The 113413-nt window shown below is 68.2% G+C and carries 113 protein-coding genes, 1 tRNA gene and 1 riboswitch (1 of these 115 cut by a window edge); of the genes, 41 read left to right on the forward strand and 73 right to left on the reverse strand.

All coding sequences use genetic code 11. The features are described 5' to 3' along the window. Positions 1-433: 433 nt before the first annotated feature. Genes IEX71_RS14460 through IEX71_RS14470 form a run of 3 tightly spaced genes read right to left on the reverse strand, consistent with a single transcriptional unit; the run spans position 434 to position 3909 of the window. Positions 434-1192: an alpha/beta fold hydrolase gene (locus IEX71_RS14460; protein WP_188837733.1), complete on the reverse strand. Its 759-nt coding sequence runs from the start codon at positions 1190-1192 to the stop codon at positions 434-436. Between the two features lies 1 nt (position 1193). Then, the gene (locus IEX71_RS14465; protein WP_188837734.1) at positions 1194-2522 is read right to left on the reverse strand and encodes a C1 family peptidase; all 1329 of its coding nucleotides are present in this window, start codon (positions 2520-2522) and stop codon (positions 1194-1196) included. Between the two features lie 40 nt (positions 2523-2562). Next, positions 2563-3909 carry an MFS transporter gene (locus tag IEX71_RS14470; RefSeq protein WP_373284633.1) on the reverse strand — a complete coding sequence of 449 codons (1347 nt, stop codon included), beginning with the start codon at positions 3907-3909 and terminating at the stop codon, positions 2563-2565. 170 nt (positions 3910-4079) lie between these two features. Here IEX71_RS14470 and IEX71_RS14475 point away from each other — a divergent pair, with 170 nt between their 5' ends. Next, the gene (locus IEX71_RS14475; RefSeq protein ID WP_229749739.1) at positions 4080-5456 is read left to right on the forward strand and encodes an esterase-like activity of phytase family protein; all 1377 of its coding nucleotides are present in this window, start codon (positions 4080-4082) and stop codon (positions 5454-5456) included. Positions 5457-5617: 161 nt separating this feature from the next. Here the strand turns inward: IEX71_RS14475 and IEX71_RS14480 are convergent, their stop codons facing one another. The 7 genes from IEX71_RS14480 to IEX71_RS14510 all read right to left on the reverse strand — a co-directional run bounded on the left by IEX71_RS14480 (position 5618) and on the right by IEX71_RS14510 (position 10799). Further along, entirely contained in the window at positions 5618-6016 is a 399-nt protein-coding gene (locus tag IEX71_RS14480; RefSeq protein WP_188837736.1) for an HNH endonuclease signature motif containing protein, read from the reverse strand. 20 nt (positions 6017-6036) lie between these two features. Next, positions 6037-6942, reverse strand: coding sequence for a hypothetical protein (locus IEX71_RS14485; protein WP_188837737.1), 906 nt, complete (start codon positions 6940-6942; stop codon positions 6037-6039). A gap of 318 nt (positions 6943-7260) precedes the next feature. Beyond that, positions 7261-8238 (reverse strand): quinone oxidoreductase family protein, encoded by a 978-nt coding sequence (locus tag IEX71_RS14490; RefSeq protein WP_188837738.1) that lies wholly within the window; start codon positions 8236-8238, stop codon positions 7261-7263. A gap of 10 nt (positions 8239-8248) precedes the next feature. Beyond that, positions 8249-9118, reverse strand: a complete 870-nt coding sequence (locus tag IEX71_RS14495; RefSeq protein ID WP_188837739.1) for a DUF3626 domain-containing protein — start codon at positions 9116-9118, stop codon at positions 8249-8251. Between the two features lie 42 nt (positions 9119-9160). Continuing rightward, positions 9161-9784 (reverse strand): L-threonylcarbamoyladenylate synthase, encoded by a 624-nt coding sequence (locus tag IEX71_RS14500; RefSeq protein ID WP_188837740.1) that lies wholly within the window; start codon positions 9782-9784, stop codon positions 9161-9163. 38 nt (positions 9785-9822) lie between these two features. Beyond that, positions 9823-10362, reverse strand: coding sequence for a DUF1697 domain-containing protein (locus tag IEX71_RS14505; protein WP_188837741.1), 540 nt, complete (start codon positions 10360-10362; stop codon positions 9823-9825). Between the two features lie 2 nt (positions 10363-10364). Beyond that, a complete protein-coding gene (locus tag IEX71_RS14510; RefSeq protein WP_188837742.1) occupies positions 10365-10799 on the reverse strand; it encodes an OsmC family protein in 435 nt (144 codons plus the stop codon). Between the two features lie 157 nt (positions 10800-10956). Here IEX71_RS14510 and IEX71_RS14515 point away from each other — a divergent pair, with 157 nt between their 5' ends. Next, a complete protein-coding gene (locus IEX71_RS14515; protein WP_229749740.1) occupies positions 10957-11571 on the forward strand; it encodes a histidine phosphatase family protein in 615 nt (204 codons plus the stop codon). 3 nt (positions 11572-11574) lie between these two features. On the opposite strand, the gene IEX71_RS14520 is transcribed toward IEX71_RS14515, so the two are convergent. Further along, positions 11575-13059, reverse strand: a complete 1485-nt coding sequence (locus tag IEX71_RS14520; RefSeq protein WP_188837744.1) for a glutamate-cysteine ligase family protein — start codon at positions 13057-13059, stop codon at positions 11575-11577. A 245-nt stretch (positions 13060-13304) separates the two neighbouring features. Here IEX71_RS14520 and IEX71_RS14525 point away from each other — a divergent pair, with 245 nt between their 5' ends. The 5 genes from IEX71_RS14525 (at position 13305) to IEX71_RS14545 (ending at position 20243) form a co-directional block, all read left to right on the forward strand. After that, positions 13305-14474, forward strand: coding sequence for an exonuclease SbcCD subunit D (locus IEX71_RS14525; protein WP_188837745.1), 1170 nt, complete (start codon positions 13305-13307; stop codon positions 14472-14474). After that, the gene (locus IEX71_RS14530; RefSeq protein ID WP_188837746.1) at positions 14471-17788 is read left to right on the forward strand and encodes an AAA family ATPase; all 3318 of its coding nucleotides are present in this window, start codon (positions 14471-14473) and stop codon (positions 17786-17788) included. The genes IEX71_RS14525 and IEX71_RS14530 overlap by 4 nt, the downstream gene beginning before the upstream one ends. A 110-nt stretch (positions 17789-17898) precedes the next feature. Continuing rightward, positions 17899-18309, forward strand: a complete 411-nt coding sequence (locus tag IEX71_RS14535) for a glyoxalase superfamily protein (RefSeq protein ID WP_188837747.1) — start codon at positions 17899-17901, stop codon at positions 18307-18309. An 81-nt stretch (positions 18310-18390) separates the two neighbouring features. Then, entirely contained in the window at positions 18391-19641 is a 1251-nt protein-coding gene (locus tag IEX71_RS14540) for a pyridoxal phosphate-dependent aminotransferase (RefSeq protein ID WP_188837748.1), read from the forward strand. Between the two features lie 2 nt (positions 19642-19643). Then, on the forward strand, positions 19644-20243 hold the full coding sequence (locus IEX71_RS14545; RefSeq protein WP_188837749.1) for a histidine phosphatase family protein: 600 nt from the start codon (positions 19644-19646) through the stop codon (positions 20241-20243). An 11-nt stretch (positions 20244-20254) separates the two neighbouring features. Here the strand turns inward: IEX71_RS14545 and IEX71_RS14550 are convergent, their stop codons facing one another. Beyond that, a complete protein-coding gene (locus tag IEX71_RS14550) occupies positions 20255-20851 on the reverse strand; it encodes a SagB/ThcOx family dehydrogenase (protein WP_188837750.1) in 597 nt (198 codons plus the stop codon). Between the two features lie 160 nt (positions 20852-21011). On the opposite strand from IEX71_RS14550, the gene IEX71_RS14555 reads away from it, so the two are divergent. Further along, positions 21012-21560 carry a hypothetical protein gene (locus IEX71_RS14555; RefSeq protein ID WP_188837751.1) on the forward strand — a complete coding sequence of 183 codons (549 nt, stop codon included), beginning with the start codon at positions 21012-21014 and terminating at the stop codon, positions 21558-21560. Between the two features lie 33 nt (positions 21561-21593). Here the strand turns inward: IEX71_RS14555 and IEX71_RS14560 are convergent, their stop codons facing one another. From IEX71_RS14560 to IEX71_RS14625, 14 genes are all read right to left on the reverse strand, one after another. Continuing rightward, the gene (locus IEX71_RS14560) at positions 21594-22280 is read right to left on the reverse strand and encodes a response regulator transcription factor (protein ID WP_229749741.1); all 687 of its coding nucleotides are present in this window, start codon (positions 22278-22280) and stop codon (positions 21594-21596) included. After that, complete coding sequence (locus IEX71_RS14565; RefSeq protein WP_188837753.1) at positions 22264-23454, reverse strand: sensor histidine kinase; 1191 nt, start codon at positions 23452-23454, stop codon at positions 22264-22266. Before IEX71_RS14565 ends, IEX71_RS14560 begins: the two co-directional genes overlap by 17 nt. 95 nt (positions 23455-23549) lie before the next feature. Beyond that, a complete protein-coding gene (gene gcvP, locus IEX71_RS14570) occupies positions 23550-26417 on the reverse strand; it encodes an aminomethyl-transferring glycine dehydrogenase (RefSeq protein WP_188837754.1) in 2868 nt (955 codons plus the stop codon). A gap of 83 nt (positions 26418-26500) precedes the next feature. Further along, positions 26501-26594, reverse strand: a riboswitch (glycine riboswitch). A gap of 73 nt (positions 26595-26667) precedes the next feature. Continuing rightward, entirely contained in the window at positions 26668-27207 is a 540-nt protein-coding gene (locus IEX71_RS14575) for a MerR family transcriptional regulator (RefSeq protein WP_188837918.1), read from the reverse strand. A 254-nt stretch (positions 27208-27461) separates the two neighbouring features. Further along, positions 27462-27950: a bifunctional nuclease family protein gene (locus IEX71_RS14580; protein ID WP_188837755.1), complete on the reverse strand. Its 489-nt coding sequence runs from the start codon at positions 27948-27950 to the stop codon at positions 27462-27464. Positions 27951-27960: 10 nt separating this feature from the next. Further along, a complete protein-coding gene (gene ftsR / locus IEX71_RS14585; protein WP_229749742.1) occupies positions 27961-28644 on the reverse strand; it encodes a transcriptional regulator FtsR in 684 nt (227 codons plus the stop codon). Then, positions 28641-29141, reverse strand: a complete 501-nt coding sequence (locus IEX71_RS22735) for an FHA domain-containing protein (RefSeq protein ID WP_188837756.1) — start codon at positions 29139-29141, stop codon at positions 28641-28643. The genes ftsR and IEX71_RS22735 overlap by 4 nt, the downstream gene beginning before the upstream one ends. A gap of 53 nt (positions 29142-29194) precedes the next feature. Beyond that, the gene (gcvH, locus tag IEX71_RS14595) at positions 29195-29584 is read right to left on the reverse strand and encodes a glycine cleavage system protein GcvH (RefSeq protein ID WP_188837757.1); all 390 of its coding nucleotides are present in this window, start codon (positions 29582-29584) and stop codon (positions 29195-29197) included. Positions 29585-29640: 56 nt separating this feature from the next. Next, positions 29641-30498, reverse strand: coding sequence for a DUF881 domain-containing protein (locus tag IEX71_RS14600; RefSeq protein ID WP_188837758.1), 858 nt, complete (start codon positions 30496-30498; stop codon positions 29641-29643). A 9-nt stretch (positions 30499-30507) separates the two neighbouring features. After that, positions 30508-30840, reverse strand: a complete 333-nt coding sequence (locus tag IEX71_RS14605) for a small basic family protein (RefSeq protein WP_171157714.1) — start codon at positions 30838-30840, stop codon at positions 30508-30510. Further along, on the reverse strand, positions 30837-31751 hold the full coding sequence (locus IEX71_RS14610) for a DUF881 domain-containing protein (RefSeq protein WP_188837759.1): 915 nt from the start codon (positions 31749-31751) through the stop codon (positions 30837-30839). The genes IEX71_RS14605 and IEX71_RS14610 overlap by 4 nt, the downstream gene beginning before the upstream one ends. Continuing rightward, positions 31748-32338 carry a cardiolipin synthase ClsA gene (clsA, locus tag IEX71_RS14615; RefSeq protein ID WP_188837760.1) on the reverse strand — a complete coding sequence of 197 codons (591 nt, stop codon included), beginning with the start codon at positions 32336-32338 and terminating at the stop codon, positions 31748-31750. Before clsA ends, IEX71_RS14610 begins: the two co-directional genes overlap by 4 nt. Positions 32339-32411: 73 nt before the next feature. After that, positions 32412-33227, reverse strand: coding sequence for a formate dehydrogenase accessory sulfurtransferase FdhD (fdhD, locus tag IEX71_RS14620; RefSeq protein ID WP_188837761.1), 816 nt, complete (start codon positions 33225-33227; stop codon positions 32412-32414). 13 nt (positions 33228-33240) lie between these two features. Continuing rightward, the gene (locus IEX71_RS14625) at positions 33241-34242 is read right to left on the reverse strand and encodes a class II glutamine amidotransferase (protein ID WP_308420983.1); all 1002 of its coding nucleotides are present in this window, start codon (positions 34240-34242) and stop codon (positions 33241-33243) included. 26 nt (positions 34243-34268) lie between these two features. Between IEX71_RS14625 and IEX71_RS14630 the strand changes: the two genes are divergently transcribed. Beyond that, positions 34269-34772 (forward strand): HNH endonuclease, encoded by a 504-nt coding sequence (locus tag IEX71_RS14630; protein WP_229749743.1) that lies wholly within the window; start codon positions 34269-34271, stop codon positions 34770-34772. Positions 34773-34911: 139 nt separating this feature from the next. Then, positions 34912-35682 (forward strand): aquaporin Z, encoded by a 771-nt coding sequence (aqpZ, locus tag IEX71_RS14635; RefSeq protein WP_188837763.1) that lies wholly within the window; start codon positions 34912-34914, stop codon positions 35680-35682. Between the two features lie 18 nt (positions 35683-35700). Here the strand turns inward: aqpZ and IEX71_RS14640 are convergent, their stop codons facing one another. After that, positions 35701-36303, reverse strand: a complete 603-nt coding sequence (locus IEX71_RS14640) for a dihydrofolate reductase family protein (RefSeq protein ID WP_188837764.1) — start codon at positions 36301-36303, stop codon at positions 35701-35703. A 17-nt stretch (positions 36304-36320) separates the two neighbouring features. Then, positions 36321-36875 (reverse strand): dihydrofolate reductase family protein, encoded by a 555-nt coding sequence (locus IEX71_RS14645; RefSeq protein ID WP_188837765.1) that lies wholly within the window; start codon positions 36873-36875, stop codon positions 36321-36323. 248 nt (positions 36876-37123) lie between these two features. On the opposite strand from IEX71_RS14645, the gene IEX71_RS14650 reads away from it, so the two are divergent. Then, positions 37124-37723, forward strand: a complete 600-nt coding sequence (locus tag IEX71_RS14650; protein WP_188837766.1) for a DUF2231 domain-containing protein — start codon at positions 37124-37126, stop codon at positions 37721-37723. 106 nt (positions 37724-37829) lie between these two features. Here IEX71_RS14650 and IEX71_RS14655 read toward each other — a convergent pair. The 10 genes from IEX71_RS14655 to xerD all read right to left on the reverse strand — a co-directional run bounded on the left by IEX71_RS14655 (position 37830) and on the right by xerD (position 46539). Then, positions 37830-37903, reverse strand: a tRNA-Pro gene (locus IEX71_RS14655). Positions 37904-37970: 67 nt separating this feature from the next. Next, positions 37971-39443 carry a ribosome biogenesis GTPase Der gene (der, locus tag IEX71_RS14660; protein ID WP_188837767.1) on the reverse strand — a complete coding sequence of 491 codons (1473 nt, stop codon included), beginning with the start codon at positions 39441-39443 and terminating at the stop codon, positions 37971-37973. Positions 39444-39476: 33 nt separating this feature from the next. Further along, positions 39477-40145 carry a lysophospholipid acyltransferase family protein gene (locus tag IEX71_RS14665; RefSeq protein ID WP_188837768.1) on the reverse strand — a complete coding sequence of 223 codons (669 nt, stop codon included), beginning with the start codon at positions 40143-40145 and terminating at the stop codon, positions 39477-39479. Further along, on the reverse strand, positions 40111-40812 hold the full coding sequence (cmk, locus tag IEX71_RS14670; protein ID WP_188837769.1) for a (d)CMP kinase: 702 nt from the start codon (positions 40810-40812) through the stop codon (positions 40111-40113). Before cmk ends, IEX71_RS14665 begins: the two co-directional genes overlap by 35 nt. A 62-nt stretch (positions 40813-40874) precedes the next feature. Next, complete coding sequence (locus tag IEX71_RS14675) at positions 40875-41960, reverse strand: prephenate dehydrogenase (protein ID WP_188837770.1); 1086 nt, start codon at positions 41958-41960, stop codon at positions 40875-40877. Then, positions 41957-42883, reverse strand: coding sequence for a pseudouridine synthase (locus IEX71_RS14680; protein ID WP_188837771.1), 927 nt, complete (start codon positions 42881-42883; stop codon positions 41957-41959). Before IEX71_RS14680 ends, IEX71_RS14675 begins: the two co-directional genes overlap by 4 nt. Further along, the gene (scpB, locus tag IEX71_RS14685; RefSeq protein WP_229749744.1) at positions 42880-43638 is read right to left on the reverse strand and encodes an SMC-Scp complex subunit ScpB; all 759 of its coding nucleotides are present in this window, start codon (positions 43636-43638) and stop codon (positions 42880-42882) included. Before scpB ends, IEX71_RS14680 begins: the two co-directional genes overlap by 4 nt. Continuing rightward, entirely contained in the window at positions 43631-44524 is an 894-nt protein-coding gene (locus IEX71_RS14690) for a segregation and condensation protein A (RefSeq protein ID WP_373284634.1), read from the reverse strand. The genes scpB and IEX71_RS14690 overlap by 8 nt, the downstream gene beginning before the upstream one ends. Before the next feature lie 155 nt (positions 44525-44679). Then, the gene (locus tag IEX71_RS14695) at positions 44680-45531 is read right to left on the reverse strand and encodes a ParA family protein (RefSeq protein WP_229749746.1); all 852 of its coding nucleotides are present in this window, start codon (positions 45529-45531) and stop codon (positions 44680-44682) included. 84 nt (positions 45532-45615) lie between these two features. Continuing rightward, on the reverse strand, positions 45616-46539 hold the full coding sequence (xerD, locus tag IEX71_RS14700; RefSeq protein ID WP_229749747.1) for a site-specific tyrosine recombinase XerD: 924 nt from the start codon (positions 46537-46539) through the stop codon (positions 45616-45618). Positions 46540-46611: 72 nt separating this feature from the next. Here xerD and IEX71_RS14705 point away from each other — a divergent pair, with 72 nt between their 5' ends. From IEX71_RS14705 to IEX71_RS14715, 3 genes are all read left to right on the forward strand, one after another. Then, on the forward strand, positions 46612-47265 hold the full coding sequence (locus tag IEX71_RS14705; RefSeq protein ID WP_188837773.1) for a hypothetical protein: 654 nt from the start codon (positions 46612-46614) through the stop codon (positions 47263-47265). 183 nt (positions 47266-47448) lie between these two features. Beyond that, positions 47449-51300 (forward strand): Pls/PosA family non-ribosomal peptide synthetase, encoded by a 3852-nt coding sequence (locus IEX71_RS14710; protein ID WP_188837774.1) that lies wholly within the window; start codon positions 47449-47451, stop codon positions 51298-51300. 118 nt (positions 51301-51418) lie between these two features. Further along, positions 51419-52726, forward strand: coding sequence for a M1 family metallopeptidase (locus IEX71_RS14715; protein WP_188837775.1), 1308 nt, complete (start codon positions 51419-51421; stop codon positions 52724-52726). Between the two features lie 29 nt (positions 52727-52755). Here the strand turns inward: IEX71_RS14715 and hisS are convergent, their stop codons facing one another. Together hisS and IEX71_RS14725 are read right to left on the reverse strand one after the other, a co-directional pair. Next, complete coding sequence (gene hisS / locus IEX71_RS14720) at positions 52756-54102, reverse strand: histidine--tRNA ligase (RefSeq protein WP_188837776.1); 1347 nt, start codon at positions 54100-54102, stop codon at positions 52756-52758. A gap of 14 nt (positions 54103-54116) precedes the next feature. Beyond that, positions 54117-54821: an MBL fold metallo-hydrolase gene (locus IEX71_RS14725; protein ID WP_188837777.1), complete on the reverse strand. Its 705-nt coding sequence runs from the start codon at positions 54819-54821 to the stop codon at positions 54117-54119. Between the two features lie 138 nt (positions 54822-54959). On the opposite strand from IEX71_RS14725, the gene IEX71_RS14730 reads away from it, so the two are divergent. Genes IEX71_RS14730 through IEX71_RS14745 form a run of 4 tightly spaced genes read left to right on the forward strand, consistent with a single transcriptional unit; the run spans position 54960 to position 59184 of the window. Continuing rightward, positions 54960-55724, forward strand: a complete 765-nt coding sequence (locus tag IEX71_RS14730; protein WP_229749748.1) for a peptidylprolyl isomerase — start codon at positions 54960-54962, stop codon at positions 55722-55724. After that, on the forward strand, positions 55721-57301 hold the full coding sequence (locus IEX71_RS14735; protein WP_268235956.1) for a DUF349 domain-containing protein: 1581 nt from the start codon (positions 55721-55723) through the stop codon (positions 57299-57301). Before IEX71_RS14730 ends, IEX71_RS14735 begins: the two co-directional genes overlap by 4 nt. Further along, a complete protein-coding gene (locus IEX71_RS14740; RefSeq protein WP_308420984.1) occupies positions 57298-58596 on the forward strand; it encodes a M18 family aminopeptidase in 1299 nt (432 codons plus the stop codon). Before IEX71_RS14735 ends, IEX71_RS14740 begins: the two co-directional genes overlap by 4 nt. A gap of 3 nt (positions 58597-58599) precedes the next feature. Further along, positions 58600-59184, forward strand: a complete 585-nt coding sequence (locus IEX71_RS14745) for a DUF4232 domain-containing protein (protein WP_188837778.1) — start codon at positions 58600-58602, stop codon at positions 59182-59184. Here IEX71_RS14745 and IEX71_RS14750 read toward each other — a convergent pair. The 4 genes from IEX71_RS14750 to IEX71_RS14765 are packed head-to-tail and all read right to left on the reverse strand — an operon-like array spanning position 59142 to position 64287. Beyond that, on the reverse strand, positions 59142-61694 hold the full coding sequence (locus IEX71_RS14750; RefSeq protein ID WP_188837779.1) for a CHAT domain-containing protein: 2553 nt from the start codon (positions 61692-61694) through the stop codon (positions 59142-59144). The two genes, IEX71_RS14745 and IEX71_RS14750, sit on opposite strands and share 43 nt — an antisense overlap. 3 nt (positions 61695-61697) lie before the next feature. After that, the gene (locus tag IEX71_RS14755; protein ID WP_188837780.1) at positions 61698-62180 is read right to left on the reverse strand and encodes a carboxypeptidase regulatory-like domain-containing protein; all 483 of its coding nucleotides are present in this window, start codon (positions 62178-62180) and stop codon (positions 61698-61700) included. Beyond that, complete coding sequence (locus tag IEX71_RS14760) at positions 62177-62779, reverse strand: RNA polymerase sigma factor (protein WP_188837781.1); 603 nt, start codon at positions 62777-62779, stop codon at positions 62177-62179. The genes IEX71_RS14755 and IEX71_RS14760 overlap by 4 nt, the downstream gene beginning before the upstream one ends. Continuing rightward, positions 62776-64287, reverse strand: a complete 1512-nt coding sequence (locus IEX71_RS14765) for a S8/S53 family peptidase (protein WP_188837782.1) — start codon at positions 64285-64287, stop codon at positions 62776-62778. The genes IEX71_RS14760 and IEX71_RS14765 overlap by 4 nt, the downstream gene beginning before the upstream one ends. Positions 64288-64545: 258 nt before the next feature. Between IEX71_RS14765 and IEX71_RS14770 the strand changes: the two genes are divergently transcribed. From IEX71_RS14770 to IEX71_RS14790, 5 genes are all read left to right on the forward strand, one after another. Then, complete coding sequence (locus tag IEX71_RS14770; RefSeq protein ID WP_188837783.1) at positions 64546-65934, forward strand: chymotrypsin family serine protease; 1389 nt, start codon at positions 64546-64548, stop codon at positions 65932-65934. Positions 65935-65937: 3 nt separating this feature from the next. Then, complete coding sequence (locus tag IEX71_RS14775) at positions 65938-66867, forward strand: aminoglycoside phosphotransferase family protein (protein ID WP_188837784.1); 930 nt, start codon at positions 65938-65940, stop codon at positions 66865-66867. Next, positions 66864-67757 carry a T3SS effector HopA1 family protein gene (locus tag IEX71_RS14780; RefSeq protein ID WP_188837785.1) on the forward strand — a complete coding sequence of 298 codons (894 nt, stop codon included), beginning with the start codon at positions 66864-66866 and terminating at the stop codon, positions 67755-67757. Before IEX71_RS14775 ends, IEX71_RS14780 begins: the two co-directional genes overlap by 4 nt. Before the next feature lie 253 nt (positions 67758-68010). Next, a complete protein-coding gene (locus IEX71_RS14785) occupies positions 68011-69279 on the forward strand; it encodes a lanthionine synthetase LanC family protein (protein WP_188837786.1) in 1269 nt (422 codons plus the stop codon). Further along, positions 69280-70431: a M48 family metallopeptidase gene (locus IEX71_RS14790; protein WP_229749749.1), complete on the forward strand. Its 1152-nt coding sequence runs from the start codon at positions 69280-69282 to the stop codon at positions 70429-70431. It abuts the gene before it with no gap. A 9-nt stretch (positions 70432-70440) separates the two neighbouring features. On the opposite strand, the gene IEX71_RS14795 is transcribed toward IEX71_RS14790, so the two are convergent. The 11 genes from IEX71_RS14795 to pdxT form a co-directional block, all read right to left on the reverse strand. Next, complete coding sequence (locus tag IEX71_RS14795; RefSeq protein WP_188837787.1) at positions 70441-70857, reverse strand: hypothetical protein; 417 nt, start codon at positions 70855-70857, stop codon at positions 70441-70443. A 123-nt stretch (positions 70858-70980) separates the two neighbouring features. Further along, entirely contained in the window at positions 70981-73287 is a 2307-nt protein-coding gene (locus IEX71_RS14800) for a RelA/SpoT family protein (protein ID WP_188837788.1), read from the reverse strand. 69 nt (positions 73288-73356) lie between these two features. Continuing rightward, complete coding sequence (locus IEX71_RS14805; RefSeq protein WP_188837789.1) at positions 73357-73884, reverse strand: adenine phosphoribosyltransferase; 528 nt, start codon at positions 73882-73884, stop codon at positions 73357-73359. Continuing rightward, positions 73877-75034, reverse strand: a complete 1158-nt coding sequence (gene secF / locus IEX71_RS14810; RefSeq protein ID WP_188837790.1) for a protein translocase subunit SecF — start codon at positions 75032-75034, stop codon at positions 73877-73879. Before secF ends, IEX71_RS14805 begins: the two co-directional genes overlap by 8 nt. After that, positions 75034-77040, reverse strand: a complete 2007-nt coding sequence (secD, locus tag IEX71_RS14815) for a protein translocase subunit SecD (protein ID WP_188837791.1) — start codon at positions 77038-77040, stop codon at positions 75034-75036. Before secD ends, secF begins: the two co-directional genes overlap by 1 nt. Then, the gene (gene yajC / locus IEX71_RS14820; RefSeq protein ID WP_188837792.1) at positions 77041-77403 is read right to left on the reverse strand and encodes a preprotein translocase subunit YajC; all 363 of its coding nucleotides are present in this window, start codon (positions 77401-77403) and stop codon (positions 77041-77043) included. Positions 77404-77565: 162 nt separating this feature from the next. Further along, complete coding sequence (ruvB, locus tag IEX71_RS14825; protein WP_188837793.1) at positions 77566-78675, reverse strand: Holliday junction branch migration DNA helicase RuvB; 1110 nt, start codon at positions 78673-78675, stop codon at positions 77566-77568. Beyond that, entirely contained in the window at positions 78672-79268 is a 597-nt protein-coding gene (gene ruvA / locus IEX71_RS14830; RefSeq protein WP_188837794.1) for a Holliday junction branch migration protein RuvA, read from the reverse strand. Before ruvA ends, ruvB begins: the two co-directional genes overlap by 4 nt. Next, positions 79265-79798, reverse strand: a complete 534-nt coding sequence (gene ruvC, locus IEX71_RS14835; RefSeq protein WP_188837795.1) for a crossover junction endodeoxyribonuclease RuvC — start codon at positions 79796-79798, stop codon at positions 79265-79267. The genes ruvA and ruvC overlap by 4 nt, the downstream gene beginning before the upstream one ends. 465 nt (positions 79799-80263) lie before the next feature. Next, positions 80264-81037 carry a YebC/PmpR family DNA-binding transcriptional regulator gene (locus tag IEX71_RS14840; RefSeq protein ID WP_188837796.1) on the reverse strand — a complete coding sequence of 258 codons (774 nt, stop codon included), beginning with the start codon at positions 81035-81037 and terminating at the stop codon, positions 80264-80266. Between the two features lie 55 nt (positions 81038-81092). After that, complete coding sequence (gene pdxT / locus IEX71_RS14845) at positions 81093-81698, reverse strand: pyridoxal 5'-phosphate synthase glutaminase subunit PdxT (RefSeq protein ID WP_229749750.1); 606 nt, start codon at positions 81696-81698, stop codon at positions 81093-81095. A 195-nt stretch (positions 81699-81893) separates the two neighbouring features. Between pdxT and IEX71_RS14850 the strand changes: the two genes are divergently transcribed. The 3 genes from IEX71_RS14850 to IEX71_RS14855 all read left to right on the forward strand — a co-directional run bounded on the left by IEX71_RS14850 (position 81894) and on the right by IEX71_RS14855 (position 84793). Further along, positions 81894-84011, forward strand: a complete 2118-nt coding sequence (locus IEX71_RS14850; protein ID WP_188837798.1) for an MMPL family transporter — start codon at positions 81894-81896, stop codon at positions 84009-84011. Positions 84012-84292: 281 nt separating this feature from the next. After that, a complete protein-coding gene (locus IEX71_RS22690) occupies positions 84293-84427 on the forward strand; it encodes a hypothetical protein (RefSeq protein ID WP_268235957.1) in 135 nt (44 codons plus the stop codon). A 48-nt stretch (positions 84428-84475) separates the two neighbouring features. After that, a complete protein-coding gene (locus tag IEX71_RS14855) occupies positions 84476-84793 on the forward strand; it encodes a hypothetical protein (protein WP_188837799.1) in 318 nt (105 codons plus the stop codon). A gap of 8 nt (positions 84794-84801) precedes the next feature. Here the strand turns inward: IEX71_RS14855 and IEX71_RS22695 are convergent, their stop codons facing one another. After that, positions 84802-84933 (reverse strand): hypothetical protein, encoded by a 132-nt coding sequence (locus tag IEX71_RS22695; protein ID WP_268235958.1) that lies wholly within the window; start codon positions 84931-84933, stop codon positions 84802-84804. A 131-nt stretch (positions 84934-85064) separates the two neighbouring features. On the opposite strand from IEX71_RS22695, the gene IEX71_RS14860 reads away from it, so the two are divergent. Both IEX71_RS14860 and IEX71_RS14865 read left to right on the forward strand, forming a co-directional pair. After that, positions 85065-85568, forward strand: coding sequence for a nucleoside deaminase (locus IEX71_RS14860; RefSeq protein WP_188837800.1), 504 nt, complete (start codon positions 85065-85067; stop codon positions 85566-85568). 39 nt (positions 85569-85607) lie between these two features. Then, a complete protein-coding gene (locus tag IEX71_RS14865; protein WP_188837801.1) occupies positions 85608-85898 on the forward strand; it encodes a hypothetical protein in 291 nt (96 codons plus the stop codon). A 9-nt stretch (positions 85899-85907) separates the two neighbouring features. Here IEX71_RS14865 and IEX71_RS14870 read toward each other — a convergent pair whose 3' ends face one another. The 6 genes from IEX71_RS14870 to IEX71_RS14895 are packed head-to-tail and all read right to left on the reverse strand — an operon-like array spanning position 85908 to position 92481. Then, positions 85908-87917: a vWA domain-containing protein gene (locus IEX71_RS14870; RefSeq protein ID WP_188837802.1), complete on the reverse strand. Its 2010-nt coding sequence runs from the start codon at positions 87915-87917 to the stop codon at positions 85908-85910. Positions 87918-87939: 22 nt separating this feature from the next. Then, on the reverse strand, positions 87940-89070 hold the full coding sequence (locus IEX71_RS14875; protein ID WP_188837803.1) for a WD40/YVTN/BNR-like repeat-containing protein: 1131 nt from the start codon (positions 89068-89070) through the stop codon (positions 87940-87942). Positions 89071-89121: 51 nt separating this feature from the next. Next, positions 89122-90546: a magnesium chelatase ATPase subunit I gene (locus IEX71_RS14880; protein ID WP_188837804.1), complete on the reverse strand. Its 1425-nt coding sequence runs from the start codon at positions 90544-90546 to the stop codon at positions 89122-89124. Positions 90547-90604: 58 nt separating this feature from the next. Beyond that, positions 90605-91087, reverse strand: coding sequence for a hypothetical protein (locus IEX71_RS14885; RefSeq protein ID WP_188837805.1), 483 nt, complete (start codon positions 91085-91087; stop codon positions 90605-90607). Then, a complete protein-coding gene (locus tag IEX71_RS14890) occupies positions 91084-91608 on the reverse strand; it encodes an RNA polymerase sigma factor (RefSeq protein WP_188837806.1) in 525 nt (174 codons plus the stop codon). Before IEX71_RS14890 ends, IEX71_RS14885 begins: the two co-directional genes overlap by 4 nt. Before the next feature lie 9 nt (positions 91609-91617). Beyond that, complete coding sequence (locus IEX71_RS14895) at positions 91618-92481, reverse strand: alpha/beta fold hydrolase (RefSeq protein WP_188837807.1); 864 nt, start codon at positions 92479-92481, stop codon at positions 91618-91620. Positions 92482-92579: 98 nt separating this feature from the next. Here IEX71_RS14895 and IEX71_RS14900 point away from each other — a divergent pair, with 98 nt between their 5' ends. After that, the gene (locus IEX71_RS14900) at positions 92580-93374 is read left to right on the forward strand and encodes a deoxyribonuclease IV (RefSeq protein WP_188837808.1); all 795 of its coding nucleotides are present in this window, start codon (positions 92580-92582) and stop codon (positions 93372-93374) included. Between the two features lie 192 nt (positions 93375-93566). On the opposite strand, the gene IEX71_RS22545 is transcribed toward IEX71_RS14900, so the two are convergent. The 3 genes from IEX71_RS22545 to IEX71_RS14920 are packed head-to-tail and all read right to left on the reverse strand — an operon-like array spanning position 93567 to position 95481. Next, positions 93567-94322, reverse strand: coding sequence for a VOC family protein (locus tag IEX71_RS22545; protein ID WP_229749751.1), 756 nt, complete (start codon positions 94320-94322; stop codon positions 93567-93569). Then, entirely contained in the window at positions 94319-94792 is a 474-nt protein-coding gene (locus tag IEX71_RS14915) for a globin domain-containing protein (RefSeq protein ID WP_188837809.1), read from the reverse strand. The genes IEX71_RS22545 and IEX71_RS14915 overlap by 4 nt, the downstream gene beginning before the upstream one ends. Before the next feature lie 35 nt (positions 94793-94827). Continuing rightward, positions 94828-95481, reverse strand: a complete 654-nt coding sequence (locus tag IEX71_RS14920) for a TetR/AcrR family transcriptional regulator (RefSeq protein ID WP_188837810.1) — start codon at positions 95479-95481, stop codon at positions 94828-94830. An 82-nt stretch (positions 95482-95563) separates the two neighbouring features. Between IEX71_RS14920 and IEX71_RS14925 the strand changes: the two genes are divergently transcribed. Then, positions 95564-96514, forward strand: coding sequence for an alpha/beta fold hydrolase (locus tag IEX71_RS14925; protein ID WP_188837811.1), 951 nt, complete (start codon positions 95564-95566; stop codon positions 96512-96514). A 41-nt stretch (positions 96515-96555) separates the two neighbouring features. Further along, positions 96556-97068, forward strand: coding sequence for a GNAT family N-acetyltransferase (locus IEX71_RS14930; RefSeq protein ID WP_188837812.1), 513 nt, complete (start codon positions 96556-96558; stop codon positions 97066-97068). A 3-nt stretch (positions 97069-97071) separates the two neighbouring features. Here the strand turns inward: IEX71_RS14930 and pdxS are convergent, their stop codons facing one another. The 6 genes from pdxS to IEX71_RS14960 form a co-directional block, all read right to left on the reverse strand. Further along, the gene (pdxS, locus tag IEX71_RS14935; RefSeq protein WP_188837929.1) at positions 97072-97968 is read right to left on the reverse strand and encodes a pyridoxal 5'-phosphate synthase lyase subunit PdxS; all 897 of its coding nucleotides are present in this window, start codon (positions 97966-97968) and stop codon (positions 97072-97074) included. Between the two features lie 134 nt (positions 97969-98102). Next, complete coding sequence (locus IEX71_RS14940; RefSeq protein ID WP_188837813.1) at positions 98103-98678, reverse strand: hypothetical protein; 576 nt, start codon at positions 98676-98678, stop codon at positions 98103-98105. Positions 98679-98688: 10 nt separating this feature from the next. After that, on the reverse strand, positions 98689-99864 hold the full coding sequence (locus IEX71_RS14945; RefSeq protein ID WP_188837814.1) for a glycosyltransferase family 4 protein: 1176 nt from the start codon (positions 99862-99864) through the stop codon (positions 98689-98691). A 120-nt stretch (positions 99865-99984) separates the two neighbouring features. Further along, on the reverse strand, positions 99985-100890 hold the full coding sequence (locus IEX71_RS14950; RefSeq protein WP_188837815.1) for a phosphatidylinositol mannoside acyltransferase: 906 nt from the start codon (positions 100888-100890) through the stop codon (positions 99985-99987). After that, the gene (gene pgsA / locus IEX71_RS14955; protein WP_188837816.1) at positions 100887-101522 is read right to left on the reverse strand and encodes a phosphatidylinositol phosphate synthase; all 636 of its coding nucleotides are present in this window, start codon (positions 101520-101522) and stop codon (positions 100887-100889) included. The genes IEX71_RS14950 and pgsA overlap by 4 nt, the downstream gene beginning before the upstream one ends. A 24-nt stretch (positions 101523-101546) precedes the next feature. Further along, positions 101547-102098, reverse strand: coding sequence for an HIT family protein (locus tag IEX71_RS14960; protein ID WP_188837817.1), 552 nt, complete (start codon positions 102096-102098; stop codon positions 101547-101549). A gap of 92 nt (positions 102099-102190) precedes the next feature. On the opposite strand from IEX71_RS14960, the gene IEX71_RS14965 reads away from it, so the two are divergent. Beyond that, a complete protein-coding gene (locus IEX71_RS14965) occupies positions 102191-102628 on the forward strand; it encodes a nitroreductase family deazaflavin-dependent oxidoreductase (protein WP_188837818.1) in 438 nt (145 codons plus the stop codon). Between the two features lie 16 nt (positions 102629-102644). Here IEX71_RS14965 and IEX71_RS14970 read toward each other — a convergent pair whose 3' ends face one another. Then, positions 102645-103133: a GNAT family N-acetyltransferase gene (locus tag IEX71_RS14970; protein ID WP_188837819.1), complete on the reverse strand. Its 489-nt coding sequence runs from the start codon at positions 103131-103133 to the stop codon at positions 102645-102647. Positions 103134-103434: 301 nt separating this feature from the next. Here IEX71_RS14970 and IEX71_RS14975 point away from each other — a divergent pair, with 301 nt between their 5' ends. The 9 genes from IEX71_RS14975 (at position 103435) to IEX71_RS15015 (ending at position 112825) form a co-directional block, all read left to right on the forward strand. Next, complete coding sequence (locus IEX71_RS14975; protein ID WP_188837820.1) at positions 103435-103830, forward strand: EVE domain-containing protein; 396 nt, start codon at positions 103435-103437, stop codon at positions 103828-103830. A gap of 89 nt (positions 103831-103919) precedes the next feature. Beyond that, entirely contained in the window at positions 103920-104345 is a 426-nt protein-coding gene (locus IEX71_RS14980; RefSeq protein WP_229749752.1) for a VOC family protein, read from the forward strand. Between the two features lie 91 nt (positions 104346-104436). Beyond that, positions 104437-105225, forward strand: a complete 789-nt coding sequence (locus IEX71_RS14985) for a crotonase/enoyl-CoA hydratase family protein (protein WP_188837821.1) — start codon at positions 104437-104439, stop codon at positions 105223-105225. Next, on the forward strand, positions 105222-107216 hold the full coding sequence (locus IEX71_RS14990; RefSeq protein WP_188837822.1) for an acetoacetate--CoA ligase: 1995 nt from the start codon (positions 105222-105224) through the stop codon (positions 107214-107216). The genes IEX71_RS14985 and IEX71_RS14990 overlap by 4 nt, the downstream gene beginning before the upstream one ends. Further along, complete coding sequence (locus IEX71_RS14995) at positions 107213-108157, forward strand: 3-hydroxyacyl-CoA dehydrogenase NAD-binding domain-containing protein (protein WP_188837823.1); 945 nt, start codon at positions 107213-107215, stop codon at positions 108155-108157. The genes IEX71_RS14990 and IEX71_RS14995 overlap by 4 nt, the downstream gene beginning before the upstream one ends. Further along, positions 108154-109656 (forward strand): acyl-CoA synthetase, encoded by a 1503-nt coding sequence (locus IEX71_RS15000; RefSeq protein WP_188837824.1) that lies wholly within the window; start codon positions 108154-108156, stop codon positions 109654-109656. Before IEX71_RS14995 ends, IEX71_RS15000 begins: the two co-directional genes overlap by 4 nt. Before the next feature lie 17 nt (positions 109657-109673). After that, a complete protein-coding gene (locus IEX71_RS15005; RefSeq protein ID WP_188837931.1) occupies positions 109674-110540 on the forward strand; it encodes an amidohydrolase family protein in 867 nt (288 codons plus the stop codon). A 13-nt stretch (positions 110541-110553) separates the two neighbouring features. Continuing rightward, positions 110554-111009 (forward strand): MarR family winged helix-turn-helix transcriptional regulator, encoded by a 456-nt coding sequence (locus IEX71_RS15010; protein WP_188837825.1) that lies wholly within the window; start codon positions 110554-110556, stop codon positions 111007-111009. 124 nt (positions 111010-111133) lie between these two features. Next, positions 111134-112825, forward strand: coding sequence for an MFS transporter (locus IEX71_RS15015; protein ID WP_188837826.1), 1692 nt, complete (start codon positions 111134-111136; stop codon positions 112823-112825). Between the two features lie 23 nt (positions 112826-112848). On the opposite strand, the gene IEX71_RS15020 is transcribed toward IEX71_RS15015, so the two are convergent. Beyond that, positions 112849-113413, reverse strand: the 3' portion of a protein-coding gene (locus IEX71_RS15020; protein WP_188837827.1) for an alpha/beta fold hydrolase. It continues 269 nt past the right edge of the window; only the last 565 of its 834 coding nucleotides appear in the window; its start codon lies off the right edge, out of view — the gene reads right to left on this strand; its stop codon occupies positions 112849-112851.

Below are 113413 nucleotides of genomic sequence, written 5' to 3' on the forward strand. Positions count from 1 at the left end.
GTGAGGCGCGCCGGGCCGTCGTCGAACTGGCCCCGCAATAGGGCAGGGCGAACGGGATCTGGTGCTGCCACCACGAGCCCGCGGTCACCGACCGAGCCAACGTCCGGACACTTCCGCGCACCCCGATGGCTTCGCTCCTCTCGGCGTTCGATGCCGCGACCCGCGGCTATCAACTGCTCGGAATCCACACGGTGCCAGGACGTCGCACGACTCGCAGCCACCGGCGCCGGCAAGAGTGTGATCGCTGCGGCCCGGACCGAGGAAAGACGAGCCCGACAGCTGACCGATCAGGGGGATGAAGAAGCACGACGACGCCACCGCTGGTAGCGGTGGCTGTCAGCGCCAGCAGACGGTGACGCAGGTCGCAGCCGGTTATGCCCGGTCCAGGGATCCGACGTTTGACGGCTCGGTAGCTGCGTCAATCACGCGGAGCTCACGAGGCCAGCCAGTCGGCGATCGTGCGGCCGAGTGCGGGGTCCGCCACCGCACTCATGTGATTGCCCGGGATTTCGACGAACGTGCCGTGTTGCACCGCGGCTGCCAGCGCCTCCGCGCCTTGCCGATGATCGGTGTCCTGTGCACCGCTCACGGCCAGCAATGGCTGCGAGATCCCAGCGAGCTCAGTGGGGTCGGTGCGCACGCTCGAGCGCCATACGCCGCGCAACGCCACCGGGTCCGATCCCGTCTGCCGCATGAAGATCCGCGCCTTGCCGGCCGCCGACCGCTTGTCGACCTCCTGGTCGAGGTCGAAAGCCGTTTCGTAGACCTCGTCACGCGTCTTGAGGTTCTCGATGCCGTCCAGCCCCATGCCGGCGGTGACCAGACGGGACGGTCGTGCACCGCGCAGCACCATCCGCACACAAGTGTGTGCGCCGAGCGAGTAGCCGCCCAGGTCGTAATCGGTCAGCCCCAGGTGCTCGACGAGCGCCGCACCGTCCATCGCGAGCACGTCCGGCGGGTATGCCGCGGCGTCGTGCGGCTGTCCGCTGTCGCCGTGGCCCCGCAGGTCGGGCATGATCACCCGGAATCCTTTGTCCGCAACGACTTTCGCGTGGCCGTAGCGGATCCAGTTGGTCACGGCGTTGGACACGAAACCGTGGATCAACACGACGGGCCGACCGTCGCCGAGCTCACGCCATACGAGCTGGGTGCCGTCGAAGGAGGCGAACTGGTGCTTGGTGGGTTCGTCCATCTCAGGCGAGTGAACCCATGGGGTCCCAGGCGGGCAGCACGATCGGGTCGGCGTCGAGCGCCGCCTGCAACTCGGCGGGCAGGCTGTCGCGCCGAGCGGCGATCTCGAAGACGTATTCGCCGAACCACGAGTCGTTCATCGTGTAGAAGCCCTTGTCGGCCTTCTCGTCACCCCAGGAGTTCTCGACACGCCACTTGCGCGGAGTATCGCCGTCCAGGTCGACGCCGGTGAGCAGCATCGCGTGCGTCATCAGCGTCTCGTGGAACTCCAACCGCGCTGCCTTGTCCAGCTCGAAGCGCGCGTCGTAGATGCCCTCGAAGTCGTAGAGTTCGGCGTCCCAGACTCCGGTCTCGCGTTCCATCATCTGGCCGACGTCACAGCCGAACCACACCGGCTCACCGGACTTGATGGCCTGTGCGGCAAGGGTTTTCAGCGTGCTGGAGGGGACGTTGAGGTAGCGCACCGGCGCTCCCCCGACGATGCTGCCCAGGTGGTCCACGGTGAAGGTGCGACCGCGCGGGCTGGTCGCGCGCGGGTCGTCGACGAGACAGACGTAGTCGTTGACGTCGATGGTCAGGTAACGGTCGCGGAACTCCGCAGGGGTCAGCGTGCCATCGCGGTGGAACTCGCCCTCGTCGTCGGTCCACTGCCACTCGAACTCCGTGGGCGGAGTGCCGAGATGTATGGCGAGCATGCGGTAGGCGGACGACATGACCTGCGAACGGATCTCTTCGACCGCGCTTTCGCCGTCGGCCGCGCGGATGTCGCGAGCGGCCTGGCGCAGCAGGCTGCGCAGGTTCTTGTTCATCGCAGCCGTGTTGGACGACGACTCGGTCTCCGGCATCACCGACTTCGGGACGACACCGTGCTTGGTGACCAGCGCGGCGAACATGTTCCACTGGCCGCCGTCGCCCATGACGTCCTCGAGGACGAACGACAGCGTCCGGTCGTCCGCGGGACGGTCGGACAACTCGACGATCGACTGCAGGAAGTAGTTGCAGCGCTCCAGCTTGTCCCAGAAGAGCGGGTAGTTCTGGGACAGCTCGAAGTCCTTGACCCCCAGCTTGTCCATCACGCCGGCCCGCAGCAGGTTGAGGCCGGCGAACATCCAGCAGCGGCCACTCTTCTGCTGGTTGGTGACCGGCCACTTGTCGAGCCGGTGGGACATCGATCGGTCGATGCCGGTCATCACCGAGCGGTCCAACGCGACCTCGGTGATCGAGTTGCCGGTCACGGCGTTCTGGAACAAGCGATTGACCGAGCGGGCATCGAACTCCTTGCGGAGGAGTTCGATGTCCTGCTCGGTCAACGGGGTGGGAGTTTGGCTCATGACTTCAGCTTCTCACGAGGCCGACGTCGATTGACAAGCATTACCGTACGGGGTTCGTCTTGAGCTCCTCTTCGCGCTCGTAATCGTCCAAAGCGCCTGCAGCACCGCCGAATTCGTCGCCGACCTCGCCTGCGATCCTGTCGGGCTCATCGGCACCCTCCACGTGATGCCCCTCCTCGTCCATGCCCTTGTCCGCGGCCACCAGGGTCTTGTGGGCCGTGCTGAGCAGGACTGCCGCCAGCACCGCGGTGCCGGCCGCGATGGCGAAGGGGACGTGCAGGTTGTAGTGCTCCACCAGCTTGCCCGCGGCGTATGGCGCCAGACCGCCGCCGATGAAGCGCACGAAGCCGTATGCCGCGGACGCGACGGGCCGCTCCACCGGCGAGATCACCATGACGGCCTGGGTGGTGAGAGTGTTGTTGATACCGATGAAGATGCCGGCGGCGATGACCGCGCAGATCAGCACCGTGCGATCGGTCGGCCAGATGGCGATGATCGCCAGGTCGATCGCGAAGAGCGTCAGGGCGACATACAGCGTCTGGGCGGTGCCGAAGCGACGCTGCAACCACGGCGCGCCGAAGACGGCGAAGATCGCGACCAGGATGCCCCAGCCGAAGAAGACGAAGCCGAGCTGGATCGCGGACAGCTTCATCGGGAACGGTGCATACCCGAGCATCGTGAAGAACGCCCAGTTGTAGAACAACGCCGCGACACCCATCGTCAGCAGTCCGCGGTGGGTGAGCGCCTTCAGCGGCGCGAGAACGGACGTGTGAACCGTCGGCTTCGGGGTGTCCGGCAGGAAGAAGACGGTCGCGATCAGAGCGATGAGCATCAGCACGGAGACGCCGTAGAACGGACCGCGCCAGGACATCTCACCGAGCAGGCCGCCGAGGAGCGGCCCGCACGCGATGCCGATGCCGAGGGCGGTCTCGTAGAGGATGATCGCGCCCGCGAAACCGCCGGTCGCCGACGACACGATGACGGCCAGCGAGGTCGCGATGAACAGCGCGTTGCCCAGGCCCCAACCGGCGCGGAAGCCGACGATGCCGTCGATCGAACCAGCCGATCCGGCCAGTGCGGCGAACACGACGATGAGCGCGAGTCCCGCGATCAGTGTCTTCTTCGCGCCGATACGGCTCGAGACGGCGTTGGTCACGAGCATGGCGACGGCAGTGACGACCAGGTAGCTGGTGAACAACAGCGTCACCTGGCTGGGCGTCGCGTCCAGTTGCTCGGAGATCGCCGGCAGGATCGGGTCGACGAGGCCGATGCCCATGAACGAGACGACACACGCGAAAGCGACGGCGTAGACCGCCTTGGGCTGGTTGAACATGGAGGGCCGTTTCTCCCCGGCCACCGGGTGACTCACGCTGCACTCCTTCGACATCGATGACTCCGAACCTGCAAAACTATATACACCAGCTATATATAGACCAAATCCAGTGCGCCAAAGTTCACCGGAACGTCGGCACGCGCACACCCGCTGGACATGGCCGACCGGTTGGCTTCCGACGGCCGCCGCACCCGTCGGCCGGCATCGAAGATCCAGGAGCACCCGTGGCCCGTCATCGCACTCTCATCGCAACAGCGATCGTCGCCGCGCTGGCGTGCTCGGTCGCATCCCCGGCGTTCGCGCACGGCGAGCATGGTCGTCACGACTCCGATCCGGCGTCGGCCGTGCAGCTCTACACCGAATCCATCGACCCACTCGGTATGGCGGGAGGCGTCTCCATCGACGGTGCGGCATACGGGTCGTCGTTCACCGCCAAGCCAGGCTCGCGTACCGCCTTCTACGGCGTCACCGACCGTGGTCCCAACGTCGACGGTCCCGACGACGTCAAGGTCGAGCCGCTTCCGGGTTTCACACCGGCCATCGGCGAGTTCCGCTTGCAACACGGTCGCGCGAAGCTGGTGAAGCGGATCCCATTGCGGGCCGCCGATGGCACGCCATACAACGGGCAGACGAGCCTGGCCGGCAGCACCGGCGAGACGATCGTCGACCTCAACGGCACGAAGCTGTCGCCCAGTCCGTCCGGCTATGACCCGGAGGGTCTGGTGGCGATGCGGGACGGGACGTTCTGGGTCTCGGACGAGTACGGCCCGTTCATCACCCACTTCTCCCGCGACGGCCGTCAGCTCGAGCGGCTCTCCCCCTTCGACGGTTCGCTGCCGGTGGAGTTGTCCGAGCGACAGCCGAACAAGGGCATGGAGGGCCTGACCGTCACGCCCGACGGCCGCACCCTCGTTGGTGTCATGCAGGCCGCGCTGAACGCGCCGGACGGCCCGAAGTCCAAGAACGTCAACGCCGTTCGCATCGTCACGATCGATCTGCGCACTCGCCGGACCGCCGAATACATCTACCTGCTGCACAGCGATGGCGAGCCGTCCACTGCGGTCAGCGAGATCTCGGCGTTGAACAACCATGAGTTCCTCATCGACGAGCGGGACGGCGACCCCGAGCCCGGTGCCAACAAGAAGCTCTTCAAGATCGACGTGCGCGGCGCGACCGACGTCGGCAAGTTCTCGACACTCGAGGGCGCGACGTACGACGACGCCAAGGGCGGGCTTCTCGTGGGCGGCAAGACGATCGAAGCCACCGTCGGCAAACATGGCACCGGCGCAGCAACGAATGACCTTGCCGCCGTGGGCATCCGGACGGTCAAGAGCTCACTCTTCCTCGACCTCGGAGGCCTGGTCACCGCCATCGACCCGAAGGGTGGCTTCTACGGGCACGACAAGGTCGAGGGAGTCGCCGTCGTCGACGGAGGCAAGCGCCTGGTCATCTCCAACGACAGCGACTTCGGCATCGACGCACTCGCGAACGACGCCGCGCCATACCGACTGCACGTGAAGACGCAGCCGAACGGCGAGCAGGACACCGGCGAGCTGCTTGCCGTCGAGATGTCGAAGGTGCCCGCCGAGTTCAAGGGTTGAGAAGTCGGCCGCCAAGTAAGCGAGCTCGTGTCATACCTATGGTCGAGCGTCGCGCTGAGAAGTCAGTGAGGAACGACCCGGGTGTCTCGAAGGGTGGGGCGAGCCGTTAGGCGAGCCCGTATCCACACCCCGCACCGGCTGAATTGTGTTGGGGGCTGGTGTTATTCGCCGGGTGTGGTGGTGTAGTCGCGGCCGGTGGGGCTGGTCCAGGTGCATGCACCGTCGGGGGTCATGGTGACGGTCCAGCCGTGGGCTTGTTTGGTGCGGTGGTGGTGGCGGCACAGGCATTGCAGGTTGGTTGCGGCGGTCGGGCCGTGCGGCCAGGGGGTGACGTGGTCCAGGTCGCAGCGGTGGGCGGGGGTGGTGCAGCCGGGGAACCGGCAGTGCCGGTCGCGGGTTTGGACGTAGTGCTGTAGGCGGGTGCTGGGCCGGTAGCGGGTTTCGCAGGTTTCCAGGGTGACGCCGGTGTCGGCGTCGATCAGGGCACGGGTGATGGTCATCCCGAACGAGCGGGTCATGGTTTCGATGACGTCGGCGGGGATGGTGCCGATGCCGGGCACGGTGGCATCACCCAACCGGGCTACAGGGGCGCGGGGTTCTGATGGTGGTGGTGCGCCACGGGTGGTCGTCGCGGATGGTGGCGCTCCTCGCAGTTGGTGGGCGTGCAGGTCGGCGTGCAGGTCGAGGTCGGTGGGTGCGTATTCGTCGTCGAGTTCCCAGTCGGCGAAATCCGCGTCACATGGTGGGTATTGGTGTTTGAGGAGTTCGTTGAACTCCCGGTCGATCTCGTCCTGACTGCGCACTCTGACACCGCACGGTCGCCCTGTTGCCGGTGTGGGTGTGGTGGGGCGGCCGTGGGGGAAGACGGTGGTCCCGGTGACGGGGTGCGCGAACGCGTCGGGCCAAAGGCATGGTCGGGGTCACCCAGCAACGCGGTTTCGACCTGCCGGGCCAGGTCCAGGGTTGCGGGGGTGCCGTCCTGGGTGGTCTCGCGGGCGACCCGGCCGAGTGCGCGGTGAATGCTGGTGAGTTTGGCCGGCTCCAACTCCCCGGTGCCGACATGGCCGAACAGGCGTGGGGTGCGGATGATCGCATCAGTGGCCTCGCTCACGCGGGACTCGGCCTGCCCGGTGGTCCACCCGAGCCGGGGTCCGAGCTCGGAGCCGATGAACGGGGCACGGAACGCCCCGACGGGGTGCCGGACCTGCGGGTCCCGGAATCCTCGCGGGTCCCGAGAGTCGGGGGTGAAAGTGTCTTCGATCGCGCCGGCTTGGGCCAGTCGGGCGGACTGCAACGCCCACACCGTGTTCAGCACCTGTTGGGTGGCCACCACCTGATCCAGCAGGTCGTCCTTCGACAAGGCCGCGGCGTCGACCCGAGAGTCCTGGAACGCTGCGACCAGCAGGTCGAACGCGGCGGTGATCTTGCCCGCAGCACCGCCGGTCGCACCCTGTCCGGGTGTGGGTGCGACCGGCGGTTGTTCCATGTCACCATGATACGCGTGTTCGAATACTGGTTCAAGCGTTTGAACCACGAATTCCTAGTGGCAACAGCAGTACTCGTTCAATCGACTGTGGGGCGGTGTGCCATCCATCCAGACCTCGCGGACAGTACGTCCGAGGTCTCGATACACCTCCCCCGCTGCGCTCCTCCGACACTCGACCCGCCAAGGCATAATCGATTCCGGCAGCGTCGGCGGTCTCGATACGGGCTCCGCCGGCGCTCCGACCTACTCAACGCACCAGAGGCCCGACCTGCCAGAAGGCACGACCCACCGTCGCGCCGCGCCCCTCTCGCGGGCGACTTATGGGATGAGCAGCAGCTTCCCGGTCGTCTGACGACCCTCGAGCGCTTCGTACGCCGCCGCGGCCTCGTCCAGCGAGTAGCGCGCGCCGACCTGCAGTCTCAAGCGCCCGGCGGCGAGTTGGCCGAGGATGTCTTCCGAGCGCCAGAGCAACTCCTCCCGGTCCAGCAGGTAGGACGCGAGGGTCGGCCGGGTCACGAAGAGCGAGCCGAGCTTGTTGAGGACCTGCAGGTCCAGCGGGTCGACTTGTCCGCTCGCGCCACCGAAGAGCACACCGAGGCCTCTCGGCCGCAACGACTTCAGGGAGGCGTCGAAGGTGGCCCTGCCGACTCCGTCATAGGCGACGTCGACGCCTCGACCGGCAACGCGCCGCACCTCCTCTGCCAGCGCATCGCCGGAGAGCTCCCGATAGTTGATCGTGTGTTGTGCGCCGAGATCCCTTGCGATCTGGAGCTTCTCGTCACTGCCGGCGGTTGCGACGACGGTCGCGCCCGTACCGGTGATCAGCTGCACGAGGAGCTGCCCCACTCCCCCGGCCGCAGCATGCACCAGCGCGATCTGACCGCTCTCGATCCGCCAGGTCGAGTTGACGAGGTAGTGCGCCGTCATACCCTGCAGCATCGCGGCGGCAGCCACGTCGAGCGCAAGACCGTCGGGCACCGGCACGGCCTGTGCGGCAGGCACGTTGGCCAGCTCGGCCGCGCTGCTCGGAGGTCCGGCCCACGACACGGAGTCACCGACGGAAAAGTCATCGACGTCGGGCCCGACGGCTTCGATCACACCGGCGCCCTCTTCGCCGGCAACGAACGGCGTCGGCAGCGGGTAGACGCCCTGCCGTTTGTAGACGTCGATGAAGTTGACGCCGACCGCGGCGACGCGGACCTGCACCTCGCCCGACCCCGGCGGCTGCACCTCGACGTCCTGCACCTCGAGGACGGATCGGTCACCGGGCTTCGTCACCACCAGAGCACGTGTCATACGAACAACTCTAGTCAGCCGGCCGGTTCGCACGGCCTTCCGCGGTGCCGAATCGAGCGACGTAGTGCCAGACCTGTTTGATGGCCTGCGGGTGGTGCCGGTCGGTGCGAGCGGCATCGCCCACCAGCCTCGGCGTCAGCCGTCCGTCCACCGCCAATTCACCTGCCAGCGAGACGATTTCAGCTCCCCGGAACCCGGGGTGAGCACGGATGTCGTCGATCGAGGCTACGAAACCCCCGTGCCACTCGACCGGACAGGCGAGACCACGGGCTGCCTCTTCGACCACAGTCCCCCGATAGCTCGGATCGAGGACCAGAGCCTCCACGTCCGTGGCCAGGTCGAGGTGTCCGTGCACGTGCGCCTCCACGTAGTCGTCCATCAGGTCACGACTGTCCGCATCGGCGAGACCGGTCAACGAACACGCTGCAGCGACACCGAAGTCGGTCGGGTCGGCGAAACTGTCGGGGTAGCAGAACGTGGTGCGTTCCAGCGTGTGCGCCGCGAGCCGAATGTATGACGAGCCGAACCTCGGCGATGCGCCTGTGCCACGCAACCGGTGATCGAGCGCGCCGTACTTCGGGCGCAGATCCGGGTCGGCGGCGTCATACGCACCATCGAAAAGTGAGCTCTCCCAACGGAACCGGTCACCGCCGAGGTATGCCGTCAGGCCGCCGTTGCTGGTGCCTGTGACGAACTGCGAGGCGTAGACCCCTTCCCGAACCAGGCGCTCGATCACCAACTCACCGCTGTCCGGCGACGCCCACCGGTCCGGGTGGAAACTGCACGTGACCCGCAATCGCGGATCCAGCGGAGCGCCCATCGCACGTCCGGCCACGGCCGCGACCGCCGCGGTCACTGGATCCTGCTGTGACTCAGGCATGCTGACGGCCCGGACAGACCCGTTCGAACGGGTGGGTCCTGGTCACGCCTCGAACGGCGTTGGGTCACCGGCTCCGATGCGAGTCACCTCGGCGTACCCGTCCGAGATGTCGACGACGGTCGTCGGCTCGATGCCGCACTCGCCGGAGTCGATCACCGCGTCGACCTGGTGGTTGAGCGCTTCCTTGACCTGCCAACCGTCGGTGAGCGGCTCCTCCTCGTCCGGCAGGAGCAGCGTGCTGGTCATGATCGGCTCACCGAGCTCGGCAACCAGCGCACGAGCGACGGGATGATCACTGATGCGGACGCCGACGGTCTTCTTTTTAGGTTGCTGCAAGCGGTGCGGCACGTCGGAAGTGGCCGGAAGGATGAAGGTGTAGGGACCCGGAGTGGCCGACTTGATCGCGCGGAAGACGCGGTTGTCGATGTGCACGAGTTGCCCGAGTTGGGCGAAGTCACGGCACATCAGGGTGAAGTTGTGCTTGTCGTTCAGTTGCCGGATGCGGACGATCCGATCGCGGCCCTCGCGGTTGCCCAGCGTGCAGCCGAGCGCGAAGCAAGAGTCGGTCGGATAGGCGATCAGCCCACCGTCGCGCAGGATCTGCACGGCCTGCGCGATGCTGCGCGGCTGGGGGTCCTCAGGATGCACGTCGAAGTAGCGAGCCATGCGCCCACCGTACGACGTGTCCCACGGGCCATGCAGTCCTATGCGCCCCACTTGTCGGCGAGCGCCCGAACGACCTTCAGGTCACGGCTCGTCGCCACCGCGCCGCCGCGCTCCAGCACGGCGTTCGAGACCTTGGCCTCGTGCGTGGGTTTGCCGAGCCACCAATGGATTTCGCTGCCAGCCGGGTGCAGGCGTTCGCCAGGCACATCCCACCCGGCAAGCACGGCCGCCCGATCCTCCGGCAGCGGCTCCCGGAAGAACGTGACGTAGCGCCGCAGCGTGGCGCCGCGGAGCGGATCCGGGAGGCCCGCGGCATACGCGGCGACCTGCCGTAGCTGGGCGGGGCTGCGCACCACACACGGTATGGCGAAGCCGAACTCGGCTTCCAGCAACGCTTCCAGGGCCGTGCCGACCTTGGACGCACTGCGCATCGAACTGCCGACGAGCACGTTGCCGCTCTGGATATGCGTCTGCACATCCGCGAAACCAGCAACCGTCAGCACCTCCCGCAGGCGCTGCATCTTGACCCACCTACCGCCGACATTGACCGCGCGCAGCAGGACGACATGCCGTGGCATCGTCAGTCGGCTTCGTGCGAAGTGACCTCGGTCGGCAGCATCACCGTGCGGCTGACCGTGCACAGGCGTTCGTGGGACTTGCGGATCGCCTCGGGAAGCACCTTGCGCGCCGCGTCACCCTCCTCGCCCTCCGGGAAGGTCACCCGGAAGGTCACGTCGATCGGGCCCATGTGGTTGCCCTGCTCGTCACGCAACTTGTCACCCTCCGCGGTGACCTCGAACCCCGTGGGCTCGCTGCGACGGGTCGTGAAGATGTCCACGTCGATCCCGGTGCAACCGGCGATTGCGGTGAGCATCAACTCGACAGGCGTGAACTGATCGTCGCCGCCGCTGCCGAAGTCCATGGTCCCGCCACGCGCGTTGGTGGCGCGGAACTTGCCGGGGGCGGTCCGGGAGATCGTGATCGAGCGATGGGCGTCCGAAGGCTGAGTCGTCATGCTCCAATCCTGCCAGTACGGTGTGATCCGTGAGCGAGCGAAGCGAGCGTTCCAACAGACTCCGGGCGAAACGCGCAACCCTCCGGGGTCCCCGCGAAGAATCGGAGCGACGAAGGGGCGGAGAACTTCGTGGGGTGGGGCGAAGGAGGGGTGCGAGTTGAGCGCGCACTCCGAGCACAGCATCGTCCTGATCCGCCACGGCGCCACCGAGTGGTCGCGCAGCGGACGCCATACGGGCACCACCGACCTGCCACTCCTGCCCGAGGGAGAGGCCGACGCGCGCAAGCTGCGCGACCAGGTCAGCGAGCTGGACGTCGTGGCGACGTTCTGTAGCCCGATGCAACGGGCACGCCGTACCGCCGAGCTCGCCGGACTGACCGACCTGCGGATCGACGACGACCTGCGCGAGTGGGATTACGGCGCGTACGAGGGACTTTCGACACCGCAGATCCGCGAGAAGCTGGGCGACCCGTCCTGGGAGATCTTCGCCGATGGAGTGGAGTCAGGCGCCACACCGGGCGAGACCGTCGAGGATGTCGCAGCACGAGTCAGCCACGTCGTTCGTCATGTGGTGCCGCTGCTCGAGGTCGGCAATGTCGCGCTGGTCGCGCATGGCCACTCGTTGCGAATCTTCGCGGCCATCTTTCTCCGCCAGGAGGTGCGCATGGGTGCCCAGCTGATCCTCAACGCCGGCTCGTTGTCGACGCTCGGTTTCTACCACGGGACACCGTGCATCCAGGTCTGGAACACCGGCGGCGACGTCGCAGGGTGACGGTCAGCGCGGTAGCTCCCAGGTGTGCACGGGCTCACCGATGTGCATGTTTTCCAGGTAGATCCGCAGCATCTCGACCAGGGCGCTCGCGCGGTCCTTACCCTTCGCCTCCAGCGCGTTGACGCAGTCGATCTGCCACGACGCGCCATTCTGGCCGGTACGACACCGCGCCTCGATCACCCCGAGATAGCGATCGCGCACCTCGGTCGCGACGCCCCACGACCTCAGCCCCTCGTCTGCCATGGGCAGCAGGTGCCGCAGCGTGAGCTCGTCGGCCTGCACCTCGCCGGATCCGGGCCAGTAGACCTTCGCGTCGATGCCGCGCCGCGCGCAGCTGTAGAAGTTCTCCTCGGCGGCCGCGAAGCTCATCCGCGTCCACACCGGACGGTCGGAGTCGGCGAGGGTCCGCACGACGCCGTAGTAGAACGCGCTGTTCGCCATACCGTCGATGATGGTGGGACCCGCTGGCAACACACGGTTTTCGACCCGCAGGTGCGGCTTGCCCTCGACGATGTCGTAGATCGGGCGGTTCCAGCGGTAGACGGTGCCGTTGTGCAGACGCAGCTCGGCCAACTGCGGCGCCTCACCCGCCTCGAACACCGCCACCGGGTCCTCATCGGTCGACTCCGGCAGCAGCGACGGGAAGTAGCGGACGTTCTCCTCGAAGAGGTCGAAGATCGAGGTGATCCAGCGTTCGCCGAACCAGACTCGCGGGCGCACCCCCTGGTTCTTCAGCTCGACGGCGCGAGTGTCGGTCGCCTGCTCGAAGAGCGGCACTCGACTCTCGTGCCACAGCTCCTTGCCGAAGAAGTATGGCGAGTTGGCGCCGATCGCGAGCTGCACCGCCGACAGCGCCTGTGCGGCGTTCCAGTGATCGGCGAACCGGTGCGGCTGCACCTGCAGGTGCAGCTGGACCGAGGTGCACGCGGACTCCGGCGCGATCGAGTCGGCGAACATCGCCAGGCGATCGCCACCGCCGCCCTCGATGTCGATGAAGATGTCCTCACCACGGGCGGAGAAGATCGCCTCGTTGAGAGCGGCATACCGGGCGTTCGCGCTCATCCACTCGGTGGTGAAGTGCTCCGGCATGAGGGTCGGCAGGATGCCGATCATCGCGATCTGCGCGCCGGCGGAGTTCGCCTGCTTCTCGGCCCTGTTCAGGCTCTCGCGGAGGTCCTTCTCCAACTGCAGCGCCGAGTCGCCGGGCAACGGGCGGGGGCTGACGTTGAGCTCGATGTTGTACTGCCCGAGCTCGGTCTGGTAGTCCTCATCGGCGATGCTGGCCAGCACGCTCGCGTTGCTCATCGTCGGGTGGAGGTCCTCCCCCACCAGATTCAACTCGATCTCCATGCCGGTCAGTTGGCGCTCGAAATCGAAGCTGTGCGTGTGCAGCATCCGCTCGAAGACGTCCAGGTCCTGACGCACCTTCTCGCGATAACGCTGCCGTTGCTCGCGCGTGTATGACGTCGCAGCGACATCTTTACCCATGAGGCTCAACCTTCCTCTGCTGTCCTGGACGAACTTCCATGAGGATCTCCTTGGGCCGGCGTAGGACCGGCGTGACGACACGCTCGCACATTCTTCGGCCGACCGGCGGTTAAACGCCGGCACCGGTTGCGGCGGCGTCATCATGCGGACAACGAACCGGATCCCTGGGTCCATCCCGAGCAGCGATACGCCACACGCCGGGCGTGCTGCGCGGCAGTGTCGGCGGTGGCTCATACCCTGCAGACATGCGCCTGATCCACACCTCCGACTGGCACCTGGGACGCAGTTTCCACGGCGCTTCGCTGGTGGACGCCCAGGCGGCATACCTCGATCACCTGGTGGAGGTCGTCCGCTCCGAGCGTGTCGACGCGGTGCTGGTCTCCGGTGACGTCTACGACCGCGCGCTACCCGGCCCGACCAGCGTCGCACTGCTCGACGAGACACTGGTCCGGTTGCGCGACGCCGGGGCCCAGGTCGTCCTCTCCGCCGGCAATCACGACTCCGCGGTGCGGCTCGGTTTCGGCTCCCGTGTGCTGGAGCACGGTGGGGTGCACATCCGCGCCGCCGTCGAGTCGATCGGCACGCCCGTGCTGCTGGACGGTGTCGCCGTTTATCCGCTGCCCTACCTGGAGCCGGCGTTGGCGGCTCCACTGCTGGACGCTTCCGAGGCGACCCACGCCGGCGTGCTGCGCGCGGCGATGCGCAGGGTGCATGCCGACCTGGCGACCCGCGGCACACCCGGTGTCGTCATGGCACACGCGTTCGTCGTGGGCTCGGCGACGTCGGACTCCGAACGAGACATCTCCGTCGGCGGGGCGAGCGCGGTGCCCGCATCGACGTTCCGTGGTCTCTCGTATGCCGCCCTCGGTCACCTGCACGGCGCCCAGCGCGTCGGCGACCTCGGACGCTACAGCGGATCGCCGGTCGCGATGTCCTTCTCCGAGGCCGATCACCGCAAGAGCTCGGTGCTGATCGAGGTGGACGGCGACGCCGTCTCCACGACGCTGGTCGACGCACCCGTGGCACGCCCACTGGCCAGACTGCGCGGCACGCTCGACGACCTGCTCGCCGACCCCGAGTTGGGACACGCCGAGCAGTCCTGGTGTCAGGTCACGTTGACCGACACCGCCCGGCCGCTGGGTGCGATGGACCGGCTGCGCCGACGCTTCCCGCACACGGTGCAACTCCTCTTCGACCAACCCGTGACGCAGTTGCGCGTCGACGGCTACACCAGCAAGATCGCCGGCAAGGACACCCTCGACCTGTGCTGCGACTTCCTCCAACACACCCGTGGTGGCTCCGGTGCCACCGACGCAGAGCGGACGTTGCTGCGACAGGCTGTCGAGCAGGTCCGACTCGGTCGTGATGCCGCCGACGGACCGGACCGCGTGCACACCGTCGACGGAGTGGCATGAGGCTGCATCGCCTGCGCCTGCAGGCATTCGGACCCTTCGCCGGCTCCGAGGAGGTCGACTTCGACGGGCTCGCCACCGGCGGGCTGCACCTGATCCACGGACCCACCGGAGCCGGCAAGACCAGTGTTCTCGACGCCATCTGTTTCGCGCTCTTCGCCGGCGTTCCCGGCGGTCGGATGCAGGGTCGCGAAACGCTGCGCAGCGATCACGCCGAGCCGTCGGTGCGGCCGGAGGTGGAGCTCGAGTTCGGCGTCGGCGGTCGTCGTCTGCGGGTCCGCCGCTCCCCCGAGCACGAGGTCGCCAAGAAGCGCGGCATCGGCACCCGCCTCCAGCGCGGGAGCGTGACGCTGGAGGAAAGGCACGCAGGCGGTTGGGAGACGGTCAGCACCCGCAAGGACGAGGTGGCGCAGACGATCGGCGACCTCCTCGGCATGGGGCTGCCCCAGTTCGCGCAGGTGATGTTGCTCCCCCAGGGCGAGTTCACCGCCTTCCTGCACGCCAAGCCGGACGACCGCGGGCGACTGCTCGAGCGACTCTTCGACATCAGTGACTTCGCGGCGCTCGAGCAGTGGCTGGCCGGCCATCGCAGGTCCCTGGAAACACAAAGGGCGCAGGCCGATGCCCAGCGAGCGACGCTGATCGCGCGGGCTCGGGACGTGCTCAGCGGGGTCGTTCAGGAGACCGATGGCGCCATCCCCGCGGACATTTCCGCAGCCCACGGCGAGGTCGCTGTCCGGGAAGAGGTCGCGGACGATGCCACGGACGCGCTCGGCCGGCTCGAGGACGGAGCGGACGGCGCGCTGCTCGCCCATCTGGTCGAGGCGTTGTCCGACCGCCTGACCGCAGCACTCGCCACGGCCGACACCGCAGCCGGTCAGGTCGAGCGACTACGCGGTCGGCTTGCAGCGGAACAATCGCTGGCTGCGCTGCAGCGCCAGGCGCAGGCAGCGCGGCGAACGCTCGACGAGGTCGCCGATCAGGCTCCGCGCCTCATCGACGCGGAGACCCGGCTCGAAGCATCCGCCCGTGCCGAGCGCTGCCGCCCCGCGATCGCTGCAGCAGCCCGGCGCGACCAGGCCCATGCCCAGGCACGCCGCGCCGCCGCCTCCTGTCGGACCGATCTCGCACGACGCAGTGCCTGGCCGGTGCCCGAGCCGCACCATGACGACGGACTGACCGAGACCGCACTCGACTCCCTCGTCGAGCGGGCCGCGGCGGGCACCGCGGCACTCGCCGGACGCCAGGAGGTGTTCCGGCAGTTGCGGACACTGGTGGGAGCGGTTCGTGGCGCGACCGACGAGTTGCGGACGGCGCAACGGGAATCCGAGCATCGCCAGCGCGCGATCGACGCCGCAGCGACGCAGCTGTCGCAGCTCCACGCGCGCCACGCCGAAGTGCTGCCGGACGCACTCGCACATCCCGGCTGGCAGCAGCTGCTCGACGAAGTCGATGAGGCCACAGACTCACTGGCCGGTGCCGTCCACGACGTCGACGCGCTGATCGCGGCCGAGCAGGAGCACCGGCGCACCCAACGCGTCTGGACCGCCGCCGAGCAGGAAGTGCTCCGGCTCCGCCACGCGCGATTGTCCGGCATCGCCGCGGAGCTGGCCGACGACCTAGTCACTGGCGAGCCGTGCCCGGTGTGCGGTTCGGCCGACCACCCGAAGGCAGCACGACCGGCACCGGATCGGGTCGACGCCGACCAGGTCGCGGCCGCCGAGGAGGTTGCCGCCGGCGCGTCCGATCGGGCCGCCGCAGCGGCCGCCCGGTGGTCCGCGCTGATGGGTCGAGCACAGGCGACCTGTCGGACTGCGCTCGATGCGCTGACGACTGCGACCACAGCACCTGTTCGGGACGCACCCGACTCGGCCTCCGAGGACGACACCACTTCCGTCGACGGCGCACTGACCACGCGGCGAGCGCTCGCCGCAACGGTCGACATGCATCAGCTACGAGCCACCGAGCTGACCGCAGCGCTCGACGCCGGTTCCCCCTCGGTCGACCCAAAGCTCGCCACCGTGCTCCGTTCGCTCGCGCAGCTCGTGACCGACGCCCGCGATCGTGTGACGGCGGAGGTCGATCGCTCGGGCTCTGCGGCGGACCAGCTCGCCATACTGGACGAGCAGGTGCGCAGCTTCGAGGCAGAGCGCTCCGGGGCACACGAAGCGCTGGCTGCACGGCTCGGGGCTGTCCGCCTGGCGCAGTCGCGATTGGAGTCGCTGCGCACGCAGGTCAAGTCCGGCACCTCCCGGCTGACGGAGATGACGCAGGCGCACGATGCCGCGTGCGGCTGCACCGCGGACTCAGATCCTGCTGCCGAGCACGCAGCGTGCGTCGCAGACCTCGACCGACTCCGTGTCGCCGCGGCGCAGCAGCGGACGACCGGGTCGGAGGCCGGCACGGCACACGCCGAGTTGGACGCGATGCTCCAGGAAGCCGGCTTCCCCGATGCCCGATCGGCCTCGCAAGCAAGCCTTTCCGACGAAGATTGCGAAGGTCTGCGCTCGCTGGTCGACACTGCACGCACCGCAGCGGCGAAGGCGACCGGAGTCCTTGAGCAGCCGGACGTCGCACAGGCCGCGCAGGCACCGGCTGCGGTGGTCGACGAGATCGCCGCAGATCTGACGTCCGCGGAGCACGAGGCTCGACATACCCGCGACGCCGTCAGCGAGGTCCGCCGCGCCCACGGGAAGCTTCAGCAGATCACCGCAGAGTTGGCCGACCACGACGAGCAGGTCGGTCCGCTGCGCGACGAGCTGGCCGTCGCCACATCTCTTGCCTCGGCGGTCGCCGGCGCGGGCGACAACACCATGCGGATGCGATTGACGGCATACGTCCTCGCGGCGCGGCTCGAGTCCGTCACGGCACTCGCCAACGAACGCCTGCAGCTGATGACCGACGGCCGCTACCAGCTCGAGCACACCGATCAACGCGCTGCGCGGGGCAGCAAGAGCGGGCTCGGCCTGCGCGTTCGGGACGCGTGGACCGGCACCACACGCGACACGGCGACCTTGTCCGGTGGCGAGTCGTTCATCGCCTCACTCGCCCTCGCGCTCGGTCTCGGTGATGCAGTGCTGGAGTCCGCCGGCGGACGACGGCTCGAGACACTCCTGGTGGACGAAGGCTTCGGCTCTCTCGACGAGGACAGCCTCGAGCAGGTGCTCGACGTGTTGGACAGCCTGCGCGCCGGCGGGCGCAGTGTCGGCATCGTCAGCCACGTCGCCGAGCTGCGCACCCGCATCCCGGCACAGATCCGCGTGCACAAGACCGCGCACGGCTCGACCTTGCAGGTCGTGACCGACTCGGTCGCATGAGCCCCGGTGAGGCATGCGACAGCAACCTCAGCGGACAGATCCTGTCCGCTGAGGTTCCTAATGTGTGAAGTGCTTCGAACCGAGCGATCACCGAACTGTGAGGACCAGCCATGGATTTCAAGCTCGAAATTGTGCCGATGCCCGTCGCCGACGTGGACCGCGCGAAGGCCTTCTACACCGACCAACTCGGGTTCCACGCCGACTTCGACCAGCGACCCACGCCGGAGATCCGATTCGTGCAGCTGACTCCTCCGGGATCGGCCTGCTCGATCGTCATGGGTGAGGGTGTGGTGCACATGCAGCCCGGCTCTCAGCAAGGCGTGATGTTCGTGATCGAGGACGCCGACGCCGCCCACGACGAACTTTCCGCCAAGGGCGTCGAGCTCGGCCCGGTCGACGAGCAGCCGTGGGGACGGTTCGTCTACGTGACCGATCCCGACGGCAACCAGCTGGTGCTGCAGCAGCTCCCGGCATACGCCTTCGACAGCGACGGCAACCGGAAGGCGCCCGGCGCGCATTGACAGGCGCCGGCCACCGGAGATGAGCGGGCCACGCCGCGGACACTCAGGCGGCGGGCCGGCTACCCGTGGGAAACTTGACGGGTGCGGCCCATCAAACAGTCCAAGAAGCTCCAGGACGTCCGGTATGACGTGCGTGGTCCGATCCTCGTGGAAGCCGAGAAGCTCGAGGCCCAGGGCCATCGCATCCTGAAGCTCAACATCGGCAACACCGCGCCGTTCGGCTTCGAGGCCCCGGATGCAGTGTTGCGCGACATGATCCACAACCTGCCGCAGTCGCAGGGATACAGCGACAGCCGCGGCATCTACTCCGCACGCACCGCGGTCGCCCACTACTACCAGTCGCACGGCTTGACCGACACCACCGTCGAGGACGTCTTCATCGGCAACGGCGTCTCCGAGCTGATCAGCATGGTGCTGCAGGCGTTCGTCGACGACGGCAACGAGATCCTCATCCCGGCGCCGGACTACCCGCTGTGGACGGGTGCTGTCTCCCTGGCCGGCGGCACACCGGTGCACTACCGGTGCGACGAGGCCAACGACTGGAATCCTGACCTCGCGGACATCGAGGCCAAGATCACCGACAACACACACGCGCTCGTCGTGATCAACCCGAACAACCCGACTGGTGCGGTCTACTCCGAGGAGACCGTGCGCGGCCTGGTCGACATCGCCCGCCGCCGCGACCTCGTGCTGATGGTCGACGAGATCTACGAGAAGATCCTCTTCGAGGACGCGGTGCACCACCACGCGGCCACGTTCGCCGGCGACGACGTGCTGTGCCTGACCTTCAGCGGCTTGTCGAAGGCCTACCGGTCCTGCGGTTACCGTGCCGGGTGGCTGATGATCTCCGGACCGAAGCATCTGGCTGCCGACTTCCTCGAGGGCCTGACGCTGCTGGCCAACATGCGCATGTGTGCCAACGTGCCCGGACAGCACGCGATCCAAACCGCGCTCGGCGGCTATCAGTCGATCAACGAGCTGATCGGCCCGGGCGGTCGCTTCTACGAGCAGTCGATGACCGCGTGGCGACTGCTCAACGAGATCCCGGGCGTCAGCTGCGTCAAGCCGCGCGGTGCGCTCTATTGCTTCCCGCGTCTCGACCCCGACGTCTACCCGATCGAGGACGACCAGGAGTTCGTCATCGAGCTGCTGCGTGCCGAGAAGATCCTGGTCACCCACGGCACCGGCTTCAACTGGTTCGAACCCGATCACTTCCGCCTCGTGACGCTGCCGGACGTCGATGTGCTCACCGAGGCCATCGGCCGGATCGCCAATTACCTCAACGCCGTTCGCGCGGGAGCTCTCGTCACCACGACGCAGGACCACCGCTAGCGATGTCGATGCTGCACTGCCCCGCGACGGTGTTGCTGGCCAGGCACGGTCAGGCGGCATACGAGGCGACGACCTGGTCCGACGAAGGCGGCTCACTGACGCGCGAAGGGCGAGCCCAGGCACGTTCGCTGGCCGACCGGCTGCACGGGCGCCGCGTCGCGCAGATCTACGCAAGCACCATGGCACGTGCAGTCCAGACCGCCGAGATAGCGGCCGCGAGGCTCGGCGTCGACGTGACGACGCGCGTCGGTCTGCAGGAGTTCGCTGTCGGCGACCACTACGCCGTCGAACGCGACACCGACCCTTTCGCCGAGACGTTCGCGCGCTGGCTGGACGACGACCTCTCGTTGCGCGTACCCGGCGGCGAGACGGCTGACGAAGTCATCGCCCGCGCGAACTCCGTGCTCCAGGACATCGCAGACGCGCATCCAGGAGAGACGGTGCTCGTCGTGGCGCACGGCGGCATCCTCACGATCGCCATACGCAATCTGATGACCTTCGAACCCGGTGTCAGGCCAAAGCAATTCGCCAATTGTGCGTTCGCCGAGACCGAGCTGCGCGGCGACGGCTGGCGACTCACCGGCTGGTCGGACCCCGACTGACGAACCCTGGATCAGTCCTCGGCCCGAGAACCCAGCGGCAGGATCGCCAGGAGGTCGTGGCCGGCCGGGATCAACCCGCTCGTGACCTGCTCCGCCCGCACCTCGTCCAACCCGGCGATCAGCACGGTCCCCAGCCCTTGGTCGGCTGCCCAGAGGTAGGCGTTCTGCGCCATACATCCGGCCTCGAGCCATACGAACCGCTCACCGTGCTCGGGCGGCTGATCAGTGAAACGCGTTCTGGCAGCACGCAAATCGGCTGACAAGAGCAGCAACGCCGGGCACTTCGTGACCCAACCCGCATCCAGGGTCGCGGACGCCAACTTCGCGCGTAGGTCGCCGGACGTCACCGGCTCCAGGGCGTGTGAACCGCTGTCGTAGCGGTAGCCACCCGCCTCGACGCCGTCCACCCGAGCTGCGACCACTGTCACCGCAATCGGGTACGACTCCCGAGCCGAAGGTGCCGTCCGATGCCCGTTCGCTGTCGTGCCCGCCACGCTCCCCAGTGCTGACATCAGGGTCTCCCCAGTCAGCCCGCGCTCCACGTAGGACTTCACGGACAACCGTCCCGCGAGCAGATCCTGCAGGCCGTGCCCTGTCGTGGAAGCCATTCGAGCAGGCTACGACGCCGCCATACCGGTGCACGTCGAGGGTGGAGATCGTCTCCACCCGATCTCCACCCGGTCTCCGTCCACGGGCAGATCCGCACGGCGCCGCGAAACCGGATGCTGGAGTCAACAAGCCGAACACCGCATCCAGAAGGGCAACATCATGTCGGACTTCCAGCAGGCACTCCTCATCAGCGGCGGCATCGCCACAATGGTCCTCGCCACCGGTTACGGCCGGCGAGCGTTCACCCTGCACTCGCTGATCCGGCCGCTCGCCGCGATCGTGGGTGTCGGCTTCTTCTACCTGCGTGGTATGCCGACCGACCGCTCCGAACTGTGGCTGTATGCCGCGGGACTCGGCATCGGTGTCGTGTGCGGCGTCGTCGCCACGGTCTTCACCGGCATCGAGCGGGACGTGCGCACCGGCAGGGTGATGACCGTGTGTGGTGTCGGCTTCGCCGCCACCTGGCTCGCGGTCGTCGCGGCCCGGCTGGCGTTCGTGTGGGAGGCCGAGCACGACCTGGGCTTCCGGGAGCACCTGGGCACGTTCATGATGAACCACCAGCTGCACGAGAGCTCGATCGCACCGTTCTTCGTGATCTGGGCGCTGGCCATGGTGGTCGTCCGGATCGCCGCCAACGCGGTGCGCGCCGGTCAGCTGCCGCAAGCCGGGTCGACCGTGGCGGAGGCCAAGCAGTCGGTCGCGGTCTGACTACTCCCCACCGGATCGAGGATGCACTCCCTCTCAGGCGGCGTCGGTCGGGCCGAGCCCGTGCTGGAACGCGAAGGTCACCGCGGCCGCCCGATCCCGAACGCCGGCCTTCGCGAAGAGATTGTTGATGTGCGTCTTGACGGTGCCTTCGCTCACGAAGAGGTGGCCGGCGATGTCCCGGTTGCTCATGCCAGACGCGATCAGGGTCAGCACTTCCTGCTCACGCGGTGTGAGACCCGCCGGTGGTGCCGCCTGCGCGCCGGCCGGCAGCTCGGCCCGCTGCATCGCGGCGCGGACCAGCTGCTGCTGCACCTTCTGATCGAGCACCGCCTGTCCACCGGCCACCGTCCGGATGGCGGCCGCGATGTCCGCACGCCCGGCGTCCTTGGTCAGGTAACCGCGAGCACCGGCGTCGAGTGCGCGCATGATCGACTCGTCGTCGCCATACGTCGTCAGGATCAGCACGTTCACGTCCGGTGCGCGCCGGCTCAGCCGGCTGGTCGCCTCGGCCCCGTCGACACCGGGCATGTTCAGGTCCATCAGCACCACCAGGGCACGCTCCGCGATCGCGGTGGCCACCGCTTGGTCCCCGTCGGCGGCGGTCCCCACGACCGAGATGTCGTCGTAGAGGTCCAGCATCGCGGCCACCGACTCCCGAACAACCGTCTGGTCATCAGCGACGACCACTCGAATCTGCTTGTCCTCAGCGGACACTCGCACCCCTGTCATTGTTGTTCTGCATCGGCAACCGCACCGCAACCTGCCAGCCGCCGGCATACGATCCCTCACCGACCGGTCCGATCGAGCAGCTTCCGCCGAGCAGGTCGACCCGCTCCCGTATGCCGACGAGGCCCAACCCGCTGCCGGCACCGGCTGCGATCTCCTCACCACGGCCGTTGACCACCTCGGCGGTCAACTCGTCGCCGACACGCCCGACCGTCACCCGCACCTTCGCCCCGTGCGCGTGGCGGCGGGCGTTCGTCAGTGCCTCCTGAACGATCCGCACCATCTCCTGCCCGATCCTGGAATCGACATCACCGACCGCGTCCGAGAAGTCGAACTCCTCCCCCGGTTGCACCATGCGGTCCAGCGTCGACCGCAGATCAATGGTGCCCTCCCGCAGTGCGCGGACCGCACGACGGGCCTCGTCCAGTCCGTCCACCACCAGGCCGCGAGCGGTCTGCACCGTCGCGCGACCGTCGTCCGCACAGCCTGCTTCGAGCTGCGCATCCGCGAGATCCAGCTGCAGGCTGACCCCCGACAGAGAGTGCGCCAGCACGTCGTGGATGTCGCGGGCGATCCGGGTGCGTTCCGCCAAGGCACTCGCCCGGGCGTCGGACTCCGCCGTCAGCATCGTCTGCTCGACCAAGCGGGCGCTCAGCCGCAGGGTGCGCTTCCGGCTCTGCGACGCCAGGCCGGGCAGGACCGTCAGGCCGACGAGCATGACGACGTACCACTCCCACGCGTCGGATCCGGCAGCCGGGTTGCAGATCATCGCGGTCACCACGGTCATCACGGTGAGGCAGACCGCGACCCGGGTAGGCCAGCGCGCACCGAAATGACTGCACGCCACGAAGGCGAGCGACACGCACCACCCGGATGCTCCGAACGCCATACCCGCAGTGACACCGAAGGCGACACTGACCGCGAACCTCGGCCACAGACTCAGCAATCGGTCCGGCAGCAACCGCACGAAGGCAAGTGCTCCGCACAGGGCGACCAGCGCGTAGGTCAGCACTGTATGCCCGCCGATGGGCCGCAGGGTCAGGAAGCTGAGCGTGACGAACAGTGCGGCGAGCAGTGGCTGTACGCGTTCGTCGAAGAGGTCGATCCAGCTGCCCGACAGCACGTCGTCATCGGACGATTCGAGCTCTCGTCGCAACCGCTTCAGCACTCGACGATTCTGGCACCCCGGTCCCTGACACGCGTCCCGACGTGCCAGGGCCCGCCGGAAGGTCAACTCCCGGCGGGCCCCGCACGATGTCGGCCTCAGTCCTCGAACGCCTCCGGCGCCGGGCAGGAGCAGATCAGGTTGCGGTCGCCGTAGGCGCCGTCGATGCGTCGGACCGGTGCCCAGTACTTCCGCATCGGGTCGACCCCGGCCGGGTAGACGGCGTCGCGTCGGGAGTAGGGGTGATCCCAGTCGTCCACGGTCAGCGACTCAGCGGTGTGCGGTGCGTGCCGCAGTGCCGACTCCTCGGCGCTCACGTTGCCGTCCATCACATCCTGGATCTCCGCACGGATGGCGATCATCGCATCGCAGAAGCGGTCCAGCTCCTCCAGCGACTCGCTCTCGGTCGGCTCGACCATCAGCGTGCCGGCCACCGGGAAGGACATCGTCGGCGCGTGGAAGCCGTAGTCGATCAGTCGCTTGGCGACGTCGTCGACGGTGACGCCCGACTCCTTGGTCAGGCCACGCAGATCCAGGATGCACTCGTGTGCGACCAGGTCACCCTCACCGGCATACAGCACCGGGAAGTGCGAACCGAGCCGCTTGGCAACGTAATTGGCGGACAGGATCGCCGCCTCCGTCGCCTTCGCGAGACCCGCGCCACCCATCAGGCGCACGTAGGCCCACGAGATCGGCAGGATCGAGGCCGAGCCGTATGGCGCTGCCGACACCGGACCGGTCTCCCCCGTCAGCTCCGGGGCGTTCGGGTGCGATGGCAGGTATGGCGCGAGGTGCTCGCGCACGCCGATCGGGCCGACACCGGGGCCGCCGCCGCCGTGCGGGATGCAGAACGTCTTGTGCAAGTTGAGGTGCGACACGTCGCCACCGAACTTGCCCGGACGGGCGAGGCCGATCAGCGCATTGAGGTTGGCGCCGTCGACATAGACCTGACCGCCGGCCTCGTGCACCAGCGAGCAGAGCTCGGAGATGGTGTCCTCGAAGACGCCGTGCGTCGACGGGTAGGTGACCATGATCGCGGCCAGATCCTCACCGTGCTCCTTGAGCTTGCCCTTGAGATCCTCCATGTCGATCTCGCCGGTCGGTGCGGTCTTGACTACGACGACCTTCATGCCGGCCATGACCGCCGACGCCGCGTTGGTGCCGTGCGCCGACGCGGGGATCAGGCAGACGTTGCGGGCTGACTCACCACGTGCCTGGTGGTAGCCGCGGATAGCGAGCAGACCGGCGAGCTCGCCCTGCGAGCCGGCGTTGGGCTGCAGCGACACCGAGTCGTAGCCGGTGATCTCGCACAGCCACTCCTCCAGGTCGGTGATCAACTCACGGATGCCGACGGTCTGCTCGGACGGCGCGAACGGGTGCAGGTTGGCGAACTCCGGCCAGGTGATCGACTCCATCTCGGTGGTCGCGTTGAGCTTCATCGTGCAGGAGCCCAGCGGGATCATGCCGCGGTCGAGCGCGTAGTCGCGGTCGGCGAGCGTGCGCAGGTAACGCAGCATCGCCGTCTCGCTGTGGTGCGCGCTGAAGACCGGGTGGGTCAGGATCTCGTCGGTCCGGACCAGGCTCGCGTCCCAGCTGAGACCGCCGTCGGAGGGCACCGGCGCGTTGACACCGAACGCAGCGGCCACGCCGGCGAGCTGTTCGTCGGTCGTCGTCTCGTCGACGCTGACCGAGACGTGGTCGCTGTCGACGCGCCATACATTGATGCCTCGCTCCAGCGCGGCCTCGACGACCGCGTCCGCACGTCCGGGCAGGACAGCGGTCACCGTGTCGAAGTAGCTGTCGCTGACGAGCTCCACGCCGCCACCGGTCAGCGCCTCGGCCAGACCGACGGCCTTGCCGTGCACCTCGCCGGCGATACGGCGCAGGCCGTCCGGGCCGTGCCAGACGGCGTACATCGATGCCATCACGGCCAGCAGCACCTGGGCGGTGCAGATGTTGGACGTGGCCTTCTCGCGGCGGATGTGCTGCTCACGGGTCTGCAGCGCCAAGCGGTATGCCGGAGCACCGTCCGCGTCGACGCTGACCCCGACGAGCCGGCCGGGCATGGTGCGCTCGAGGCCCGTGCGGACGCTCAGGTAGCCGGCGTGCGGACCACCGAAGCCCATCGGCACGCCGAACCGCTGGCTGGTGCCGACCGCGACGTCGGCGCCCAGCTCGGCGGGCGAGGTGAGGACGGTCAGCGCGAGCAAGTCGGCGGCGACAGTGACCAGCGCCTTGCCCTCGTGGGCGGCCGCGGCCAGCGCACGCCAGTCGTGGATGACACCGTCGGCGCCGGGGTACTGGACCACCACCCCGAAGACGTCGCGCTCCCCCGCCGCGGCTCGCAGCGCGTCCGCGTCGCCCACGGACCGCAGGTCCGTCACCACGACGTCGATGTCCAGGGCTGCCGCGCGGGTCTGCACGACGGCGATGGACTGGGGCATCAGCTGGGCGTCGAGCAACAGCACGGCGTCCTTGGCGGCCTTCGAGCCGCGGCGCATCAAGGTCATCGCCTCGGCCACCGCGGTCGCTTCGTCCAGGAGGGACGAGCCGGCGGTCGGCAGTCCGGTCAGGTCGGAGATGACCGTCTGGAAGTTGAGCAGCGCCTCGAGGCGCCCCTGGGAGATCTCCGGCTGGTATGGCGTGTAGGCGGTGTACCAGGCCGGGTTCTCCAGGATGTTGCGTCGTACGACGGCCGGCGTGTGCGTGCCGTAGTAGCCCAACCCGATCATCGAGGTGAGCACCTGGTTGCGGTCGGCCTTGGCACGCAGTTCCTCGATCACCGCGGGCTCGGACGGCGCGGCCTCGACAGCAAGCGCCTCCCCGGCGCGGATCCCGCCGGGGACCGCCTTGGCGAGCAGGTCCTCCATCGTGGAGTAGCCGAGCAGGCCCAGCATCGACGACATGTCGTCGTCGGTCGGGCCGATGTGGCGGAAGGGGAAGTCGGGCAACTCGACAGCACTCATGTGGCGGCACCTTAGGTCGGGGTCGTGCGTGACTGATGACAGTGTCCCCAACTGTCGTCACCCAGCGGTGCCTTCAGAGCTGCCTCGGCCGGGCGGTCCTGGCGCCTGAGAGGTTCTGAGGAAGTTGCCCCTTCGGCGTCCGACCCACGTATGGCGGAACTCTCCCGCCCGGTGTCGTAAGCACCAATAATTTAGCACCCGCGGGCAATCAAGCTCGCGGGTGCCGATGTGATGGAGCGTGGGTGGCCGGTCAGCCGGCGGCGTTGCGCCGAACGCGCCGCTCCCGCAACTCGTCGCCGGGGTGCGCGGCAGGGGTCTCGTCCTCGGCCCGCTCGCCCGGCATCTCCGACAGCGAGCCCTCGACCTCGCGCCAGACCGAGCCGAGTGCGATCCCGAAGACGCCCTGGCCGCCACGGAGCAGGTCGATGACCTGGTCGTCGGAGGTGCACTCGTAGACGCTGGCGCCGTCGGACATCAGCGTGATGCCGGCCAGCTCGGCGACCCCGTGCTCACGCAGCACGGTGACGGCCACGCGGATCTGCTGCAGCGAGACTCCGGTGTCCAGCAGTCGCTTGATGACTTTGACGACCAGGATGTCCCGGAAGCTGTAGAGGCGCTGGTGGCCGGACCCGGTGGGGTTGCGCACCGACGGCTCGAGCAGGCCGGTGCGGGCCCAGTAGTCGAGCTGCCGGTAGGTCACGCCCGCCGCGCGGCAGACGGCCGGTCCGCGGTAGCCGACCTGATCGGTCATCTCCTCCGGCAGGTCCTGCGTGAACAGAGCCTCCTGCATCGGCGCGGGCGCATTCGACTTCGCACTGCGCTGTGCTTCACCCTTGCTGACCACGAGATCCTCCAACGATTTTCAACAGGCACCGCGAAGTTTTGTTCTGCTGACGGCACTGCGGCGGCTTGGAAGCACCAAGCCCGAACTAGCGCGTGATGCTCCGCAAACGTATGGCGAGCCATCCGCGGAATCAACGACCGCCGCGCGTGTCGCGATCGCCTTTCTGACCTTAACCTTAAAGTCAAGGTTTACATATGGGTTCATGACTCTTCCGAACCCTCGTCGCCAACTTCGAAGTCCTCGGCCGACACGTTGTCCAGAAACTCGCGGAAACGCTCGACTTCGTCCTCTTCTTCGACCGGGACGTCGACGCCGACCTCGGCCAGCACGTCCTCGTCGACGAACACCGGCACCTTCGCGCGCAGCGCGACAGCCACCGCGTCCGACGACCGGGCACTGATACGTCGGTCGCCGTCGATGACCAGCTCGGCGTAGAAGATGCCGTCCTCCATCCGGGTGATGACCACGCTGGACAACTGATGCCCGAGCCCGGTGAGGACATCGACGAGCAGATCGTGGGTGAGTGGCCGCGGCGGCGTGACACCCTGCTGCGCATAAGCGATCGCCGTCGCCTCGGGTGCGCCGATCCAGATCGGGACGTAACGCTCGCCGTCCACTTCCCGTAACAACAGGATCGGCTTGTTGGTCGGCATCTCGACCCGTACGCCCATCACTTCCACCTGTTTCACAGGCACCACGCTACCCCCGTGAGAGGTCGGCCCGCACCAGTGCGAGATGTAGCTCGAGGCATTGACGCACCAACTCCTCGGCATCCACCTCGTGCGACATACCCGTCAGGCCCTGCACGAGTGCGACCTCGCGTTCGGCAGCGAGCCGGAACGGTCGCAGATGCCTGGCCTCGATGCCATACGAGAGCAACGTCGCCGCAGCGTGGGCGACCTGCAGATCGCGACCGCTGTAGAGGTCCCGGTCGTCCGTGTGGACCAGGCCGAAGGACTCCAGATCTGCCAGTGCCCGGGTGTCGAGGCCCGTGGCACGTTGCAGCTCGGCCCGGGTCAGTTGCACCTCGGCATCTGATCGTTCCTCGGGTTCCTGCGCCGCGGCGAGTGCGGGATCCACTGCGGGAGAGGGCGGTTGGGGGCCGTCGCTCTGCTCGCTCGGACGCAGACCGCGTTCGTAGGCGTCCAGAGCTTCGGCGATGACCTTCAGCGGCCAATACTTGTCCCGCTGGCAACGCAGCACGAACCTCAGCCGCTCGACGTCGCGTTCGGCATACCGCCGATACCCCGACGAGGACCGTTCGGGAGAGACCAGTCCCTGCGCGTCGAGAAACCGCACCTTCGACAAGGTGAGATCGGGGAACTCCTCCTGCAACCGGGTCAGCACCGCGCCGATGGACAGGCCGGGTGACCGGTCGGTCACGACGTCGGTGCGCCGTAGAAGACGAGACGGAATTTGCCGACCATGACCTCGTCACCGGTCGCCAGGTCGTGGGAGTCGACCAGCTCACCGTTGACGTAGGTGCCGTTGAGCGAACCGACGTCCGTCACGGCGTAACCGGCGTCAGTGCGCCGGAAGACTGCGTGCCGACGCGAAACGGTCACGTCGTCGAGGAAGATGTCGCTGCTCGGGTGCCGGCCGACGCTCACCTCGGCGTCGTCCAGCAGGAAGCGGGCCCCCGAGTTGGGTCCACGCAATGACAGCAACAGGGCTGTCCCCGGTCGCAGCGCGTCGATCGTCGCCTGGTCCGACCCGGACAGCCGGATGTCGGTGCTGCTGGGTCGTTCCGCGACCGCCTCGTCCCCGGGGACGGCGGAGAAGCGCGCGGTGGCGTCGCCCCCGCCCTCATGTGGCGGCTCGGCTGCGGCATCGCGTCGCTCGGCATCACCCGGCGCGAAGTCGCTGTCGTCGTTGGTCATCGAATCAACCTCAGGGTCGGGGGCGGCGGATTGTCGGAAATCTGATCGTACGCTCAGGCGAGCGACGCTTTGTACGCTTCCACATCCTGCAGTCCGGCGAGTGCCGAAGCGTCCGACAGCTTCAGCTCGTACATCCAGCCCTCGCCGTAGGGGTCGTTGTTGACCAGCTCGGGCGTCCCGTCCAGCTGGTCGTTGATCGCGGTGACCTCGCCGGCCAGCGGAGCGTAGAGGTCGCTCACCGACTTGGTCGACTCGACCTCGCCGCAGGCGTCGCCGGCGGCGACCGTGTCACCGACGGTCGGGAGGCTGACGTAGACGACGTCGCCCAGTGCGTCCTGCGCGAAAGCGGAGATGCCGATGCGCACCACGTCCTCACTCTGCTCCTTTACCCACTCGTGGTCCGCGGTGTAACGCAGGTCTGCGGGGTATTCGAGGTCGCTCATGAGTCTCCTTGGACACGAATCGGATCGGACTGGACCGGACTGCGCTGTCGCGCCGGTCACGAACTACTGGGCTGAGCGTAACGAGGCGTGCTCGCCGCCCGCAACGCAGTCACGTCAACCCGCGCGGCGGACTTCACGGACGGCTTTGCACCCATCTGCTTCAGCGACTCGACGACGCCTCCGGGAATCGCCATTGCGGTCGACATCGTGTGTGGATCGCCGATCGCGGTGATGACGTATGGCGCCCCGACCGACGTCCCGTCGGCCATCAACCGGTCCCCGCCCGCGGTGCCGAAATAACTGTCGGCGACGATCCGCACGGAGTTCAGCTGGATCGCCTCCGCGCCAGCATCGCGCAACTCCTCCACAGCGTTCAGCACGTCACTGGGCTTCACCACGTGCTTCGGGTCGCCGATGGTGATGCGTATGCCGGGCCCGGTCGCCGGCAGGGTCCCGGCGAGGATGCCGAGGGTCCGCAGGCGCTCGGTCGCAGCCTTCAGGGCAGCCTCGTCACCACCGGAGGTCTCCAACTGGCTCTTGGTCCGGGTGAGCCGATCGGCTTCCTTGCTCAGCTTGAGGGACTGCTGGTTGACGCCGTCGAGCAGCGCGACCAGATCCTCCTGGCGCAGATTCTCCAGACCGGAGGACCTGGTCTCCTGGACCTGCGCCACCATCGCAAAGCCCAGCAGCGCCGCCAGCACCGTGATGTAGCCGTTCGCACGGGTCAGGCGAGGGCGGGCGGCGCGCCACAGACGCGACCATCCCGTGCGGACCTGGTCGTCCTCGGGTGCATGGGGCGTCGTGGGCTCGGCGTCGAACTCGTGGCCGGTCGTGGGATCGGGCTTGGCATCCACCTCGTCGTCGGCCTTGGGGTCCGGCTCAGGACCGACGGGCGGTGTCTCGTCGCTGCTCATAACGGCCCGCTACGCGTGGAAGAGGTGTCGGCGGATGGCGGCGACGTTGCTGAAGATGCGGACCCCGAGAACGACGACGACGCCCGTGGACAGCTGCGATCCGACACCGAGCTGGTCACCGAGGTAGACGATCAGCGCGGCCACCACGACGTTGGACAGGAACGACACGACGAAGACCTTGTCGTCGAAGATCCCGTCCAGCACGGCGCGGACCGCGCCGAAGACCGCGTCGAGCGCCGCGATCACCGCGATGGGCAGGTAAGGCTGCAGGGACAGTGGCACGTCCGGGTGCAGGACGATGCCCACGACGAGACCGACGACGAGGCCGATGGCCGGGATCATGACCCTCCTTCGGGACTGCGCGACGGGGACGTCGCAGCGGACGGAGCACGTGCGTGGCTGAGCCCGGGCAGGGGCGCGGCCGGCACGCTGACGGATTTGCTGTCGGTGAGCTTCTCCCGGATGTTGTAGGTGCCGACGAGCTCGCGCAGGTAGGCGCCACCGGAATTGTTCCTGAAGTTGTCGGCGACCTTCGGTCCACCGATGACCGAGATGCCGTATGGCGGTTGCAGCGCCCGGAAATTGACGAGGATCGCCTGACCAGCGAACCGGATCGCGGTTTCACTGGTCAGCCGTTGTCCGTTGATCGAGATGGCCTCGGCGCCGGCGGCCCACAGTCCGTTGACGATGATCTGCAGGTCGGTCGACGTGAGACGCTCCGTGTCCGAGCTGTCGGTGCGCGGGTTGCCCTGGGCATCGGTGCCGGCGTCGGGCGCGTCATCGACGGTCAGCACCAGGCCGGGACCGTGCGCCGCGGCCGCGCCGGTGGTGAGTTCGAGTGCCTTCAGCCGACCTTCGAGCGAGGGATCGTTCTGCCGGCGCAGCGCAGTGGCCTGCAGCTTGTTGATCTCCTCCTGCGTCGCGTTGATCGTGCGAGTGTCCGCATCAATGGTGTGTTGTCGGTCGTTGATGCTGTTGATCAGCTCGGTGCGCCGCTTCTCCGACGCTGCTTGCGGCAGCCGCAGGGCGTGCGCGGCCACGGCCAGGCTCAGCCCGATCACCACCAGAGTCACGATGAGCAGCGGTGACCGCAGGCCCACCGAGGCCGGTTTGCCGGCGGACTTCCGCTTGCGTGCGGCGGCTTCGTATCCCGGGTCGAGCGGAGCTCGCATCAGGTTGTTGATCAGCGACATCGACTGCGCCGGGTCGGTGCTGCGACCGGTCGTCGGGCCGCGGGGTTCGGCGCCTGTCATGGGGTGACCGTGGCCCGGGCTCGTTGGACCATCTCGCGCACCTGTCCGACATACATGACGCCGGCCAGCCAGTAGAGGACTGTGCCCCACCAGACGAACGACCAGCCGATCGGCCGGGCGACGTCACCCCAGGTGTTGTCGAGGCTGCCCAGCAGAACCAGCGGGAAGCCGTAGATGAGGCAGAACGTGGCGGCCTTGCCGATGAAGTGGACCGGCGGGATCGGCAGCCGGTGCTTGCGCAGGGTCGGGCCGAGCGCGAAGACCATCACCTCGCGAAGCAGCAGCGCCGCGACCAGCCACCACGGGATGATGTCCTTCCACGCCAGGGCGAAGATCGTCGACAGGATGTAGAGACGGTCCGCGGCCGGGTCCAGCAGCTGGCCGAGTCGGGTGACGAGACCGAACTTGCGGGCGATCTTGCCGTCCAGGTAGTCGGTCACCCCGGACACCACGAGCAACCAGAACGCCCACAGCCGGTGGTCGGTGAACATCAGCCACAGGAAGATCGGAACACCGACGAGCCGGCCCATGGACAGCAGGTTCGGCACCGTCCAGATCTGCCGGCGCAGCGGCAACGAGTCAGTCACGGCTCAAGGCTAAGTGGTGCTGACCTCCAGTGAGAGGCGCCGCCCCGTGTCGCTCCGTCGACGGACCGGATCGTTACGGCAGGAGGACGCGATCCGGATGGCTGCACACGGTCATCCGCCGGCCACGGGTGTAGGCGATGAGAGTGACGCCCAGCCGGTCGGCGGCCTCGATCGCCAGGCTGGACGGCGCGGACACACACGCCAGGACGGGTATGCTGGCCATCGCGACCTTCTGCACGATCTCGAAGGAGGCGCGCGAGGAGACCATCGCCACAGTGTCGCGCGTCGGTTGATCCTCCAGCAACGCCCAACCGGTCACCTTGTCCACCGCGTTGTGCCTGCCGATGTCCTCCCGTATGACGAGCGCCTCTCCCTCGAGACCGAAGAGTCCCGCCGCATGCACGCCGCCGGTCTTGTCGAAGACGACCTGCCCCTTGCGCAGCAGGTCGGGCAGTTCTGCGATGCGCTCTGCCGGGACGCGCAGCGTGGACGTGGCGACTGCTTCGTCATACGCCGGTGAATCGGTGATGGCGTCGATGCTGGTCTTGCCGCACAGTCCGCAACCGCCGTGCGAGATGAGGCTGCGCTGAGCCGTCGCGGGGACGCCGCCGCCGTTGCGCAACTGCAGCTGAAGCACGTTCATGTTCTCGGTGTCGGCGCAGTAGCGGGCGATGAGCACGTCGTCGCGGGACCGGACGATGCCTTCGGCCTGCAGCAGTCCGTGCGCCAACTCGATGTCGTGGCCGGCGGTGCGCATCGTGACCGTCAGCACCTCGTCGTCGACCCGGATCTCGAGCGGCTCCTCGACCGCTGCAACCTCCACGCGAGTGCTCACCCCGTGGTCGAGGTCGATGCGAACGACCTTGTGTCTGCTGGTTATTCGGCCCATGGGACGGAGGCTCTCAAGCGCTCTGCCGCAGCGGAGCGGTGATGCGTTGGGGGATCTGGCTGACCCGGGCCACTCCCCCATGATCATCCATGGTGACGACCGACGCGGCGTCGACACGGCTGACGCCGGTCTCCTCGCGCAGGATGCCGCTGGAGGCCACCACGCTCAGACCGTCGCGCTGCAACATGCTCAGGTCGAGGTATGGCGGATGGGTCGCGTAATCGGCCGGCCACACCTGGACCTCGGCGGGCTCCGCCTCGGGGTCGTGCAGGCTGATCAGGTGCAGCTCGCGCGGCGTCAGCAGCAACGCGTTGAGGCTGGCGGCCGACATTCCGTGCCAGCGAACCCGGGAGAGCACGCGACCTGCGGCGCGGGCGACCGCGGCACCGCCCTCCTTGCGACCGATGTTGCTGCGCAGCCGGGCGAAGTAGCGCTCACTGTCGGTGCTGCCTTCCGGCTCGGCCGCACCCGGCGGAAGCAGCAGGTCGATCTTGTCCTGGGGAAAGATCGCACCGTTGTGGGCGAACGCCATGCCGCCGGCCACGAAGGGGTGCGTGTCGGTGACGTCCAGCCCGAGGCCGGGCGTCGCCAGCCGCAGGTGCAGCAGGCCGCGACGGGTCGGTGCCTCGTGCACGAACTGCTCGAAGTCGCCGTCGTCGCCGGCTGCCAGTGTCGACCGATGGGCATGCAAGCGGTCGTCGCCCTCGGCATACCAGGCCATTCCGCAGCCGTGTGCGTGGACGGCGGCGAGCTCACGCAGCCGATCCAGGGCCGGCGCCCCGAGCACTTCCGCGACCGTCACGGGACGATCGGACGACCAACCGAGCAAGCGACACATGGGACCCTCCGTTCCGCCGCCCCGAGGCGGCACAGCTGCTCCCCCCATCATGCGCTCGACCGGGCCCGCGAGGGCCATGGGGTGGGCCGCGAACGCGCCAACTTCCCCATGCCTGTGCCGAATATTGCTGATGTTCACCGATAATGGGGTGCGACGGCCGGTGATCACGGTGACCATTCCTTGGTGATGGAAGGAGGTCCGACGTGTCTGTTCTGGTGCTGAATGCGGGCTACGAGCCGCTGCACACCGTGTCGGTCAAGCACGCCATGAACATGCTGTGGCGTGGCGTCGCCACGGTCGAGGAGTCGCACCCCGAGGAGACCTTCGGCCCCTTCCCAATGCCGACCGTTCTGCGACTGGTGCGCTACGTGAAGATGACGTGGGCCTACGCCAGGCGCGGCGGCCTGAAGCTCACCGAGGCGAGCGTGAAGATCACCTGGGAGCAGTTCTCCCGGGGTGTGCCGACATACAGCCAGGCGGGTGTCCTCAAGCGCGACCACGGCCAGTGTGCCTACTGCGGGCAGCCGGTCGCGACGACCATGGACCACGTCGTGCCGAAGTCCCGTGGCGGCGGCACCACCTGGGACAACGCGGTGGCGGCGTGTGAACCGTGCAACCAGCGCAAGGCCGACCTCACCCCCGAAGAGGCTGGCATGGAACTGCTCTGGCAGCCCTTCGTGCCGACCCGCGAGGACCTCGCCTGGTAGACGTCGTACGTGACCGCCTGAGGAAGTGCTGAAGAACAACTGGACGCGCCGTGCGCGAACGAACCATTCGTGCCGCAGCCCTGAAAGGGTTGTTGTTGCCAGATGAATGCAACAACTTCATGTGACACGGAGGAGCGTCATGCAAACACCTCGATTGTCCGCACGACTCGGCGCGGAGGCTCTGGGAACGTTCTGGTTGGTCTTCGGCGGCTGCGGAAGTGCGATCTTCGCCGCGAAGGCCGTCTCGGACGACAAGTTCCCCGTCGGCATCGGCTACTTGGGAGTCGCGCTCGCGTTCGGCCTGACCGTCCTGACGATGGCCTACGCGGTGGGCCATGTCTCCGGCGGACACTTCAATCCGGCGGTCACGATCGGCTGCGCCGTCGGCAAGCGGTTCGACTGGAAGGATGTGCTGCCGTATGTCGTCACCCAGGTCGTCGCCGGCCTGATCGCCGGCGCGGCGCTGTTCGCGATCGCCAAGGGACAGAGCGGTTTCGACGCGACCGGCAACATGGCCGCCAACGGGTATGGCGACCACTCCCCCGGCGGCTACTCGCTCGCGGCGTGCTTCCTGGCGGAGATCATCCTGACCGCGTTCTTCCTCTACATCATCCTGGGCGCGACCGACGGTCGCGCTCCGGTCGGCTTCGCACCGCTTGCGATCGGCCTCGGGCTGACGATCATCCACCTGGTCGGCATCCCGATCACCAACACCTCGGTGAACCCGGCGCGCTCGACCGCTGTGGCGTTCTTCAATGGTGACGGTGCGCCCGCGCAGCTGTGGCTCTTCTGGGTCGCGCCGATCATCGGCGCCGCGATCGCCGGTGCGACATACGGCCTGATCACGCAGGAGAAGCGTGCAGGTGTCGACATCGAGGGCGAGACCGAGTCGGTCGGCGCGAACGCCTGAGTCGTTGTCGCCGTGCCGTCAGCGGGATACGGGAAACACCAGGTGGGTGACGCGATCGCCCTGGATGCAGACCGTCGGGTTGTCCAGCAGGACGTCTTGCGACGAGAGCTCGCCGAAGAAGGGGCGATTACCCGCGCCCATCACCACCGGCACCAGATCAATGGCGATCTCGTCGAGCAGACCGAGGTCCAGACACTGCCGGGCGATGGTGCCCCCAGTGACGGAGACATCTGCATCGCCAGCGAGCTCCCGGGCCCGCGCGATCGCCGCCGCCACGCCCGCAGTGACGAAGTGGAACGGTGCGTCCGGGTGGGCATCGACCCATTCCTGCGGGATCCGGTGCGTCACGACGACAACCGGGACGCCCAGGGAGTGCCGGCCGTCCCAGCCATTCGTGACCTCGAACAGCGTCCGACCACACACGAGTGCGCCCAGCGACAACACCCACTTCTGCCAGTGCTCCGTGCTCGCTGGTGAGAGATGCACGGTGAAGTCGCCGGCCGGGGCCCTGAGCGCCACGGAGCCGTTCTGCAGCCAGTCGAACAATCGGCCGATGGTGTTGTCCTGTTTGGCGACATACCCGTCGAGAGACATGATCGCCTGCGCTTGCACGATGCCCATGTTCAGTCGGCTCCTTCTCAGTCGTGCTTCGGCCGGTAGGTCTGGACGACCACGCCACTGGGGAACGGAGTGGACTCAACAAGGTCCAGAAGCCGCGACTCCGGCAGCTGGTCGAACAGCGCCTGGCCGCGGCCAAGGATCAATGGCTGGACCAGCAGGCGATATTCGTCGATCAGGTCCGCCGCTGCCAGCGCGCCCGCCAACCGACCACCACCCCAGACGATCACGTCCGCACCCGGTTCGTCCTTGATCGCGGCGATCTCGGTCGTCAGATCGCCTCGTGCGACCCGCGTTTCGGGCCAGGTCGCGTCTGCGTCGTCGAGCGCTTTTGCGAACACGACCTTGGGTATGTCGTTCATCGGTGCGGCGTACGCGTCGTGCGAGTGCGGCCAGTACGACGCCATCTCTTGATAGGTGACGCGACCCATGAGGTGGGCGCCCGCCCGACGGACGCGGTCCAGTTTCCACTGCTTCAACTCGTCACCTTCGGGCACCGACATCCCCGGGTGTTCTCGCTGACTGCCGACGAATCCGTCCAGCGACATCGACATGTACAACATGACTTCGCGCATGGTGAACCTCTCCGTGTGTTCGCCGCTTCTTTCGAGCGGCCTCCACCCCTTCCACGAACGACTGTCCTCCGATTCGACATCCTCTGCGGATCGACAGGAACCGAAGCGCCGCCCGTGGTAGGTCCGCGCGCCCCTGCTCCGCGGCCCCGAACGACGCCGAGTGCGTTGACCAGAGCCCACGGAGGGGCAACGCTTGACATGGGCCCGGGGATACACCTGCGGCCTCCGACTCTGCAAGGAGGTAGCCCATGAACACGCCCCGGAAAGCACCACTGTTGGTCCGCTGGACCCTGCAACTCGAGGAGTCGCAAGCACTCGACGCACCCGTGCGCGCACTCGAGCCCGGGATCCGAAACATCTTCGGCACAGGGGTGCGAGGTTCCGTGCTCCGCGGTGACCTCCTCGGCCACAGCCTTCACCCCGTGCTGACCGACATCGCACTCGGTACGTGGACGTCCGCAAGCCTGCTCGACCTCACCGGAGGGCGGGACTCATCGGCTGCGGCCCAGCGGCTGGTCGGCGCAGGGCTGCTCGCTGCCGGGCCCACCGCCTGGACAGGATGGGCGGAGTGGTCGCTCGCGGGACCTGCCGCAAAGCGAGTGGGCCTGGTTCACGCGGCTGCCAACGGCGTCGCCATCAGCGTCTACGCTGCCTCGTGGCTTGCGCGCCGCCGCGGACGACATGGCACGGGTGTCCGACTTGCGGTCGCCGGCGCCGCCATCTCGACGGTCGGTGGTTACCTGGGCGGCCACTTGGCGCAAGGGCGCAAGGTCGGCAGCCGGCACCCCGCTTTCGACGAGGCTACCCCCAAGGTCGGGAGGAACGGCGGGGATGACAGCTGGGGATGACAGGAACCGCGCGTGCCGGTCCTCCTGCGTCGGGCCGGGCACGCGCTCCCAGCATCGTGTCCCCCGACATGCGAAAACCGCCGACAAGTCGGCGGTTTTCGCTATGTCGGGATGACAGGATTTGAACCTGCGACCCCCTGACCCCCAGTCAGGTGCGCTACCAAGCTGCGCCACATCCCGATGCCCCTCGCGGGGCGACCGAAACGATATCGCACGAGATGCCCTGCGACCCAATCGGATGCGGGCGTCAGCGACGTCGCTTCTCGCGAACGCGCACCGACAGCTCGATCGGACTGCCTTCGAAGCCGAACTGCTCGCGCAGGCGGCGCTCCAGGAAGCGGCGGTAACCGGCCTCGATGAAACCCGAGGCGAAAACGACGAAACGCGGCGGCCGGGTCGAGGCCTGGGTCGCGAAGAGGATGCGCGGCTGCTTGCCACCCCGCACCGGGTGTGGGTGTCCGGCGACGACCTCGCCGAGGAAGGAGTTCAGCCGGCCGGTCGGCACGCGCTGGTCCCACGAGTCGAGGGCGACCTCCAAACCGGGCACCAACCGGTCGACGTGCCGCCCGGTCACAGCCGAGATGTTCGCCCTGGGCGCCCATGCCACCTGACCGAGATCGCGCTCGATCTCGCGCTCCAGGTAGTGGCGTCGCTCCTCGTCCAGCAGGTCCCACTTGTTGAATGCCAGGACCAGGGCGCGACCGGCGTCGACGACCTGCTGCACGACGCGCACGTCCTGCTCGGCGATGCTGTCCTCGGCGTCGATCAGCACGACCGCGACCTCGGCCTTCTCGATGGCTGCCTGGGTGCGCAGCGAGGCGTAGAAGTCGGCCCCACGGGTCAGGTGCACCCGGCGGCGAATACCTGCCGTGTCAACGAATCGCCATGTCTTGCCGCCGAGTTCGATCAACTCGTCGACCGGGTCACGCGTCGTACCGGCGACGTTGTCGACGACGACACGGTCCTCCCCCGCCAACTTGTTGAGCAGCGACGACTTGCCGACGTTGGGCCGCCCGACAAGCGCGACACGACGCGGACCACCGCGCCCGTATGCCGAAACGGCGGACTTCTCCGGCAGCACGTCGAGCAATGCATCCAGGGCGTCACCGGTCCCGCGTCCGTGCAGTGCGGAGATGGGCCAGGGCTGCCCGAGACCGAGCGACCACAGGGTCGCTGCCTCGAGCTCGGTCTTCTGGTCGTCGACCTTGTTGGCCACCAGCACGACGGGCTTCTTGGAGCGACGCAATAGCTTCACAACCGCCTCGTCGGTGTCGGTGGCGCCGACCTTGGCGTCCACGACGAACAGCACCGCGTCGGCGAGCTCGATCGCGACCTCGGCCTGCTCCGCCACCCGCAGGTGTATGCCGCTGGCGTCGACCTCCCACCCGCCGGTGTCCACGAGCGTGAAGTCACGACCGGACCATTCGGCGTCGTAGGCGACGCGGTCACGCGTCACACCGGGCACGTCCTCCACGACGGCCTCTCGTCGGCCCAGCACGCGGTTGACCAGTGTCGACTTGCCGACGTTGGGTCGCCCGATGATGGCGACCACCGGACGTGCCGCGCCATCGGTCGACTCGTCCCCCAGGGCGCCGTCTGCCTCGAGCAGCGCGCGATCGGCGTCGCTGAGCTCGAAGTCGTTCAGGCCGACACGAAGCGCCCGCTCGACGGACTCGTCGGGGGTCTCGGCGGGGCCTTCGTCGGAAAAGGAATCAGACATTCCCCCATCATCCCTGACGGCGGCCGGTTTCCGTTATTCGGGAGGCGCCATCGGCAGGGTGAGTCCGGTCTCACGGCTCGCCTCGTCGACGTGCGAGGCCAACCGGCTGCGCAACTCCTCGGTCGCCAGCCCCAGCCGCTCCCGTCCCGGGACGCCTCGGTGCTTCTGCAGGGTGAACGGGTGGCCGACCACGACGCGCAACGGCGCACGCAGCTTGGGCCACGAGTCGCGCCCGCCCGCGCCCTTTGTTCCGAGCACGGCAACGGGCACCAACTTCGCTCCGGTCGCCTGGGCCAGGAATGCCGCACCGCGCTGTGCCGTCTGCACGGTGCCGGAACCACGCGTCCCCTCGGGGAAGATCCCGAGGCCTCCTCCCGAGCTCAGCACCTCTCGCGCAGCGGTCAGCGCCTCGCGGTCGGCGCTGTTCTGGTCGATCGGGATCTGACCCGTCGCACGCAGGAACACACCCCACACCGAGGAGAAGTAGCTGCGCTTGACCAGGAACCGCAGCGGCCGCGGCGTGAGGATGAAAACCAGTGGCCCGTCGAGGAATCCGACGTGGTTGGACACAACGATGATCGGCCCGTCCTTCGGAACCCGCTCGCCGTGCAGCGTCTTCACGCCATACAGCACGTGCGCGAGACCGACACCGAATCGGCGACAGCTGTCAGCCAGCCGAGGTCGATAGGCCCGGGTCGCCATCGATGACCTCCTGCACCACCTGGAGCACCGCGTCGACCGACTGGCGGAAGTTGATGTGTGACGTGTCGACGGTGACCACGCCGTCGGCAGCCGTGGTGAACTGCGAGACGGTCGAATCGGTGCGATCACGGTCGACGATCTGTGCCCGGGTCGACTCCGCGGCGACCTTTAGCTGCCTGGACCGACGGGACATGCGGGCCTCCTCGCTGGCCGTCATCAGAATGCGGACCGGCGCGTCGGGAGCGACGACGGTCGTGATGTCGCGGCCCTCGGCGACGCACCCACCAGTCCTGGCGGCACCGTCGGCGATCAGATCACGTTGGCGTTGCTTCAGATTCGCCCGCACATCAAGGTTGGTGGCGACCTTCGAGACGACCGACGTGACGGCGTCCTCGCGGATCTCCGCGTCGATGAGCCGGTCGCCCACGCCGACCGACGGCGCGGTCGGGTCCATGCCCATCCGCAGGTCGAAGGTCCGGCAGTGCTCGGCGACCGCCGCGGCGTCGTCCAGGTCGATCTGCGCATCGACACAGGACCAGGCCAGCGCGCGATACATTGCACCGGTGTCCAGGTAACTCACGCCGAGCCGCGACGCCACGGCCTTGGACACACTAGACTTGCCGGTCCCGGACGGGCCGTCGATCGCAATGACCAGCGCCTTACTCATGCCGGTCCCCTCCTTCGTCGGGTACCGCCATTCATTCTGAGTCCTTTGGTCGCTCGCTGCGCTCACTCATGCACACTCCATCCCTTGTCCTCCAACACAACTCGCAACCGATCGACCGCGGCCGGCAGCACGGACAACTCCACGAGACCGACCGGCGCGCCGACGCCGTGCTCCATCCGCAGATCTTCCAGGTTGATCCCGGCGTCGCCCACGTCGTTGAACAGTCTGGCGAACGCTCCCGGCTCGTCGGGAATCGGCACGATCACCGTGGCGTATGTCGCCGGCGCGGCGCCGTGCTTGCCGGGGATCCGGGCATGCCCGAGCTGACCGTCCGAGATCAGTCGTGCGACCTCGCCGCGACTGCCCGACGCCGCCGCGTCGTCCGCGGCGAGCTGACCGAGCGAGCGCGCGACCGCGTCGAGCTGTGCGACGACGCGCTGCAGCACCGGTGTCACCGACGACGCATTGCCGGCGAGGATCTGGGTCCACAGCATCGGGTCACTCTCGGCGATGCGGGTGACGTCGCGAATTCCCCCACCGGACAACGCGATCGCCTCGTCAGGGAGGTCACGCAGCTGTGCCGCGACGACGGAGGCCGCAAGCTGCGGCAAGTGCGAGACGACAGCGACGGCGGCGTCGTGCTCGTCCGCCGGCATGGTGACGACCGCTGCGCCTGCATCGTGCGCCACCTGCTGCACGAGGCCGACAGCAGCCGGGTCCGTGCCGTCCTGCGGGCACACCACCCAGGTACGTCCTTCGAACAGATCCGCCTGGGCGGCGACCGCGCCGGACCGCTCACGACCGGCCATCGGGTGGGAGCCGACATACCGGCGCAGTTGGTCGGTGTCGACCAGGCCGCGGATCTGATCGGCGACGCGCTGCTTCACCGATGCGACGTCGGCGACGACGGCGTCGGGCCACTGTCGCAACTGATCGGCGACGACGCGTGCGGCCACGTCCGGCGGAGCCGCGACGAAGACGAGATCGGCTGCGGTCGTGTCATCGACCGCACCCGCTCCCAGGTCCGCCGCCAGCGCCTGCGCCGTCGGCGACGGGTCACTCAGTAACACGCGAAAACCCTTGTGGGACAAAGCAAGACCGATAGAGGTGCCGATCAGGCCGGTGCCGACGACGCGGACTACCGTCACAGGCCGGCTGCCTTGTAGAGTCCCGCGACCTCCTGGCGGGTCAGCGGGCGCATCTTGCCGGGACGCAGTTCGCCCAGGTGCACCGGACCGACATCGGTGCGGGACAGCGACTCCACGGGGTGACCGACGGCCTCCAGCAGACGGCGCACGATGTGCTTGCGGCCCTCGTGCAGGACGACCTCGACCAATGCCCAACCAGGCTTGGAGTCCACGACCTTGAAGGAGTCCACCGCGACCTTGCCATCCTCGAGTTCGACGCCGTCGCGCAGTTGCTTGCCCAGCGCGCGCGGCACCGGACCGGGGATCATCGCGACATACGTCTTCGGGACGCCGTACGACGGGTGCTGCAGTCGGTTGGCGAGCTCACCGTCGTTGGTCAGCAGCAGCAGCCCCTCCGTGTCGACGTCGAGGCGGCCGACGTGGAAGAGACGTTCTTTGCGTTGCTCGACATACTCACCGACCGACGGGCGACCCATCTCGTCGTTCATCGTCGACACCACGCCGAGCGGCTTGTTGAACGCCAGATAAACGCGCGACTCGTCCAGTTGGATGCGCTCGCCGTCGACGTGCACCGTCTGCCCCACGGGGTCGATGCGGACACCGAGCTCCTGGACCTTCTGGCCGTCGACCGACACCCGACCCTGCCGGATCAGGTCCTCGCACACCCGCCGACTGCCCACACCGGCCGCGGCGAGCAGCTTCTGCAGCCGCACACCGTCCGGGTTGTGCACGTCGACGTATGGCGCCGAGGGCGCCACCGGCTGCTGCGGACGCTGACCGCCGGGACGCGTGCGTGCCGGACGCCCGGCGCCGCCGCTACGTCCCGCGCCACCGCCTCGGCCGCTCTGGCCACGGTGCCCGCGACCGCGAGACCCGCCGCCCGACTGATTGCCTGACTGATTGTTTCGCTTGTTGCCTGTCATCCGTGCCCCTGCGCAATGAGTTCGTCCACCACATCTGCGTCCGGCAGGTATGGCGCCAGTGCCGGCAGTTCGTCGAGCGAGCTGAGCCCGAGTCGCTGCAGGAAATATGGGGTGGTGCCGTAGAGCATCGCACCCTGTTCGCCCTCGGATCCGATCTCCGTGATGAGGCCACGGGTCAGCAAGGTGCGAACCACGCCGTCCACGTTGACACCACGGACCGCGCTGATGCGCGATCGGGAGATCGGTTGCCGATAGGCGATGACCGCAAGAGTCTCGAGGGACGCCTGGGTGAGTTTGGCCTGCTGGCCGTCGAGCAGGAACTTCTCCACCGCGGGGGCGTAGTCGGGTCTGCTGTAGACCCGCCACCCCTCGTTGATGCAGCGCAGGGCGAATCCCCTGTGTTGCTCGGCGTATCCGCGCTCGAGGTCCTCGATCGCCTCGGCGACCTCGTGCTCCGGAAGCTCCAGTGCGGTGGCGAGTTCGTTCGCGGTCACCGGCTGATCGACCACCATCAGCACCGCCTCGATGGCACTGCGCGCGCCCCCGGGCATCGTGCGCACGTCGAACGGCGGCGCCTCCTCGATGGCCTCCTCGATGGGCTCCTCGATGGGCTCCTCGATGGGCTCCTCGATGGGCTCGGCCTCGGCTGCTGCAGCCGTCGTCGAGTCCTCGTCGCTCACTGCTTCGTCGCTGGTTGCTTCGTCGCTCATTGCTCGGTCACCCACCGATTCGTCGTTCGATCGGTCGTCAGTCATCGCCGTCCTCCTTGCCATTGTCGCTGGTGTCGGCATCCGCGTCCGTCTCGTCCGTCGTCGGTGCGGTCGCCTGGTCGTTGTCGAGCTCGTCGAACTCCGCACTCACCTCGACGGGCGCCCGGTCGTCTCCGGTCCAGTGCACGACCAGCTCCCCCAACGCCTCGGGCTGCTCCATGGTCACCGCTGCCTCCTTGTAGAGCTCGAGCAGCGCCAGGAAACGCGCCACGATCACCAGCGTCGAGTCGGCGTCGGCGACGAGTGACCGGAAGCTCGCCTGCCGGCGGTCGCGCAGCTCGGCGATCACGATCGCGGCCTGCTCACGCACGCTCACCGCCGGAGCGTGCAGGTGCGTCAGCCCGACCGTCGGCTCGGGCCGCGGGGTCATCGCGTGCGCCGCGATCCGGGCCAGCTGGTCGGGTGTGACGTTGATGATCAGCTCGGGCAGCAGCTTTGCGAAGCGCTCCTCCAGACCGGCCTGCCGGGCGGTCATCCGACCTGCTGATGCCATCCGGTCGGCGAACGCGACCGAGACCTCCTTGAACGCCCGGTACTGCAACAGCCTCGCGAACAGCAGGTCACGGGCCTCGATGAGGGCAAGGTCGTCGTCGTCGTCGGCCCGCAGGTCCGGCAGCAGACGGGACGCCTTGATGTCCAGCAGGGTCGCGGCGATGAGCACGAACTCCGACGCCTGTCCCAGGTCCCAGTCGGCCTTCTGCTCCTGCGCGTGCCGGATGTGCGCGACGAACTCGTCGGTGACCTTGGCCAGCGCGATTTCGGTGACGTCCAGCTTGTGCTTCGAGATCAGCCCGAGCAGGAGCTCGAACGGCCCGGAGAACACGTCCAGGTGCACCTCGAACGGCGCCGAGGCGGCCCGCCGGGTGAGCACACCGCCTGGCACAGCTTCCGGGCGAGAGTCAGTGGCCGGCTCCGGCCGGTCGGGCGCGGCCGGAACCGCAACCCCACGAAGTTCTCCGCTCGTACCTCGCTCCGATGTTTCGCGGGGACCCCGGCCGTTCCGCTCCTCGGCTCGGCCAAGGGTCATTACGCCGCGGCCCCGCGAGCGATCAGCTCGCGGGCGAGTTGCCGATAGGACTCCGCGGCACCGTGGCTCGAGGCGTATGTCGTGATCGGCTCCGCTGCGAGGGTCGCGTCGGGGAACTTCACCGTGCGGCTGATGACCGTGTGCAGCACCTTGTCGTCGAAATGCCCGACGACGGAACGGATCACATCGCGGCTGTGCAGGGTCCGGCCGTCATACATCGTGGCCAGGATGCCGTCGACCTCGAGGCGCGGGTTGAGCCGGTCGGTGACCTTGTCGATCGTCTCGACCAACAGTGCGACGCCGCGCATCGCGAAGAACTCGCACTCCAGCGGGATGACGACGCCGTGCGCTGCCGTGAGTGCGTTGACCGTCAACAGGCCGAGCGACGGCTGGCAGTCGATCAGGATCACGTCGTATTCGTCCAGGACCGGCCGGAGCACGCGCGCGAGCACCATCTCGCGGGCCACCTCGCCGACCAGCTGCACCTCTGCTGCGGACAGGTCGATGTTGGCCGGGAGGACGTCGAGGTTCTCCGACGCGTGCTGGATCACGTCGTGGATGTCGTCCTCACGGGACACCAGCAGGTTGTAGACGGTCGTGTCGAGCTCATGTGCGCGAATGCCAAGGCCCACCGACAACGCCCCCTGCGGGTCGAAGTCGACCAACAGGACCTTGCGACCGTATTCGGCCAGCGCGGCTCCGAGGTTGATGGTGCTCGTGGTCTTGCCGACGCCGCCCTTCTGGTTGCACATCGCGATGATGCGCGCCGGCCCGTGGCTGGTGAGCTCAGCGGGCTTGGGAAAGGTGGGCAGTGGGCGCCCTGTCGGGCCGACCTGCTCCTTCGAACTCAATGCTCGCTCCCGTATAACTCGTTCGGCCTCTCGGCGATCGGGCACAAACCTAATACATTTGCCGACCTGCGCGGTCGGTGAGGCTCAGTGCGCCCGCGGATGCGAGCTGGCGAAGACCTCGCGCAACTGCTGCACGGTGACCATCGTGTAGATCTGCGTCGTGGTGACCGACGCGTGGCCGAGCAACTCCTGCACCACCCGGACGTCCGCGCCACCATCGAGCAGATGCGTCGCGAACGAGTGTCGCAGGGTGTGCGGGCTGAGGTGTCCGGGCAGGTCCGCACGCTTCGCCGTCTCCTGGATGACGTTCCACGCGGACTGCCGCGAGAGTCGGCCCCCGCGCTGGTTGAGGAACAACGCCGCAGAGCCGGCGCCCTTGGTCGCCAGTGCCGGCCGGGCACGCGTGAGGTATGCCGAGAGCGCCTCCGCGGCGTACCGACCGAGCGGGAGCACCCGCTCCTTGCCGCCCTTGCCGAGCACCCGAACGGTGGCCGACTCGAACTCGATGTCGTCGACGTCGAGGCTGACCGCCTCCGTGACGCGGGCGCCGATGCCGTAGAGCAACTCCAGCAACGCCCGGTCCCGCAACGACTTCGGGGTGTCACCGACGCTCGCCGCCGCGAGCAGCCGCTCGACCTGATCCAGCGGGATCGCCTTGGGCAACCGCTGCGGCGGTTTCGGCGGCGGCACCGCTGCCGCGACGTCGTCGGGCGTGTCACCTTCCAGGGTGAGGAACTTGTGGAAACCCCGCACTGCGACCAGCGTCCGCGCTGCCGACGACGCGGCCAGCGGTGCATGGTCCGTGTCACCCTCGCGGAGCGTGGCGAGGAAGTCGGAGATGTCGCCCTCGGCCACTTTCCCCGGGTCTTCGATGCCGCGACCGGCGAGATGATCGGCATACCGTCGCAGGTCGCGTTCGTAGGCACGCAGCGTGTGCGGCGACGCACCTCGCTCGACGCGCAGGTGGTCCAGCCAACCGCGCATCGACCGCTCGAGGAGGGTGCCCATGGAACGACATTCTCACGAGCGGCGTCATTCGATCGTGACGGGTCAGGTCGAGACTGCAGAAGGACACCGGTCGTGAAGTTGTATGCCGCACAGGCTTCCCGCGCCACACGTCAGGCGATCTATGACGTGCTGACGCTCGCGTGGGTGGCGGCGTGGGTCTGGCTCGGCATACAGGTGCATCAGCAGGTCGCCGGGTCGCAGGACGGTGCCCGCAAGATCGAGAAGAGCGGCGGCGACCTGGCACGCCACCTGCACGACGCGGCCGGGATCCTCGCGCACACGCCGCTGGTCGGCAGCAAGGTCCGCAGACCACTCGACAAGTCGGCCGACGCGGCGACCACCCTGCAGCACGCAGGCGGCGAACTCGCCGACAACCTCAGCAAACTGGGTGCTGCCATCGGTTTCGAGGTGGCGCTGGTCCCGGTCCTCGTGGCGATCTTCGGTTGGCTGTTCCTGCGGATCGGCTACGCGCGACGCGCGGGTCGCGCCCAGGCCCTGCGCACCCGTCCCGGCGGCGCAGACCTGCTCGCGCTGGACGCACTGACCCGGCTGCCGGCCCGCAGACTTGCGGCGACAGTGGCACACCCCGTCCGCAAGTGGCGTGCCGGTGACGAGGAGGCCGTCACCGCACTGGCCGACGCCTACCTGGATTTCCTCGGCCTGCGGGCCATCGACGTCGCGGATGGGACCGCGGATACGGACGAAGCCGCCGTCGACGAGAACTGACACATCGCGCAACTCGGCCCGGTGACGTCCACTGGCCATCTCGAGTTCACCCGATGGCCGCGTGCCGGCCACCCGGGATCGATCCCGCCGGGGACACTGTGAGCGACCACGCAAGTGAGGTTGCGCGAGCCACCGTCACTTGTCCTCACAGTGCTGCGCCAGAAGGGCCTTGGTGACCACTCGGTGACACTGCACCGCGGGCAGTTCGCCCCTCCTCGACGCAGCCTCGTCGACATCTTCCAGGAGACCGTCTCGGAGTGCCCGGACGCTCCGGCCCTCGACAACGGTGCGGCTGTGCTGACGTATGCCGAACTCGCCGAGCGCGCCGAACAGCTGGCCGGTTCGCTCGCCGAGCAGGGCATCGGGCGCGGTGACCGAGTGGGCGTCCGCATCCAGTCGGGCACCCTCGATCTCTACGTCGCGATCATCGGCACGTTGCTCGCCGGCGCGGCATACGTGCCCGTTGACGCGGACGATCCCGACGAACGCGCCGACGTCGTCTTCGGCGAGGCGGAGGTGGCGGCGGTGCTCGGTGACGACCTGTCGATCGACACCCGGGGTGAGGTGCGTGCGCCGCGTGCTCCGGAGGACCCCGAGATCACCGACGATGCCTGGATCATCTTCACCAGTGGGTCGACCGGGAAGCCGAAGGGGGTCGCGGTCGCCCACGGCAACGCCGCTGCGTTCGTGGAGGCCGAGTCGCGACTGTTCCTGCAGGAGCATCCGATCGGCACCGACGACCGGGTGATGGCGGGCCTGTCCGTCGCGTTCGACGCCAGCTGCGAGGAGATGTGGCTGGCGTGGCGGTATGGCGCCTGCCTCGTCCCAGCGCCACGCTCACTGGTGCGCAGTGGGATGGACCTCGGGCCGTGGCTGGTGGCCAACGACATCACGATCGTGTCGACCGTGCCGACGCTGCTCGCGCTCTGGCCGGCCGACGCCCTGGACAAGGTCCGCCTGCTGATCCTCGGCGGTGAGGCGTGCCCGCCGGAGCTGGCGGACCGGCACGCCACTGGCACCCGTGAGGTCTGGAACACCTATGGGCCGACAGAGGCGACCGTCGTGGCCTGCGCCGCACAGTTGCACCCCGGCGAGCCGGTGCGGATCGGGCTCCCGCTCGACGGGTGGGACCTGGAGGTCGTCGACGCGGAGGGACGCCCGGTGGCCGACGGCGAGACCGGTGAGCTGATCATCGGCGGCGTCGGACTGGCGCGCTACCTCGATCCCGAGAAGGACGCCGAGAAGTACGCACCACTGCCAGCGCTGGGCTGGGAGCGGGCCTACCGTTCGGGCGACCACGTGGTCCGTGACGAGACGGGCCTGCTCTTCGGCGGGCGGATGGACGAGCAGATCAAGCTCGGCGGCCGGCGCATCGAACTCGGCGAGATCGACGCCGCTCTCACCGCGCTGCCCGGAGTCGGTGGTGGTGCGGCCGCGGTCCGCACCACCGGATCCGGGACGCAGATCCTGATCGGTTACATCACCACCGACGACGACTCGGGCAGCGGGTTCGACCTCACCGCGGCGATGGCCCGGTTACGCGCCGAGCTGCCCGCCGCGATGGTGCCGCGGCTGGCGAGCGTGGACACCTTGCCGACCCGCACCTCCGGCAAGGTCGACCGGGCCGCGCTCCCGTGGCCGGTGGCGACACTGCGCGCCGCACCCGAGGGACGGCACGAGTTGACCGGGACCGCCCGGACCGTCGCGCACCTGTGGCTGGACGTGCTCGGCGCGGTCGTCACCGCGGACACCGACGACTTCTTCGACCTCGGCGGTGGCTCACTCACCGCGGCTCAGATGGTGTCCCGGCTGCGCGAGACGCAACCGGAAGTGACGGTCGCCGACATCTACGACCACCCGACGGTCGCCGGCCTCGCCAAGCACTTGGACTCGATGAGCTCGCCCACGAACGTCCGCCACCGCGAGGTACCCCCGACACCGGTCAAATCCCAGGCAGCACAACAGTTCGCGCTGTTCTGCACCCGCACCCTGGCGGGGCTGCGGTGGGTCACCTGGCTGCTGCTGGCCGCCAAGGTCGCCGCGCCGGCACTCGACCAACTGCGCTGGTCGACGCCCACCGCACCGTGGGGTGTGGTCCTGCCCCTCGCGGTCGTGTTCCTCACCCCCGTCGGCCGAATGCTGCTGTCGGCAGGGCTGATTCGCGTCATACTGCGTGGCGTCCGACCCGGAGTCCATCCCCGCGGCGGCAAGGTGCACCTGAAACTGTGGCTGGCCGAACGCATCAATGACGACCTGGGCGCGACGAACCTGTCCGGGGCTCCGCTGATGTCCTGGTACGCACGGCTGCTGGGCGCACACATCGGTCGTGACGCCGACCTGCACAGCCTGCCTCCGGTCACCGGTCTGCTGCGGGTCGGGCGGGGGGCATCGATCGAGCCGGAGGTGGACCTGAGCGGTCACTGGCTCGACGGCGACCGGCTGCACATCGGCGCCGTCACCGTCCGCAGGGACGCCCGCGTCGGCACGCGCTCCACCCTGACGCCGGGTTGCGTCGTCGGACGGCGTGCTGAGATCGCGCCGGGCTCAGGCGTTTTCGGCACTGTCCCGAGCGACGAACGCTGGAGCGGCGCACCGGCCCGACGATCGGGCAAGGCGCGCGGGGCGTGGTCCGACGAGCACCCGACGCACCGTCCGGTCTTCTCAGTGCTGTACGCGGCCCTCGCCCTGCTGATCGCCGGTTGCCCCGTGGCCGCGACGGTGTTCGGGGCGTGGATCGGCCTGCTGGTGCAGGGCGATCGCCGGGTCTGGCCGTTCGGGCTCGCCTCGGTGGTCGTCGGCGGGCTGTGCGGGATCGTGGCGCTGACCGCGCTCATCTGGATCCTGGTGCGGTTGCTCGGTGTCGGCCTGCGTGCAGGTCACCACCCCGTGCACAGTTGGCAGGCGTTGCGCGCCTGGGGCACGTTGCGCACCATGGACGAGGCCCGCAGCTGGCTCTACCCGATCTACGCCAGCACCGCGACCCCCACCTGGTTGCGCGCGCTCGGGGCGAAGATCGGTGACTCGGTCGAGGCCTCCACCGTGCTGCTGATCCCGAAACTCGTCACGGTCGGTGATCGGGCGTTCCTCGCCGACGACACGCTCGTCGGCCCCTACGAGCTCGCCGGCGGCTGGCTACGGATGGAGCACAGCAAGGTCGGCAAGCGGTCGTTCGTGGGCAATTCCGGTATGACGGCGCCGGGTCGCCGGCTGCCGAAGGGCAGCCTGGTCGCGGTGCTCTCGGCAGCGCCCAGCCGCAAGGAGAAGCCGAAGTCCGGCACGTCGTGGATCGGCAGCCCGCCGGTCCGACTGCGCCGTACGACATCCGACGGCGACGACACGCGCACCTACCGTCCCCCCACCTCCCTGAAGGTCGCCCGGGCCGTGGTCGAACTTTGCCGGCTCATCCCGTGGCTCGGCGGTTTCGCGCTGTCGACGGCCGCGGCGCTGCTGTGGCTGTCGATGCAAGGGCACTGGGGCGTGTGGTGGCTGGTGCTGTGCGGCCTGACCCTGATGCTCGGTGGTGCCGTCGCGTCCGGGGTGACGGTCGCAGCGAAGTGGCTACTCGTCGGGCGGGTCCGCGGCGGCGAACATCCCCTGTGGAGTTCGTTCGTATGGCGCAACGAGCTGACCGACGCGTTCGTGGAGATGCTGGCCGCTCCGTGGCTGGCGCGTGCGTCGACCGGCACTCCGGTGCTCAACCTCTGGCTCCGGGCGATGGGGTCGACCATCGGGCGCGGGGTGTGGTGTGAGACCTACTGGCTGCCCGAACCCGACCTGATCGAGCTACGCAGTGGGTCGACCGTCAACAAGGGATGCGTCGTGCAGACTCACCTCTTCCACGACCGGGTGTTGTCCCTGGACACGGTGACGCTGCGCCCCGGCGCGACGATCGGGCCGCACAGCGTGATCCTCCCGGCGGCCGAACTCGGCCGCAACAGCACCATCGGGCCGGCGTCCTTGGTGATGCGTGGCGAGACTGTGCCCGACAAGACACGGTGGGTCGGCAACCCGATCGGTCCGTGGGAGGAGGAATGAAACGGTCATGGTTGTATGGGCGCTCTGAACTTCGATCGGTATGGCACAGGAAGGCTGGACTCGTGTTGGTGCTGCAGGGAGCTTGCGAGTCGCAGCACCCACACGGGGATAGCCGTCCGTGAACACCCAGCCTTCCGCCGACCCCTACCTGCCGGGGCACGGCGACCCGTCATACACGGTCGACCACTACGACCTGGACATCGACTACACGCTGCTGGGCAACCGGTTGGACGGTCGTGCCACGCTCACGGTGCGCTCGCTCGTCGACGGCTTGGACTCGCTCACCCTCGATCTGCACCACCTCAAGGTCGTCTCGGTCCGTGGTGTGCGCACGACCCGTCATACCCATCGTCGGGGCCGGCTGGTGCTGCAGCTCGCCGAGCCGTTGGCGAGCGGACAGACCGCCGAGGTGATCGTCGCTTACCGCGGAGTGCCGAAAGTCGTGCGGGACAAGGCCGGTGACGCCGGCTGGGAGGAGCTGGAGGACGGCGCGATCGTCGCATCGCAGCCCGGCGGCGCACCTTCGTGGTTCCCGTGCAATGACCGGACCGATGCCAAGGCGACCTACCGCATCACGATCGCCGCACCGGCCGACTACTACGTCGTGGCCAACGGCGTGCGCACCGACCGGCGGCGACGCTCCAGCCGCACCGTGTGGAGCTACGAGCAACGCGAGCTCATGGCGCCATACCTCGCGACAGTGCAGATCGGTCTGTATGCCGAGCACGAGATCTCCGGATGCTCGGTCCCCCTGTCGGGTGTGGTGGCACCGTCATTGCGTGCTCGCTTCGACGAGGCGTTCGCCGATCAACCGCGGATGATCGCCGAGTTCGAACGCCTCTTCGGCCCCTACCCGTTCGCCACCTACCGGGCCGTCGTGACGACCGACGAGCTGGAGATTCCCCTTGAAGCGCAAGGTCTTTCGGTCTTCGGGTCCAACCTGCTGGATCGGGACTGGGAGTCACAGCGACTGATCGCCCACGAGCTGGCACACCAGTGGTTCGGCAATGCCGTGACGCTGCGGCTGCTGCGCGACATCTGGCTGCACGAAGGCTTCGCCTGTTACAGCGAGTGGCTCTGGTCGGAGGCGTCGGGCAACGGGACGGCCGACGAACGCGCCCGCCGCCACCACGCCGAACTGGCCGACCTCAAGCAGAACGTCGTGCTCGGTGATCCCGGGGTCGACGACGTTTTCGACGACCGTGTCTACAAGCGAGGAGCGTTGGCACTGCACGCGATTCGGCTAACCTGCGGCGACACGGCGTTCTTCGGGATGCTGCGCGCGTGGGTGGAACGACACCGCTACGGCAACGTCACGACCGCCGAGTTCGAGGCACTGGTCGACGAGCTCTGCGGGTCGTCGGCGGCCGGCCTGGTCCACGGTTGGGTCTATTCGACGGACCTGCCCGACCTACCGGCCCGCTGATCCCACGGGTGTCCGCCCACTGCCGTCGGTCAGGTCGCGTCGGACTCCGGCAGGACCAACGACGGGCGCAGGTCCGCTTCGGGCGGCGCCCAGGACCCGGAGTCCGCAGACACCTGATCACCGCTGCGCAGATCCTTGACCTGGTCGCCCTTTTCGTCGGCACCGGCTCCGGTGAACCACACGAACGGGATCCCGCGACGATCGGCGAACTGGATCTGCTTGCCGAACTTCGCCGCCTTCGGCGCCACGAGCGTCGGTATGCCGCGAGAGCGCAGCGCGGTGGCAACGCGCATCGAGTCGCGGCGGGACTCCTCGTCGTTCACTGCGACCAGCACCGCTACCGGCGTCTCCCGTGAGGCGGTCAGCCCCTCCTCGGTGATGAGCTTGCCCAGCAGCCGCGACACCCCGATCGAGATGCCGACGCCGGGGAAGGTGCGCTTGCCATCGGTCGCCAGGGCGTCATACCGCCCACCCGAGCAGATCGAGCCGTAACCCGGCTCCCGCTCGAGCATCGTCTCGTAGACGGTGCCGGTGTAGTAGTCGAGGCCGCGCGCGATCCGCAGGTCGGCGACGACGACACCGGGAGCGTGCTCGTTGGCGACCTCGATGATGGCGGCGAGCTTGGCCAGTCCCTCGTCGAGCAGCTCATGGGTGACGCCCAGAGCGCGGACCTGATCGACGAATCCCGTGTCAGCAGTGCTGATCTCGGCCAGTGCGAGGCACTGCGTCGCCTGCTCGTCGGTGCAACCGGCCTCCAGCAGCAGCTTGCGCACACCGTCGGCGCCGATCTTGTCGAGCTTGTCGACCACGCGCAGGGTGCCGATGACGTCCTCGATGCCGAGTCCGCGGTAGAAGCCCTCGCAGATCTTCCGGTCATTGACGTGGATGCGGTAATCGCCGATCGGCAGCCGGGCGAAGACGTCCGCCACGACCAGCAGCAACTCCGCCTCGTAGTGGTCGGGCAGCGAACCGACGTCGATGATGTCGATGTCGGCCTGCAGGAACTCGCGGTAACGACCTCGCTGCGGGCGCTCGCCGCGCCACGCGGGCTGGATCTGATAGCGACGGAACGGGAAGGTCAGCTTGCCGGCGTTCTCCAGCACGTAGCGCGCGAACGGCACCGTCAGGTCGAAGTGCAGGCCGAGCTCCGCGGCTCCGGACGGGTCGGCCAGCCGACGGATGCCGTAGATCTCCTTGTCGGCGTCCTCGCCCTGGCCGGCGAGCCGCTCCACGGTCTCCATCGCCCGCGTGTTGATCGAGGCGAAGCCGTGCAGCTCGAAGACCTCCCGGATGGTGTCGAGCACGATCTGCTCGGCGATGCGGTCGGCCGGGAGCCATTCCTGGAAGCCACTGATCGGGGTGACCTTGGTTGCCATGTGTTCGTTGATTCCTAAGCGGTCTGAAGGTTCTGGAGGTAGGGGTTGGTGGCGCGTTCGCGCGCCATGGTGGTGCCGGGGCCGTGCCCGGGCAGCACGAGGGACGCGTCCGGCAGCGGGAGGATCACGTCGCGCAACGAGCGTGTCATCGCCTCGCCGTCGCCGCCGGCCAGGTCGGTGCGACCGATCGAGCCGGCGAAGAGCGTGTCGCCGCTCAGCACGGTCGACGTGACCGCGGCCTCCGGCGGCAGTCCGTCCGGGATGTCCTCGACGCCGAAGAGCACCGAACCCTCGGTGTGCCCCGGTGTATGTCGCACCTCGAACGTCATACCCGCCAACTGCAGAGTCTGGTGGTCGCGGATCTCGACCACGTCGCTCGGCTCGGTCCAGGTCGGCGCCTTGCCGAACTGCTGCTCGAACATCCCGATCAACTGCGGGCCGAGCGACGACACCGGGTCCACCAGCCGATAACGGTCGTCGCTGTGGATGTAGGCGCCGACCGTGCCACCGCACACCGGCGTGACCGAGTAGACATGGTCGACGTGACCGTGGGTCAGCAGCACTGCAGCAGGTCGCAGCTTGAGCTCCTCGAGCGCGTCGCGCAGAGTGTCGACGACACCGATCCCCGGGTCGACGACGACGCAGTCCTCGCCCTGACCGGGCGCGATCACATAACAGTTCGTGCCGAAAACACTGGCGGGGAAGGACGCGGTGAGCACCGGGCGAGCCTATCGGGGCGGTTGCAGCGGTTGTGAGGACGTACCGGCTGGCGAGTAACCGGTGGAATTCCCACCAGGACCGCCTAGACTGACGGACGTTTGTCAGTTGCCTCCCGATGGGCGCCCAGATTCCGCCGCGTGGAGATCACCGAGGAGAGCTTTCCCTTGCGTCTGAACCGGACCCGGTCGGTCATCGGCGTCGCGTGCCTTGTCACCACATTCGGCCTCGCCGCATGCGGGTCGAGCAGCACCGGCACGTCGGCTGCCGGCGACTCCATGGCCGGCTCCCCCGCCGCCTCAGCCCAGACCCTCGGCGTGACCGGCACCAAGCTGCACTGCCGGAAGGCGCCCGCTCCGCCGACCAGCACCGAGCAGCAGAAGCTGCCATCGAAGGCGATCGCGCAGGGCAAGACGTTCACGGCGGTGCTGCACACCAACTGCGGTGACGTCACCGTCGAGCTGTATGGCGACAAGGCCCCGCAGACCGTCGCGTCGTTCCTGCAACTTGCCAAGGGCTACTGGAACCACAGCCCGTGCCACCGGCTCACCACCCAGGGCATCTACGTCCTGCAGTGTGGCGACCCGACCGGCACCGGGAAGGGCAACCCGGGCTACGGCTTCGGCATCGAGAACGCACCGGAGGACGGCGACTACCCCGCCGGCACCCTCGCGATGGCACGGACCGCCGACCCGGATTCCAACGGGGGCCAGTTCTTCATCGTGTATGACGACACGCAGCTGCCGACCGACAGCGGTGGATACTCCATCTTCGGCAAGGTCGTCGGCGGCATGAAGATCGTCAACGCCGTCGCCAAGACCGGCACCAACAGCCCGAGTGGCGACGGCGCGCCGACCCAACCGATCAGCATCCTCAAGGTCACCGTCACGGAGAAGAAGGCATGAGCGAACACATGTCACCTGAAAGCCCGCAGTCCACCGACGAGTCGGTCGCCCCGCCGACACCCGTCACCGAGGCCACTGAGGAGCAGAGCACGCCGGCCCCGGAGCCCACACCGGAGCCCACACCGGAGACATCGACAGCGGCGCAGGAACCGGCGACTCCGGCGCCCGCACCGGAGACTTCGACACCGGCAACGCCGGCAGTGGCATCGCCCAGACCAGCGGCAGCTGCTCCGCGGCCGGCTCCGCCGTCCCCCGCGGTGATGAAGCCTCGCCCGCCGGCCGCCGCCGCGGTGCCGCAAGCGCCCGCCCCTGCCCCGGCAGCGACCAACTCCGCGTCGTTCGGCCGCGTCGCCGAGGACGGCACCGTCTTCGTGCGCACACCCGACGGTGAGCGCGAGGTGGGTTCCTACCCGGACGCGACGCACGAGGAGGCCCTGGCCTACTTCGCCCGGAAGTACGACGAGCTCGCCGCCGCCGCCAACCTGCTGTTGCAGCGGGTCGTGCAAACGGACCTCGCGACGCATGACGGCCAGGAAGCGCTGCGCGCGCTGCGCGAGCAGATCGGTGAGGCGCATGTCGTCGGCGACCTGGTCCAGCTGGACTCCACCGTCGAACAGATCGCCACCGCACTGAAGGCCAAAGCTCAGGTCGAGGGTGAGGCCCGTGCCGCAGCACGGGCGGAAGCCGCTGCCCAGCGAGAGAAGCTCGTTGCCGAGGCCGAGCAGATCGCCGCCCAGCCGACCGAGAAGGTCCAGTGGAAGTCGAGCACGGCACGGATGCGCGCGCTGCTGGATGAGTGGAAGGAGTTGCAGCGCAACGGCGCCAAACTGGACAAGCCGACCGAGAACGCGCTGTGGCAGCGCTTCAGCCACGCGCGCAACGGATTCGACAAGACCCGTCGCTCCCACTTCGCCCGGCTCGACGAGGAGCACTCCGAGGTGAAGGCCCGCAAGGAGCGGCTGATCGCCGAGGCCGAGCGCCTGGCCACCTCCAAGGACTGGGGGCAGACCGCGTCGGCGTTCAAGCGGCTGATGGGCGAATGGCGCCAGGCAGGTCGGGCGTCCCGTCACGACGACGACGCGCTGTGGGCGCGTTTCAAGAAGGCGCAGGACTCCTTCTTCGCGGCCAAGGACGAGGTCGTCGCCGAGGAGAACAAGGAGTTCGAGGCCAACCTCGAGGTCAAGGAGCAACTCCTCAAGGAGGCGCAGGCTCTTCTCCCGGTCAAGAACCTCGCTGCCGCGAAGTCCGCACTGCGCAGCATCCAGGACCGTTGGGACGCTGCCGGCAAGGTCCCACGCAAGGACATCAACCGCATCGAGCAGGCCATGCGCAAGGTCGAGACGGCAGTCCGCGATGCCGAGGACTCCAAGTGGAAGAAGACCGACCCGGAGCTCGCCGCGCGTGCCCAGTCGATGGTCGACCAGTTGGAAAAGGCGGTCAGCGACCTCGAGACCGACCTCGCCAAGGCCCGTGAAGGCGGCAACGCCAAGAAGATCAAGGAGTTGGAGGACTCGCTGAGGGCCCGCCAGGAGTGGCTGGAGCAGGCCCGCAGCGGTTTGCAGGACTCCAACAAGTGACCACCCCGATGGCGGCGGCCGAGGTCGGCGCCGGTCTGATCGACTACCTGAACGCGTCGCCCACGCCGTTCCACGCCTGTGCCGAATCGGCACGGATGCTGGTCGACGCCGGCTTCCGGCAGCTGGCCGAGACCGACGAGTGGCCCACCGAATCCGGTGGCTGGTTCCTGATCCGCGGTGGTTCGCTGATCGCCTGGTCCACCCGGCACTCCGCCGGCGCGACGACTCCGATCCGGCTGGTGGGTGCGCACACCGACTCGCCCAACTTCCGGATCAAGCCGCAACCCGACGTGTCCCGCGCAGGCTGGCAACTGCTCGGTGTCGAGCCGTACGGCGGGATCATCTCCCCCAGCTGGATGGACCGGGACCTCGCAGTGGCCGGACGCGCGGCGGTGCGAGACGGTCACGGCGCACGGGAGCAGCTCTTCCGGGTCGACGACCCGATCCTGCGGATCTCCCGACTCGCCATACACCTCGACCGGTCGGCGCGTGACGGTGAGCAGCTCAACCCGCAGCAGCACCTGGTGCCGCACTGGGGTCTCGGTGACTCCGCCGGCGACTTCCGCAGCTACGTCGCCGACAGCCTCGGGGTCGACTCCACCGCCCTGTTGGCCTGGGACGCGATGACGTTCGACCTGCAGCCCGCAGCGTTCTTCGGACGCGACCAGGAGTTCATCGCCGGCGCCCGGATGGACAACCTCGCGACCTCGTATGCCGGGACGCTGGCGCTCATCCGCGCCGACCGTGACGCACCCGCAGCACCCACGACGCAGGTGCTCGCCCTCTTCGACCACGAGGAGATCGGCTCCGTCTCCGAGCGTGGCGCACAGTCGGCGCTGCTCATGACCACGTTGGAGCGGATCACCCGCTCGCTCGGTGGCGACCGTGACGCGATGCACCGTGCACTCGCCGGCAGCGTGATCGCTTCCGGAGACATGGCACACGCGACACACCCCAACTACGCCGACCGGCACGAGGCGCAGCACCAGATCGCCATGAACGGCGGTCCCGTGCTCAAGATCAACACCAACCTGCGCTACGCGACGGATTCCGTTGGCACTGCGGCATTTTCGCTGGCCTGCGAGCAGGCCGAGGTGCCTGTGCAGACATTCGTGGTCCGCTCGGACCTGCCGTGCGGCTCGACCGTCGGGCCCATCACCTCCGCCCTCACCGGAGTGACCACGGTCGACTTCGGCGCACCGACGTTGTCGATGCATTCCGTGCGTGAACTCGTCGGCACCGAGGACCAGCGGATGTATGCGGACGCGCTGACGGCGTTCCTCTCCCCCGCCTGAGCTGTGCGAACCCTGGCAGCCGCCGTCCTCGCGACGGTCGCGCTCTGCGGGACGGCCGGTTGCGGTTCGGCTCGGGACGGTGTCGAGCCGGCACAGCGGATGACGTCGACGCACGAACCAACCTTCAGGGCGCCGATCACGACCACGGCGCCGACCACCTCGAGTCCGATCAGGACGACCACCGTCTCCGCGACCTGCGCGGACGGACCGTGGGCATTCGGCTTCACACCGGTGGAGCCGGCGCTCGGCAACCGCTACCTGTCGGTGCAGGTCCGCAACTGCGGCCCGCGCGCAGCCGCAGTGCCTGCCCAGCCGACCGTCACGGTGCGCGACGATTCCGGGAATGTCGTTGCTGTCCAATGGGATTGGCGTCCACCGAGGGCCGGATTGACGGTGCGACCGGGGCACGACCGCTGGCTGCGACTGCACTGGCACACGTCGGGTCGTTGTGACCGTGGTGGCACGTCGCTGGAGATCGCCATCGGCCCGGCGAAGGAGCGCCTGGAGGATTGCCTGCAACTCGGCGGCCTGTCCGAGGTGACCGGTCAGCCGACGACGGCGGACGGCACTTGGGGCCTCGCGCCCTGAGCAGGGCCGCCCGTCATCCGGGACGCCGACCAGTCGGCACCGTAGACGGCGAAGATCGCCGCACCCGGGTGCTCCACGCGCGCCGCGCGCAGGCTCTCCGCCGCCGAGTCGCCGGCAGCCAGCCCGCGGTGGTAACTCGTCATCACGAGCGTTGCCAGCGCGTCGTCGACCGGCCCCGCGGCGGCCAACACACTCGGCACGCCGAGACCGAGCAGCGCGGCGACGATGCCCAGCGGCTCGTCACCCGCGCCGACGCGAGACCGGCCCAGATCACATGCCGAGAGCACGACGTGCTGCGCCACCCGGTCGCGACCGGTGAGCTCGTGCGCGAAGAGCGGGCCGTCGTGCAGCTCGAGCCGGGAGAACAGCGGGCTCTGCTGAGCGTGCACGCCATGCGCCGCGACGTGCACCAGATCTGCCGCGGCGAAGGCGTCGAGCAGATCCGTCGTGGTGGCGAGCGGGTGACTCGCAACTGCGCGCCCGGCAGACCGCCATACGTCCGCCACTGCGGCCAATTCGTTGCCGCCCGTGGGGATCCGAGGGCCGAGCAGCAGGGCGGCTCGGTCGACCGTTCCCGGTGACGGTGCTGTGGAGCACCAGCGGGACACCGACGGCGCGACGACCACCGCCCTCGTCGCAAGCGTCGGCAGCATGCTCCACGGGATGGATGCCAACGCACGCGACGGAGCGACCAGCATCGTCCCGGTCGAGGACGCCACGAGACCCGGCGGCAGGAGCGCCGCGTCGAGCCACGCGACCGTCCGGGCGATCCCACGGTCGATCGCGCCCTTCACGGCCGGGCTGTCGCCGGCGTGGGCGCGCACCCGCAGGTCAGCCTCCAGTCGCGCGGCCAGTGCGTCGATCTCCGCGCCGGGCGCAAGCCGGTGGATCGCGGAGCCGTGACCTCCCACGACGAGCAGATGGACGGTCCTGGCGTGCCGGAAGTAGTAGAGCAGGGTGGTCCCGGAGTCGGCGAGCCTGGAGCGCACCGAGCGGTATGACGCGGGCGACAGCCCGACAGCAGTGACATCGGCACCGGCCGCCCACAACCGCCGCCCGAGTTGCTGCTCCGACGAAGCGATCTCGGCCCGCGACGCCGGGCTGTCCTCGCCGCCCTGGGCATCGCGTCGCAGTTGCCGCAGACGCATCACCAGCAACGCGACGGCCGGATCGGGGTGCGGATGCACAGTGGGCAGCCGCTGGGATGCGGCCCGCCACCGCTCGATGGCCCGGAAGACGTGTGCAGGATCCCCTTGGCGCATCGCCTCGGACAGGTCGTAGTCAGCCAGCCGGGCTCCGTGCACAGCGACCGCAGCACGCGCTTCCAGGCTCGCGACCGATCCCTGCATCTGCACCAGTTTCCTTGCAGCAGAGGCGAACTCGCGTTCGGCGCCCGAACGATCGTCGCTGTATGACGCCAGGCGTGCCCGCAGCAGGTGTTCGTGCATGACGGCGTCGATGCCTTCGACCGAGCGCCCACGCAGACCGTCGAGCAGACGGCGCGCCTCCCCGGCTTCACCCCTGACCAGCGTGGCCTCGGCGAGCAGCCGCGTCGCCATTCGGCCGGTCGCGCCGGTCGCGCTGACCAGTGCCGGGTCGGGCAGGGAACCGGCGCGGCCCCGAGCGAGATCGGTCGCGATCGTCATCAGGTCGGCGTGCGAGGCGAGGCGTTCGTCGCCGTACGACCGGAAAGCCCGTGCGGCGGCTGCTGCGCTGCGAGCTGCACCGCGCACATTCCCGGTCAGCAGGTTCGCGCCGGCGAGATCCAGCAGGATGTTGCCCTCGTCCAGGCGCAGCCGCCGGCTGCGGGCGCTGCGCAGTGCGAGCCGCAGCAGTTCGCGCGCCGGATCCACCAGGCCGACCTCCAGCAGCGCCGCGGCGATGTCTCGCCGGGACTGGAGTCGGTCGACCCGCACCGGCATCTCGTCCGCCTCGTGCATCAGTCGGATCGCCGCAGGCAGGTGCCCGACGAAGAACTCCAGGCACCCGAGATTGTGCTGCGCCTTGAAGACCACCTCCGGCCAGTCCTGTTCGACAGCCAGCCGCAGCGCGGCGCCCAGATCCCGTCGCCCTTCGGCCGGCCGTCGCAGCGTGATGTTGGCCAGACCGCGGTTGAGCAGCACCGCGAGCACCTCGGCGGGCGACCGCAGATCGTCCTCGTGCACCTGATCAAGCACGGCGAGGCCGGCCGACCAGTCACCGCGATACATGGCGATGGTGCCTTCCTGCACGGAGGCGAGCGCCGCGACATACCTTGAGCCGGCCGCGGCTGCCGCCCGGCGTGCCTCGTCCAGCGTCCGCCGGGCTGCGAGCGGACCGTCCAGATGCAGATCGGGTAACGCCCTGGTGACCAGCATCCGTCCGAGCAGCTCCAGCTCGTCCTGGCCCTCGGCGGCGAGCCGGTCGACCGCGCCACTGAGCCGGCCGCGGGACGCGGACCACTGGCCCAGGGTGTTCAAGCGCTTGGCCCGGGCGAGTTCCCGTTCGGCATACGGACTGCTGATCGACATACCTCAGATCTGGATCGGTGGCGTGACGACAGGTCGGACATGTGGGTCACCGGTGAACCGAATCACCAGATGCACCAGTCCGGTTCGAGAGAATTCGACTTCGAATCGGCCGTCCTCGTCGAGTTGGACATCGACCTCACCGTCCGGTCCGTGCACTCGCACGCTGACGTCCGGTGTGCTCAACCAACCGGTGATGCGTCGCCGGGGTCGGTGCTCGGAGTCCAGCGCCAGCAGGACCGTCAGGTCGTCACCAGTGAAGGTCACGGTCGTGATGGTGTCGTATGCCGACCGCACCCCGAGCGGTGTGGGATCGAGCAGCTCGGCAACCTGCGCACCGAGGGCCTCCACCGTCAGTGCAAACTTCACCCGCTCGGTCAGGCCGGCCGGGACGGGATCACTTGCGGAGACGATGTCGCCCAACGCGCGCAGGATCCGCTCATCCGTCGCATCCAGTGGTCCGTCGCTGAGTTCGTCGACGCGGTTCATCGCACTCCCTCCCAGGTGCGGTCGGCTTCCAGCGACGCGCGCAGTTTGGCCAGGCAGCGCCCACGGGTCGGTCCGATGCTGCCGACCGAGACGCCCATCGCCGCGGCGAGTCCTGCGTAGTCGGGATGGTCACCGGTCGCGATGACCTTCAACAGCATCTGGCACCGCGCTGACAACAGCCCGAAATGCCGCCACAGCGTGCGCTCGGAGTCGGACCGAAGCACCGTCGCCTCGGGTTCGTTGTCCGGGGGCGCCACCCGGGACGGCCCATCGTCGGCCGGCTGATCGTCGGGCTGCACCTTTGCGGACCGCCGGGCCTCCGCCCACGCGCGTCGCCGGGTGCTGACCAGCAGCCACTGCAAGACGGCTTGGCAGTCGGCGATCCGATCGGCCTGGCGGTACAACGCCAACCACACCTCCTGTACGACGTCTTCCGCATTTCCGTTGTCCAGCCCGGCGCCACGTGCAGTCCGCCACATCACCGGCGTGACGGCGTCGACGAGCCGGGACATGGCCAGGTCGTCACCGTCCCGGTAGTCCCGGAAGCAGGTCGCAGCCCGGTCGGCCAGACCGTCGCTTCGCGATCCCACGGTCGTCATGACGCACCGCCCAGGCAGCCGCCAACGGCCGCAGCGAGCCGGTCGCGTCGAGCGTCCAGGTCACCACCGGCACCCGTCCCGAGTTCCGCTGCGATGTCGCCGGCCAGCGCGGGTGCGGCGAACGAGGTGCCGCTCCAGATGCCGAAGCCAGCGGAGTAGTCGTCCAGGTCCACCGCAGCACGGGCCGGCAGCGCACCTCCGTCTGTCGACACCACGGCGCGGGCGGCCGCGTTGAAGGTCGTGGGTATGGAACTCACCACGTTCGTCGCGGCGCGGTAGGCAGTGACCCACGAACCGGTGTTGGAGTAGACCGACACCAGGGACCGACCCGGGTCCGTCGCACCCACCGCCACCAGCGGCACCGCTCCGCCGGACGCAGAGGCGAGGCCGGCCGGGTAGAACGGCGTCGTCGTCGCATCGTTGCCCGCGGCGGCCACGACGCTGACGCCGGCGTCGCCGAACGCCGTGAGGATCGCCGCCAACGCACTACCTTGCACGACCGCCCCGGGAGACTCGGCGTAATAGCCCATCGACATGGAGAGCACGTCGATCGGTCGGCCGTCGATCCGGCCGGTGCAGGCCAGCAGGTGGTAGGCGTAGAGGTCCGTCAACGCTGCGAGCAGATCGGTCTCGTCGGCGGCGCCATCGCCATACATCACAGGTGCGCTGAGCAGCGAGGCGTTCGGACAGTGCTGTCGGACGATGCCTGCGACGAACGTCCCGTGGCCGGCGAGCGGGTCGAGCGTGCCGTTGACCCGGTCGATCGTCACGCCGGTGCCCTCGGGGTCGTCCGCGGCCCCGAAACGGAGGCCGATCGGAGCCCCGCCCAGGCGCGGATCGCGCTCGGTGCTGTGTGTGAACCACGGGTGGGCGCCGATCCCGGTGTCCAGCAACGCAACCAGCGGACCATCGTCCTGCGCCGTCCCTCGCGCCGGGTCGGGCGCTGCCCAGCTGACCGGGGCACGTGCGGCGCCGGCAGCCTCTGCAGCGCCCTGACCAACACCTTGCAGATAGCCGACGCCCTGCAGATAACCGACGCCCTGCAGATAGCCGGCCACGGTCAGGACGTGGCTCAACCCGGCCCGAACGCCTGCGTCCCTGGCGCGCAACACCCAGGGCGCGGCGTTCACCGGTCGACGATCGACCTTGCCGGGAACCAACCGCAGCACCGTCGATGCGACCGGTTCGAGACGCTCGAGGAGGTCGAAGCGGTCATAGACCGCGGTGCGCTCGCGCACCCCTCGCGGCAGGGCGATCTGCGCCCGCTCACCCAGCAGTTTGCCGATCGTCTCGATCGCTTCGTCGGCTCCGCGTCCGGGCAACCCGGGCACGACGATGCGATCGCCGGCATACAGCGTCGTCGCGGCGGGTCGTCCGTCGTCGTCGACCGGCCACTGATCGGGATCCAGCTGGCGCACCGAGAAGCGTGCGGCCGCCGAGGCCGGCAGCGTCGTAACCGGTGAAATCGGTTGGGCCTCAAGCGAATCGGGGCGGGTTCCATCATTCATGTGTGTCTCCTCGAGACCGCGGACCCGGTGGCACCAAGTATGACGCCCGGAGGCCGGCGCTGTCACCGATCCACGGATTGTGACGACCGTCTGTCGACACCCCTCAGGAGGGCACTGCACACCGCGGTGATACATCGCCGGCGCATATTCCCGCGGTATGACGCCCGGACCCGCTTGCAGGTATCACCCGGGCGGCGGCGCGCTCCTTCCATGCAACGGGCCCGACCCACGGGCCGCATCGAGGGGGAAGGAAGTCCCATGCCTGACGAACGAACGCACGCCCGGGCACAGATCCGCGGCGTCAAGGAGACCGCCGAGGCGGACCTGCTGGCCAAGAAGAACGTCATCGGTGTCGACATCGCGGACAAGGTGACCGACGGCAAGAACACGGGACAGCTGTCGATCGTGGTCTTCGTCGAGGACAAGCAACCGACGTCGAAGCTGTCGGCCGCCGACAGGGTGCCGAAGGAGATCGACGGTGTCCCGACCGATGTGCAGCAGATGACGGTCGAACTGCAGGGTCCGTCGATGCAACTCGTCGACGACGTGACTCCCCAGGTCGACACCACGACCTACGCGGTCCTGCACGGCGGCATCTCGATGGGCCCGCTGCGCAGCGTCTATCTCACGCCGCCGGATGTGACGTCCGCGGGCTACTACATCTTCGCCGGCACGCTGGGCGCAATGGTGCGTGACCGCGGCAACGGCGCGACGATGGCGCTCACCAACTTCCACGTGGCCTGCGTCAACAGCACCTGGTCCGTCGGTGACCGCATGGTACAACCGTCCCTGCTCGACGGTGGCTCCAGCAGCAACCAGTTCGGCAGTCTCACCCGCGCCACCCTCTCCGACGACGTGGACGGATCGGTGGTCACGGTCGACACCGGCAGGTCGACGACACCGAGCGTCCAGGACATCGGCGACGTGGCCGGTCACACCGCCGCAACCGTCGGTGCTGCCGTCCGCAAGCGGGGCCGGACGACCGAATTGACCTACGGCACAGTTATTTCCACTGATTTCACGGTCACGATCAACTACGGCAGCGACGTCGGATCACGCACTCTGCACCATCAGATCCGTGTCCAGACCGACACCAGTCGGTCCGCGCGGTTCTCCGATCACGGCGACTCCGGCTCCGTGGTGATGGACAACAACCGGATGGTCGTCGGCCTGCTCTTCGCCGGGTCGAGCGACGGCCAGTGGACGTTCGCCAACCCGATCCAGTCGGTGCTGGACGAGTTGAACGTCGACCTCATGGTGGCTCCGGTCGTGACGCGGCCGATCGTCTCCTGTCTCAACACGAGGCTGGTGGTCTGCAACATCACCCGCCCGGTCGCGTGTCTGTTCACCCGGAGTGCAGGCTGCAACCTCACACGCACCGCATCGTGTCTGGTCACCCGGGCGGTGGCGTGCAACGTCACCCGCGCGACCTGGTGTCCGGTCGTGACGCGGACCGCGGTGACCTGCAGCGTCTTCACGCGAGCCGGCTGCGACATACCGATCCCCGACCCGGGACCGATCGAAGGCGGGCAGTCCGAGGACGGGCACGGGTATGGCGCGACGGCCGACGTGCCGGAGGAGTACTGGGCCGGTTACCTGGCGGCGTTGGAGGAGATCAACGAGCTCGACGGGCCGGACGAGGCCTGAACGATGAACGGCACTCCGGAGATCCTGTCGCTCGCGGTCCGGGCGGGCCTGGTCAGTGGGAACGACGTGGCTTCCGGAGCGGCCGGCGTCATACCGCTCAGTCGCACCAATGGCGTGCACTGCGTGCAACGAGAGGGACGAGCCGTCGCTTATGCCAAACAGGCCGGTCTCGCCAGCCGACTCGACGGTGACGACGTCGTCGCCGCCGAACGGCTCGCGCTCGACCGCCTGCGCCTCCTCGGTCTGACACCAGCGCTGGTCCTTCAGGGGGGATCCGCGCTGGTGTGGACCGGTGCCGCACCGGGGCACGACCTGACGACGACGACGCTCGACGAGCAGTCGGCACATCGATTGTCGACCGCGCTCGGCCGGGCACTCGCCACCCTGCACACCGCACCGGTGGACGCCGACATACCGGCTGCCCGGGCACCTTGGCCGTTGCTGGCCGAGCCGCTCCCGTCGATGACCACTCATCCGCCGGATCGTGACCGTGACGCAGTGCTCAGCGCTTGGCGTGAACCCGCGATCCGCAACGCCCTACGGCCGCTCGCCGCTGCCTGGGCGCGCGGCACCTGCTGGACGCACGGCGACCTGTCCGCGTCCAACGTCATCGTCGACACCGACGGGCACCTGACCTTCATCGACCTCGAGTCCGCGGGCCGGGGCGACCCGTGCTGGGACCTGGTCACCGCCGAGCAGACGCTCGGGTCGCTCGGCCTGGCGACGACGGTTTTCCGTCGTGCGTATGCCGCGGCCGGCGGCACCGCCCTGCCCTACGCACCCGTGTGGCGGGCGGTGCGTGCCCTCGTCACCGCCTGGCAGTACGCCGCGACGGCCGACGCCCAGAACCACCCCGTCGTCGGGCAGCTGCTGACGCAGGCCCGACGCGACGCCCTGCACACCACCAGACCGATGCCGGAGGGATCCCGATGAGCTGGGACACGCACACCACAACAGAACTCCAGGCCGCGCAGCACGTCCTGACCGTGATGGCCGATGTGGACGACCCGGCCATGGCGCTCTACGAACACTGGTGGGCGGCGCCCCGCCCCGGCGGGACGAGTCGCGGACGATGGGATCCGCCACTGAGCTGGGCGCTGCGCGCCGCCCACGCGGGTGCGCTCACCTGGTCGCCGGTGGAGCACGAAGTGCTGGCCATCGGCGGGTATGGCGCGGCGGTCGTCGCGGACACCGCGCGCCGCACCCGCCGTCGGGCGGTCGGGCGTGGTGACTATCTGACCGCACGGTCCGGCGCCGGTCTTGCACCGTCCATCGGGACCCGGTTGCGCATCACCCGCCGGCGAGGCGGTCACGACGAGCAGGGGTGGTGGCGTACCTGGGGTGACGCCTGGCCGGAGGACGGATCGGCGCAAGACCTGACCCGTCTCTACCTCGCTCCCCGCCGCGTCGAGGTCGCGCGTCTGGTGCACGAGATCACCCGCGTCATACCGCTGTTCACGCAGCAATGGTCGCTCAAGGTCGCGACCGACCCGGCCGCACTGGACCGCGCGGACGGCGTGGTGCTCTACCTGCCGGACGCCTGCCGCTCCGAGGCATTCGATGCCTTGCAGGTCGGGTGTGCCGAGCACGTCCGGAACGCGTCGCCGCCGTTCACCCAGGTGCTCGCGCCCGGTTTGGCCTGGAGCGAGGACCCAGGCAACGGTCAGAGCTTCGGCGAACTCCGCTGTCGTTGGCTCAGTGAGGCTCATCGGCGGGCCGAGGCACGCTCCAGCGCCTTCACCGACGTCGTGGCGGAGGTCTTTGCCGAACACGGGGTCGACCCATTGACGGCGCACCTGCGCGGAGTTGCGGTGGCAGCATGAGCGAGCGAAGCGAGCGACCGGACAAGCACGGGTCGAATGCTGGCTCCCGACGGAGGAGGGAGGCAGCATGAGCGAGCGACCTGACAGGCACGGGTCGAATGCTGGCTCCCGACGGAGGAGGGAGGCAGCATGAGCGAGCGACCTGACAGGCACGGGTCGAATGCTGGCTCCCGACGGAGGAGGGAGGCAGCATGAGCGAGCGACCGGACAGGCACGGGTCGAATGCTGGCTCCCGACGGAGGAGGGAGGCAGCATGAGCATCGTCGTCGAGCCCGTGCGAACGGTGGCCGAACCGATCGGCACGGTCGGCCGGCTGCGCCGCGCGGTGCGCGCATGTGTCGCACTCCTGCAGGAAACGGCGATCGACCTCGGCGACGACGTCACCTGGCCCACCTGGGTGCTGTCAGCCACCGGGACTCCTGAGGGCTGCACCGGGGGCAGATCCTCGTTGTACGACGGCGACGCCGGCATCGTGTGGGCGTTGCAGCGGCTCGGGCCCGCGCTCGGCCGATCGGACGTCGTCTCGCTCGCGCAGCGTGCCTCCGTCGCTCTCGGGCGGCGTCCGTCGTTGCTCGGGCCCGGGTTGTTGTCCGGCGCGGCCGGAGTGGAGTTGGTGTGTGGGGCGAGCGCGGGATCACGCGGCGCATCGATCGAACTGTCGGCCGCGCTCCCCTCCAGCGACCTCACCTCAGGACTGGCCGGCGCCCTGCTCGCGCTCACCCGGCTGCCCGACGCTGCGCCCGAGGTCGCGGGCCCGCTCATCGATGCCTTGTGGGCGCGTTCGGAGCAGCAGGTGTGGGGGCGCGGGTGGCCGGATCCCACCCAGGCGGCCGACGCGGCACGCCCCTTGTGCGGTATGGCGCACGGCGCGAGCGGAATCGCCTGGGCGCTCGCCGAATCCGCTTGGCGTTGGGGCGAATTGGCCGACTCGGCGTTGTCGCTGGCGCAGGAGGCGCTGCGCTTCGAGGCCGCGTGGTCGAATCCGTTGCATGGCGGCTGGCCGGACCTGCGCGAGGCGTACCCGGTGTGGGCGGCGCGCTGGTGCCACGGTGCGGCTGGCGCAGGCGCCGTACGGCTGCGCCTGCTGGAGCTGGCCGCGCACGGGCTCGACGTGCCGTGGCCGGAGGATGCGATCCGTGCCGAGTTGGAGGTCGCGGTCCAGGCCTGTGGCGCCGAGTTGTGGCTCGAACGCGAGTCGTGGCGGGCGTATGGCGCCAGCGGACTCGGCCAGGGCTGGACCCTCTGCCACGGGCTGGGGGCGCCGGCCGCGGTGCTCGACCTCGCCGCAACGGTTCTCGACGAACCGGCGCACCGCGCCCTTGCGCTCGACACCGCCGTCGACTTCCTCGACGTCGCGGGTGACGACCCGAGTCACTGGCCCTGCGGGCTTCCGGACGCGGACGGTGATCTCGCGCTGTTCAACGGGGTCGCCGGCACCGCGGTGCTGCTCGCGGACCTGGCGGGCATGACGGGCCCGGGCGCCGGTGCTGACCACAGTCGCCCGGCGGTGTTGCTCGGCTGAGTGACGGTGCGGAACGAGGTGATCGGCGTTGGCGTCATACTGGCCCGCACCGACGACCACACCACAGGGGCACATGGCATGGGTGACGACACCGACCTCAACCAGATCATCTCGGCGCCGGGACGGGTCCGTTTCCCGGACATCTCACCGCGCGCCTACGAGCATCCCGCCGACCGCGGTGTCATGGCGACGATGCGTGCCGTGCCCGGCCTGTCGGACATCCTGCGTGCGTTGTCCGGGGTCTTCCCCGAGCGGGGTGAGCGGCTGATGGCTCTCGGGTCGTGCATCCGGGTCGGCGAGAAGCAGTACCCGAAGCTGCACCAGATGCAGGTCGAGTGTGCCGAGATCCTGGACCTGCCACGGTTGCCGGCGATGTTCGTCCAGCGTGATCCGGAGGTCAACGCACTCACCATCGGCATCGACGAGCCCTTCATCATCCTGACCACCGGTCTGCTCGACGCGATGGACGACGACAGCATCCGGTTCTCCATCGGGCACGAGATGGGGCACGTGCTGTCCGGTCACGCGGTGCTGCGGACGTTGCTGGTGCGCCTGTTGTCCATGCAGACGACACTGTCCTGGATACCGGCGGGCGCACTCGGCATACGCGCTGTGGTCGCGGCGCTGCGCGAGTGGTACCGCAAGGCAGAGCTCACGTCGGACCGCGCCGGGCTGCTGTGCGCGCAGGACCCGCAGGCGGCACTTCGGGCGCACATCCTGCTGGCCGGCGGCGTGGACCCGGACGAGATCGACGTGCCGTCGTTCCTGCAGCAGGCCGAGGAATACCTCGGTGTCGACGACATCCGCGACTCGATCCACAAGCTGCGTGCGGTCGAGGGCATGTCGCACCCACTGGCGGTCGTCCGTGCTCAGCAGCTGCAGAAATGGGCCGGCTCGCAGGAGTACCGGGCGATCCTGGCGGGCGACTACCTCCGCCGCAGCAGCGACGATCCGGCCACTCTCGGCAGCGATCTCGGCGGTGCGGCCAAGTCGTACAAGCAGGCGGCGTCCGAGTCGACCGATGCACTGGTGAACGCGCTCAACAATGTCGGGGAGCAGGTGGGCAAGATGGGCGTCCGCGTCGGCGGGTGGTTCAATCGGCCGAACGATCCGTCGGGCCCGCCGCGCACCGACCGGTCCACCGACAGCTGACGTCGCCCGTCAAGCGGCCACCAGGTCATCCGGCGCGAAGACCTGGACCCGGTCACGGGTCGCCAGGTGGATCGGCCACTGCGGACGCAGGTCGCGCAACGCCTCGGTCAACGCGATGGCCCACCGCCGGTCTCCTTCGGTGATCTCCGACGGCCCGGGCCTCGAGAGCAACATCGGCACCTGCGCCACGCCGACCTCCTCACGGACCCGAGCGATGAGATCGCCGATCGCGTGCACGTCCCGCGAGTCGGGCAGGATCGGTATGTCGTCGATGGGCACGATGAGATCGGATTGTCGCCCCTCCTCGTCGAGGAAGATCAACCACAGGCTGCGGCGGCCGAAACCGCCGTCGCCCATCAGTTCCTCCCAGCGCTCGAAGAGGTCGTGCTCGGTCCGGATCGGCTTGTGTTCACGTGGTGTTGTCATGCATCCAGAGCATGCACCGGGGCGTCATACGCGCGCAGAAGTTGTCCACAGGGTCCGCGTTGGGCCCGGATCGGACGACGACCAGCCGTTCGTCCCGCCGAGCCGGACCGGCGGCTCGAGACGTCAGGCGTGCGAGGCAGTTTCGGTGCTGCGGTGGCCGGACCCGGTGATCCGGTAGACGTCGAACACGCCATCGATCTTGCGGACCGCCTTGATGACGTGCTCGAGGTGGTTGGGGTCGCCCATCTCGAAGGTGAACTTCGAGATCGCGACGCGGTTGCGGGTCGTCTGCACCGACGCGGACAGGATGTTGACGTGCTGTTCGGACAGCACGCGTGTCACGTCGGACAGCAGCGCGTTGCGGTCCAGCGCCTCGACCTGCAACTGGACCAGGAAGACCGACGCCGCGGATGGGGACCACGCGACGTTGATCAACCGCTCCGGCTGAGCCAGCAGCTGCTCGGCGTTGGTGCAGTCCCGCCGGTGCACCGACACACCGTTGCCGGTCGTGACGAAGCCGATGATGTCGTCGCCGGGCACCGGGGTGCAGCAGCGGGCCAGCTTCACCCACACGTCGTCGGTGCCGACCACGGTCACACCCGGATCGGTGTCCGCGGACCGCCGGTTGCGGCGCACCGGGTTGGTCGCCTCGGCCAGATCCTCGGTGGTGGCGTCCTCGCCGCCGAGCATCGTCACCAACTGCTTGACCACGTGCTCGGGTGAGACATGGCTGTCGCCGATGGCGGCATACAGGGCGTCGATGTCCTGGTACTTCAACCGCTCGGCGACCGAGGTCAGCGACTCGTGCGACATCAGCCGCTGTATGCCGAGGCCCTTCTTGCGGATCGTCCGGGCGAGGGCGTCCTTGCCGTTCTCGATCGCTTCCTCGCGGCGCTCCTTGGAGAACCACTGGCGGATCTTGTTGCGGGCACGTGGGCTCTTGACGAAGCCCAGCCAGTCGCGGCTGGGCCCGGCGCCGTCGGCCTTCGACGTCAGGATCTCCACGACGTCGCCGTTCTCGAGCGGGCTCTCCAGCGGCACCAGGCGTCCGTTGACCCGACCGCCGATCGTGTGGTGCCCGACCTCGGTGTGCACGGCATACGCGAAGTCGACGGGGGTCGACCCGGCCGGCAACCCCATGACCGAGCCCTTGGGTGTGAAGACGTAGACCTCACGGGAACCGACGTCGAAGCGCAGCGACTCCAGGAACTCACCCGGATCGGCGGTCTCGCGCTGCCAGTCCAGCAACTGCCGCAACCAGCTCATGTCGTTGCCGGGACCGTCGCCCTCGGTGTCGGCGTCGCCCTTCTTGGCGTCTTCCTTGTATTTCCAGTGCGCCGCGACACCATATTCGGCGCGACGGTGCATCGCGAAGGTGCGGATCTGGATCTCCACCGGCTTGCCCTGCGGTCCCATGACCGTCGTGTGCAACGACTGGTACATGTTGAACTTCGGCATCGCAATGTAGTCCTTGAAGCGCCCGGGCAGCGGACTCCACCGCGAATGGATCGTGCCGAGCACGGCATAACAGTCGCGGACCGACTCCACCAGCACCCGGATGGCCACCAGGTCGTAGATGTCCTCGAAGTCGCGGCCGCGGACGATCATCTTCTGGTAGACGGAGTAGTAGTGCTTCGGCCGACCAGTGACGGTGGCCTTGATCTTGGCCGAGCGCAGGTCGCCGGTCACTTGCTCGCGGACGCCCCGCAGGTATTCCTCCCGAGCCGGCGCCCGGTCGGCCACCAGCCGGGCGATCTCGTCGTAGACCTTGGGGTAAAGCGTGGCGAAGGACAGGTCCTCCAGCTCCCACTTGATGGTGTTCATGCCCAGCCGGTGCGCCAGTGGAGCGTAGATCTCCAGCGTCTCGGTGGCCTTGCGCTGCGCGGACTCGGCGGACACATAGCGCCAGGTGCGCGCATTGTGCAGCCGGTCGGCCAGCTTGATGACCAGCACCCGGATGTCCCGCGCCATCGCGATGACCATCTTGCGGACGGTCTCGGCCTGCGCGGCGTCGCCGTAGGTCACCTTGTCCAGCTTGGTGACACCGTCGACCAGCATCGCGATCTCTTGACCGAACTCGTCCGTCAACTGCGTCAGGCTGTACGGCGTGTCCTCGACCGTGTCGTGCAGCAGTGCCGCGGCGAGGGTAGGTGGCGTCATACCGAGCTCGGCCAGGATGGTGGCGACAGCGAGCGGGTGCGTGATGTAGGGGTCGCCCGACTTGCGCAACTGGCCCTGATGCGCCTTCTCGGCCACGCCGTAGGCACGGTCGATGACCGCCAGATCGGCCTTGGGATGCGTCGCCCGCACGATGGCGAGCAAGGGCTCGATCTCGCGGTTGGTGCTCGGCCGCGGAGCGCCGAACCGGACGAGCCGGGCTCGCACCCGAGAGGCACCCGACGGGTTGCTGGTGCGCTCTTCCTGACTCATATATGGAGTGTAATCGCGCGAGATGGCCGAACCGGACCGGCGGTCAGCCGGAGGACTCCGCGGGGTGACTCAGTCGACGAGAATGGCGCGGACCTCGCGACCGGGCAGCTTGTCCCGGCCGTTCAGGAAGCTCAGCTCGAGCAGCATCTCCAGGGCGACAACCTCGGCACCGGCACCTTCGACGAGATCGCATGCCGCCGCCGCGGTGCCACCGGTCGCGAGCACGTCGTCGACCAACAGCACGCGATGACCGGCCGTGAACGCGTCGGTGGTCACCTCGATCGTCGCGGTGCCGTACTCGAGATCGTAGGACCGGGTGTGCGTGTCGCCGGGCAACTTGCCGGCCTTGCGGATCGGCACGAACCCCAGACCCATCCGCAACGCCAGCGGCGCACCCAGGATGAACCCGCGGGCCTCGACACCGGCGACGACATCGACCTTGCCGGCCCACCGCTCGGCGATGTCGTCCAGCACGACCTGGAACGCTTCCGGCTCCCGGAAGAGCGGAGTCAGGTCCTTGAACATGACGCCTGGCTTCGGGAAGTCGGCCACCTCACGGGTGTGCGCTGCGAGGATCCGGGCTGCGTCCTCAGTCATTGTCGTCGCGCTTGGCGAGCGGGTGGATCTCGCGGTGGCGCACCTTGGTCGCCGCCGCCGCCTTGGCGGCCTTGGCGCGCTCCGGCTCGATCACGCCGGACGAGGACTCCCCCGGCGTGTGCTGCTCGCGTGTGCCGGTCCGGGCCAGCACGCTCGCCTGGCTGGTCTGGTAGGCCAGCGCACGACGGTCGAGCTCCTTGATGTTCGCCTCCCGATGCCGCAGCGATGTCAGCAGCGGAGTGGCGATGAAGATCGAGGAGTAGGTGCCGACGGCGATACCGAAGAACAGTGCGACAGCCAGGTCGAGCAGGGTGCCCGGTCCGAGGAAGACGATCCCGACCACCATGATCGCGGTGATCGGCAGCAGTGCGACGACCGAGGTGTTGATCGAGCGGACCAGCGTCTGGTTGACGGCGTAGTTGGCCGCCTGTGCGTAGGTCCGGTTGCCGTCCCGGATCGCCTCGTCGGTGTTTTCCCGCACCTTGTCGAAGACGACCACGGTGTCGTAGATCGAGTAACCGAGGATCGTCAGGAAGCCGATCATCGTCGCCGGTGAGATCTCGATGCCGGTCAGCGCGTAGATACCGACGGTGAAGAACAGGTCGTGGACCAGCGCGACGAGAGCGGCCGCGGCCATGGTCCAGGTGCGGAAATAGACCGACAACAACAGCGCCAGCAGCAGCAGGAAGACGATCAGTGCCTGGATCGCCTTGTGCGTGACCGAGCTTCCCCACGACGGCCCGATGAAGTCCGTGCTCACCGAACTCTGCTTGACATGGAACTCCTTGGCCAATGCCTCGGCCACCTTGTCGGTGTCGGCCGACGTGCCCTTGCCGAGCTTCTTGGACTCGATGGTGACCGTGGTCGCGCCGGCCTTGGTGACCTGCAGGTTGTCGGCCGACCCCACGGCCGACTTCACCGCATTGTGCGCACGCGAGTCGAAGTTCTTGGTGTTCTGGATATTCGCTACGGAGATGTGCGAGCCGCCCTCGAACTCCAGGCTGAAGTTCAGACCGCGACCGAAGATGCCGACCGCAGCGATGATCAGCAGGATGCCGGTGAGGAGATACCAGGTGCGGCGCCGACCGATGAAGTTGATCTGTCGCCGACCGGTGAAGAGGTCGTTACCGAACTGCGCGAAGCTCGCCATCAGGCCTGCCCTCCTTCGGCTGCGGTGGAGCCCGCGGCCGCCTTGCGGTCGGCGATGGTGACCCGTCCGCGACCGGCATACGTGACACCGGCGGCACCGAGCCGGTCCGGATCGAACCCGGACCATTTGTGCCCGCTGCCGAAGAACTTGGTCTGCGACAACAGCGTGAGCACCGGATGGGTGAACATCATGACGACGGCGATGTCGACGAGTGTCGACAACCCGAGGGTGAACGCGAACGCCTTGACGTTGTCCTCGGACAGCACGTAGAGCACGGCTGCGGCGAGGAAGTTGACCGCGTCCGAGACGATGATCGTCCGTCGGGCGCGACCCCAACCGGTCTGCACGGCGGCCCGCAAGGGCCTACCGGATCTGACTTCGTCTCTCACCCGCTCGAAGTAGACGATGAAACTGTCCGCGGTGATACCGATCGACACGATCAGACCGGTGACGCCGGCCATGGTGAGGCGGAACCCGCTGGTGAAGCCCAGCAGGGTGACCAGGCCGTAGCTCAGCACGCCCGCGACGATCAGCGATGCGACGGTGACGAAACCGAGCGCGCGGTACTGCAGCAACGAGTAGAGGACGACGAGCAGCAGGCCGGCCAGGCCGGCGAGAATGCCCTTCTGCAACTGGTCGGTGCCGACCTCCGGGCTGACCTGGTTGGAGGTCAACTCCTTGAACGAGAACGGCAACGCACCGAACTTCAGCTGGTTGGCCAGCGTCTTGGCACTGCTCTCGGTGAAGTTGCCGGTGATGGACGCCTTGCCATCGGTGATCACACTCCGCGAACCAGGGGCGGAGACGACCTTGCCGTCGACCGTGATCGCGAACTGGTTCTTGGGGTTGCCCTCGCCGTATGGCGTCAGACGCTTGGTCACGTCCGCGAATTCCTTGGCACCCGTGCTGTCCAGGCTCAGGGTGACCTCGACCTGGTTGGTCGCAACGCCCTGTTGGTTGGTCTGGTTGCCGTAGCCGGCGTCCGTGAGGTGCTTGCCCTCGACCTCGACCGGGCCCATCAGGTATTTGTAACCGTCACCGCAGCCGACGTCGGGCTGGCTGTGCGGTGCGCGGGCAGCGATCTCACGCCACTCCACGGCGGGTTTGCCCTTGGGCGCCTGCGCCTGGGTGCACGGGAACGCCTGGAAGAGGTCCTGGTAGGTGTCGCCGGACTGAGCCAGGCCGTTCTGGATCCAGATGGAATCGACCGGGAACTTGGCCCAGGCGTCATCGCTGCCGTTGGCCGGCTGCGGCTGGGCACCGGGCAGCTGACGATCCGGAGCGGGCGCAGGACTCGGCTTCGGCGTGGCGGACGACGAGCTGCCCGCCGGGGACGATGCCTTGGACGACGGGGACGTCGGCTTCTGGGTGTCGGCCCGGAATGCCTGCGGCAGGATGTCGTTGGCGCCCGAGGTGGACTTCGAGGCCGGAGACTTCGAGGCCGGAGACTTCGAGGCCGGAGACTTCGAGGCCGGAGACTTCGAGGCCGGAGACTTCGAGGCCGGAGACTTCGAGGCGGACCCGCTCGTGGGTGAGCTGCTCGGCGACGCCGAGCCACTCGGAGTCGGGGTGGCGCCCTGGGGCGTCGGCGCGGCGACCTGTTGCGAGGAGATCACCGGCCGGAACGACAGCTCCGACGACTGCGCCAGCGATTTCAGGGTCTGCTCGCTCGGGTTGCCCGGCAGCGACACCTGGATCAGCTTCTTGTTCAGGGTTGAGACCTCGGCCTCGGAAACACCGTTGCCGTTGACGCGGTTGCGGATGATGTTGACGGCCTGCTCGACCTGCCCCGCGTTGACCTGCTCGCCCTTGCCGACGATCGGCTGCAGGGTGATCTGCCGGCCGCCCTCGAGGTCGAGGCCGAGCAGCGGAGTCCACTGGCCCTTGGGCGAACCCCAGGCAGCGGTGCCCGCGATGCCGGCATACACCGCCACGATCAGCAGCAACAGGATGGTCAGGATCTGCCGGGGTTTGCCGGCAGTTGATCGACGTGCTCGGGTTGCCACCTATTCGGCCTTCGTCTCGGGAGCTTGGTCGTCGCCGCGCTTGTCGAGATCGACTGATGCCGGTGTCTCGGACTCGGACTCGGTGTCTGACTCGGACTGCGTGGTGCTGCTCGGCGCCCCGATCTGGCTACGCGGCACGATCGCGCGACGGACGAAGCGCAACTGCACACCCGGAGACACCTCGATGGTGCCCTCGTCGTCGTCGAGCGAGACCAGCGTGCCGAGCAGGCCGGAGGTGGTGCTGATCTCCTGGCCGACCTGGATCTGGTCCTGCGCGGCGCGCATGTTCTGTTGGCGCCGACGCTGGGTCCAGAAGAGCCAGGCGATCAGCAGCAGGGGCAGCAGGAAGATCAGCGAGCCCATGTCTGCTCCAGTGCGTACATCGAAAAGTCAGTCCTTGATATCGGTAGGCGTCGGGCAGCATTGGCGGCCGACGGGAGAGTCTAAGTGAGCAACGTCGCTGAAGGGCGGTCGGGTTCCGGCCGCGCCGGAGTCAATCCCCGAATCGACCGCCCGTGTCGGCTGTCAATCTCCGAATCGACTGTCCGCTTCGTCGGTCAAAGGTAAGGGTATGGCGCCCACCGCCGTCGCCGGTGCTGTGAGGCCGAGGTGTTTCCACGCGAGCGCGGACGCCGCCCGGCCCCGTGGGGTGCGTACGAGATAACCCTCCCGCACCAGGTAGGGCTCCGCAACGGTCTCGACGGTGTCCGGCTCCTCGCCGACGGCGACCGCAAGGGTCGACAACCCGACCGGGCCGCCGCCGAACCGGCGGCACAGCGCGTCGAGAACAGCTCGGTCCAGTCGGTCCAGACCGCTCTCGTCGACGTCGAAGAGCGCCAGTGCAGCCCGCGCGGCGCCGAGGTCCACCACGTCCTTGCCATGCACCTGCGCGTAGTCGCGCACCCGCCGCAGCAGCCGATTGGCGATGCGGGGCGTGCCACGCGAACGGCCGGCGATCTCGTCGATGCCCTGCGCGGTGGAGTCGATCCTGAGCAGGGTCGCGTTGCGGGTCAGGATCGCGGCCAGGTCCGCGGTCGCGTAGAAGTCGAGATGTCCTGTGAAGCCGAACCGGTCGCGCAACGGCGCGGGCAGCAGGCCGGCGCGGGTCGTGGCGCCGACCACGGTGAACGGCGGCAACTCCAGCGGTATGGCGGTGGCGCCCGGTCCCTTGCCGACGACCACGTCGACCCGGAAGTCCTCCATCGCGAGGTAGAGCATCTCCTCGGCGGGACGCGCCATCCGGTGGATCTCGTCGAGGAAGAGCACCTCGCCCTCGGCCAGCGACGACAGGATCGCGGCGAGATCGCCCGCGTGCTGGATCGCCGGACCGCTGGTGATGCGGATCGGCTGCTCGAGCTCCGCCGCGATGATCATCGCCAGGGACGTCTTACCGAGTCCGGGCGGACCGGACAGCAGCACGTGGTCCGGTGGCCGCTGGCGTCGGCGGGCGGCCTCCAGTAGCAGGCCGAGTTGGTCACGCACACGTGGCTGTCCCGGGAAGTCGGCCAGGCGCTTGGGTCGCAGTGCGACCTCGAGCCGGCGCTCGTCCTCGTCACCTCCGGGGTCGACGATCCTGGCCGAGGCGTCATACGACCCGTCGACGTCGCGCTCGAAGTCCTCGTCCACGCCGGTCATCGTCCCAGCTCACGCAGCGCGGCCCGCAGCAGCGCGGAGACCTCGGTCAGCTCCGGCTCGGCGGACGTGACCTTCGCGACCGCGTCGTCGGCCTGTTTGGCAGACCAGCCCAGCCCGATCAACGCCTCGCTCACCTGGTCGTGCCGACCACTCGTCGGCACGGCGGGAACGTCGGTGGTGTCGCCGGTGATGAGTGGGCCGACCTTGTCCTTGAGCTCGAGCACGATCCGCTCGGCGCCCTTCTTGCCGATGCCGGGTGTCTTCACCAGCGCAGCCACGTCGCCCCCGGCGATGGCGGCGCGTATCTGGTCGGGACTGGCAACAGCGAGCATTGCCAACGCGATCCGCGGACCGACACCACTGACCGTTTGCACCAGCTCGAAGAGGTCGCGCTCGTCGCCGCTGCCGAAGCCGTAGAGCGTCAGGGCGTCCTCACGCACCACCAGAGTGGTCGAGAGGCTGGCCTCTCCCCCGGCGTGCAGCGCCGCTGCGGTTCCCGGCGTCGTGTGGGTCAGCAGACCGACCCCGCCGACCTCGACGACGACCTGGTCGAGCCCGACGTGCAGCACGGTCCCGCGCAGTGTCGCGATCATCCACGTCCTCCTGTCGCCGCGCGCTGCCGTGCCACCGCGGCCGCGATGCGGTCCTGGGCACCGCCGCGCCATACGTGACAGATGGCGATGGCCAGTGCGTCGGCCGCATCGGCCGGCTTGGGCGGGGTGTCCAGTCGCAGGATGCGAGTCACCATCGAGGTCACCTGTGCCTTGTCGGCGCGACCGTTGCCGGTGACTGCGGCCTTGACCTCACTCGGCGTGTGCAGCGCGAGCGGTAGGCCGCGGCGCGCAGCGGCGAGCATCGGTATGGCGGAGGCCTGGGCCGTGCCCATGATTCCCTTGATGTTCGCCTTGGCGAAGACCCGCTCGACCGCGACCGAGTCGGGCTCGTGCCGCTCCATCCACTCGTCGATCTCGGTCTGCAGGCTGAACAGTCGCTCAGCCGGATCGTCGGTGACAGGGGTGCGCACCACACCGACCGCGATCATCCGCACCGGCTGCCCGATGCCTCCTTCGACCACGCCGAGACCGCAACGGGTCAGGCCGGGGTCGACTCCGAGCACTCGCACAGCGGGGCAGCTCCTTCTTCGGCAGACGGGTCCGACATATGTTCGGTCTTCGTCAGCTTAGGCGGGCGCACCGCCATACCCGTGAAGGCGCGAGCGGCGCGTCGGCGATGCAGGCCTTGGGCCACGCCCCGGTCATACCTCTCCCCAGTGTCAGCCCGTGCGCGGCTCACGTCGGCAAATTCGTCGATTGCTCGACACTGGGGAGACCTGTGCACGTCCCGGGGACTTCCTGCCTACGATCGGTCTCGGCGGTCAGCGCGAGTACGGCGTCCTGTTCGGGCAGTACGACGCAGAACTGTCCGAGCGCGCCGTCCCCTAGAAATCCAGTGCGACCCATCCAGAACTGGAAACCGTAGCCGCGGCCCAGTCGGGACTTGGTTCGTCGACGCCGGGGCGGCGGTGCGCGCCGTCATTCGGCATCTGGATCGACGTCGCTTGTTGCGATCGGCAGGGCGACCACCGGCGTCAGTCCTCTTCTTCGAGCTCCGCGAGCACCTCGTCGGGGACGTCACCGTTGGCGTAGACGTTCTGCACGTCGTCGCTGTCCTCGAGAACGTCGATGATGCGGAACATCTTCTTGGCGCCCTCCTTGTCCAGCGGTACCTCGACGGTCGGCAGGAACGACGAGTCGGCGGAGTCGTAGTCGACACCGGCGGCCTGCAGCGACTCGCGCACCGCAACCAGGTCGGTGGCCTCGGAGATGATCTCGAACGACTCGCCGAGGTCGTTGACCTCTTCGGCGCCGGAGTCGAGCACGACCTCGAGCAGGCCGTCCTCGGTGGCCTCGGCACCGTCCGGCTGCTTCTTGGGGACGATCACGACACCCTTGCGGTTGAACATGAACGCGACCGAGCCGGACTCCCCCATGGAGCCGCCGTTCTTCTGCAGTGCGGTGCGCACCTCGGCGACGGCACGGTTCTTGTTGTCGGTCAGGCACTCGATCAGCAGCGCGACACCACCGGGCGCGTAGCCCTCGTAGGTCAGCGCGAGGTAGTCGGCTCCGCCGGCCTCGGCGCCCGAGCCGCGCTTGACGGCACGATCGATGTTGTCGTTGGGGACGCTGGACTTCTTGGCCTTCTGCACCGCGTCGTACAGCGTCGGGTTGCCGGCCAGATCACCGCCGCCGGAGCGCGCCGCGACCTCGATGTTCTTGATCAGCTTGGCGAACAGCTTGCCGCGCTTGGCATCGATCGCTGCCTTCTTGTGCTTGGTTGTCGCCCACTTGGAGTGACCGCTCATATGTCCCTCTTCTGAATCGAACGTGCTGGGGTTCGACCGGCAATGTTATCGCCCGTCAGCGCTGCGCCATACGCAGGAAGTATTCGTGGATCCGGTGGTCGCCGGTCACCTCCGGGTGGAACGACGTGGCCAGCAGGTTGTTCTGCTGGACGGCGACGATGCGTCCGGCGGCCGGTCCTGTGGTGACGGTGCCGAGCACTTGCACGTCGGGCCCCACGGATTCCACCCACGGCGCCCGGATGAAGACGGCGCGGACCGGATCCGTGCGCTCCCCCATGACCGCCGGCATCGACAGGTCCTCCTCGAACGAATCCACCTGTCGCCCGAAGGCGTTGCGGCGAACGGTCACGTCGAGCCCGCCCAGGGTCTGCTGGTCGGCCGTGGCGTCGAGCACGTGGTCGGCGAGCAGGATCATTCCCGCGCACGAGCCGTATGCCGGGAGCCCGGCCTGCAGACGCTCGCGTAGCGGGTCCCGCAGGTCGAACGCCCGGAGCAGCTTGTCCATGGTGGTGGACTCGCCGCCGGGCAGCACAATGCCGTCGAGACCGTCGAGCTCCTCCGGACGACGTACCAAACGTGTTGCTGCTCCAAGGGATTCGAGGGAGCGTGCGTGCTCGCGGACATCCCCCTGCACCGCCAGCACACCGATGAGTGAATTCACTGCGCAAGCGTCCCACACGCACCCGAGCCGCCCGGCCGCACATCGGGCGCAAGAGAAATATCGCAGTTCTACGCATCGGCTTCGGAAAAAAATTCCTGCGCAACGCACCCGACTTCCCGTAAAATCACGATATATCGCGACAGTGAGGGAAGCTAAGTATCTGCCGCGAAGCCAACATTCCGGAGGGGTCATCGGATGGATCGTCGTTTCGCGGCACTGGTGTGTGGTCGCCGCAGCAAATACGCAGTACTCGTCATCTGGGTCGTAGCGCTGATCGCGCTCGGCCCACTCGCCGGCAAGTTGTCCGGCGCGCAGGACAACCAGACGTCGTCATGGCTGCCGGCCAGTGCGGAGTCGACCAAGGTTTACGACGAACTCGGGACGTTCGTCGACCGCAACAGCATGCCGGCGATCGTGGTCTATCACCGCGACAACGGCCTGACCGCGGCCGACCGGGCCAAGGCGAAGGCCGACGTTGCGACATACAAGAAACAGACGCCGCACCTGGGCGGTCCGATCATGGGTCCGATCCCGTCCAAGGACGGCACGACGCTGCAGACACTCGTCCCCTTGCACGTCGACCCGAAGAGCGGTTGGAACGATCTGCCGACCACCGCGAAGAAGATCCGCGCGACCGCGACGGACGGCGCGAACGGGATGAGCGTGCACCTCGGCGGCCCGGTCGGTTTCGGCGCCGACCAGGCGGACGCGTTCGCCGGCATCGACGGCACGCTGTTGTTCGGCACCCTCGGCGTGGTGATCCTGATCCTGCTGCTCACCTATCGCAGCCCGGTGCTGTGGGTGCTGCCGATCCTCAGCGCCGGCGTGGCGCTCACAGCCGCGCAGGCATTCATCTATCTGTTGGTCGATCACACCGGACTCACCGTGAACGGCCAGAGCTACGGCATTCTGACCGTGCTGGTGATCGGGGCCGGGACGGACTACGCCCTGTTGCTGGTCGCCCGCTATCGAGAGGAGTTGCGCAGACACGAAGACCGCCACGAGGCAATGGCTTTCGCACTGCATCGCTCCGGCCCGGCCATCTTCGCCAGTGGCAGCACGGTGATCCTGGGCATGCTCTGCCTGCTCGCCGCCGAGATGAACTCCACCAAGGGCCTCGGGCCGGTTGCGGCGCTGGGCGTCGTCTTCGCGCTGCTGGCGATGCTGACCCTGCTCCCCGCCCTGCTGGTGATCCTGGGCCGCTGGGTCTTCTGGCCGCGGCGTCCCACCTACGGCAGCCCGGAGCCGACCCAGAGCGGCCTGTGGGCACGCGTCGGCGGGTTCATCCGCCCACGGCCGCGCGCGGTGTGGCTGGTGACCGGCGGACTCCTGTTGCTCTGCGCGCTCGGGCTCACCCAGCTCAACTCGCACAGCCTGTCCTCGACCGAGAGCTTCACCGGCAATCCGGACTCGGTCACGGCGACGAAGGTCCTGCAGAGCCATTACCGGAGCAATTCCTCGGACCCGGTCTACGTGCTCGTCGACACCTCGCAGTCGGAGCAGGCGACGAAACAGCTGTCGTCGGCCGGATTCGCCCCGTCCGCGAAGCCGATCATCCGTGGCGACCGCAGCCTGCTGCAGACGTCGGTCTCCGGCGATCCCTACAGCTCCAAGGCTTTCGACCAGGTCCGCGAGATCCGGGACATCGCCCACGGCGTCCCAGGCTCGCACGCGATGGTCGGCGGAACCACGGCGGTGACGTATGACGTGCAACAGGCGACCGACCACGACGTCGGGGTGATCATTCCGCTGACATTGATCGTGGTCCTGGTCATCCTCGGGGTCCTGCTTCGCGCGATCTTCGCGCCGGTGCTGCTCATCCTGACGGTGATCGTGTCGTTCGCCGCAGCTCTCGGGTTGTCGTCGCTGGTCTTCCACTACGTCTTCGGATTCGCCGGCACCGACCCGTCGCTGCCGCTGTTCGTCTTCGTCTTCCTGGTGGCGCTCGGCATCGACTACAACATCTTCCTGATGACCCGCGTGCGAGAGGAGGCGCGACAACACGGCACGAGACGTGGCGCCCTCGTCGGGCTGTCCGCGACCGGCGGAGTGATCACCTCGGCCGGGCTGGTGCTCGCGTCCACCTTCGCCGTGCTCGGCACCCTGCCCTTGGTGGCGTTCGCCGAGATCGGCTTCGCGGTGGCGCTCGGCGTCCTGATCGACACGATCATCGTGCGGGCCGTGCTGGTCACAGCGCTGACACTCGACATCGGTCCGAAGATCTGGTGGCCCGGCAGCCTGCGCAACGTGCCGGACGCCTCCGAGGAGAAGATCGCCGCCGACGCGGCAGAGGATGCCGCGGCGCGGGTATGACGAGCAAAGGTCCAGCAGGACGTGCGCCTGTCCGCACGTCCTGCTGGACCGGACTCTCGATCTCGGAGATCCGACGCCTCGGGCCCGCACATCGTGCGGAACTTCCCCGCGCACCATGTGCCGGCCCCAAATGAGGAATCGTGGCATCGGGGTGAAGATCCAGCAGAACGTGCGCTTGGCCGCACCTCCTGCTGGACCCGAGTCTCGACTTCGCAGAACCGACGCCTCGGGCCTGCGCATCGTGCGGAACGCCCAGCACACGATGTGCAGGTCCGGGCGGTATGGCGCTGGAGGTCGAGCGCACGCACGATGCCGAATTACGTGCGGCAGCAATGCTGCTCGCTCGTCGATTCAGCAACGTTCCCGGGTTGCGGGACCTCAGTCAGCACCTGCTCGGCATCGGCCGCCGACCCTGACGGTCACACCGCGTGCGGACTCCGTCGTCCGGTGCTCTGATGGTGGGTATGGACGATGAGACAGCCGCCAGGATCGCCGCACTGGAGCAACACGTCGACCGCCTCTACGCGTTGCTCGGCCAGCAGGGGCCATACACCTCGCCGTCGTGGACCCGACTACCTCCGGCACCGAACATCCCGCCGCCGACCATGGCCGGTGGTGTTGCCGGCGGTCCGGTGTCGGAGACCGTGATGCAGTTCGTCCGGCGGGGCAAGGAGATCCAAGCGATCAAGCAATACCGTCAGGAGTCGGGGTCCGGGCTCCGAGACGCGAAGAATGTCGTCGACGCGGTGGTGCGCGACTACCGCGACGGACGCATCCGCTGAGCCGAGCTTCAATGCACGTCGGGAGCGGCGGCAACGATGTCCGGGCCGACACAGGCCTCCCCGTATGCCGCTAGGTGTGCCCCGATCTCGCGACCGAGCAGCCAATGGCGCATCGGCTCGACGACGGCACGCAACCACAAAGGCCGCTTCGGCCCGACCGTGCCGTGCTGAGCATGTGCACCCAGACACCCGGACGATCTGCGTCCATCAGTCGCTGTGCCCTGATGACGGATCCGGGCGCACGCCGTCCGACTCGTGGTGTGATGCATTCATGGCTCTCAACGACATCGACCTCGGCCACCTCGAGCGCTGCGTCGAGCTCGCGCGTGAGGCACTTGACGACGGCGACGAGCCGTTCGGATCGCTGCTGGTCGACGCAACCGGCGTCGTTCGGTTCGAGGACCGCAACCGAGTCAAGGACGGCGACCAGACTCGCCATCCCGAGTTCGCGATCGCCCGTTGGTCCGCCGAGCAGCTGACCCCCGATGAGCGCGGCGTCGCGACGGTCTACACCTCCGGCGAGCACTGCCCGATGTGCGCCGCCGCCCACGCATGGGTCGGTCTCGGACGGATCGTCTATGCGGTGTCCTCCGCGCAGCTGACCACCTGGCGCACCGACTGGGGTCTGCCAGCCGGCCCGGTCCAGTCGTTGGCGATCTCGCAGATCGCTCCCGGCTTACCCGTCGACGGGCCGGCGCCGCAGCTCCAAGCGTCCATGCGGCAGCTGCATCACCGCCACGCGATCGGGAGCCGAGCAGCCGGCTCCGAGCATTAATGACATGCGACGATCGTGTTACCAAGTTACCGTGGTCCCATGAATACCGAATTCAGCCGCGTCCAGCTCGGCGTACGCATGGACAAGCGACTCGTGAAAGTCCTCAAAGGACTCGCGGACTTCAACGACGAGTCGCTCGGCGAGCTGCTGGAGAAGATCGTGCTGCACTCGTTCGATCCCGTCCCCGGCGACGAGGGCGAGTCGTGTGCGAGCCCGCACAGCAAACGCGAGCTCGAGGTGATCGGCACGCTCCGCGAGCTGTATGACGTGCCGGCGGATCCGCATGCGGGCAGGGGGTTCCCGCGGGACGCTCCCGGCGAAACCTCCTGACCAGCGCCGTCAGCTGACCCAGCCGCCGCGGAACCCCCAGTCGCCGAAGTCGCCATACGTCGGCCTGCCGCCCCGCCCGCCGAGGTAGCCACCGACGACGGCGGCGCCGAGCTCGTCGAGCTCCGCCGCCACGACCCGGCCCTCGGCGCGCTTGGCCAGTTGGTCGACGAATCGCGCCAAGCCAGGGTCCTCGCCGAGCCGGAAGATCGTCGTCTGCGCACCGAGTCGCACCGCGGTGTCCAACTCGCGCACGCTGTAGGCGATCGTCAACGGGTGCGGTGGATAGCTGAACCACGCCTCGCCGTCCGGCTCCAGGTGCGCCGTCGGCTCTCCGTCGGTGACGATCAACAGCACAGGCTGCGCGTTGGGATGCCGACGGAAGTGCTGGTTGGCCAGCATCAGCGCGTGGTGCAGGTTGGTGCCTTTGTCCCACTCCGCCGACAGCGCGGTCAACGTGTCGATGTCCATCGTCTGTGCGTGGCGGCCGAAACCGATGAGCTGCAACGAATCTCCACGGAACCGGGTCTGGATCAGGTGGTGCAGTGCCAGCGCCGTGCGCTTCATCGGCACCCACCGGCCGTCCATGGCCATCGAGAACGACGTGTCGACCAGCAACGCGACCGCAGCCTGGGTGCGCGCTTCAGTCTCCTGCACCTCGACATCGGCGATGCTGAGCAACCGGTCGTCGTCACCGCTGGCCCGACGCAACGCGGCATTGGTCAGGGTGCGTGTCACGTCCCACGGCTCGTTGTCGCCGAACTGCCACCCGCGACTCGCCCCGGTCGGCTCCCCCGCCATACCCGCTCGACGTGCGTCACGAGAGCCGGATCGTCCGTTGAGACGGGTGGCGACATCCTTGAGCAGGGTGCGCCCGAGCTCGCGCATCGCGCGCGGTGACAACTTCAACTCTCCGCTGGAATCCGTTGTCAGATAACCGCGTTCGCGCAGTGCCTGCTCGAGCTCGGCGAGCGTGCGCGCGTCGGCTGCTGCCTCGTTGCCCAACTGCTTCGCCAGCGCATCGAGGTCCAGGTCGTCCATCTGCGCGCCGGCATACTGCTGGGACAGTTGCTCGGACAGGTCGTCCAACTGCGCCAGATCCTGTATGACGCCGGTGCCGTCGCCCAGGCCGATCCCCTGCTCCCCGCCGAACTGCTCGGAGCCCGACCAGTCCTCACCCGGTCGCAGCGACTGCAGGTTGCCGTCCAACTGTGCGAGTTGCTGCATCAGCTCCGGCGAGCCGAAAGCCTGCTGCGACAGCTGCATCAGCTCCTCGCGCTGTTCGGGAGTCATCGAGTTGAGCATCCGCTGAGCCGCGGCCGCACGTTCGGCGAGCGAGTCGAGCAACTCGTCGATGTTCTGCGGGTTCTCCGGGAAGAAGTCCCCGTGCTTGGCCATGAAGTCGGCGAACTGCTGGTCGGTGTCCTCGCCACGGGCATGCGCTTCGAGCAGCTCGTTGAGGTCCGCCAGCATGTCGCTGATCTGCTGCCGGTCCTCGTCGGTCGCGCCCTCCAGCGCCTGCTTCATGCCGGCGAACCGCTGGTCCAGCATCTCCCGACCGAGCAGGTCCTTGATCTCCTCGTACTTCTCGCGGGCCTCGCCGCTGCGCCACGGGTAGTCGGCCAATTCGTTGACCGCAGCAGCGGTCGACGGCGGGAGGTTCTCGATGGGCATCTCCGCGAACCGCGCGTCGTCGTCCAGGTCACGCGCCAACTGCTTGCGCTCGGACAGTACGGCGTCGTCCAGCAGCTGCTTGATCTCCTGGAACGTCCCGTCCAGGTTGTGCTTGGCCAGCAGCTCCCGTCGCTTCTCGGCGACCTGTCGAGCGAGGTCGTCCAGGCCGCGCTGCTGCCGGCCGCCACGGCGCAGGAACTCCCGCATTGCGTGCTCCGGGCTGTAGCCGGCCATGACGTCCTCACCGATGGCGCCCAGCGCCTCGGCCAGGTCGACCGGTGGTGCCAGCGGGTCGGGCCCACCGGCATACCGGCCGTACCGTGAACGGTGAGTCTGCTTACGTGCCAACGAGATACGCCTCCAGCACTATTCAGTGATGCCTGTGGATCGGTGTCTTCAGGACTGCCACGGCGCCGTCCGGGCCGGACGCCCAGCAGGCTCCGTCGGACGCACAATGGATGCCGTCGTAGTCCGTGTCGTCGAAGGTCGACCAGGTGCGGCCGCCGTCGGCACTCACGTCGCTGCCGGTCGGACCCACCGCGACCACCGCGTTGCCGCGGCCCGGCACGTAGGCGACTCCGGAGCGGTAGCCACCCAGGGTGTTGCTGCTGGCCTTCCAGGGTGAGCTGCCGTGCTTGGTCGCGGCAGCGTCGGTGCCGTCGGAGGGTGCGGTGTAGTCCCCGCCGACCGCTACGCCGGTGCCGTGATTCTTGAACGCGATGCTGTAGATGCCGGCCGCGTCACCGGCACGCACCGAGGTCGTCTCCGCGGTCCAGGTCTCGCCGGCGTTCGTCGTGTGGAACACCCGCGGCGACTCGCCGCCGGTCGCGAACCAGAACTCACCGGCGCGCGCACCGTGCGCGTCCTGCGCCGATACCAGACAGGTGCCGGAGGCTGCGAAGCCGAATTCGTTGCCGAGCGCCTTCGGCATCCCCGTGGTGGGCAATGCGGTCCAGGACTTCCCGCCGTTGGTGGTGCGCGCGATCCGGAAGTAGCCGTCGACCGGGTCACTCATCGCCAGGCCGATCCCGTTGGCACTGAACGCCATACAGTCGTAGAAGGCGTTCGGGTCGGTGTTGGTGAAGGCCTGCTCCCACGTCTGGCCACCGTCGGAAGTCCGGAAGATCCGCGAGTCTCCGCCGGGGCCGATCGACAGTGTTTCGGCGTGCTGGCTGTCCCACGCCTCGATGTCCCGCAGTGCCAGACCGTCCGTCTTCGACACCTCCGGCGAGACGTCGCTCCAGCTGCGACCACCGTCGGTGGTGCGCAGCACGCTGCCCTTCTCACCGCTGACCCAGGCGACCTGGCCGCTCACGGCGGCAAGACCGCGGAACTGCTCCTGCACACCGGTCGGTCGCGGCGTCCAGGAGTAACCACTCGGAGACGGCGTCGCGTGCGCCGGCGCGGCAGCGGCAGGTGCGGCCAGGGCCGCAGCGGCGCACGCAGTCGCGACGAATCCGGCGATGCGCAGGGAACGATGGGAAGCAGTGTGAGTGAACATGTTTCAGACGCTAGCCCTGCACGTGGCGCAGTAGGTGAGTTCCGCGCATCGTCATACCTGCTCACTCTCACCGTAGGTCGCATTTCCCTCGTCGTCGGCCTCCTTGCTGACCTGCTTGGCCAGGTAGAGACCTTCCAGGGCCAGCTCCACCGCTGCAGCGCGTTCGCCCGCAGTGGTGGCGTCCAACCGGTCGGCGAGCTGGTCGTAGAGGTCGGACTCACCCAGCACCGGCAACTCACCGAGAACCGTTGCGGCACTGACCTGTTCGCCGGTGGTGACTCGCGCGCCGCGTTCCAGCGCGCGCACCAGCAGCCCGAGGTCGATGCCGCGCAGCCGGCCGCGTGCCGTCTCGGCGGTGGCGGTCCGCAACAGGTGCTCCAGGATCGCTTCCTCGCGGCCCTCGTGGCCCGACTCGAACTCCACCTTTCCGGCGAGCACCTCGACCGCGGTCTCCAGGTCGATGACCCGGGCGACGGCTTCCTCCTCGTGCTGCACGGTCGCCCGATGCAGCGCGGCCGCGGCAACGGTCTCCGCCGCGGCGATCGCGAAACGCGCCGAGACGCCGGAGCGTTGGTCGACGGCAGTGGACTCCCGCAGACCTCGGGTGAAGCGCGCCAGGATCTCGATCAGGTATGACGGCACGCTCGCCACCAGTTGCGCCTCCTGCTCGACGACGGCGATCTCGCCCTCGACCTCGAGCGGGTAATGCGTGCGGACCTGTGCGCCGAAGCGGTCCTTGAGCGGGGTGATGATGCGTCCGCGGTTGGTGTAGTCCTCGGGGTTGGCGCTGGCGACCACGAGCACGTCGAGCGGCAACCGGAGGATGTAGCCGCGCACCTGGATGTCGCGTTCCTCCATCACGTTGAGCATCGCCACCTGGATGCGCTCGGCCAGGTCGGGCAGCTCGTTGATTGCCACGATGCCGCGGTGCGACCTGGGGATGAGCCCGAAATGGATGGTCTCCGGGTCACCCAGGCTGCGGCCCTCAGCAACCTTCATCGGGTCGACGTCGCCGACCAGGTCTCCGACGGATGTGTCCGGTGTGGCGAGCTTTTCGGCATACCGCTCGTCACGATGCCGCCAGGCGACAGGCAAGTCGTCGCCCAGCTCGGCGGCCCGGCGCCGGGAGGCCGGGGTGATGGGGTCGTAGGGATGCTCACCGAGCTCGGACCCGTCGATCACCGGGGTCCATTCGTCCAGCAGCCCGACCAGCGTGCGCAGCACCCTGGTCTTGCCCTGGCCACGCTCACCGAGCAGCACGATGTCGTGGCCTGCCAACAGCGCTCGCTCCAGCTGGGGCAGCACGGTGTATTCGAAACCCTGTATGCCGGGCCAGGGGTCGTCGCCGGCGGCGAGCTTCGCCAGCAGGTTGTCGCGCAGCTCCTCCCGGACGCCGCGCTGTCGGTGTCCGGAGGCCCGGAGCTCACCGACGGTCGAGATGGTGGGTGCAGGGGTCGAAGCGGTCGAATCCGTCACGTCCTCAACGCTACGCCTTTCCTCCGGGAAAGCGGAGGGGCAATCCGGATCTGCTTCGTCAGTCCTGCGCCGACTCGGCCTCCGCGCGGGCGGCGAACCGGTCGAGCGTCCCGCGCAACAGCGCAGTTGCCGGCCGTGAAGCGATCGACTCGAGCCGACCGGCGCCGGGCACGCGCACCCCACCGAGGAAGCCGAACAACGTGTCGTCGCCCTGCTCGACCGCAGCCATCCCGCACAGCAGGAAGCGGCTCTCGCACCAGCACCAGTTGGGTCGCAGCACGACGTCGAAACGCGCGCGCAGGCCGAGTGGACTGCGCGCATCCGCGACGAGCCGCTCGCCGTCGCGGTCCCGCACCCGGACCTCCCGGAAGTCGTGGACCAGCAGCGGCAGCTCGGTCTCGAGATCCCCGGCCCGCGCCCAGACCTGCGCGATCGGACGTCGAACCACCACCTCCCCCGACATCGCGCCGGGTATGGCGGCCGCCATCACATGCAAGCGCCGCACGGGGTCGAGGTCCGCGGTCGGCCAAGCTGCACTCATCGTTCCCACTCCTGTCGGAAACTTCGTCGGGCACGGTGCAGGCGCGACTTCACGGTCCCGGCCGGTATGGCGAGCAGTTCCGCCGCAGCCGCCTCGTCCAAGCCCTCCAGGTCGCGCAACACCAGGACCGCGCGATGCGCCGGCGACAACCGGTCGAGCACCGCACGGACGTCGGCCGCCAGCTGCGGGTCACCGGGCGCAGGGACGTCCGGTAGTTCGGCAGGCACGTCCCGTCTCCCCCGCCTCGCGACCCGGACCGCCTCGCGCACCGCGATGGTCCGCACCCAACCGCGCAGCGCGGCAGGCTCCCGCAGCTGCCGCAGATCGCGCAACACGATGATCAGGGCGTTCTGGGCCGCGTCCGGGCCCTCGTCGAGCGCGATCGGCCCGCACAACCGGCCGACATACGGCGTGAGCTCGGTGAGCAACGCCTGCATCGCCATCGTGCTGCCCGCCTGCGCAGCACACACGAGGTCGCCGAGATCTCTCGACGACGTCTCGATCGGGTTGGCATCACTCATCATCGGCGATCATCGCAGGTGCGCGAGAATCCGATCCGCGACCAGCTCGGGACGTTCCTCCGGAAGGTGATGCCCGGCACCGTCGACCACCTCGACCCGCAAGTCGTCGGCATATGTCGTGGCGTCGCCGAGCATGCCTGGTGGCGTCAGCCGGTCGGAGCTCCCGACCAGTAGCAGGGCCGGTGTCGCCAGTCGTCGGCGCTCGGGATGCCGCAGCATCGGCAGGATCTCGTGATAGGCGAACTGGTGCATCAGCTCCTCGCCGGCCCGCGCGTTGGGCGCCCGGCGGGCGCTGTCGACATACGCGGCCACGGCGTCGGCCGGCATCGCCGCCCGGTCGGCGACACCGAGCCGCAGCAGGGTCCGCAGGAACCACGGCAGGTGCCGGAGCACGAGCCGCCCGACATACCGCGTCTCGACGAACGGTGTCCACAGATAGCGCCAGGCGTATGGCGCCAGCCGGCGCACCTCCGTGTAGGGGTGCAGCGTGTTGAGTGCCACGAGCCGACGGACCCGCTCCGGGTGCTCCAGCGCGATCCGGAACGCGAGCGAGCCGCCCCGGTCGTGACCGACGACGTCCGCCTGCGGCAGGTCGAGGGCGTCGAGGAGGGCGATGACGTCCTGCACGAGATCGTTCGTCCCGTAACCCGTTGCGGGCGCGTCGGTGCGGCCGGCGCCACGGGAGTCGACGGCGATGACGCGGTGTGCTGCGGCCAGGTGCGGGACGACGTGCCGCCAGGCGTACGAGTGCTGCGGCCAGCCGTGCAGCAGCAGCACCGGCGGCCCGTCGCCCGCCTCGACGACGTGCACGCGCAGTCGTCCGGTGTCCACTGTTCGGTGCACTTGCGCCAGTTCTGGACGGGTCGCGCTCATCTGTTCCTCCTGCTCGTAATGGCACGGTCTGCTCAGAAGGGGACGCCGGACGCCGATACGTTCCATCGATGTCGGCGTGAGTTCGTAGGCTGGCCCGTATGACGATCTCGATCGGTGCACACGTGGACCAGCAGGACCCGATCGCGGAGGCGACCGCGCGCGGCACGGACGTCGTGCAGTTCTTCCTCGGCGACCCGCAGAGCTACAAGGGACCGGTCGTCGCGTATGACGGCGGCGCCGCGCAGCTACGCGCCGACGCGCAGGCGGCCGGTGTGACGGTCTTCGTGCACGCGCCCTACGTCATCAACGTCGCGACGCTCAACAATCGGATCCGCATCCCGAGCCGCAAGTTGCTGCAGCAGCACATGGACGCCGCCGCGGAGATCGGTGCGGCCGGCCTGATCGTGCACGGCGGACACGTCAACAAGGCCGACGACCCGGCCAAAGGATTCGACAACTGGCGTAAGGCGATCGAGGCCACCGACTGCAAGATCCCGCTCCTGATCGAGAACACCGCAGGTGGCGACAATGCGATGGCGCGTCACCTCGACCGGATCGCCGGTGTGTGGGACGCGATCACGCAGGCCGACGGCCACGAGCAGGTCGGTTTCTGTCTGGACACCTGCCACGCGTGGGCCGGTGGCATAGCGCTCGCGGAGGCGGCCGAGCGCATCCACGACATCACCGGCCGCATCGACCTGGTGCACGGCAACGACAGCCGTGACGCCTTCGACTCCGGGGCGGACCGGCATGCCAATCTCGGTGCGGGACAAATAGATCCGGACGAGCTGGCCGCTGTGGTGCGGGCCGCGGATGCCCCGGTCGTCTGTGAGACGCCCGGTGGCGCCGACGAGCACAAGGCCGACATCGCCTGGCTGCGCGAGCGACTCTGACCATCAACAGCAAACTCGCTACTGTCGTCAGTTACTCGCGGCACCGGGCGGTTTCAGGCGACGAACTCGCTACTGTCGTCAGTTACTCGCGGCACCGGGCGGTTTCAGGCGACGAACTCGCTACTGTCGTCAGTTACTCGCGGCACCGGGCGGTTTCAGGCGACGAACTCGCTACTGTCGTCAGTTACTCGCTCAGTCCGCGTGGCTGACCATGTTGACGACGGTGCCGTCCGGCGCCTGCACGAAGAAGCGGTACACGCCCCACGGCTCGTGCGTGAGCGGATGCACGATCCGGTAGCCACGCCGCACGGCTTCGGCGTGCGCGGCTTCGACGTCGACGACGTGCACCGAGATCGCCGAGTCGACCGGTGCGGTCTTGTCCCGAGTCACCAGCTGCACGTGCGCACCGGACTGTGGCGCGCTGCGATGCACCACCCAGCCGAGGTTGAAACCTTCGTCGGTCAGCCCGAGGTAGTCCCCGTAGAAGTCGTCGACGCCGTCGAGGTCGGCCACCGGCAGATTCGCCGTGAGGTCACGAACCTGTGCGGGCCTTGCCGGCCGGTCAGGTTCGCCCGGGCGCTGGTTGAACATCCAGCGGTGGCCGAAGGGGTCGTGCAGCACCGCCACGCGCCCGTGCGGCGTGTCCTCCGGCTCCCGATCGATCTGTGCGCCAACGGCTTTCGCCTGTCGAACGACGACGTCGACAGCGGTCGTTTCCACGTGCAGGGCGACGGAGCTGTGCCTCGCCGGGTCAGGGGCGGCGACGCCCGCACTGTCGAACTCGTCCGACATCATGAAGGTTGAGTCCTTCCCGATCGTCAACTCGACGTGCCCGATACGGCCGTCGTCCATGACGATCGGCTCGAACGACACGCGCGCGCCGAAAGCGCTGCGATACCAGTCGATCGCGGCCCGCGAGTCCTTGACGGTGATGTATGGCGTAATCATTGCCCGACCCTCCTATAGCTCACGGTCCCGTCCCAACTCCACTGTGGCATCTGCAGATTCGACGGAACGTCGTCCGCTGACCGGTGGTAGGCGTACATCGGATGCCAGGTCACCCAAGCCCAGTAGTCGAGCACCGCCTGGTAGGTCTCCGGATCCGCGTCGACACCGGCGTCGTGCAACGCCCCGGCGAAGCAGTCGATCGCGCGCCGGTTCATCTCCTCGTGCTCACCGTTGCCGCTGTGGATCCGCACGACCGTGGCGTGTGCGTCATACAGCTCGGTGTAGCGGGGTGGGCCACCCAGCGCTTCGCCGAGGTATGCCGCCAGCCGCTCGACGTGGTCCGGTTTCGCGCCGCCGTGAAAGGCGTGTGCGACCACCTCGTCGGCCATCGCACGCCGGTGCCAGGCCGCAGCGATGCGCGTCATACCGTCCGCGCCGCCCGCCGCGTCGAAGATCGAACCCCTCGGCATGAGCACTCCTCGTCGCCGATGTTTACGCGTACACGTTAATCCTCGACGCCTTGCACGATCAAGACCAAGGCGGTGCGCATGTCGAAGTCCGCCCGCTGCGCCGCCAGCGCCTCGCCGCACACGGCCAGCGCGTCCAGCCCCTTGGCTGCGGCGTCACGCCGCACCGCCTCCTGCACCGTGGGCCGTTTCAGGTCGCGCTTGGCCTGCCTGGTCCGGGCGTCCAGTTGGGTCGCGCCGAGAATGAGTCGCCAGGCCGCCGAGTACCGGTGCGCCGCCTGCTCCGGGCTGCGGCCGGCGGCCAGCAGGGAGGCGAGCACGTCATCCGTGGCACGCGCGGCCGAAGGCGCCATCAGGTCACCGCGGGTGAGCGCGTCGACGACCCAGGGGCGAGCCGCCAACTCGCGGTGGAGCAGCAGGAGCACCTCGACGGCGCGGTCGACACCCGGATCGGGCAGCGCGGGCCAGTCGACCTCGGCGAACTCGCCATCGAGCAGTGCGACCAGGAGATCGTCACGACTCGCGAAATGGCGATAGAGCGCCATCGGAGTCACACCCAACTGCGCGCCCAGTGTCCGCATGCTGAGCACGGAACCCTCGGCGTCGCGGACGAGTTCGGCGGCGACGGCAAGGATGCGTTCCCGCGTCAGAGCGGTAGCACGGGCGTTTCCGGATCTGCTGTCACCTGCCACGGATCGAGGGTAGGACACGAATTCACGACAGAAGTTACGCAGCGGTAGCCGTACGGGCGTTCAAGTGATTGAATCGCCCGTCATGAAGGCGTCACCCAAGATTCGCTTCGTGGACGTGCACGGTCATCGCCGCGCATTCGTGACCGCCGGTCAGGGACCGGCACTGCTTCTGTTGCACGGCGTCGCCTGCGATCACACGACCTGGGACCGGGTGATCCGTCCATTGGCTCGCGACCACACGGTCATCGCTCCCGATCTGCTCGGCCACGGCCGCTCGGCCAAACCCCACGCCGACTACTCGCTCGGCGGTTATGCCAACGGCATGCGGGACCTGTTGTCCTTGCTGCAGATCGAGCGCGCCACCGTCGTCGGGCACAGCTTCGGCGGCGGTGTCGCGATGCAGTTCGCCTACCAGTTCCCGGAGCTGACGGAGCGACTGGTGCTCATCGCGCCGGGTGGTATCGGCCCGGAGGTCAGCCCGATCATCCGGATGGCGACGATGCCCGGATTCCAGGAGCTGATGAGTCTGCTGACCTTGCCGGGCATCCGGCACGTCAACCGGACCGGCCTGCAACTGGCGCACGCGGCCAGGCTGCCCGGCACGCGCGACGTGGACGAGATCGCGGCGATCTACGACTCGTTGCGCCATCCAGAGGCTCGGGCGGCGGTGCAGCAGTTGCTCCGTGGCGTGGTCGACCGACGCGGCCAGTTCGTGACGATGGCCGACCGGGCCTACCTCACTGCCTCCCTGCCACTCGCGGTGATCTGGGGCGCGCAGGACCCGATCATCCCGTCCAGTCAGGCGCGTACGGTCCAGGAGCTGGCGCCTGCCGCACGTGTCGAAATCGTCGACGACAGTGGGCATTTCCCGCATCGTGATCACCCACGAGAGGTGCTTCGCATCATCCGGGACTTCCTGGCGTCCACACAGCCCGCCGCATACGACCCGATGCGGCTGGGTGAGCTGCTGCGGCGCGGGCAGCAGACCGGTCACGCACAGCCGGAGCGCTCACTGCACGCCGTGACCGGCTGACCACTGAAGTCCCGTATGACGCGGGCGGATAACGTACCGACGTGGATCTCGCCATACGTGAACGTCAGGATGCCGACCTTCCAGCCCTGGCCGACCTGCTCGGCCGGCAACAGGCCAAGACCCGCTACCCGTTCGTGTGGCCCTTCCCGCTGCCGATCGAGGGTTTCCTGAAGCGTCCGACCGAGCTGCGCGCGTGGGTCGCCGAACTCGACGGCGAGGTCGTCGGGCACGTGTCCGTCACCACCGCGGACAACGATCCGATCGGCAAGTCCTGGGCCGCTGCGCACGGGGTCGACCTCGACGAACTTCGTGCGGTGTCAGTGTTTTTCGCCGACATCTCGCGGGCCGGTCAGGGCATCGGCTCGCGGCTGCTGGCGACCGCGACGGAGTTCGCGCTGGCAGACGGCTATCCCGTGCTCGACGTGGTCGCCGCGCACGAGACGCCGATCAACCTCTACCTGCGACGCGGCTGGCGGATCATCGAGACGACACAGGCCCCGTGGCACCCCGACATGGACATCCCGATCCACCTGATGATCCTGCCGAAGGGCTGAGGTTCACCAACCGCGCTCGGCGAGCCGGTGCGGCTGCGGGATGTCGTCGACGTTGATGCCGACCATCGCCTCGCCCAGGCCGCGCGACACCTTGGCGATCACGTCCGGGTCGTCGTAGAAAGTCGTCGCCTTGACGATCGCCTCGGCGCGCTGCGCCGGGTTGCCGGCCTTGAAGATGCCCGAGCCGACGAAGACACCCTCGGCGCCCAGCTGCATCATCATCGCGGCGTCGGCCGGGGTGGCGATGCCGCCGGCGGTGAAGAGCACGACGGGCAGCTTGCCGGCCTGCGCGACCTCCTTGACGAGCTCGTACGGCGCCTGCAATTCCTTTGCGGCGACATACAACTCGTCTTCAGGGAGGTTCTGCAGGCGACGGATCTCCTGGCGGATCTGGCGCATGTGCGTGGTGGCGTTGGAGACGTCACCGGTGCCGGCCTCGCCCTTGGAGCGGATCATCGCCGCTCCCTCGGTGATGCGGCGCAGTGCCTCACCCAGGTTGGTCGCACCGCACACGAAGGGAACGGTGAACTCCCACTTGTCGATGTGGTTGGCGTAGTCGGCGGGGGTCAGCACCTCGGACTCGTCGACGTAGTCGACACCGAGGCTCTGCAGCACCTGCGCCTCGACGAAGTGACCGATGCGCGCCTTGGCCATCACCGGGATCGAGACGGCCTCGATGATGCCGTCGATCATGTCCGGGTCGCTCGCCCGCGAGACGCCACCCTGCGCTCGGATGTCGGCAGGCACGCGCTCCAGCGCCATGACCGCGACGGCGCCGGCGTCCTCGGCGATCTTGGCCTGCTCGGCCGTGACGACGTCCATGATGACGCCGCCCTTCAGCATCTCCGCCATACCCCGCTTGACCCGGGCGGTCCCCTTTTGAGTCGTGTTCTCGGCCACTGCAGTCACTTCTGGGTCTCCTCGTCCGACGACAACGTTTCTCCCAGAATACCGTCGCATTCGGCAGCTTCATGCCACATGACGCCTCATGACACTTTCAGGACACGGCGACATCCGGCCATCGTGGTGCCGGACTAGAGGCCGTCCGGCAGGCGGTCGTCGAACTCGACCGGGGCGGGCAACGGCGTGTGCCCTGCCAGTCCGAGGTAGCGCACCTGTGGTCGATGCCGCAGGCGACGTACGTCTCGGACTGCCTCGTTGTGGAACCGGCGGGCGATCTCGACGCGCTGCCCGGCCGACCGGAGTCGTTCGATGACCTCGGGCCAGCCGGCGTTCTCGTCGCGCAGCTCGGCGATCACGTCGCTGGTCAGCGTCGTGCGCAACACCTCGGTGAGCATCGACTCGGTCTCGGCACGCTGCTCGCCGATGCCGTCGGACCGGACCTCGTCGTGCAGCGAGGCCACGTCCGCGGCATCCAGCGAGGCACTCGCGGCATCCGCGAGCAACGCAGCACTGGCCGGGTCGAGCACGCCGGAGCCGGCCACCTCCCGCACCACTTCGGCGCGTCGCACCAACTGCGCGTCCAGCGACGACACCGAGCCTTCCAACTTGGTGTGCAATCGGTCCAGCCGCGCGGCCGTGTAGGAGAGATACCACGCGACCACGGCCACGACGGCGACCACGAGCGCGATCCAGGCGAACATTCCCATCAGCCCTCCATCAGCCGCGACCGCGCAGCACGCGCTTGGTCCGACCGCTCGAGATCGTCCGCACCGCACCGGCGTTGGCCGCGCGGCAGGTCTCGTAGACATCCATGACGTCGGCCGATACCCGGGACCAGTCGAACTCCCGAGCACGCACGGCGCCACGGGCCGCGAGTTCGCCACGCTCGCCCGGATCGTCGAGCAGGCGCAGCAGGGTGTCGGCCAGTGACTCCGGGTCGCCGGTGCGGAACAACGCGCCGGCGGTCCCTCCGGCCAGTACGTCGGCGAACGACGGCAGGTCACTCGCCACGACGGGTGCGGTGGCGCTCATCGCCTCGACCAGGATGATGCCGAAACTCTCCGCGCCCGTGTTGGGCGCGACATACGCATCGACCGAGCGCAGCAACGACGCCTTGTCGTGCTCGCTGACCATGCCGAGGAACTCGGTCCCTGCCCGCACGCGGGCCGATGTATGGCGCAAGGCTTCTCCGGGGTCCCCCGGCCCGGCCACCAGCAGCCGCAACCCGGGCCGCGCCTCCAGGAGTCGCGGCATCGCCTCGAGCAACACCGAGAGTCCCTTGCGAGGTTCCTCCAGACGGCCGAGGAACGCGATCGTCGGTCGTTCGTCACTCCCCTGCCAGCGCGGCACGACCGTCGCCGTCGCGAAGCGGTCGACATACACGCCGTTGGGGATGATGAGCGCGTCAGCGGCGCCCTCGTGGCGGTGGATGGTGCGTAATGCCTCACGGGACACCGCGATTCGGCCGCTGAGTTTCTCCAGTTGGGGCTCGAGCAGCGGCATGACGGTCAACAACGCGCGGGACCGCATCGTGCTGGAGTGGAAGGTGCCGACGACTGCGCCGTCGGCTGCCATCATCGCCAGCATCGACACGCTGGGCGAGAAGGGCTCGTGCACATGCAGGACGTCGAAGCCGCCCCGGTCGATCCAACGGCCGACCCGTGCCGCGGTGACCGGGCCGAAGAGCAACCGGGCCACGGATCCGTTGTAGGGCACCGGAACCGCGCGCCCGGCGGAGTCCACGTAGGACGGCAGGTCAGCGTCCTCGTCGGCCGGCGCGAGCACCCGCACGTCGTGACCCTCCGAGAGCAGGTGCTCGGCAAGATCACGCACGTGGAACTGCACACCCCCGGGCACGTTGAAGGCGTAGGGGCTGACCATCCCGACCCTCATCGGGGTCCCCGCGAAGTATCGGAGGAGCGAAGCGGGGGAGAACTTCGTGGGGTGATCTTCATCGGGGTCCCCGCGAAGTATCGGAGGAGCGAAGCGGGGGAGAACTTCGTGGGGTGATTTTCATCGGGCGCCCCCGACGAAGGCGCGCTGCATCATGTGCCAATCCTGCGTGTGCGTCCTGATGGTTTCACCCAGGGAGTCCACGCACTGCTGGGTCATGCCCCGCACCTGCTCCTCGGCAGACCCATTGGGTGGCAGGACGCGTGCGCCGAAGCGGGCGACCACCCGCTGGGCCGCCCGTCCGGGAATCGGCTCGTAGGTGATCGCGAGCGGGAAGAGCGCCGCACCGGTGTCCAGCGCGAGCATCGCCGGACCGGCGGCGGCACGGGTCCGATTCCCGCACAGGTCCACCTCAACGCCGCTGCGCGTCAGGTCGCGGTCGGCGAGCAACGGCACGAAACCGCCGCGCGAGATCGCCTCGCGCAACTGCGGATAGGCGTTGTCGCCGCCGGTCAGCGGCAGGATGCGCATACCCATCGACTCGCGGAACTCGACGAACGCGTCGAACACCGACTCCGGCTTCAACCGCTCGGCGACGGTGGTCACCGGCGCGAAGTGGTCGGTAGCCCACGCGCCGCAGTGATCCCAGTTGCCCAGGTGCCCCAGGAAGAGGATCAGCGGTTCACCGCGGTCCACGATCGCCCGGGCCTCGGCGTCATGGCCGGTCAGCCGGATCCGATCGTCGAGCGTGGCGGGCGTCTCGCGCGGCAACCGGAATGCGTCGCACCAATACCGCAGGTATGACGAAACCCCTTCCGCCACCAGCGCATCCAGCTCCCGCGCACTCAGCTCCGGGCGGACGAGCGCGTAGTTGGTGCGCATCTGCTGCACGGAGGCGCTGTTGCGCCGGTGCAGCGAGCGTGCCACGCGGTCGAAGGCGCCATACGCCATGCGCTCGGGGAGACGGCAGACCAATCGCCAGGCAGCGCGATAGGCCAAACCTTCCGCGCGATCCCGCAGGGTCACTTCGGGAGTTCCCCGGCTCCGCCCAGCGCCTGGTTGCGCACGGTGAGCATCCGCTGCAGGACGGTGATCAGGCTGGCGATCGCCAACAACGCGAGCACCACACCAAGCACGGCGGTCGGCAGGTGCAGCCACGGGATGCCGACCAGGCCGGTGGTGACCAGCACGGCCACCAGCCGCTCGGAGCGCTCCGCGATGCCGACGTTGGCCGTCATACCCAGGCCCTCGGCGCGAGCCTTCGAGTAGGACACCACCATGCCGAGGATCAGGCAGCCCAGGGCGAGACCGGCCATGACCAAGTCGTCGCCGTCACCGGCATACCAGAGCACCAGCGCACCGAAGATCGCCGCGTCGGCCACCCGGTCGAGCGTCGAGTCCAGGTAGGCGCCCCAGACACTCGAGCGGCCCGACATCCGCGCCATGTTGCCGTCGAGCGTGTCCGAGAAGATGAACAGCGTGATGACGACGGTCCCCCAGAAGAAGCTGCCGCGCGGGTAGAACGCGAGCGCGCCGAAACAGACGCCGAGGGTGCCGACGATCGTGACCACGTCGGGCGAAACACCCAGCCGTAACAGAAGTTTCGCCAGTGGCGTGAAGAGTTTGGTGATCGCCGCCCGGGCGTAACGGTTGAGCATGGTGGCATTGACCTTACTGGCCGGTCAGCCCTCGTCCTGCGGCCAGGCGTCGGCGAGGCGCGACCGGGTGTCCTCCAGCAACACCGGCAGGGCCTTGGTCTGACCCACGATCGGCAGGAAGTTGGAGTCACCGGCCCACCGCGGCACGACGTGCTGGTGCAGATGCGCGGCCACTCCGGCTCCGGCGACCTGGCCCTGATTCATGCCGAGGTTGAAGCCGTGCGGTGCGGACGCCGTGGTGAGTGCCCGGATCGCCTCCTTGGTCAGCGCCGTGAACTCGAGCGTCTCCTCGTCGGTCAGGTCCAGGTATGACGGGATGTGCCGGTTGGGGCAGATCAGCAGGTGGCCTGGGTTGTAAGGGAAGAGATTGAGGATGGCGAAGCAGGTGCGACCGCGGTGCACGATCAGCGCGTGCTCGTCGTCACGGGTCTGCGCCGCGCAGAACGGACAGGCATCGTCGTCGTCATGCTCCGGCTTCGCAGCCTCGATGTAGGCCATCCGATGCGGCGTCCACAGCCGCTCGAAACCGTCGGGCACTCGGGCGAAGTCGGCTTCGGGCTCGATCTGCTGCGGCATACGGCGATGGTATGACGAGCACGATCGGAACAACGCGAGCGGATCCACGGTTGCTCTTCTCGGACCATTCGTTCAGCGCGTCAGGAGAAGACATGCCATTGCAGGGTGAATACGCCGAGGAGAAGACCGGCTGGGTGAAGGACCAGCTCGCCAAGATCGACGAGTCGGGCACCACCGAGGCCGTCGACGTGATGGGTATGCCGGTCGTCGTCTACACGATGCGCGGCGCAAAATCGGGCAAGTTGCGTCGGGTGCCGCTGATGCGGGTCGAGCACGACGGCGTGTATGCCGCGGTGGCGTCCAAGGGCGGCGCACCCGAGCACCCCGCCTGGTACCGCAACATCACTGCTAACCCTGAAGTAGAGGTTCAGGATGGTCCGGACAAACACGACGCGGTCGCGCGCGAGATCGACGGGGCCGAGCGGGACGAGTGGTGGGAGCGCGCTGTCGCGGCATACCCGCCCTACGCGGAGTACCAGACCAAGACCGACCGACAGATCCCGGTGCTGCTCGTCGAACCCACCCAGTAGCTGGCCGTCGAGTAGCTCAGCTCGTCGGGAGCCGGTCCGTCAGGACGCACTGCATGAGGGTGTCCTGCGGGCCGCCGAACCCCACGCGGCGGTAGAGCGAACGCGCTCGATCAGTCGCGTTGAGTTGCACCCGGTAGAGCCCGCCGTCGGCGGCCCAGTCGATGACCTGCCGTAGCATGCGCTCGCCAAGACCACTGCCGCGTAGCTCCGGGACGACATACACGGAGCTGAGGTGCAACCAGCCCCCGGTCGGGCGCCGCAGGCTCGGCAGACTGGTCGCCAGGATGCCGATGGCGAAACCGACCGGGTCACCGTCGGCGCGGCGGGCGAGCCACGCCGGCCGCGCGTTGCCCTGCGCCAGCCACGCCTCGGCGAACTCGTCGATGAACCCTGCGCGCCGCGGCGAACCGCCCTCCAGGTCCCACCGCAGCGTCATCGCAGCCAGCACGAAGGCGTCCTCGGGCACTGCACGCTCGATGCGGATGCCGTCCAGTTCGTCGGTCACACCGGAAGCTTCGCACGTCAGCGCGTCGCAGGTCACTGGTTCGCGGTGTCGTCCCACGCCTTTCACGCGTCCTCGGGGAAGGACACTCGCAGCGGTCTTCGGCAGGACCTTGACCGAGGAGGCGGTGGCGCGCCCGGCCGCGGTCGCGACCAGCGAAGGCATCAGCCGGATCCGTGGCACGTCATCATCGGTACGGATGTATACGGTTGGACCAAAACGTAACCAGTCGTATCGCGTCATACACCGCGTTCCAGCTTCTTCCGGACCGATCCGGTCCGCTGCTGGTTCTACCGTTCTCAGCATGCCCACGACACGCACCTGGATCATCGTCGTCTCCCGCGAGCACGCCCGCCGCGGCGTCGCGGAGGGCTACATCATGGCCAATCACGGCAAGAAGGCACCGCTGGTGCGGATGAGCGTCGGCGATCGGATCCTCATCTATTCGCCGAAGTCCGCCTACCCGGACGGCGAGCCGCTGCGAGCGATCACCATCGTCGGCGACGTCACGGGCGAAGCCCCGGAGCCGAGCGCCGTCATACCTGGCGGCTACCGGCTCGCGGCGTCACTGCACGAGATCACACCGGTGCCACTCGACGACATGCGCGGACACCTGCCGGCCGGACGACTGCGGTTCGGCTGTTTCGAGTTGCCGGCCGACGACGCCGCGGCGATCGAGTCCCTGATCGCCGGCCAATAGCCCGAAGCCGCCCGGCATGACACTGGCCCTTCGGCCACCGATGCCGACCGATCAGCCAGTTCCCAGGAATCGTTTCGCACAGTAGCGTCGTGATCTCACGCCGAGGTTTGGAGATCCCCATGACGTTCCCCGCGCTCACGCACGTAGCCATCACCGTTACCGACCTGGATGCCAGCACTCGTTGGTACACAGCGCTGCTGGGCGCAGAGCCGGTGCTGGACGAGGACGAGGCATCGGGCACCTTCCATCACGCGGTCTTCGCTCTCGACGGCGGCACGCTGTTCGGTCTGCACACGCACACGGGGGCCGCGGCCACCGAGACCTTCGACGAGCGACGCACCGGACTGGACCACGTGGCATTCGCCATCGGCCGCGAGGAACTGGACGGTTGGGTCACCAAGCTCAACGAGCTCGGCATACCGAACAGCGGGGTCAAGGACGCTCATTACGGGTCGGGCATCTCGTTCCGGGACCCCGACAACATCGCCCTGGAGTTCTTCGCACCGCCTGCCTGAGCCCGGGTCGCCACGGTCGGCGGTCCTTGCCCGTACTGCCGGACCTTGGTTTAATCATCAGGAAACCTGTTGATTACTTCCCGAGGTGCCCTTGTCGAACACACTCAACCTTCCGGACACGCTGACGCTCACCCGGATTGGTGAACTCGCGGTGCTGACCCTCAACCGGCCGGCCAAACGCAATGCCCTCAACGACGAGACCGTCCTCGGGCTGGAGCACTTCTTCACCCATCTGCCCGGTGACATCCGTGCCGTCGTGCTGGCCGCGGAGGGCGATCACTTCTGCGCCGGCCTCGATCTGTCCGAGTTGTCCGAACGCGACGCCGTCGCCGGCCTCCAGCACTCCCGCATGTGGCACCGAGCGTTCGAGGCGATCGAGTTCGGACCGGTGCCGGTCATCGCAGCCCTGAAGGGTGCCGTCGTCGGGGGCGGCCTCGAGCTCGCCGCGGCGGCCCACCTGCGCGTGGCCGAGCGCTCCACCTTCTACGCACTGCCGGAGGGTATGCGCGGCCTGTTCGTCGGAGGTGGGGCCTCCGTGCGGGTGCCCCGCCTGATCGGTGTCGCCCGGATGAGCGACCTCATGCTCACCGGTCGCCGCTACGACGCCACCGAAGGTATGACGGCCGGCCTGTCGCAGTACGTCGTCGACGACGGAGACGCGCTCGACAGGGCCGTCGAGATCGGCCACCAGGTCGCCACCAACGCACCGCAGAGCAACTACGCGATCATCCAGGCGCTCCCCCGGATCGCCGAGGCAAACCCGCGCGAGGGCTTCTTCATGGAAGCCATGATGGCCGCGATCACCCAGGGCAGCGACGATGCGAAGGACCGCATGCGCGCGTTCCTCGACGGCCGGGCACAGAAGGTCACCGACCGATGAACACCGAAAACGTCTCCACGGCAAGGGCACTCGACACCGGTGACGTCGTATGGCGCCCGCCCGCGAACGTCCTCGACACCACGCGGGTCGGTGCCTTCCTACAGTGGCTCCGCACCGAGCGAGGCGTCGAACTGGCCGGTCACGACGAGTTGTGGCGCTGGTCCGTGGACCAGCTGGAAGACTTCTGGGCCGCGATCTGGGACTTCTTCGAAGTGACCGACCACGGTGCGCGCGAGACAGTGCTCGAGCAACGTGTCATGCCCGGCGCGCGGTGGTTCACCGAGTCCCGACTCAGCTACGCCGAGCAGGCCCTGAAGGGCTGCGGCGACGACGACGCAGTCGCCATACAGGGACGATCGCAGACGCGCGGCGACGTCGACCTGACCTGGGCACAGTTGCGCGACCAGGTGGCCCGGGCTCGTCGGGTGCTGCGGGACCGTGGCGTCGGGCCGGGTGACCGGGTCGCCGGCTACCTGCCCAACACTCCCGAAGCCGTCGTCGCGTTCTTGGCGGCCGCCGGTCTCGGCGCGATCTGGACCAGCTGCGCGATCGAGTTCGGCCCGCGCAGCGTCATCGACCGCTTCGGCCAGGTCGAGCCGACGGTGCTGCTGGTGGCTGGTGGATACAGCTACGGGGACAAGCCGATCGACCGGAGCGAGCAGATTGCTGCGATCCGGGCCGAACTACCCACTGTCCGAACGGTTTTCGACATCGAGTACGGCGACTGGCGAGTCACGGACGCCACGTCGTGGCCATCGGCGCTCGGCGCCGTCGCGGACCCGATCCACGAGACGACACCCGTGCCGTTCGACCACCCACTCGTCGTGCTGTTCTCCTCCGGAACGACCGGCAAGCCGAAGGCGATCGTGCACGGGCATGGCGGCATCGTGCTGGAGCACCTCAAGAACCACGCGCTGTCGTGGGATCTCGGCCCCGGTGACGTCATGCTCTGGTACTCCACGACCGCCTGGATGATGTGGAACGCGCTCGTGTCCGGGCTGCTCGTCGGCGCCACGATCGTGCTCGTCGACGGCAATCCCTCCTACCCGGATCTGACCTGGCAGTGGGACCTCGCCGAGGAGACGGGCGCGACCCTGATGGGCGCCAGCCCCGGCTTCATCATGGCCTGCCGCGGCGCCGGCGTTGATCTCAGCGGTCGGCAGCTGCGGATCCGTGTAGTCGGCTCCGCGGGCTCGCCGCTACCTCCGGAGGGTTACGGCTGGATCCACGACCAGCTCGGCGACGATGTGCAATTGAACGTCGGCAGTGGCGGCACCGACGTGTGCAGCGGCCTGGTGCAGAACAATCCGCTGCTGCCGGTGCGCGCCGGCATGATCTCGGGTCGAGCACTGGGGGTCGACGTGCACGCCTTCGACCCCAACGGCCGCGAACTCATCGGCGAGCCCGGCGAACTCGTCGTCCTCTCCCCCATGCCGTCGATGCCCATCGGCTTCTGGGGTGATGACGGAACCCGTTTGACAGCCACCTATTTCGACACTTACCCGGGTGTATGGCGCCATGGGGACTGGATCGTCTTCGAGCCCGACGGCAGCTGCGTCGTCACCGGCCGCAGCGACTCCACGCTCAACCGCGGCGGTGTGCGACTGGGCACGGCCGAGTTCTACCGGGTCGTCGAGGAGCTGCCGGAGGTCGGCGACAGTCTCGTCATACACCTGGAGGACCCGCAGGGCGGCAACGGTGAGCTGATCCTCTTCGTGACGACCACGGGCGACATCGACGCGCAACGGCTCCGCAGCCGGGTGTCCGGTGCACTGCGGTCTGCCCTGAGTCCGCGCCACGTGCCCGACCAGGTGGTCGAGGTCCCGGCGATCCCCCGCAACCTGACCGGCAAGAAGCTCGAGGTCCCCGTGAAGCGAATCCTGCAGGGCGCCAACGCATCCGACGTCGTCAGCGCCGACGCGCTCGCCGACCCCACCTCCATCGACGCGTTCGTCGCGTATGCCGCTGACCGCCGGAAGACGCAGTCATGAAGACCGACATGCAGGTCGTGGCCATCGTTGGCGCCGGCGCGATCGGTTGCAGCTGGGCCGCACTCGCCCTGGCGCACGGCATGGCGGTCCATCTCGCGGACCCGAACGACTCGGCGCTGGACCGAGCTCGCGGCACGATCTCCGCACATCTGGCCGATCTCGACGCGCCCGCCGACGCGGGGTCCGGGCTGACCGTCCACCACGAGGCGACTGCTGCGGCCGGCATGGCGGATTTGGTCATCGAGTCCGGCCCCGAACGCCTCGACTTCAAACGCGAGTTGTTCGCGGCGTTGGATGCGGCTGCCGCACCGGACGTCGTACTCGCAAGCAGCAGTTCAGGATTCGGGCCGAGCAGCTTCCAGGACGCCTGTATGCATCCCGAGCGGGTGCTGGTCGCGCATCCCTTCAACCCGCCGCACCTGATCCCGCTGGTCGAGATCGTCGGCGGCCGATCGACGTCAGCGGAAACGATCGACACCGCCATGACCGCGATGCGCACGCTGGGCCGTCGCCCCATCCGCGTCAATGCGGAACTGCCCGGACACGTCGTCAACCGGCTCCAGGCGGCGCTCTGGCGGGAGGCCTACGACCTCGTCGGCCGCGGCGCGATCTCGGTCGCCGACCTCGACCTCGCGGTGGCCAACGGGCCGGGCCTGCGGTGGGCACTGCTCGGTCCGATCGCGACGCAGCACCTGTCCGGGGGCCCGGGCGGTATGGCGCACGTCCTCGAACACCTCGGCCCACCGATGGTCGAGTGGTGGAACGACCTGCGCGAGCCGGAACTCGACCCGGAACTCACCGCACAGCTGGTCTCCGGCGTCAGAGAGGAGTTGGGTGGCGCGGACGACGCCGTCCGGGCACGCCGAGACGAGGCGCTGCGCGAGTTGCTGGCGCTCAAGAGCCGCGTCGGCCTCGACGGCGCAGGGGGTGACGACGCATGAAGGATCAGGGTCTCGGATCGTGGACCCTGCGCCGTGCCCGGATGACACCGGATAAGGCGGCACTGGTCCAAGACGGGCACCGCGTGTCCTACCGGCAACTCCATCTGTCGTCGACCCGACTGGCGCGCGGCCTACGAGGTCGCGGCGTGGCAGCCGGCGACCGAGTCGCCTTCCTCGGCCTCAACTCGATCGAGCTGGTGACGGCGATGTTCGCCACCGCCTCGCTCGGCGCGGTGTTCGTGCCGCTCAACACGCGGCTCGCGCCGCCCGAGCTGCGTTACGTCCTCACCAACAGCGAGCCGACGATCATCCTCGCCGAGGACAGCCTCGCAACGGGCGCCGTCACCGCCATGATCAGCGAGTTGTCCATCCCCACAGTGGTCTTCACCCGCACGGCCGGTGCCGGACTTGCGTCGCTCGAGAGCGACGACGAACGACCGCTCGACGAACCGATCGCCCAGGACGACCTCTTCATGATCCAGTACACCTCCGGCACCAGCGGACGCCCGAAGGGCGTCCAGCTGACGCACGGCAACATCATCTGGAATGTCATGAATCTCATGGTCGACGTCGATCTGGGAAGCGAGGAGGTAGCCCTGGTCACCGCCCCGCTTTTCCACACAGCAGCGCTCAACCAGGTCCTGTTCCCCACTGTCCTCAAGGGCGGCACCGCGCTCATCGAGTCTCGGTTCGACCCCGACCGCGCGATCGAACTGATCGAATCGGAAGGCGTCACACTGCTTTTCGGCGTGACCTCGATGTATCTCGCGTTGTCCGACGCCGGACGGTTCGGCTCCGCGGACCTGAGCACTCTGCGGAACGCCCTCAGCGGCGGCGCGCCGATCCCGGAGTCACTCCTGCGCATCTGGCTCGACCGCGGGTTGATGATCGTCCAGGGCTACGGGCTGACCGAGGCGTCGCCGGGCAGCACGATGCTGCGTGCCGCTGACGGCATCCGTAAGCTCGGATCCGCAGGGACCGCATGCTTCTTCACCGATGTGCGCGTCATCGACGGCGTCGGTGAGATCGTCATGAACGAGCCGGGCGAGGTGCAGGTCAGCGGCCCGAACGTCACGCCCGGCTACTGGCGTGATCCGTCTTCGACCGACACCGCGTTCGACGGCGACTGGCTGCACACCGGCGACCTCGCGACGACCGACGACGAGGGCTACCTGCGCATCGTCGGCAGGCTCAAGGACATGTACATCTCCGGCGGCGAGAACGTCTACCCGGTCGAGATCGAGAGTGCTCTCCACGAGCACCCGGACGTGGCGGAGGCCGCCGTGATCGGCATACCGGACACGAAATGGGGAGAGGTCGGCCGGGCCTTCGTGGTCACTTCACCGGGCTCGTCCCTCGACGAGGCGGCGCTCATCGCCCACCTCGAAGGACGGCTCGCACGCTACAAGCTGCCCAAGTCCGTGGTCTTTCTTTCGGAGTTGCCACACAACGCCTCCGGCAAGCTGCTGAAATCTTCGCTACGAGAGGTGAAGCCGTGACCAGATACGAGCCCGCCATCGATCTGGCCGTCATCCGCGCGCTCGACGTGCACGTGCATGTCGAAGCCGATGCGCACGGCCACTTCTCCCTGGACCAGGAGTTGCTCGACGCCTCAGCGGCCTACTTCAAGGGTGACGAGCCGCGGACTCCCACTGTCGCCGGCCTGGCCGGTCGCTATCGGGAGGCGGGTATGGCGGCTGTCGTGTTCACCGTCGACGCCACCACCGCCACCGGCCACCCGGCGCTGTCCAGCGAGGACATCGCACAGGAGGCGTCGCAGCACGCCGATGTGCTCATCCCCTTCGGCTCGGTCGACCCGTTGCAAGGCGCCGCTGCGGTGGAGCGGGCGCGCCGGCTCGTCGAGGACCACGGAGTCCGAGGCTTCAAGTTCCACCCGTCCCTGCAGGCCTTCTCCCCCGACGACCCGACATACAAACCGCTCTGGGCAGCACTGGAGGAGCTGGGTGTGCCGGCCCTCTTCCACACGGGACAGAACGGCATCGGGGCCGGTCTGCCGGGCGGCCGCGGGCTCAAGCTGCGCTACTCCAACCCGCTGTTGCTCGACGACGTCGCAGCCGAGTTTCCAAGACTGACAGTCATTCTCGCGCACCCGTCGGTGCCATGGCAGGCAGAGGCGATCTCGATGGCCACGCACAAGGCGAATGTCTTCATCGACCTGTCCGGCTGGCGCCCCAAGTACTTCCCGAAGGAGTTGGTGCACGCGGCCGGGCGGATGTTGCGCCACAAGGTGCTCTTCGGCAGCGACTACCCGCTGCTCACACCGGAACGCTGGATCGCCGACTTCGAGCAACTGGGACTCGACGAAGCCGTCCTGCCCGGGATCCTCAAGGACAACGCGGCTAAGGTGCTCGGACTGAGCTGAGGGAGGAACTTCGATGAGCCAGGACCGGCCCGAACCACCGACGCTGCTCTACCTGATCAAGCAGGTCGAGCTCGCCTCACGTGCCGGCTTGGACGAGCTCACCCGTCCGGCCGGACTGACGGCACTGCAATACACCGCGCTGACGGTGCTCGAACGTCATCCCGATCTCACCGCCGCGCGGCTCGCCCGTAACTCGTTCGTGACCGCGCAGAGCATGGCGGACATGGTCACTGCGCTGCTGGACCGCGGCCTGATCGACCGGCATCGGGACCCGCGTGACCGGCGACGGCTGGTCCTCTCGCTCACCGACGACGGACGCCGCCTGCTGGATCGATTGCGTCCGGGCGTGACAGCGCTGGAGACGCGGATGCTCGCGCAGCTGCCGGCGACCGCACCGGCGGAGTTGCGCCGTCTGTTGGAGGCATGTCGCCAGGGTCTCGGGACACCAGCCGAGGACCGCGCAAGCTGAGACCACCTCGGTTGCCGCCGACTGAGCACCGCCGGGTCAATCATCAGGATTCTTTAGCATTTTCCTTCCGCTCAGCGAAAACAATGTGGTGCGGACCACACCGGGTAATGCTTCGCTCCTACCCATGGATCAGACCGAAACCACAACTGCCGACTCGTCCCTGGCGAAGTTGACCACCGGGACGCTGATCGCAGCGATCACCGCGTGCTTCCTGGCGCAGGTCGGCGTGAGCATTCCCGCCGTCATCAACGGCTACATCAATCAGGACCTGCATCTGTCGTCGACCACCCTGACGTGGGTGTCGGACGCGTTCATGGTGCCCGTCACCCTGCTCGAGCTGTCCTTCGGCGTCGTCGGCGACCTCTTCGGCCGCAAGCGACTGCTCGCCATCGGATCCGTGCTCGTGCTCGCCGGCGGCCTGTTGTCGTTCTTCACCCCATCCGGCGAGACCGCCGTCCTGCTGACCGGGCAGGTCATCGCGGGCACCGGTGCCGCCGCGATCTTCCCCACGTCGGTGGCGATGCTCGCCGCAGGCACGCACACCGTCAAGGACCGGGCACACGCCATCTCGGTCTGGGCGGCCGCACTCACCGCCGGTGGCTTCATGTCACCGCTGATCGGCGGTCTGCTGGCCAAGATCCACCACGACGGCGGTGAATTCGCGAGCTGGCGTTACGCATTCCTCGCGATGGCCGTGCTGGCGATCATCAGCACCGCTGTCACGCTGCTGTGGGCGCAGGACTCCTCGTCGCCCGTCGGACGTTCCCTCGACTGGCCCGGACAGATCACCGTCGCGATCGGCATCTTCGCGCTGCTCTTCGGCGTGATCCAGGGCGCCGAGGACGGCTGGGGCAGCCCGCAGGTCGTCGGGGCCTTCGTCCTCGCCGTTGTCTTCCTGATCGGGTTCGTCCTGGTCGAGCTACGCGTCGACAAGCCGCTGATCCAGCTGCAACTCTTCAGCAACCGGATGTTCACGGTGTCCGCGATCGTCACCGTGCTCGGGATGTTCGCCTACCTCGGCACCGCGTACGCCACCAGCATCCGGTTGTCGGCCATCCAGGAATACACCCCGCTGAAGACCTCGATCGGGTTCATCCTGCTCAACATCATGGGTGTGGTGCTCTTCCCGGTCAGCAGCAAGATGCTGCAGCGGCTCAACCCCGGCTGGGTCCTCGCCGGTGGTATGGCGCTGATCGGCATCGGCAACGTCGCGATGGCAGCCATACCCGCCACCCACCTGGGGCTCGGCGCGATCGCCATACCCCTGCTCGTCATCGGTGCCGGGTTCAAGACGGCGGTCACCGCCATCACCGTGGTCGCCGTCAACAGCGTTCCCACCTCGAAAGCCGGTATGGCGAGCGGTGCCACCAGCATGCTGCGCGACTTCGGCCTCACCCTCGGTCCGGCGATCGTCGGTGCGATTGCGCTGACCAGTGCCGCGAACCGGATCAGCGACAAGATCGCCTCGTCCAGCACGCTGCAGAAGTCGCTCAGCCAGTTCTACGCCGCACCCGGGCACGTCCCGGCCGCCGAACGGCCCAAGGTCGCCGAGGCCGTCGCCGCCGTGAAGTCCGGGCCGCTGGGCCAGAACGCCGTGCCCTCGCAGGTGCCCGGCGCGGACGGGAAGTTGCAGCCGTTCAACCCGCTGAAGGACGTCGCGTTCCACGCCTTGTCGCACGGTTACGCACTGGGTTACCTCGTGTGCGCCATCGCCGCCCTCCTGGCCGCGGTGATCGCCGCCGTGCTCCTCGGTGGACGCCAGCACGACCACGCCTTCGCACCGCAGGAGGACGCGCCGACTCCTGCGAACGTCTAGGACGACGGCCCCCTGGTCCCACCTCAGGTGTGGGACGGGACCAGGAAGTCCGTCACCAATCCTGTTGATTCCGTTGCGAACTCGTCGAAGAAGCCATGCCGCCCGGTCGGATGGACGTGTAGTCGGCTGCCCATGATCCGCTCGTGCAGCACCTCTGCGTTCACCACCGGAGCGAAGCGGTCCTCGGCGCCGTGCAGGATCAGCGTCGGCGCCTCGATCCGATCGAGCCGACTGGCCGCGTCGTGCTTCGCGCTGACCCGCAGATGTCGGTTGGCGTCGCGCCGGCTCATCGTGGGATCGCTGAAGAGGTGTGTCGGCACACCGTCATACCCGCCGTGCGCGGCGATCCAGGCGGCCGTGTAGAAGAGGTCCGCCGTCGTGCGCAGCCGAGCCGTGCGGTCCGGGCTCGAGAGCGCGAGACGCACTTCCCGGTCCCGTTCGGTCGCGAGCGAGCCGCCCGGAGTGGTGCACGCGAGCACCAGCGCACGGACCAGTGCCGGACGCCCGATCGCCAGCTCCTGCGCGATCCGGCCGCCCATGGAGGTGCCGTAGACGAAGGCACTCTCGACGTCGAGCGCAGCCAACACC

Source organism: Flexivirga endophytica (genome assembly GCF_014640635.1).
Lineage (GTDB): Bacteria > Actinomycetota > Actinomycetes > Actinomycetales > Dermatophilaceae > Flexivirga > Flexivirga endophytica.

What these genes read in the sequence shown, in the direction of transcription:
- gcvH (WP_188837757.1), bottom strand. Translation starts at nt 29,584, where the DNA reads ATGAGCGACCTCGAATACCCCGCAGACCTGCGTTACACCGCGGACCAC.
- aqpZ (WP_188837763.1), top strand. Translation starts at nt 34,912, where the DNA reads ATGCAAACACCTCGATTGTCCGCACGACTCGGCGCGGAGGCTCTGGGA.
- secF (WP_188837790.1), bottom strand. Translation starts at nt 75,034, where the DNA reads ATGGCGAGCTTCGCGCAGTTCGGTAACGACCTCTTCACCGGTCGGCGA.
- IEX71_RS14965 (WP_188837818.1), top strand. Translation starts at nt 102,191, where the DNA reads ATGCCATTGCAGGGTGAATACGCCGAGGAGAAGACCGGCTGGGTGAAG.
- fdhD (WP_188837761.1), bottom strand. Translation starts at nt 33,227, where the DNA reads ATGGGCCGAATAACCAGCAGACACAAGGTCGTTCGCATCGACCTCGAC.
- IEX71_RS14490 (WP_188837738.1), bottom strand. Translation starts at nt 8,238, where the DNA reads ATGACACGTGCTCTGGTGGTGACGAAGCCCGGTGACCGATCCGTCCTC.
- IEX71_RS14785 (WP_188837786.1), top strand. Translation starts at nt 68,011, where the DNA reads ATGAGCATCGTCGTCGAGCCCGTGCGAACGGTGGCCGAACCGATCGGC.
- pgsA (WP_188837816.1), bottom strand. Translation starts at nt 101,522, where the DNA reads ATGCTCAACCGTTACGCCCGGGCGGCGATCACCAAACTCTTCACGCCA.
- IEX71_RS14525 (WP_188837745.1), top strand. Translation starts at nt 13,305, where the DNA reads ATGCGCCTGATCCACACCTCCGACTGGCACCTGGGACGCAGTTTCCAC.
- IEX71_RS14735 (WP_268235956.1), top strand. Translation starts at nt 55,721, where the DNA reads ATGAGCGAACACATGTCACCTGAAAGCCCGCAGTCCACCGACGAGTCG.
- IEX71_RS14510 (WP_188837742.1), bottom strand. Translation starts at nt 10,799, where the DNA reads ATGACGACTCAGCCTTCGGACGCCCATCGCTCGATCACGATCTCCCGG.
- IEX71_RS14915 (WP_188837809.1), bottom strand. Translation starts at nt 94,792, where the DNA reads ATGCCGAGGGGTTCGATCTTCGACGCGGCGGGCGGCGCGGACGGTATG.
- ruvA (WP_188837794.1), bottom strand. Translation starts at nt 79,268, where the DNA reads ATGATCGCGACACTGCGCGGGACCGTGCTGCACGTCGGGCTCGACCAG.
- IEX71_RS14555 (WP_188837751.1), top strand. Translation starts at nt 21,012, where the DNA reads ATGTCGGACTTCCAGCAGGCACTCCTCATCAGCGGCGGCATCGCCACA.
- IEX71_RS15000 (WP_188837824.1), top strand. Translation starts at nt 108,154, where the DNA reads ATGAAGGATCAGGGTCTCGGATCGTGGACCCTGCGCCGTGCCCGGATG.
- IEX71_RS14535 (WP_188837747.1), top strand. Translation starts at nt 17,899, where the DNA reads ATGGATTTCAAGCTCGAAATTGTGCCGATGCCCGTCGCCGACGTGGAC.
- IEX71_RS14470 (WP_373284633.1), bottom strand. Translation starts at nt 3,909, where the DNA reads ATGTCGAAGGAGTGCAGCGTGAGTCACCCGGTGGCCGGGGAGAAACGG.
- IEX71_RS22690 (WP_268235957.1), top strand. Translation starts at nt 84,293, where the DNA reads ATGGCGCTGGAGGTCGAGCGCACGCACGATGCCGAATTACGTGCGGCA.
- ruvB (WP_188837793.1), bottom strand. Translation starts at nt 78,675, where the DNA reads ATGACCGGCGTGGACGAGGACTTCGAGCGCGACGTCGACGGGTCGTAT.
- IEX71_RS14750 (WP_188837779.1), bottom strand. Translation starts at nt 61,694, where the DNA reads ATGTCGATCAGCAGTCCGTATGCCGAACGGGAACTCGCCCGGGCCAAG.
- IEX71_RS14520 (WP_188837744.1), bottom strand. Translation starts at nt 13,059, where the DNA reads ATGGGTAAAGATGTCGCTGCGACGTCATACACGCGCGAGCAACGGCAG.
- IEX71_RS14765 (WP_188837782.1), bottom strand. Translation starts at nt 64,287, where the DNA reads ATGAATGATGGAACCCGCCCCGATTCGCTTGAGGCCCAACCGATTTCA.
- IEX71_RS14680 (WP_188837771.1), bottom strand. Translation starts at nt 42,883, where the DNA reads ATGACAGGCAACAAGCGAAACAATCAGTCAGGCAATCAGTCGGGCGGC.
- IEX71_RS14795 (WP_188837787.1), bottom strand. Translation starts at nt 70,857, where the DNA reads ATGACAACACCACGTGAACACAAGCCGATCCGGACCGAGCACGACCTC.
- IEX71_RS14770 (WP_188837783.1), top strand. Translation starts at nt 64,546, where the DNA reads ATGCCTGACGAACGAACGCACGCCCGGGCACAGATCCGCGGCGTCAAG.
- IEX71_RS14530 (WP_188837746.1), top strand. Translation starts at nt 14,471, where the DNA reads ATGAGGCTGCATCGCCTGCGCCTGCAGGCATTCGGACCCTTCGCCGGC.
- IEX71_RS14600 (WP_188837758.1), bottom strand. Translation starts at nt 30,498, where the DNA reads ATGAGCAGCGACGAGACACCGCCCGTCGGTCCTGAGCCGGACCCCAAG.
- scpB (WP_229749744.1), bottom strand. Translation starts at nt 43,638, where the DNA reads ATGACTGACGACCGATCGAACGACGAATCGGTGGGTGACCGAGCAATG.
- IEX71_RS14485 (WP_188837737.1), bottom strand. Translation starts at nt 6,942, where the DNA reads ATGGAACAACCGCCGGTCGCACCCACACCCGGACAGGGTGCGACCGGC.
- IEX71_RS14500 (WP_188837740.1), bottom strand. Translation starts at nt 9,784, where the DNA reads ATGGCTCGCTACTTCGACGTGCATCCTGAGGACCCCCAGCCGCGCAGC.
- IEX71_RS14945 (WP_188837814.1), bottom strand. Translation starts at nt 99,864, where the DNA reads ATGAGGGTCGGGATGGTCAGCCCCTACGCCTTCAACGTGCCCGGGGGT.
- IEX71_RS14875 (WP_188837803.1), bottom strand. Translation starts at nt 89,070, where the DNA reads ATGTTCACTCACACTGCTTCCCATCGTTCCCTGCGCATCGCCGGATTC.
- IEX71_RS14990 (WP_188837822.1), top strand. Translation starts at nt 105,222, where the DNA reads ATGAACACCGAAAACGTCTCCACGGCAAGGGCACTCGACACCGGTGAC.
- IEX71_RS14840 (WP_188837796.1), bottom strand. Translation starts at nt 81,037, where the DNA reads ATGAGCGGTCACTCCAAGTGGGCGACAACCAAGCACAAGAAGGCAGCG.
- IEX71_RS14975 (WP_188837820.1), top strand. Translation starts at nt 103,435, where the DNA reads ATGCCCACGACACGCACCTGGATCATCGTCGTCTCCCGCGAGCACGCC.
- IEX71_RS14755 (WP_188837780.1), bottom strand. Translation starts at nt 62,180, where the DNA reads ATGAACCGCGTCGACGAACTCAGCGACGGACCACTGGATGCGACGGAT.
- IEX71_RS14855 (WP_188837799.1), top strand. Translation starts at nt 84,476, where the DNA reads ATGGACGATGAGACAGCCGCCAGGATCGCCGCACTGGAGCAACACGTC.
- IEX71_RS14885 (WP_188837805.1), bottom strand. Translation starts at nt 91,087, where the DNA reads ATGAGTGCAGCTTGGCCGACCGCGGACCTCGACCCCGTGCGGCGCTTG.
- IEX71_RS14465 (WP_188837734.1), bottom strand. Translation starts at nt 2,522, where the DNA reads ATGAGCCAAACTCCCACCCCGTTGACCGAGCAGGACATCGAACTCCTC.
- IEX71_RS14505 (WP_188837741.1), bottom strand. Translation starts at nt 10,362, where the DNA reads ATGCCACGGCATGTCGTCCTGCTGCGCGCGGTCAATGTCGGCGGTAGG.
- IEX71_RS14495 (WP_188837739.1), bottom strand. Translation starts at nt 9,118, where the DNA reads ATGCCTGAGTCACAGCAGGATCCAGTGACCGCGGCGGTCGCGGCCGTG.
- IEX71_RS14850 (WP_188837798.1), top strand. Translation starts at nt 81,894, where the DNA reads ATGGATCGTCGTTTCGCGGCACTGGTGTGTGGTCGCCGCAGCAAATAC.
- IEX71_RS14550 (WP_188837750.1), bottom strand. Translation starts at nt 20,851, where the DNA reads ATGGCTTCCACGACAGGGCACGGCCTGCAGGATCTGCTCGCGGGACGG.
- IEX71_RS14900 (WP_188837808.1), top strand. Translation starts at nt 92,580, where the DNA reads ATGACGATCTCGATCGGTGCACACGTGGACCAGCAGGACCCGATCGCG.
- hisS (WP_188837776.1), bottom strand. Translation starts at nt 54,102, where the DNA reads ATGGCAACCAAGGTCACCCCGATCAGTGGCTTCCAGGAATGGCTCCCG.
- IEX71_RS14640 (WP_188837764.1), bottom strand. Translation starts at nt 36,303, where the DNA reads ATGGGCATCGTGCAAGCGCAGGCGATCATGTCTCTCGACGGGTATGTC.
- cmk (WP_188837769.1), bottom strand. Translation starts at nt 40,812, where the DNA reads ATGAGTAAGGCGCTGGTCATTGCGATCGACGGCCCGTCCGGGACCGGC.
- IEX71_RS14650 (WP_188837766.1), top strand. Translation starts at nt 37,124, where the DNA reads ATGAACACGCCCCGGAAAGCACCACTGTTGGTCCGCTGGACCCTGCAA.
- IEX71_RS14925 (WP_188837811.1), top strand. Translation starts at nt 95,564, where the DNA reads ATGAAGGCGTCACCCAAGATTCGCTTCGTGGACGTGCACGGTCATCGC.
- IEX71_RS14605 (WP_171157714.1), bottom strand. Translation starts at nt 30,840, where the DNA reads ATGATCCCGGCCATCGGCCTCGTCGTCGGTCTCGTCGTGGGCATCGTC.
- IEX71_RS14960 (WP_188837817.1), bottom strand. Translation starts at nt 102,098, where the DNA reads ATGCCGCAGCAGATCGAGCCCGAAGCCGACTTCGCCCGAGTGCCCGAC.
- IEX71_RS14800 (WP_188837788.1), bottom strand. Translation starts at nt 73,287, where the DNA reads ATGAGTCAGGAAGAGCGCACCAGCAACCCGTCGGGTGCCTCTCGGGTG.
- yajC (WP_188837792.1), bottom strand. Translation starts at nt 77,403, where the DNA reads ATGGGCTCGCTGATCTTCCTGCTGCCCCTGCTGCTGATCGCCTGGCTC.
- IEX71_RS14460 (WP_188837733.1), bottom strand. Translation starts at nt 1,192, where the DNA reads ATGGACGAACCCACCAAGCACCAGTTCGCCTCCTTCGACGGCACCCAG.
- IEX71_RS14890 (WP_188837806.1), bottom strand. Translation starts at nt 91,608, where the DNA reads ATGAGTGATGCCAACCCGATCGAGACGTCGTCGAGAGATCTCGGCGAC.
- IEX71_RS14575 (WP_188837918.1), bottom strand. Translation starts at nt 27,207, where the DNA reads ATGCAGGAGGCTCTGTTCACGCAGGACCTGCCGGAGGAGATGACCGAT.
- IEX71_RS22545 (WP_229749751.1), bottom strand. Translation starts at nt 94,322, where the DNA reads ATGATTACGCCATACATCACCGTCAAGGACTCGCGGGCCGCGATCGAC.
- IEX71_RS14775 (WP_188837784.1), top strand. Translation starts at nt 65,938, where the DNA reads ATGAACGGCACTCCGGAGATCCTGTCGCTCGCGGTCCGGGCGGGCCTG.
- IEX71_RS14860 (WP_188837800.1), top strand. Translation starts at nt 85,065, where the DNA reads ATGGCTCTCAACGACATCGACCTCGGCCACCTCGAGCGCTGCGTCGAG.
- IEX71_RS15010 (WP_188837825.1), top strand. Translation starts at nt 110,554, where the DNA reads ATGAGCCAGGACCGGCCCGAACCACCGACGCTGCTCTACCTGATCAAG.
- IEX71_RS14995 (WP_188837823.1), top strand. Translation starts at nt 107,213, where the DNA reads ATGAAGACCGACATGCAGGTCGTGGCCATCGTTGGCGCCGGCGCGATC.
- IEX71_RS14665 (WP_188837768.1), bottom strand. Translation starts at nt 40,145, where the DNA reads ATGGCGACCCGGGCCTATCGACCTCGGCTGGCTGACAGCTGTCGCCGA.
- IEX71_RS14805 (WP_188837789.1), bottom strand. Translation starts at nt 73,884, where the DNA reads ATGACTGAGGACGCAGCCCGGATCCTCGCAGCGCACACCCGTGAGGTG.
- IEX71_RS14645 (WP_188837765.1), bottom strand. Translation starts at nt 36,875, where the DNA reads ATGCGCGAAGTCATGTTGTACATGTCGATGTCGCTGGACGGATTCGTC.
- IEX71_RS14865 (WP_188837801.1), top strand. Translation starts at nt 85,608, where the DNA reads ATGAATACCGAATTCAGCCGCGTCCAGCTCGGCGTACGCATGGACAAG.
- der (WP_188837767.1), bottom strand. Translation starts at nt 39,443, where the DNA reads ATGTCTGATTCCTTTTCCGACGAAGGCCCCGCCGAGACCCCCGACGAG.
- IEX71_RS14625 (WP_308420983.1), bottom strand. Translation starts at nt 34,242, where the DNA reads ATGGTCACCGTGATCACCGGCCGTCGCACCCCATTATCGGTGAACATC.
- IEX71_RS14940 (WP_188837813.1), bottom strand. Translation starts at nt 98,678, where the DNA reads ATGGGAATGTTCGCCTGGATCGCGCTCGTGGTCGCCGTCGTGGCCGTG.
- IEX71_RS14760 (WP_188837781.1), bottom strand. Translation starts at nt 62,779, where the DNA reads ATGACGACCGTGGGATCGCGAAGCGACGGTCTGGCCGACCGGGCTGCG.
- IEX71_RS22735 (WP_188837756.1), bottom strand. Translation starts at nt 29,141, where the DNA reads ATGACCAACGACGACAGCGACTTCGCGCCGGGTGATGCCGAGCGACGC.
- IEX71_RS14780 (WP_188837785.1), top strand. Translation starts at nt 66,864, where the DNA reads ATGAGCTGGGACACGCACACCACAACAGAACTCCAGGCCGCGCAGCAC.
- IEX71_RS14610 (WP_188837759.1), bottom strand. Translation starts at nt 31,751, where the DNA reads ATGACAGGCGCCGAACCCCGCGGCCCGACGACCGGTCGCAGCACCGAC.
- IEX71_RS14545 (WP_188837749.1), top strand. Translation starts at nt 19,644, where the DNA reads ATGTCGATGCTGCACTGCCCCGCGACGGTGTTGCTGGCCAGGCACGGT.
- gcvP (WP_188837754.1), bottom strand. Translation starts at nt 26,417, where the DNA reads ATGAGTGCTGTCGAGTTGCCCGACTTCCCCTTCCGCCACATCGGCCCG.
- IEX71_RS15015 (WP_188837826.1), top strand. Translation starts at nt 111,134, where the DNA reads ATGGATCAGACCGAAACCACAACTGCCGACTCGTCCCTGGCGAAGTTG.
- IEX71_RS14895 (WP_188837807.1), bottom strand. Translation starts at nt 92,481, where the DNA reads ATGAGCGCGACCCGTCCAGAACTGGCGCAAGTGCACCGAACAGTGGAC.
- xerD (WP_229749747.1), bottom strand. Translation starts at nt 46,539, where the DNA reads ATGGGCACCCTCCTCGAGCGGTCGATGCGCGGTTGGCTGGACCACCTG.